General features: G+C 49.9%; 101 protein-coding genes and 6 pseudogenes. 54 read left to right on the forward strand and 53 right to left on the reverse strand.

Annotated elements, in window-relative coordinates; genetic code table 11:
- Nucleotides 1-125: 125 nt before the first annotated feature.
- The 4 genes and pseudogenes from OCV81_RS06530 (at nucleotide 126) to mobV (ending at nucleotide 3,913) form a co-directional block, all read left to right on the forward strand.
- Nucleotides 126-497 carry a hypothetical protein gene (locus OCV81_RS06530; protein ID WP_072546079.1) on the forward strand — a complete coding sequence of 124 codons (372 nt, stop codon included), beginning with the start codon at nucleotides 126-128 and terminating at the stop codon, nucleotides 495-497.
- Between the two features lie 271 nt (nucleotides 498-768).
- A complete protein-coding gene (locus OCV81_RS06535; protein WP_148329365.1) occupies nucleotides 769-1,962 on the forward strand; it encodes a primase-helicase family protein in 1,194 nt (397 codons plus the stop codon).
- Between the two features lie 12 nt (nucleotides 1,963-1,974).
- On the forward strand, nucleotides 1,975-2,382 hold the full coding sequence (locus OCV81_RS06540) for a hypothetical protein (RefSeq protein ID WP_239464711.1): 408 nt from the start codon (nucleotides 1,975-1,977) through the stop codon (nucleotides 2,380-2,382).
- A 160-nt stretch (nucleotides 2,383-2,542) separates the two neighbouring features.
- A pseudogene (gene mobV / locus OCV81_RS06545) lies at nucleotides 2,543-3,913 on the forward strand (MobV family relaxase).
- Between the two features lie 77 nt (nucleotides 3,914-3,990).
- Here the strand turns inward: mobV and OCV81_RS06550 are convergent.
- Nucleotides 3,991-4,554 (reverse strand): Crp/Fnr family transcriptional regulator, encoded by a 564-nt coding sequence (locus OCV81_RS06550; protein ID WP_021928157.1) that lies wholly within the window; start codon nucleotides 4,552-4,554, stop codon nucleotides 3,991-3,993.
- 157 nt (nucleotides 4,555-4,711) lie between these two features.
- Between OCV81_RS06550 and OCV81_RS06555 the strand changes: the two genes are divergently transcribed.
- The 6 genes from OCV81_RS06555 (at nucleotide 4,712) to OCV81_RS06580 (ending at nucleotide 11,726) form a co-directional block, all read left to right on the forward strand.
- Nucleotides 4,712-5,038: a DMT family transporter gene (locus tag OCV81_RS06555; RefSeq protein WP_021928755.1), complete on the forward strand. Its 327-nt coding sequence runs from the start codon at nucleotides 4,712-4,714 to the stop codon at nucleotides 5,036-5,038.
- A gap of 15 nt (nucleotides 5,039-5,053) precedes the next feature.
- On the forward strand, nucleotides 5,054-6,256 hold the full coding sequence (locus tag OCV81_RS06560) for an MFS transporter (RefSeq protein ID WP_104368351.1): 1,203 nt from the start codon (nucleotides 5,054-5,056) through the stop codon (nucleotides 6,254-6,256).
- A 342-nt stretch (nucleotides 6,257-6,598) separates the two neighbouring features.
- The gene (locus OCV81_RS06565) at nucleotides 6,599-7,906 is read left to right on the forward strand and encodes an McrB family protein (protein WP_262640223.1); all 1,308 of its coding nucleotides are present in this window, start codon (nucleotides 6,599-6,601) and stop codon (nucleotides 7,904-7,906) included.
- Complete coding sequence (locus OCV81_RS06570) at nucleotides 7,890-9,272, forward strand: McrC family protein (RefSeq protein ID WP_148329366.1); 1,383 nt, start codon at nucleotides 7,890-7,892, stop codon at nucleotides 9,270-9,272. The genes OCV81_RS06565 and OCV81_RS06570 overlap by 17 nt, the downstream gene beginning before the upstream one ends.
- A 10-nt stretch (nucleotides 9,273-9,282) precedes the next feature.
- A complete protein-coding gene (locus tag OCV81_RS06575) occupies nucleotides 9,283-10,902 on the forward strand; it encodes an RluA family pseudouridine synthase (protein WP_148329367.1) in 1,620 nt (539 codons plus the stop codon).
- 251 nt (nucleotides 10,903-11,153) lie between these two features.
- The gene (locus tag OCV81_RS06580; RefSeq protein WP_148329368.1) at nucleotides 11,154-11,726 is read left to right on the forward strand and encodes a hypothetical protein; all 573 of its coding nucleotides are present in this window, start codon (nucleotides 11,154-11,156) and stop codon (nucleotides 11,724-11,726) included.
- A 113-nt stretch (nucleotides 11,727-11,839) separates the two neighbouring features.
- On the opposite strand, the gene OCV81_RS06585 is transcribed toward OCV81_RS06580, so the two are convergent.
- The 9 genes from OCV81_RS06585 to rlmN all read right to left on the reverse strand — a co-directional run bounded on the left by OCV81_RS06585 (nucleotide 11,840) and on the right by rlmN (nucleotide 20,594).
- On the reverse strand, nucleotides 11,840-13,045 hold the full coding sequence (locus OCV81_RS06585; protein ID WP_148329369.1) for a sugar MFS transporter: 1,206 nt from the start codon (nucleotides 13,043-13,045) through the stop codon (nucleotides 11,840-11,842).
- A 13-nt stretch (nucleotides 13,046-13,058) separates the two neighbouring features.
- Entirely contained in the window at nucleotides 13,059-13,781 is a 723-nt protein-coding gene (locus OCV81_RS06590; protein ID WP_148329370.1) for an HAD family hydrolase, read from the reverse strand.
- Nucleotides 13,774-14,781: a lysylphosphatidylglycerol synthase transmembrane domain-containing protein gene (locus tag OCV81_RS06595; protein WP_148329371.1), complete on the reverse strand. Its 1,008-nt coding sequence runs from the start codon at nucleotides 14,779-14,781 to the stop codon at nucleotides 13,774-13,776. Before OCV81_RS06595 ends, OCV81_RS06590 begins: the two co-directional genes overlap by 8 nt.
- Nucleotides 14,781-15,728, reverse strand: coding sequence for a CDP-alcohol phosphatidyltransferase family protein (locus tag OCV81_RS06600; protein ID WP_022354382.1), 948 nt, complete (start codon nucleotides 15,726-15,728; stop codon nucleotides 14,781-14,783). Before OCV81_RS06600 ends, OCV81_RS06595 begins: the two co-directional genes overlap by 1 nt.
- Nucleotides 15,725-16,594, reverse strand: a complete 870-nt coding sequence (locus OCV81_RS06605) for an ATP-grasp domain-containing protein (protein ID WP_148329372.1) — start codon at nucleotides 16,592-16,594, stop codon at nucleotides 15,725-15,727. Before OCV81_RS06605 ends, OCV81_RS06600 begins: the two co-directional genes overlap by 4 nt.
- 64 nt (nucleotides 16,595-16,658) lie before the next feature.
- Nucleotides 16,659-17,366, reverse strand: coding sequence for a nucleotidyltransferase family protein (locus OCV81_RS06610; RefSeq protein ID WP_148329373.1), 708 nt, complete (start codon nucleotides 17,364-17,366; stop codon nucleotides 16,659-16,661).
- 1 nt (nucleotide 17,367) lies between these two features.
- The gene (gene pdxA, locus OCV81_RS06615) at nucleotides 17,368-18,462 is read right to left on the reverse strand and encodes a 4-hydroxythreonine-4-phosphate dehydrogenase PdxA (protein WP_148329374.1); all 1,095 of its coding nucleotides are present in this window, start codon (nucleotides 18,460-18,462) and stop codon (nucleotides 17,368-17,370) included.
- Between the two features lie 2 nt (nucleotides 18,463-18,464).
- Nucleotides 18,465-19,529 carry a DUF4837 family protein gene (locus OCV81_RS06620; protein WP_148329375.1) on the reverse strand — a complete coding sequence of 355 codons (1,065 nt, stop codon included), beginning with the start codon at nucleotides 19,527-19,529 and terminating at the stop codon, nucleotides 18,465-18,467.
- A gap of 12 nt (nucleotides 19,530-19,541) precedes the next feature.
- Nucleotides 19,542-20,594 carry a 23S rRNA (adenine(2503)-C(2))-methyltransferase RlmN gene (gene rlmN / locus OCV81_RS06625; protein ID WP_148329419.1) on the reverse strand — a complete coding sequence of 351 codons (1,053 nt, stop codon included), beginning with the start codon at nucleotides 20,592-20,594 and terminating at the stop codon, nucleotides 19,542-19,544.
- A gap of 407 nt (nucleotides 20,595-21,001) precedes the next feature.
- On the opposite strand from rlmN, the pseudogene OCV81_RS17825 reads away from it, so the two are divergent.
- From OCV81_RS17825 to OCV81_RS06640, 4 genes and pseudogenes are all read left to right on the forward strand, one after another.
- Nucleotides 21,002-21,742 (forward strand): annotated as a pseudogene (locus tag OCV81_RS17825) (glycosyltransferase family 2 protein); the annotation flags it as partial.
- A gap of 51 nt (nucleotides 21,743-21,793) precedes the next feature.
- Nucleotides 21,794-22,651, forward strand: a pseudogene (locus tag OCV81_RS17830) (DUF4922 domain-containing protein); the annotation flags it as partial.
- Nucleotides 22,652-23,124: 473 nt separating this feature from the next.
- Nucleotides 23,125-24,435, forward strand: a complete 1,311-nt coding sequence (locus OCV81_RS06635; protein ID WP_148329377.1) for a SpoIID/LytB domain-containing protein — start codon at nucleotides 23,125-23,127, stop codon at nucleotides 24,433-24,435.
- A 12-nt stretch (nucleotides 24,436-24,447) separates the two neighbouring features.
- A complete protein-coding gene (locus OCV81_RS06640) occupies nucleotides 24,448-25,716 on the forward strand; it encodes an MFS transporter (RefSeq protein ID WP_394802526.1) in 1,269 nt (422 codons plus the stop codon).
- Nucleotides 25,717-25,737: 21 nt separating this feature from the next.
- Here OCV81_RS06640 and OCV81_RS06645 read toward each other — a convergent pair whose 3' ends face one another.
- Genes OCV81_RS06645 through OCV81_RS06655 form a run of 3 tightly spaced genes read right to left on the reverse strand, consistent with a single transcriptional unit; the run spans nucleotide 25,738 to nucleotide 28,819 of the window.
- Nucleotides 25,738-26,634, reverse strand: a complete 897-nt coding sequence (locus tag OCV81_RS06645; RefSeq protein ID WP_148329379.1) for a LysR family transcriptional regulator — start codon at nucleotides 26,632-26,634, stop codon at nucleotides 25,738-25,740.
- Nucleotides 26,635-26,649: 15 nt separating this feature from the next.
- A complete protein-coding gene (locus tag OCV81_RS06650; RefSeq protein WP_148329380.1) occupies nucleotides 26,650-27,231 on the reverse strand; it encodes a DUF6621 family protein in 582 nt (193 codons plus the stop codon).
- 22 nt (nucleotides 27,232-27,253) lie between these two features.
- Entirely contained in the window at nucleotides 27,254-28,819 is a 1,566-nt protein-coding gene (locus OCV81_RS06655) for an ATP-binding protein (RefSeq protein ID WP_148329381.1), read from the reverse strand.
- Nucleotides 28,820-29,236: 417 nt separating this feature from the next.
- On the opposite strand from OCV81_RS06655, the gene clpB reads away from it, so the two are divergent.
- Nucleotides 29,237-31,825 carry an ATP-dependent chaperone ClpB gene (clpB, locus tag OCV81_RS06660; RefSeq protein ID WP_022353896.1) on the forward strand — a complete coding sequence of 863 codons (2,589 nt, stop codon included), beginning with the start codon at nucleotides 29,237-29,239 and terminating at the stop codon, nucleotides 31,823-31,825.
- A 127-nt stretch (nucleotides 31,826-31,952) separates the two neighbouring features.
- Here the strand turns inward: clpB and OCV81_RS06665 are convergent, their stop codons facing one another.
- The 4 genes from OCV81_RS06665 to tamL all read right to left on the reverse strand — a co-directional run bounded on the left by OCV81_RS06665 (nucleotide 31,953) and on the right by tamL (nucleotide 37,335).
- Nucleotides 31,953-32,870, reverse strand: coding sequence for a glycoside hydrolase family 25 protein (locus OCV81_RS06665; protein ID WP_148329382.1), 918 nt, complete (start codon nucleotides 32,868-32,870; stop codon nucleotides 31,953-31,955).
- A gap of 158 nt (nucleotides 32,871-33,028) precedes the next feature.
- Complete coding sequence (locus tag OCV81_RS06670) at nucleotides 33,029-34,672, reverse strand: diphosphate--fructose-6-phosphate 1-phosphotransferase (RefSeq protein WP_022353894.1); 1,644 nt, start codon at nucleotides 34,670-34,672, stop codon at nucleotides 33,029-33,031.
- 105 nt (nucleotides 34,673-34,777) lie between these two features.
- Entirely contained in the window at nucleotides 34,778-35,008 is a 231-nt protein-coding gene (locus tag OCV81_RS06675) for a DUF6965 family protein (RefSeq protein ID WP_022353893.1), read from the reverse strand.
- A 17-nt stretch (nucleotides 35,009-35,025) separates the two neighbouring features.
- Nucleotides 35,026-37,335 carry a translocation and assembly module lipoprotein TamL gene (gene tamL, locus OCV81_RS06680; protein ID WP_148329384.1) on the reverse strand — a complete coding sequence of 770 codons (2,310 nt, stop codon included), beginning with the start codon at nucleotides 37,333-37,335 and terminating at the stop codon, nucleotides 35,026-35,028.
- Between the two features lie 104 nt (nucleotides 37,336-37,439).
- Here tamL and OCV81_RS06685 point away from each other — a divergent pair, with 104 nt between their 5' ends.
- Nucleotides 37,440-38,198, forward strand: a complete 759-nt coding sequence (locus OCV81_RS06685) for a TrmH family RNA methyltransferase (RefSeq protein ID WP_148329385.1) — start codon at nucleotides 37,440-37,442, stop codon at nucleotides 38,196-38,198.
- Here OCV81_RS06685 and OCV81_RS06690 read toward each other — a convergent pair.
- From OCV81_RS06690 to udk, 11 genes are all read right to left on the reverse strand, one after another.
- Nucleotides 38,193-38,519, reverse strand: a complete 327-nt coding sequence (locus OCV81_RS06690; RefSeq protein ID WP_148329386.1) for a hypothetical protein — start codon at nucleotides 38,517-38,519, stop codon at nucleotides 38,193-38,195. The two genes, OCV81_RS06685 and OCV81_RS06690, sit on opposite strands and share 6 nt — an antisense overlap.
- A gap of 11 nt (nucleotides 38,520-38,530) precedes the next feature.
- On the reverse strand, nucleotides 38,531-39,403 hold the full coding sequence (locus OCV81_RS06695; protein ID WP_022353889.1) for a DUF4296 domain-containing protein: 873 nt from the start codon (nucleotides 39,401-39,403) through the stop codon (nucleotides 38,531-38,533).
- Nucleotides 39,400-40,056: a lipoprotein signal peptidase gene (locus OCV81_RS06700; RefSeq protein ID WP_022353888.1), complete on the reverse strand. Its 657-nt coding sequence runs from the start codon at nucleotides 40,054-40,056 to the stop codon at nucleotides 39,400-39,402. The genes OCV81_RS06695 and OCV81_RS06700 overlap by 4 nt, the downstream gene beginning before the upstream one ends.
- Nucleotides 40,057-40,176: 120 nt before the next feature.
- Entirely contained in the window at nucleotides 40,177-40,557 is a 381-nt protein-coding gene (locus OCV81_RS06705; protein WP_022353887.1) for a TraR/DksA family transcriptional regulator, read from the reverse strand.
- A 65-nt stretch (nucleotides 40,558-40,622) separates the two neighbouring features.
- On the reverse strand, nucleotides 40,623-44,111 hold the full coding sequence (ileS, locus tag OCV81_RS06710; RefSeq protein WP_148329387.1) for an isoleucine--tRNA ligase: 3,489 nt from the start codon (nucleotides 44,109-44,111) through the stop codon (nucleotides 40,623-40,625).
- 136 nt (nucleotides 44,112-44,247) lie between these two features.
- Complete coding sequence (locus OCV81_RS17835) at nucleotides 44,248-44,370, reverse strand: type I restriction enzyme endonuclease domain-containing protein (RefSeq protein WP_148329388.1); 123 nt, start codon at nucleotides 44,368-44,370, stop codon at nucleotides 44,248-44,250.
- On the reverse strand, nucleotides 44,367-45,200 hold the full coding sequence (locus OCV81_RS06715; RefSeq protein ID WP_148329389.1) for a hypothetical protein: 834 nt from the start codon (nucleotides 45,198-45,200) through the stop codon (nucleotides 44,367-44,369). The genes OCV81_RS17835 and OCV81_RS06715 overlap by 4 nt, the downstream gene beginning before the upstream one ends.
- Nucleotide 45,201: 1 nt before the next feature.
- Complete coding sequence (locus OCV81_RS06720; protein ID WP_148329390.1) at nucleotides 45,202-46,335, reverse strand: AAA family ATPase; 1,134 nt, start codon at nucleotides 46,333-46,335, stop codon at nucleotides 45,202-45,204.
- Complete coding sequence (locus tag OCV81_RS06725) at nucleotides 46,332-47,468, reverse strand: DUF262 domain-containing protein (protein WP_148329391.1); 1,137 nt, start codon at nucleotides 47,466-47,468, stop codon at nucleotides 46,332-46,334. Before OCV81_RS06725 ends, OCV81_RS06720 begins: the two co-directional genes overlap by 4 nt.
- Nucleotides 47,469-47,861: 393 nt before the next feature.
- Nucleotides 47,862-49,235, reverse strand: a complete 1,374-nt coding sequence (locus OCV81_RS06730) for an MltF family protein (RefSeq protein WP_148329392.1) — start codon at nucleotides 49,233-49,235, stop codon at nucleotides 47,862-47,864.
- Nucleotides 49,232-49,843, reverse strand: coding sequence for a uridine kinase (udk, locus tag OCV81_RS06735; RefSeq protein WP_148329393.1), 612 nt, complete (start codon nucleotides 49,841-49,843; stop codon nucleotides 49,232-49,234). The genes OCV81_RS06730 and udk overlap by 4 nt, the downstream gene beginning before the upstream one ends.
- Before the next feature lie 70 nt (nucleotides 49,844-49,913).
- Between udk and OCV81_RS06740 the strand changes: the two genes are divergently transcribed.
- The 6 genes from OCV81_RS06740 (at nucleotide 49,914) to hisB (ending at nucleotide 55,308) form a co-directional block, all read left to right on the forward strand.
- The gene (locus OCV81_RS06740; RefSeq protein ID WP_072542101.1) at nucleotides 49,914-50,213 is read left to right on the forward strand and encodes a Dabb family protein; all 300 of its coding nucleotides are present in this window, start codon (nucleotides 49,914-49,916) and stop codon (nucleotides 50,211-50,213) included.
- A 19-nt stretch (nucleotides 50,214-50,232) separates the two neighbouring features.
- On the forward strand, nucleotides 50,233-50,718 hold the full coding sequence (locus OCV81_RS06745; RefSeq protein WP_022353878.1) for a PaaI family thioesterase: 486 nt from the start codon (nucleotides 50,233-50,235) through the stop codon (nucleotides 50,716-50,718).
- 257 nt (nucleotides 50,719-50,975) lie between these two features.
- Nucleotides 50,976-51,827, forward strand: coding sequence for an ATP phosphoribosyltransferase (gene hisG / locus OCV81_RS06750; protein ID WP_148329394.1), 852 nt, complete (start codon nucleotides 50,976-50,978; stop codon nucleotides 51,825-51,827).
- 30 nt (nucleotides 51,828-51,857) lie between these two features.
- On the forward strand, nucleotides 51,858-53,141 hold the full coding sequence (gene hisD / locus OCV81_RS06755; protein ID WP_148329395.1) for a histidinol dehydrogenase: 1,284 nt from the start codon (nucleotides 51,858-51,860) through the stop codon (nucleotides 53,139-53,141).
- Nucleotides 53,138-54,187, forward strand: coding sequence for a histidinol-phosphate transaminase (gene hisC, locus OCV81_RS06760; RefSeq protein WP_148329396.1), 1,050 nt, complete (start codon nucleotides 53,138-53,140; stop codon nucleotides 54,185-54,187). The genes hisD and hisC overlap by 4 nt, the downstream gene beginning before the upstream one ends.
- On the forward strand, nucleotides 54,184-55,308 hold the full coding sequence (gene hisB / locus OCV81_RS06765; protein ID WP_148329397.1) for a bifunctional histidinol-phosphatase/imidazoleglycerol-phosphate dehydratase HisB: 1,125 nt from the start codon (nucleotides 54,184-54,186) through the stop codon (nucleotides 55,306-55,308). The genes hisC and hisB overlap by 4 nt, the downstream gene beginning before the upstream one ends.
- Before the next feature lie 79 nt (nucleotides 55,309-55,387).
- On the opposite strand, the gene OCV81_RS06770 is transcribed toward hisB, so the two are convergent.
- Together OCV81_RS06770 and nadC are read right to left on the reverse strand one after the other, a co-directional pair.
- Nucleotides 55,388-56,002: a DUF4923 family protein gene (locus OCV81_RS06770; RefSeq protein WP_148329398.1), complete on the reverse strand. Its 615-nt coding sequence runs from the start codon at nucleotides 56,000-56,002 to the stop codon at nucleotides 55,388-55,390.
- 64 nt (nucleotides 56,003-56,066) lie between these two features.
- The gene (nadC, locus tag OCV81_RS06775) at nucleotides 56,067-56,921 is read right to left on the reverse strand and encodes a carboxylating nicotinate-nucleotide diphosphorylase (protein ID WP_022353872.1); all 855 of its coding nucleotides are present in this window, start codon (nucleotides 56,919-56,921) and stop codon (nucleotides 56,067-56,069) included.
- A 95-nt stretch (nucleotides 56,922-57,016) separates the two neighbouring features.
- Between nadC and rlmH the strand changes: the two genes are divergently transcribed.
- Nucleotides 57,017-57,490, forward strand: a complete 474-nt coding sequence (gene rlmH, locus OCV81_RS06780; protein WP_022353871.1) for a 23S rRNA (pseudouridine(1915)-N(3))-methyltransferase RlmH — start codon at nucleotides 57,017-57,019, stop codon at nucleotides 57,488-57,490.
- A 5-nt stretch (nucleotides 57,491-57,495) separates the two neighbouring features.
- Here the strand turns inward: rlmH and OCV81_RS06785 are convergent, their stop codons facing one another.
- Nucleotides 57,496-58,383 carry a glucosaminidase domain-containing protein gene (locus OCV81_RS06785; protein ID WP_022353870.1) on the reverse strand — a complete coding sequence of 296 codons (888 nt, stop codon included), beginning with the start codon at nucleotides 58,381-58,383 and terminating at the stop codon, nucleotides 57,496-57,498.
- Nucleotides 58,384-58,936: 553 nt separating this feature from the next.
- Here OCV81_RS06785 and OCV81_RS06790 point away from each other — a divergent pair.
- From OCV81_RS06790 to OCV81_RS06865, 16 genes are all read left to right on the forward strand, one after another.
- Entirely contained in the window at nucleotides 58,937-59,767 is an 831-nt protein-coding gene (locus OCV81_RS06790) for a DUF4121 family protein (RefSeq protein ID WP_118686912.1), read from the forward strand.
- A gap of 12 nt (nucleotides 59,768-59,779) precedes the next feature.
- On the forward strand, nucleotides 59,780-60,721 hold the full coding sequence (locus tag OCV81_RS06795) for a hypothetical protein (protein WP_072544855.1): 942 nt from the start codon (nucleotides 59,780-59,782) through the stop codon (nucleotides 60,719-60,721).
- Nucleotides 60,722-60,801: 80 nt separating this feature from the next.
- Nucleotides 60,802-63,804 carry an N-6 DNA methylase gene (locus OCV81_RS06800; RefSeq protein ID WP_118686911.1) on the forward strand — a complete coding sequence of 1,001 codons (3,003 nt, stop codon included), beginning with the start codon at nucleotides 60,802-60,804 and terminating at the stop codon, nucleotides 63,802-63,804.
- 11 nt (nucleotides 63,805-63,815) lie between these two features.
- Nucleotides 63,816-64,025 carry a hypothetical protein gene (locus tag OCV81_RS06805; RefSeq protein ID WP_225226238.1) on the forward strand — a complete coding sequence of 70 codons (210 nt, stop codon included), beginning with the start codon at nucleotides 63,816-63,818 and terminating at the stop codon, nucleotides 64,023-64,025.
- Nucleotide 64,026: 1 nt separating this feature from the next.
- Nucleotides 64,027-64,518 (forward strand): hypothetical protein, encoded by a 492-nt coding sequence (locus tag OCV81_RS06810; RefSeq protein WP_055300431.1) that lies wholly within the window; start codon nucleotides 64,027-64,029, stop codon nucleotides 64,516-64,518.
- Nucleotides 64,519-64,530: 12 nt separating this feature from the next.
- Entirely contained in the window at nucleotides 64,531-64,845 is a 315-nt protein-coding gene (locus OCV81_RS06815; protein ID WP_005801751.1) for a hypothetical protein, read from the forward strand.
- A gap of 12 nt (nucleotides 64,846-64,857) precedes the next feature.
- Nucleotides 64,858-65,145, forward strand: a complete 288-nt coding sequence (locus OCV81_RS06820) for a hypothetical protein (protein ID WP_022460396.1) — start codon at nucleotides 64,858-64,860, stop codon at nucleotides 65,143-65,145.
- A gap of 84 nt (nucleotides 65,146-65,229) precedes the next feature.
- Nucleotides 65,230-66,162: a hypothetical protein gene (locus OCV81_RS06825; RefSeq protein ID WP_057254240.1), complete on the forward strand. Its 933-nt coding sequence runs from the start codon at nucleotides 65,230-65,232 to the stop codon at nucleotides 66,160-66,162.
- 31 nt (nucleotides 66,163-66,193) lie between these two features.
- Nucleotides 66,194-66,682: a DUF4313 domain-containing protein gene (locus tag OCV81_RS06830; RefSeq protein ID WP_025279125.1), complete on the forward strand. Its 489-nt coding sequence runs from the start codon at nucleotides 66,194-66,196 to the stop codon at nucleotides 66,680-66,682.
- 39 nt (nucleotides 66,683-66,721) lie between these two features.
- Nucleotides 66,722-67,303: a hypothetical protein gene (locus tag OCV81_RS06835; protein ID WP_120138022.1), complete on the forward strand. Its 582-nt coding sequence runs from the start codon at nucleotides 66,722-66,724 to the stop codon at nucleotides 67,301-67,303.
- A gap of 13 nt (nucleotides 67,304-67,316) precedes the next feature.
- Complete coding sequence (locus OCV81_RS06840) at nucleotides 67,317-67,547, forward strand: hypothetical protein (protein ID WP_118327893.1); 231 nt, start codon at nucleotides 67,317-67,319, stop codon at nucleotides 67,545-67,547.
- 10 nt (nucleotides 67,548-67,557) lie between these two features.
- Nucleotides 67,558-68,154: a hypothetical protein gene (locus tag OCV81_RS06845; protein WP_072545499.1), complete on the forward strand. Its 597-nt coding sequence runs from the start codon at nucleotides 67,558-67,560 to the stop codon at nucleotides 68,152-68,154.
- Nucleotides 68,155-68,165: 11 nt separating this feature from the next.
- Entirely contained in the window at nucleotides 68,166-68,375 is a 210-nt protein-coding gene (locus OCV81_RS06850; protein WP_118327894.1) for a hypothetical protein, read from the forward strand.
- Nucleotides 68,376-68,385: 10 nt separating this feature from the next.
- Nucleotides 68,386-69,405, forward strand: a complete 1,020-nt coding sequence (locus tag OCV81_RS06855) for an LPD29 domain-containing protein (protein ID WP_148329399.1) — start codon at nucleotides 68,386-68,388, stop codon at nucleotides 69,403-69,405.
- 10 nt (nucleotides 69,406-69,415) lie between these two features.
- On the forward strand, nucleotides 69,416-70,123 hold the full coding sequence (locus OCV81_RS06860) for a hypothetical protein (protein WP_192921148.1): 708 nt from the start codon (nucleotides 69,416-69,418) through the stop codon (nucleotides 70,121-70,123).
- A 4-nt stretch (nucleotides 70,124-70,127) separates the two neighbouring features.
- Complete coding sequence (locus tag OCV81_RS06865; protein ID WP_148329400.1) at nucleotides 70,128-70,841, forward strand: hypothetical protein; 714 nt, start codon at nucleotides 70,128-70,130, stop codon at nucleotides 70,839-70,841.
- Nucleotides 70,842-70,895: 54 nt separating this feature from the next.
- On the opposite strand, the gene OCV81_RS06870 is transcribed toward OCV81_RS06865, so the two are convergent.
- A complete protein-coding gene (locus tag OCV81_RS06870) occupies nucleotides 70,896-71,240 on the reverse strand; it encodes a hypothetical protein (protein ID WP_148329401.1) in 345 nt (114 codons plus the stop codon).
- 333 nt (nucleotides 71,241-71,573) lie between these two features.
- On the opposite strand from OCV81_RS06870, the gene OCV81_RS06875 reads away from it, so the two are divergent.
- The 3 genes from OCV81_RS06875 to OCV81_RS06885 all read left to right on the forward strand — a co-directional run bounded on the left by OCV81_RS06875 (nucleotide 71,574) and on the right by OCV81_RS06885 (nucleotide 74,014).
- Nucleotides 71,574-71,864, forward strand: a complete 291-nt coding sequence (locus OCV81_RS06875; protein WP_055300440.1) for a DUF4120 family protein — start codon at nucleotides 71,574-71,576, stop codon at nucleotides 71,862-71,864.
- Between the two features lie 45 nt (nucleotides 71,865-71,909).
- On the forward strand, nucleotides 71,910-72,833 hold the full coding sequence (locus tag OCV81_RS06880; RefSeq protein WP_148329402.1) for a DUF932 domain-containing protein: 924 nt from the start codon (nucleotides 71,910-71,912) through the stop codon (nucleotides 72,831-72,833).
- Nucleotides 72,834-72,949: 116 nt separating this feature from the next.
- Nucleotides 72,950-74,014, forward strand: a complete 1,065-nt coding sequence (locus tag OCV81_RS06885; RefSeq protein WP_087409470.1) for a DUF1848 domain-containing protein — start codon at nucleotides 72,950-72,952, stop codon at nucleotides 74,012-74,014.
- A gap of 57 nt (nucleotides 74,015-74,071) precedes the next feature.
- Here OCV81_RS06885 and OCV81_RS06890 read toward each other — a convergent pair whose 3' ends face one another.
- From OCV81_RS06890 to OCV81_RS06960, 15 genes are all read right to left on the reverse strand, one after another.
- The gene (locus OCV81_RS06890) at nucleotides 74,072-74,584 is read right to left on the reverse strand and encodes a glycoside hydrolase family protein (RefSeq protein WP_148329403.1); all 513 of its coding nucleotides are present in this window, start codon (nucleotides 74,582-74,584) and stop codon (nucleotides 74,072-74,074) included.
- 13 nt (nucleotides 74,585-74,597) lie between these two features.
- Nucleotides 74,598-75,101: a DUF3872 domain-containing protein gene (locus OCV81_RS06895; protein WP_032944587.1), complete on the reverse strand. Its 504-nt coding sequence runs from the start codon at nucleotides 75,099-75,101 to the stop codon at nucleotides 74,598-74,600.
- A gap of 33 nt (nucleotides 75,102-75,134) precedes the next feature.
- Nucleotides 75,135-76,013, reverse strand: a complete 879-nt coding sequence (locus tag OCV81_RS06900; RefSeq protein WP_148329404.1) for a toprim domain-containing protein — start codon at nucleotides 76,011-76,013, stop codon at nucleotides 75,135-75,137.
- Nucleotides 76,014-76,019: 6 nt separating this feature from the next.
- Nucleotides 76,020-76,592 (reverse strand): conjugal transfer protein TraO, encoded by a 573-nt coding sequence (locus tag OCV81_RS06905; protein ID WP_025279137.1) that lies wholly within the window; start codon nucleotides 76,590-76,592, stop codon nucleotides 76,020-76,022.
- Between the two features lie 2 nt (nucleotides 76,593-76,594).
- Nucleotides 76,595-77,566 (reverse strand): conjugative transposon protein TraN, encoded by a 972-nt coding sequence (gene traN / locus OCV81_RS06910; RefSeq protein WP_148329405.1) that lies wholly within the window; start codon nucleotides 77,564-77,566, stop codon nucleotides 76,595-76,597.
- Between the two features lie 20 nt (nucleotides 77,567-77,586).
- Nucleotides 77,587-78,879: a conjugative transposon protein TraM gene (traM, locus tag OCV81_RS06915; protein ID WP_148329406.1), complete on the reverse strand. Its 1,293-nt coding sequence runs from the start codon at nucleotides 78,877-78,879 to the stop codon at nucleotides 77,587-77,589.
- Between the two features lie 4 nt (nucleotides 78,880-78,883).
- Nucleotides 78,884-79,177: a TraL conjugative transposon family protein gene (locus tag OCV81_RS06920; protein ID WP_029426964.1), complete on the reverse strand. Its 294-nt coding sequence runs from the start codon at nucleotides 79,175-79,177 to the stop codon at nucleotides 78,884-78,886.
- Nucleotides 79,178-79,189: 12 nt separating this feature from the next.
- Nucleotides 79,190-79,813, reverse strand: coding sequence for a conjugative transposon protein TraK (gene traK, locus OCV81_RS06925; protein WP_029426967.1), 624 nt, complete (start codon nucleotides 79,811-79,813; stop codon nucleotides 79,190-79,192).
- Between the two features lie 20 nt (nucleotides 79,814-79,833).
- Nucleotides 79,834-80,838: a conjugative transposon protein TraJ gene (traJ, locus tag OCV81_RS06930; protein WP_032944415.1), complete on the reverse strand. Its 1,005-nt coding sequence runs from the start codon at nucleotides 80,836-80,838 to the stop codon at nucleotides 79,834-79,836.
- An 18-nt stretch (nucleotides 80,839-80,856) separates the two neighbouring features.
- Nucleotides 80,857-81,489, reverse strand: a complete 633-nt coding sequence (locus OCV81_RS06935) for a DUF4141 domain-containing protein (protein WP_055172651.1) — start codon at nucleotides 81,487-81,489, stop codon at nucleotides 80,857-80,859.
- Nucleotides 81,490-81,529: 40 nt separating this feature from the next.
- A complete protein-coding gene (locus OCV81_RS06940; protein ID WP_032944423.1) occupies nucleotides 81,530-82,144 on the reverse strand; it encodes a hypothetical protein in 615 nt (204 codons plus the stop codon).
- Between the two features lie 250 nt (nucleotides 82,145-82,394).
- The gene (locus OCV81_RS06945; protein ID WP_148329407.1) at nucleotides 82,395-84,218 is read right to left on the reverse strand and encodes a reverse transcriptase/maturase family protein; all 1,824 of its coding nucleotides are present in this window, start codon (nucleotides 84,216-84,218) and stop codon (nucleotides 82,395-82,397) included.
- Between the two features lie 568 nt (nucleotides 84,219-84,786).
- A complete protein-coding gene (locus OCV81_RS06950) occupies nucleotides 84,787-87,183 on the reverse strand; it encodes a TraG family conjugative transposon ATPase (RefSeq protein ID WP_148329408.1) in 2,397 nt (798 codons plus the stop codon).
- Complete coding sequence (locus tag OCV81_RS06955; RefSeq protein WP_072545503.1) at nucleotides 87,180-87,512, reverse strand: DUF4133 domain-containing protein; 333 nt, start codon at nucleotides 87,510-87,512, stop codon at nucleotides 87,180-87,182. The genes OCV81_RS06950 and OCV81_RS06955 overlap by 4 nt, the downstream gene beginning before the upstream one ends.
- A gap of 2 nt (nucleotides 87,513-87,514) precedes the next feature.
- Complete coding sequence (locus OCV81_RS06960) at nucleotides 87,515-87,811, reverse strand: DUF4134 domain-containing protein (RefSeq protein ID WP_148329409.1); 297 nt, start codon at nucleotides 87,809-87,811, stop codon at nucleotides 87,515-87,517.
- A gap of 365 nt (nucleotides 87,812-88,176) precedes the next feature.
- Between OCV81_RS06960 and OCV81_RS06965 the strand changes: the two genes are divergently transcribed.
- Together OCV81_RS06965 and OCV81_RS06970 are read left to right on the forward strand one after the other, a co-directional pair.
- Nucleotides 88,177-88,758 carry an SLOG family protein gene (locus tag OCV81_RS06965; protein ID WP_148329410.1) on the forward strand — a complete coding sequence of 194 codons (582 nt, stop codon included), beginning with the start codon at nucleotides 88,177-88,179 and terminating at the stop codon, nucleotides 88,756-88,758.
- A gap of 13 nt (nucleotides 88,759-88,771) precedes the next feature.
- The gene (locus OCV81_RS06970) at nucleotides 88,772-89,077 is read left to right on the forward strand and encodes a hypothetical protein (protein ID WP_072544865.1); all 306 of its coding nucleotides are present in this window, start codon (nucleotides 88,772-88,774) and stop codon (nucleotides 89,075-89,077) included.
- 163 nt (nucleotides 89,078-89,240) lie between these two features.
- Here the strand turns inward: OCV81_RS06970 and OCV81_RS06975 are convergent, their stop codons facing one another.
- From OCV81_RS06975 to OCV81_RS06990, 4 genes are read right to left on the reverse strand one after another with little or no spacing between them, the layout of a single operon-like run.
- Nucleotides 89,241-89,996 (reverse strand): DUF4122 family protein, encoded by a 756-nt coding sequence (locus OCV81_RS06975; protein WP_148329411.1) that lies wholly within the window; start codon nucleotides 89,994-89,996, stop codon nucleotides 89,241-89,243.
- Nucleotides 89,997-89,998: 2 nt separating this feature from the next.
- Nucleotides 89,999-90,454, reverse strand: coding sequence for a DUF3408 domain-containing protein (locus tag OCV81_RS06980; protein WP_148329412.1), 456 nt, complete (start codon nucleotides 90,452-90,454; stop codon nucleotides 89,999-90,001).
- Between the two features lie 2 nt (nucleotides 90,455-90,456).
- Entirely contained in the window at nucleotides 90,457-90,894 is a 438-nt protein-coding gene (locus OCV81_RS06985) for a DUF3408 domain-containing protein (protein WP_118686893.1), read from the reverse strand.
- The gene (locus OCV81_RS06990) at nucleotides 90,891-91,658 is read right to left on the reverse strand and encodes a ParA family protein (protein ID WP_072545507.1); all 768 of its coding nucleotides are present in this window, start codon (nucleotides 91,656-91,658) and stop codon (nucleotides 90,891-90,893) included. Before OCV81_RS06990 ends, OCV81_RS06985 begins: the two co-directional genes overlap by 4 nt.
- A 126-nt stretch (nucleotides 91,659-91,784) precedes the next feature.
- On the opposite strand from OCV81_RS06990, the gene OCV81_RS06995 reads away from it, so the two are divergent.
- The 8 genes and pseudogenes from OCV81_RS06995 to OCV81_RS07030 all read left to right on the forward strand — a co-directional run.
- Nucleotides 91,785-91,916, forward strand: a complete 132-nt coding sequence (locus OCV81_RS06995; protein ID WP_262640236.1) for a hypothetical protein — start codon at nucleotides 91,785-91,787, stop codon at nucleotides 91,914-91,916.
- Nucleotides 91,917-92,331: 415 nt separating this feature from the next.
- Nucleotides 92,332-92,802, forward strand: a complete 471-nt coding sequence (gene mobA / locus OCV81_RS07000; protein WP_017141823.1) for a conjugal transfer protein MobA — start codon at nucleotides 92,332-92,334, stop codon at nucleotides 92,800-92,802.
- Nucleotides 92,792-94,045, forward strand: coding sequence for a conjugal transfer protein MobB (gene mobB, locus OCV81_RS07005; protein WP_148329413.1), 1,254 nt, complete (start codon nucleotides 92,792-92,794; stop codon nucleotides 94,043-94,045). Before mobA ends, mobB begins: the two co-directional genes overlap by 11 nt.
- Before the next feature lie 34 nt (nucleotides 94,046-94,079).
- Nucleotides 94,080-96,113, forward strand: a complete 2,034-nt coding sequence (mobC, locus tag OCV81_RS07010; protein ID WP_148329414.1) for a conjugal transfer protein MobC — start codon at nucleotides 94,080-94,082, stop codon at nucleotides 96,111-96,113.
- 227 nt (nucleotides 96,114-96,340) lie between these two features.
- Complete coding sequence (locus OCV81_RS07015; RefSeq protein ID WP_005801804.1) at nucleotides 96,341-96,598, forward strand: hypothetical protein; 258 nt, start codon at nucleotides 96,341-96,343, stop codon at nucleotides 96,596-96,598.
- Between the two features lie 10 nt (nucleotides 96,599-96,608).
- A complete protein-coding gene (locus tag OCV81_RS07020) occupies nucleotides 96,609-96,860 on the forward strand; it encodes a DUF6926 domain-containing protein (RefSeq protein ID WP_148329415.1) in 252 nt (83 codons plus the stop codon).
- Nucleotides 96,861-96,872: 12 nt separating this feature from the next.
- Entirely contained in the window at nucleotides 96,873-97,370 is a 498-nt protein-coding gene (locus OCV81_RS07025; protein ID WP_118328070.1) for a hypothetical protein, read from the forward strand.
- Between the two features lie 12 nt (nucleotides 97,371-97,382).
- A pseudogene (locus OCV81_RS07030) lies at nucleotides 97,383-97,661 on the forward strand (DUF4120 family protein); the annotation flags it as partial.
- A gap of 88 nt (nucleotides 97,662-97,749) precedes the next feature.
- On the opposite strand, the pseudogene OCV81_RS07035 reads toward OCV81_RS07030, so the two are convergent.
- Both OCV81_RS07035 and OCV81_RS07040 read right to left on the reverse strand, forming a co-directional pair.
- Nucleotides 97,750-98,373 (reverse strand): annotated as a pseudogene (locus tag OCV81_RS07035) (IS66 family transposase); the annotation flags it as partial.
- A gap of 169 nt (nucleotides 98,374-98,542) precedes the next feature.
- A complete protein-coding gene (locus tag OCV81_RS07040; protein WP_148329416.1) occupies nucleotides 98,543-99,835 on the reverse strand; it encodes an IS1380-like element IS942 family transposase in 1,293 nt (430 codons plus the stop codon).
- Between the two features lie 158 nt (nucleotides 99,836-99,993).
- Here OCV81_RS07040 and mef(A) point away from each other — a divergent pair.
- Both mef(A) and OCV81_RS07050 read left to right on the forward strand, forming a co-directional pair.
- Nucleotides 99,994-101,260, forward strand: a pseudogene (gene mef(A) / locus OCV81_RS07045) (macrolide efflux MFS transporter Mef(A)).
- A 147-nt stretch (nucleotides 101,261-101,407) separates the two neighbouring features.
- Nucleotides 101,408-101,857: a radical SAM protein gene (locus tag OCV81_RS07050; RefSeq protein WP_148329417.1), complete on the forward strand. Its 450-nt coding sequence runs from the start codon at nucleotides 101,408-101,410 to the stop codon at nucleotides 101,855-101,857.
- The last annotated feature ends 92 nt before the right edge of the window (nucleotides 101,858-101,949 follow it).

Below are 101,949 nucleotides of genomic sequence, written 5' to 3' on the forward strand. Positions count from 1 at the left end.
CACCGTAAGGTGGCATGGCGCCGACAGCCGAGCCTACAGATAACCGTGGAGAAGCTGGATAACGACCTCACGATGCTGGGCGACAAGTTGAGCAAGTCATTCGGTAACATCAAGGTGGCAGGGATATGAAACGGGCAACAATCACGATGGACGGAAGCGGCAGGGTTGCCGTACCGTCCGATATAGCCAATGTGTGGATGAGCGAAATGGAGTTGGTAACGCTGTTTGATGTAATCGCCCCGACACTCCGTGCCGCTGTCCGAGCCGTGTATAGGAGCGGAGTGTTGCAATCTTGCGAAGTGGAAAGGCGCATCAGGCTGCCAAACGGTTATTATTTGGAAGTGTATGCGCTGCCAATGGTAATGGCACTGGCTTTCCGTATCAACACATCCAATGCCGCAAGAGTGCGTAATGTCTTGCTGGAAAGGCTGTGCTTGCGAAAAGACAGACAAATGCTTTGGCTTTCGTTAGGTAACAGCATATCGTGTAAGTGTTAGCGAGTGCGGTTGCGTGTCACTACGCCCATGCACTCACACAATCCAAGTCTGCCCGAAGAAGTACCATTTTCCGCTTCTTCGGGCTTTTTCTTTTCGCCTTTTGATGACTGATATTGTCCATCTTACTGCATTTTCTTATCCGTCGGTTTCTTTTGCGCCGTTCTGCATAGTTTTACATATCAAGGTTTTAGCCGTCCTGCCGTAGCTTTGCAACCATGTTTAATCCACCTGCCGACAAGGTGTCGGCGGCACTAAAACCTATATTTGAAACATGGAAAAGAAAGAAGAATTTATCCGTGTAGGCACCACGCTCTACAAGATTGTGAACCAGCCCCGCATTGACGGCGGCTATGTGAGGAGACGCATCGCATGGAACGCCGAGACCCTGCGACAGGACTACGGCAAGGACTACATGGCGGGCATCCCGAAGTATGACGGTTTCTGCACCGTACCCGACCATGTAGGCTACCAGCCCGTAGTCGGCAAGTTCCTCAACCTCTACGAGCCGATAAGCCATGTTCCCGTGCCGGGCGATTTCCCCTGCATTCGCTCGTTGGTGGAACACATCTTCGGCGAACAGTACGGGTTGGGCATGGACTACCTGCAACTGCTGTATCTGTATCCCGTTCAGAAGCTGCCCATCCTGTTGCTCGTGTCCGAAGAGAGGAATACGGGCAAAAGCACGTTCCTGAACTTCCTGAAAGCCGTATTCCAGAACAACGTGACGTTCAACACCAACGAGGACTTCCGCAGCCAGTTCAATTCCGACTGGGCGGGCAAGCTGCTCATCATGGTGGACGAGGTGCTGCTCAACCGCCGTGAGGACAGCGAACGGTTGAAGAACCTCAGCACCACACTATCCTACAAGGTGGAGGCTAAAGGCAAAGACCGTGACGAGATAGGCTTCTTCGCCAAGTTCGTGTTGTGCTCCAACAACGAGCATCTGCCCGTTATCATTGACGCAGGTGAAACACGCTATTGGGTGCGGAAGATTGTGCCGCTACGGAATGATGATACCGACTTCCTGCAAAAACTGAAAGCGGAGATACCCGCTTTTCTTCATTTCCTGCAACACCGGCAGCTATCCACCGAAAAAGAAAGCCGAATGTGGTTCAACCCGAAGCTGCTGGAGACGGAAGCCCTGCGGAAGATTATCCGAAGCAACCGCAACCGTTTGGAGATAGAAATGACGGAACTCCTGCTCGACATCATGGCAAGCGTGGGCGTCAGTTCTGTTTCTTTTTGCCTCAATGATATTATCCCGTTGCTCGTCTGCTCGCAAGTAAAGGTGGAGAAGTCGCAGGTTCGGAAAGTGGTGCAGGAATGCTGGAAGCTTACCCCTGCATCCAATTCGCTTTCCTACACCACCTACCAATACGACTACAACCGTGAATGCCGTTACTCGCCCGTCAGGAGGATTGGACGCTACTATCTGGTAAGCAAGGAACAGTTGGAAACACTCTGATATTTTGATGAAATGATGAAAGCATATATAAACATAAAGAATGACAGCGACTTACATTCTCATCAAACGCTCAACAAAAGGATTGGGCTGATGAAAAGAGAAAGGCAACACAACGCCGCTCATCGCTTTTCTTTTGGCGAGCGGTTTGATGAAACGCTGATGAAAGGTTATTGCATTAGCTGTCTGTATATTAGACTATCCAATCATCAAATCATCGGAATTTCAGCCCTTATCAAGTCCGCAGGGGAAACGGCAACACCATCCCTGTCTGTATGCTGTTGTGCCGACAGGCAATCATGCCGGCACAACGGCACAGAATATCATACAAGGCTGGCAAAAAGAAAAGGGCGACCAACATCCGCCGACATCATCGCCGACACCGCCGCAGGCTTTTGGGAACGAAAAGCCATAGCTCATTAGGGCGTTTTCTTCACTCACCGCTGACGCTAATGCTAAAAACACCCCAATGAGCCAACGGGGTTACACCCCTCTGGACACCCCCGTTTGCCCCGTGCGGCACGACCGCAGGCGGACGGATACCGACAAACAATTTGTAGAACCCAAAAAACAAGAAACAAACATGGGATACATAAGCATCCAAATCAACAAGGCGAAAGGGTCGGCTGACACGGGCGCATCCGACCACATAGAACGCAAAACAATGCCCAAGAACGCCGACCCCACACGCACCCATCTCAACCGTGAACTGGTGGAGTTCCCCGACGGTGTGGCAGACCGCACCGAAGCGATAAGCCACCGCATCCACACGGCAGGCATCAGACGAAAAATTACTCCCGACCAAGTACGGGCAATCCGCATCGTGCTTTCGGGTTCGCATGAAGATATGGTGAGAGTGCAGGACGAAGGCAGGCTGGGTGAATGGTGCGATGACAACCTGCAATGGCTGCACCGCACATTCGGCAGGGAGAACACCGTTTCGGCAGTGCTGCACATGGACGAACACACGCCGCACATCCATGCAACGGTCGTACTGATAGTGACGGGAGAGCGCAGGAAAGCCAAGAAGAAACAAGCGGACAGCAAACGCACCTACCGCAAGAAAGCCAACGCCGTGCGTTTGTGTGCCGATGACCTCCTGACCCGTGAAAGGCTTGTCGCTTACCACGACAGCTACGCCGCAGCGATGGCGAAGTACGGATTGCAGCGTGGCATACGAGGTTCGGAAGCACGGCACACAACCACCGCCCAATACTACCGTGACCTGAAACGGCAGACGGGAGAGCTTGAAGCCAACGTGCAGCAGTTGCAGACCGAACGCCAACAGGCAAAGCAGGAACTTGACTAAGTCAAAAAAGAAATCAAGTCGGAGAAGCTGGAAGCCGCCAAGACCGAGGCGAAAGCGGCACTCGTGGCAAAAGTAGGTTCTCTTTTGGGTAGCGGCAGACTGAAAGAGTTGGAAGCCGACAACCGAACCTTGCAAGGCGAGGTTGCCGCCCGTGACGAGAGTATCGAATTATTGCAAAAGCAGATGGAGCGGCAGCAGGAGGAACACAGCCGCCAATTGGTGGAACTGCAAGCCAAGTACCGCAGGGAAATGGCGGACAAGGAAGCGGCACACCAAGAGGAAGTGTCATTCCTAAAATCCATTATCCAAAAAGCCAAGAAATGGTTTCCGCAGTTTCAAGAGCTGGTGTATATGGAGAAGTTCTGCCTTAAAGTCGGCTTCAACGAAAGGCAGACTGCCACGCTCATCAGCGGCAAACCGCTGTTCTACGAGGGCGAGCTCTATTCGGAAGAGCACAGGCGGAAGTTCACGACCGAGGAAGCAGGCTTCCAAGTGGTAAAAGACCCGAAAGACAAGTCCAAGCTTGCACTTGCCATCAACGGGCAAGTGATTGGAGAGTGGTTCAAGGAGCAGTTTGGCAGGCTGTTCTCATCCGTTAAAAGGACGGTTGAACCGCTTAGGAGAGGCAAGGGCATGGGATTATAAACAATACCAACGGAAAAATAGCAAGTTTGTGTTTGGGGCAGACCAAAACCGCTTGCTATCCTCAGTTGGTTCAAACGTCATTTTATTTGTGCCCGAATCCTACTCAAACTTGCCTGTGTGATGCCTAAATAGGTGGCGATACTTCCTAACGGCAACCGCTGTAACAAATCAGGCTCTTTCTCCAACAACTCGTGATACCGTTCCGAGGCGACGGCTGACAACATGGAAATCAGCCGTTCCTCGGCAGCAAGCAGTTCCATTTCCGCATAACGCCGTCCCCAATTGGCTATGTGCAAATCCTTCAAGAATAACTCTTTCAGTTTTTTCCTTTCCAATACATATAAGACAGAATTTTCCATCAGCTCCATTGTTTCATACCCCGGTTCGTCATTCACATATCCTTTCATGGAAACAATAGTCGCCCCTTCCTTGCCGACCCAAAAGGTAATTTCTTTCCCCTCTACCGAAGTATAGGCGCGGACAATGCCTTTCTTGATGAAAAAGATGTCTTTTTCTATCTTGCCATATTCCAACACTTGGAATCCTTTTGGGTATGAGACTTCCGTCAGGCATTGCCGCAACTTGTCCAAAGACGCATCCGGCATGGCATATCTCTGGTTGATGATTTCCTTTATATCCATAAGTCATTTTGTTGTGGTACAAAATTATAAAATAGCGCACAGAAACAGCTGCTAACGGCTGTTTTTTTGTCAAATGCAAAATCCGTTTTTACCAAATGTAAAAAACGGTTAGAAATTACTTGCTTACTTTTGCACCCGAATTTAATAAATCATAGGTATGAATTGGATAATTTTATTTTTGGCAGGATTGTTTGAGGTAAGCCTTACATTCTGCTTGGGAAAAACGAGAGAGGCATCAGGTATTGGTTTTTATCTGTGGGGAAGCGGTTTCTTGGCTTCCACGGTATTGAGTATGGCATTACTTGCCAAAGCGGTTCAGACTTTGCCTTTGGGCACGGCATACGCCATTTGGACGGGTATCGGAGCGGTCGGCACGGTCTTGATTGGGATATTCGTTTTCAAAGAGCCGGCCACTCCCATACGGCTTTTCTTCCTGTTCACGCTCATTGCCTCCTTGATTGGATTGAAAGTTGTGTCATACTGAAAGGAGGAATAAATGATGAAATATGAATTGAGAGAAAACCACGGCATTCCGGCACCTCTGCTGGCTCTGATGGCAGTCGCTACCGGGCTTTCCGTTGCCAACTGCTACTACAACCAGCCTTTGTTGGGCAGCATGGCAAAGGATTTTGGGGTAAGCGACTTTTCTGCCAGCATGGTTGCGACATTGACCCAGATAGGTTATGTAGTCGGACTTGTGTTTGTCATTCCGCTTGGCGATTTGGTTTCACGAAAGCAGCTGATATTGACCAATTATATCATTTCATCGTGCGCATTGCTTGCCATAGCACTTGCCCCTAACATCTATTGGGTGTGGGGCGCATCCTTGCTTGCCGGAGCATCTTCGGTTATGCCGCAGTTCTTCATCCCGTTGGTGTCTTTCCATTCAGCACCAGCACACAAGGTACGCAACGTGGGGATTATACAGTCCTGTCTGCTCATAGGCATTCTTGGCTCACGGGTGTTAAGTGGTTTCCTGGCTGATATGTGGGGATGGCGTTCCGTCTATTTTGTGGCTTGTGTGTTTATGCTCGGATGCTTTCTTATGATTTACAAGATGCTTCCCGTTCTGCCTGCTCGTTCACGTGAAAATTATGCGGGTCTGATGAAATCCTTGTTGCGTCTGCTTGCCAAATACCCGTACTTGCGTATCGCTTCGTTGAGGGCGGCATTGGCTTATGGCTCGTTCTTTGCGTTGTGGAGTTGCCTTGCTTTCCGGATGAAGCAAGAGCCATTCTTTGCGGATGACGATATTATCGGGGCACTCGGTTTGTGCGGATTGGCAGGTGCGTCTACGGTTGTATTCATTAGCGGCTATATCCAGAAGTACGGCGTAAGGTTCTTCTCCATTGTCGGGGGATGTGTTATCTTGGCTGCATGGTTGTTGGCATTTTTGGGAAATGACAGCTACTTGTGGATGATAATCGCCATCCTTTTGATTGATGCAGGAATGCAATGCATCCATTTGTCAAATCAGACCAGCGTGGTCTCCCTTGACGCATCCGCCATCAACCGAGTCAATACCGTTTATATGACCATCTACTTTCTGGGCGGTTCTGCTGGTACGTTCGTTTCAGGTCTGTTTTGGCAACATTACGGATGGGCAGGCGTGGTAGGAGTAGGAGTTGCCTTTACCGTGGCTTCCTTGTTCGTTAATTGCTTCCAACCAAGACTGCATAAGGATGAATGCTCAATATTCTGACTAAAATAATTTTTGGAATGATCCTTTCAGTCTGAATATTTTTCATACCTTTGTACCGTAAGAGTTTCCCGAACAAGCAAAGCGATGCAGACCACGGCAATTAGAACGGTTACCAACTCATTACCCGAAAACGAGGTAATTCTTCTAACTCTCTTGATTTCAAAGAGGTATATTCCTTATACAGATTTACGGAAAATCTTTGAAATAACCTTGCAAAACGACAAATGAGATTAATAATAAGCGCTCATATCCAACAAACTATTACGGCTTTTTTCTAACTTTGTTTCCACTATTTTATGAATCATCATTACCCGCTATACTTTATCAAACAACTATGAAAATATGGAAGAGAAAAATCTAGACTACTATATCCAACTACTGGAAGCAAATAAAAATCTTATTCTGACAGGTGCACCCGGTACGGGGAAAACGTATTTGGCCAAAGCAATTGCGGACAAGATGGAAGCTGAATATGAATTTGTTCAATTCCATCCGTCGTATGACTACACAGACTTTGTGGAAGGTTTGCGCCCTACTCCTCCCGATAAAAATGGGAACATCGGGTTTGAAAGAAAGGATGGAGTATTCAAGGAGTTTTGCAAAAGAGCAATCGAAAAATGCAAAGGCTTATCCACTGAGTCCTCAATAAATATCTCAAAGAATTCCATTGATGAGAATGATAAGATTGAAAAAGCAATGAGTTGGCTTATGAAACAAAATGGAGCCACTCTCAAATCCATACGAAGTGAAACAAAATTCACGTTAGTGATTAATCAAAATAAAATATATCTAAGAATTCCCAAAGGTAATGAAAATTATGTAAACCCTAACGGTGTTATCAGATATCTAAAAACGGGGGAATATGACAAAGAACATCAAACATATGAACCTTCTGTCGGCTTTTTTATTAAGGAAAACTGTCCTTTATATACAAAGGACACATCTAACAATCACATTTTACATAAAGATATTCTACCTCCTAAAGAGAAACAGTTCGTATTAGAGAATCGTAAAGAAGAAAAAATTAAGCATTTTATCTTCATCATCGACGAAATCAACCGGGGTGAAATCTCCAAAATTTTCGGCGAACTGTTCTTCAGCATCGACCCGAGTTATCGCGGAGAAAAAGGATTAGTCAAGACCCAGTATCAGAATCTGATTACCGATGAATCCGACCCGTTCTACGAAGGCTTCTACGTTCCGGAAAATGTCTATATCATCGGAACCATGAACGACATCGACCGCAGTGTGGAGAGTATGGACTTCGCCATGCGCCGCCGTTTTGCCTGGGTGGAGATAAAAGCCAATGAGCATACAGGGATGCTGGACGAGGAACTGGCAGACATGAAAGAGGAAATCGTTCAGGTCATGACGCGCCTGAATGCCGCCATCTGGGATGAAGAGAACCACACGGGCATAGAAGGATTAAGCCCTGCCTATCACATTGAAGGTTCCTACTTCAGCAAACTGGCACTTTATCTGGACAACGAACGTACCCACAAGGAAGCAGCCTACAAGCACCTGTGGGAAAACCACCTGAAAGGTGTCCTGTTTGAATACCTGAGAGGAACAGCCAATGCCATGGAGAATCTGAAAATGCTGGAACAAGTGTATTATCAAAAAGAAGGAAAAAATGATATTGAAGGATAACTCGACCTATTCTTCCACATCGGAAAATCTTGAAGAGTTCCTGTCTCTACAAAATGTTGCCAACCGTACCCTGTCGGAACTTTCAGAGGAATGTGGAAACAACTTGCTAATCTACCCTTATTCTTTCGAGGAATGTGAGGATAAAATAGGCAACCAGCCTCTCATGTCCTTACAAGCCAACTGGAAAGGAAAGCAATGCACAAAAGTCCACTTAACGACAGGCAATCTGGTGGGATTTATAGGAGTCAACGGACATTCCGTTTCCATCCAGTCTCGTTTTGTCCAGCACACCGGCGAAGATTTTTTCCTGCATTACATGCTTCAAAAGGTGCTGTACCTCAACCTTTTCCGGATGCCACACGCAACGAACGACGAAGCCGTCTTCGACTTTCTGCTCTATCTGTTTCCCAAGTTTCTTAACGAGGCACTAGCACAAGGCGTCTACAAGGAATACCAACGGAATACGTACAATGACGCGAATGTGCGCGGCGTGATAGACATATCCCGACAAATAAAATACAACCTGCCGTTCAATGGCTGTATTGCTTATCGCACCCGGGAGTTCAGCCAGGACAACCAGGTGACTGAGCTGATACGTCACACCCTCGAATATATCTGTACCACCCGATTCGGGAAAGCATTATTGGAAAGCGACACCCAGACCCGAGACAATGTGAGCCAAATCAGGACTGCCACCCCGAACTATCATCGGCAAGACAGAGAAAACGTAATCAGACACAACTTGAAGATTGTCCCTCATCCTTACTTCACCCGTTATGCGCCTCTTCAAAAACTTTGTTTGCGGATACTGCGACACGAAAAAATCAAATACGGGCAACAAGAGAATACGATACACGGCATTTTGTTTGATGCGGCTTATTTGTGGGAGGAATACCTCACCACCATCCTCACAAAGCAAGGATTCACGCACCCCAACAATAAAAAAGGTACCGGACGCATCTACTTGGCCAAAGGGCACAAATTTCCCCGTTACCTGGATTTTTTCCGGGAATCCGACGGAACAATCGTGGATGCCAAATACAAAATGGCTACAGAGAAAAGGGAGGATGTACATCAACTCGTCACGTACATGTATCGGTTGAGAGGAAAACAGGGCATTTTGATTCATCCCACCTTTCAAACGCATGCTATCACGCGACATTCCTTGCGGGGATATGGAGAGGATGACAACGCGGAACTGGAAACCTATTTGTTCCACATTCCCCAACAGGCTGCCGACTATCCGGATTTTGTTTCAAAAATGGCGGTGTCGGAAGAATTACTTCGAAAGCATCTGCAAGGCAACAAAATTTTCATGGAAAACCATTTTCTTCGTACCTTTGCCTCCGCAATAAAAACGAACTGAATTTCTCACCATGATACATTCTTTCCACACCCCGACCGAAGGCATCGCCTTGCCGAAGGCTTTCACTTTTCCCTTCCACTACACCCCTCACCCGCTTACCCGACTGGCGGCGGAAGAGGTGCGCCAATACCTGCTCACGCGGGACGACTGGCAGGAAGAGCTCCGGCAGGGAAAGATGTTCGGGGTACTGGTCATCCGGGATACAGAAGGAAAGCTGGGCTACCTGGCTGCTTTCTCGGGCAACCTGGCCGGGAGCAACCACCACGCGTTTTTCGTGCCGCCGGTGTACGACCTCCTGCAACCCGACGGGTTCTTCCGCATCGAGGAGGCGGAGATTTCGGGCATCAACCACCGGATTGCGGCACTGGAAGCCAGCGAGGCTTACCGCTCGGCACAGGCGGCATGGAAGCAGGCGGAAGAAGAGGCGCAGGCCACACTTTCAAGTGAGAAGCAGAAACTGAAGGAGGAAAAAGCGCGTCGGGAACAACGGCGAAAGGAAGGGGTGTCTCCCGAAGAGATGGAAGCGATGTCGCGCGAGAGCCAGTTCCAGAAAGCGGAGTTCAAACGGCTGGAACGGCAGTTGAAAGAGAAGGTACAGGAGGCCGGAGAGGCTTTCCAGACCCTCGAACAGGAGATTCAGGCCTTGCGCCACGAACGGAAGACGCGCTCGGCGGCTCTCCAGTTGCGGCTGTTTTCCCAGTTCCGGATGCTCAACGCCCGGGGCGAGGTGAAAGATTTGTGCGAGATTTTCCAAAGTACCCCGCAGAAGACACCGCCTGCCGGAGCGGGGGAATGTGCTCTGCCCAAGCTGCTCCAGTATGCGTACCTGCATCATCTCCAGCCTCTGGCCATGGGCGAATTCTGGTGGGGCATGTCGCCCAAGGACGAGATACGCCGCGAGGGGCATTTCTATCCGTCGTGCAAGGGGAAGTGTGAACCGATTTTGAAACACATGCTCGTGGGACTGGAGGTCGAACCGAATCCGCTGGAGGAGGATGTGCACCGACAAACTGCATTGGAGATTCTCTACGAAGACGAGTGGCTGGTGGTGGTACACAAACCGGCGGGCATGCTTTCCGTGCCGGGCAAGAACGACCTCGATTCCATCCTCCAGCGGCTGCACAACCTCTACCCCAAGGCTACCGGACCACTCATCGTGCACCGGCTGGACATGGCGACGTCCGGACTGCTGCTGGCGGCCAAGACGAAGGAGGTGCACAAGGAGCTTCAGGCACTTTTCGAGACGCGCCTCATCCGCAAGCGATACACGGCCATCCTGGAAGGGGAACTGGAAACGGATGAGGGCATCATCGACCTGCCTATCTGTCCGAATCCGATGGACCGTCCGCGCCAGATGGTGAGCCGGGAGTACGGGAAACGGGCGGTGACGTCCTACCGGGTACTGGAGCGCAAGGATGGGAAGACAAAGGTGACGTTTTATCCGCATACGGGACGCACGCATCAGCTCCGGGTACATGCCGCGCATCCCGAGGGACTGAATCATCCGATTGTGGGCGACGACCTCTACGGCCAGCCGTCCGACCGTCTGTACCTGCACGCCGCCGCATTGGAGTTCGTGCATCCGGTCACAGGAGAAAAAATCCGCATTGCAAAAGAGGCTGATTTCTAAGCGTTTACAAACCGGCGGATTCTGAGGTAAAAAACGCCTAAACGTTTCAGACAAAACGCTTCGACGTTTTCATTGAAACGCTTCGACGTTTGAATCCAAACGCCTAAACGTTTTTCCGTACCCTGAAATTACACACTTTTCTTTTCAAATGTTAAAAAACAATTTTACCAATAAACCCTGAGGTTGTTCGGTTGTCTCAGAGTCGTAAGTGCACTAAATACAAAATGTTCAACTAAAAAAAAATGACAACAATGAAAACAACTCGTTTATTCTCTACTTTGATTCTCGCTGCATGCCTGGGATGTGGCAGCATGATGGCGCAAAACGCTCCACAGAAAACATGTCAGGCAAAGGCAGGAAAAGAAAACTGTGCTAAAATGACACCGGAACAGCGGATGGACATGCAGGCTACCCGCATGGGAAAACAACTGATGCTGGACGACAGCAAGCTGGCTCAGTTCACTACCCTCTACAAAGAGTATCTGACTGCACTGAAGAATTGCCGTCCGGCTCCGGAAGGTGAAAAGGTGAAACCCTGCGAACGTACCGACGCGCAGATTCAGCAGGAAATTGAAAAGGGCTTCGAAATGCGTCAGAAGGTGCTCGACACCCAGAAGAAGTATTACAATTCCTTCAAGAAAATCCTGAATGCCCGCCAGCTGGAGAAAGTGTTCCGCATGAACCGTCCGGGACAGATGCACAAACGCATGGGACAGAAGCCCTGCCCGATGATGCACGGAAAGATGGGTCAGCCGGGACAGATGCCGGCTCCGGGATGTCCGAACCAATGCCCGGCAGCTCCTCAGGCTCCTCAAGGTAAATAAATCCCAAATTCTATACTTATCATTGAATACGCCGAAGCGTGGAACTCAGGATATCGTGAGATACCCTTGAGTGCCACGCTTCTTTTATTTCGTACCATCCGAAGGGGACGGTCTCAGTTTTTCAGACGTACCATGTGGCGGGCATAACACCACACCACGACGTAACCGACAAAGGGTACCACAAAGGCCCAGTGCATGTCGGCATAGTCGCCTACCAGTCCCATGAGCACGGGACCTACGGCACCGCCCACCGGCGACATCATCAGGAAGGAAGAGGCGCGCTTCGTGTGGCTGCCCAGTCCTTTCAGGGAGAGGGCGAAGATGGTGGGGAACATAATGGCTTCGAAGGCATAACCGCAGAGCAGGGCCACGAACGACACGGAGCCCAGGTCGAGAATCACCAGCAGCGTGGTGACGACCGTTCCCGTAGCACACCAGAAGAGCATCTTCTCGGCCCGTACACGGCGCATGATCCAGCTTCCCACGAAACGTCCCACCATGAACAGTCCCAGTCCGCCGAACGACAGAATCAGGGAGGCATCGCGGGCGTTCATCCATCCCACCTCGGTCACGTAGTTGATGAAGAAGCTGTTGATGGAAATCTCGGCCACCTCGTAGGCAAACAGGGCTATCAGACCGAAGACAAACAACTTATGGGACCAGAGGCCGACGTGGTTTCCTTCGCTGTCCACTTCCTCCTCGTGGGGTATCTCGGGCAAACGCACCCGCATAAAAGCCAGGGCGGCCAACAGTACAATCACACCCATCACGGCGTACGGGAGGGCCACATTGCCGCTGGCCCCTTTGTCCTCGTCGGCAAACAGGAGGATTCCTGTCAGAATCGGGGCAAAGATGCATCCCAGTCCGTTGAACGACTGAGCAAAATTCAAGCGGCTGGCGGCGGTCTCCTTCGCTCCTAACTCAGTGACATACGGATTGGCGGCCGTTTCCAGGAAGGTCAGTCCGCATCCGATGACGAACAGGGAAAAGAGAAAGAAATTGAACGACATCCAGTGCTGCCCGGGAATGAACAGCAGGGAGCCGATGCCATACAGCAGCAGTCCCAGCACCACGCCCCGGCGGTATCCGTAACGGTTGATGAACAGTCCGGCGGGGATGGCCATGATGAAATAACCCATGTACATCGTGGCCTGAATCATGGCCGAGTGGGTACGGGTGATGGTGAGCAGTTCCTGAAAATGCTTGTTCAGCACATCCAGAATGGCATGGGCAAATCCCCACAGGAAAAAGAGTGAGGTAATCAGTACAAAGGGGAACAGGTATTGGCGTTCCACCAGGGCAACTCCGTGTTTCTTCATCTGCTACCCTCCTTTATACGTACGACAGCAATTCCGGCAAATCGGTAATGATGAGGTCCGGAAGGGTTTCGTCTATTTCTTCATTTCCCCAGCCTTCGCCTTTCAGCCAGGCTACCTTGCAGCCCACTTTCTTTGCGGGCACCATGTCCTTCGAGAAGGAATCGCCTACCACCAGCACATTCTCGGCGGGCAGGCCCATGGCTTCCACGCCCAGGCGGTAGATGGCCGGGTCGGGTTTGCGCACGCCCACCACCGACGACTCGATGATGTCGGAAAAGAAATCGAACAGGCCGAAGTCTTTCAGGATGGTCTGGATGTTTCCGTAGAAATTGGACACCAACACCAGCTTATAGCGTTCGGAAAGGGTCTTCACCACGGGACGGGTACGCTCCAGCACGTCCAGCACGTAGCGGTAGCAGCTGTCGGCCACCTTTTCGGCATAGCGCTCGCGGCTGGCGGTCGCTTCGTCCAGCTTGCCCTGCTCCACCAGGTATTTCACCTGAATGTCGGTCTTGATGCGCAGCACATCGTGGAAGTTATGTTCCGGCTTCACCAGCGGCACCCGGGCCAGCGTGCGCTCGCCATGTACGTACGCCTCACGGAAACTGGCTTTGTCTACCGGCACCTGAAATTCTTCATACTTGCTCCACAGCACTTCCGCCCAATGGCGGCTGTTCGTATCAATCGTACCTCCGTAATCAAAGATTACGCCTTTCACATCTGTCAGTTTATTCATCTTTTGTCTTATTTTGGGTTCCGTTGCCGACTTTCATCAGCAACACTCCGATTACAATCCAAATCAATTCGCGCACACGGGTAATCAGTCCGGTATAGATGCCGAACGCACTCGGAATGGCCAGTCCGCCCACGGCCAGCGCGAATCCTCCCTCACGGGCACCCAACTGCATGGGCGAGAAGAAGAACAGGTTGGCAAACAGGGAGGTGAAGGCCATAATCAGGATGCACGACAGGAAACTCACGTGGTCGGTCAGAATGTTCAGGATGAAGAACACCTCGGCACAGCCCACGATGCGGGCCATGAACTCCAGTCCCAGCGACACGTAGAACGTACTCTTCCGCTGCTTGTGGAGTTCGGCAATCTGTGCGTCTACCTTCTCCAGCGATTCTTTTTTCTCCTCCAGAAAACGGTGGGCCCAGCGCTTCACGTAGGGCACATGGCCCAACAGCTTGAACGTGCGCACGGCCATTCCGTTGCGGTAGCCTTTCATGAAGAAATAGATGGCCAGCAGGCAGAAGAAGGCCACCACCGCCAGCACGATGCCCATTCCCCAGTTCATCGGCTCAAAAATGAGATACAGCACCACGCCCGACAGCCAGAAGCAGAAATGGGAGAAGATGTGCATCATCGCGTAGAGGATGACCGACGAAGTGGCCTTGCTGGCGCCCACGTAAGGGGTCAGCTCCATGATGCGGTAGGGCTCCCCGCCCATCAGTCCCACGGGAGTGGCATAGTTCAGGGCAAAGCCGGAAACGGTCAGCTTGTACACTTTCCAGAAAGGCACCTTGGCATGCTTCCCGTCGCGGATGATGACATACCACGACCAGGTGTTCAGGTAGTAGATGAACACCCACAGCAGGATGACGGCCGGAAACCAGATACCGGCTTTCCGCAGGTTCTGCCAGAGTTCCTGGTAGTCCATGTCGAACGTGCAGAGCATGACCACGATGGCAAAGATGCCGAAGAACCAGAATATGTTGCGAAATTTCTCTTTCATTAGTTAGCGTATTTATGGTAAAGGAATGCGCACAAGGCTTCGTGACGGTGACGCATGTACACGAACAAGGAAGTCATCACCACAATCTCGAAGATAAAATACAACCAGGGCTCTCCAATCAGCAGACTGATGTAGAGGGCTATCGCACGGGTGTTGAACGTCAGGATGTTGGTGTACTTCATCAGCGGAAGGCTCAGGGCACGGAACTCGTCACGCAGCGACTGAGGAATATTGTCGCCATAACGCTCCTGCACAAAGGCATAGAAACGCTGGAAATTCGGGGTCATCTGTTCCTGCTTGCGGGTATAGTTGCCGTAAAAATACAGGAAAGCTTTCCACCAGAAGTTGCCTTTCCAGGGCAGACTGTGGAAAATCTCACGCTGCTGCTTGAAGTTGTCCAGCTCACTGCCGGCCTTTCCCTTCAGGAAAAACAGGTGGATGTTGCGGTAATAATCGGCCAGCGTACATTGCTTGCTGTGGCACACCGTACCGGAGAACAAGGCAATCAGCCAGATATAAATGCTCCAGGTCTGTCCGGAAGCCTCTCCGATATGGAAAGGAAGCGGCTGGTTCATCAGGCGCAGGCAGATGGCCGCATAAATCGTGATAAACCAAAGGTCGCCGGCAAATCCGTCGAGCATACGTCCCCAGCGGGTTTTCTTGCCGGTCATACGCGCCAGCTGTCCGTCGCAACTGTCATAATGGTTGGCCCACATCAGCAGAAAAATACCAATCAGCGTATGGGTCATGTCGGGATAATAGAACATTACCCCTGCCGCCACCCCGAGGATGATGGACAGGATGGTCACCACATTGGGATGGACGCCGAAACGCTGGAAAAACAAGGCCCACACATAACCGATGGGGCGATTGAAATGGATGTCCAGAAACTCTTCTGTATCCATGGACTTGAAAGAAGCCTCTACTCCTTTTTTCTCCGTACTCATTCTTTTTCTAATTTGTGCATGATGCGGTTATAAATACATTTGGCTATTTCCGGTCCGGCTTCCACGCGGCAGCGGGCAAAGCTGGGCCAGTCGTTGAAATCGATGATACGGATTTCGCCCGTGGACGACACCACGCAGTCGCCTCCGTAAATAGGAACGTTCAGCACCTCGGCCGCCTTGTTGGCGTAGGCCTGCAGCTGCTTCACGTCGAAGGGGAATCCACGGGTCTCGCCATTGATGGCTTCCAGTCCGAACTTGCTGTGCGATTGTTCCGTGGGATAGAAACTGTAGAAGAAATCGGTTCCCTGCACCCCGTAGAACTTCACCAAATCACCTACCAGGTGCTCGTTGACCACGGCTACCGGGATGTTCCGTTTCCGGAAATCGGCCATCACCACTTCCGCCTCTTCCCGGCACTCCACATACACCACGTCTTCTTTCACCATGGCATGCGAATTACCCCGCTTGATCCAGCAAGGGAAAATGGAAGGGGTAAACTTCCCGTCGGTGGGAATAATGAAACTCTTCGGATGGGCTACCCCGTTTGCCATCAGCAGTTCCGTCATCTGCTGACGGACACAATTATCGATGCCGTACGCTGAATTCACCACCAGCGCTCCCCCGGCTTCCAGTTCTTTCAAGCGTTCAATAGTGGCTCTGTCGCGCGCCATGTCAAAGATAAACGCTGCCTCTATCTTTTGGGCCACAAACTCCTTTTCCGGATACACAGTGACCTCACACCCCATTTTCTCCAATGCTTCTGCCGCCAACCGGAGGATGGCTGCGTCATTGTCTACGTGATTCGGGGAATACTCATTACCGCGGCTCACACCGACTACCCGAATCTTCTCTCCTCTCTTATACATTCTATTATTATTCTAGATTTTACGCAAAAAATCAGGTTTTATTCTTTTATTTCGTTTGGTATATTTAATCTTGTCCGTTCAAAAAAGCCTCTGCTTTCACGATGTCGTCCGCATGGTCCACATCCAGAATCTTTGAAAAAGGATAAGCCTTGAGCTGCAAACCGTCGGCCACCAGCTGACGCTGGAAGTTGCGCATGCGCGACATGCCCTGCGCCATGCATTTCTCCAACGTCACAATTGATTGGGGTGACAAGCAATAAATTCCGCCGGAAATGTAGCGTGTGTCGGGTTGCAGGCTGTCATAGAACCCGGTGATACGATTTGACGCATCCGTCCCGATGTACAAAGGTTTCTCGTCGTCGATATAATCCGTCACGGCCATCATGCCGTCGCCATCGTAAGCCTTAAAGGCCTCAATGAAACGGGCAAACTCTTCTTCCCGGAAAATGGTGTCGACAGTGGTCAGACAGAAACGGTCGTCTTTCAAATAACGGCTCAACTCATAAAAACTGTGCATGGAGCTGGGGGTCGTTTTAACCACTACCCGCAAAGGTACTTCGGAGTTTTTTTCCAGTTCACGCAAATGCGCTTTCGTCAATGGCACCTCGTTGTTGATGATGACAACCACTTCTTCCGCCCCGTTCTGTGCGAAGATATGTATCAGGCGGTCAATCATGGCCACTCCGTTCAGTTGCACCAAAGGCTTGGGCAACTGAACTCCTTCTTGTGACAACCGGGACCCCTCCCCGGCTGATATGATTGCAAACTTCATGTTATTCTTCTTCTATGCTATCTAATTTCAGTTTATCGCTATCGTCACGTTTTTCATAATACTGCTTGCGCAACGGGCGTGCGCTGATTTCCTTTTCCCATGCACGGTTGCGGAACACGTCCATGGCCACATACACGGCCTGACGGAACGAATCTTCCGAAGCCACGCCTTTTCCGGCAATGTCGTAGGCCGTGCCGTGAGCCGGCGAGGTGCGTACGATAGGCAGTCCGGCGGTGAAGTTCACACCCTCGTCCATGGCCAGTGCCTTGAACGGAGCCAGTCCCTGGTCGTGATACATGGCCAGGATACCGTCGAAGTGGGTATAGTTACCGGAACCCATGAAACCGTCGGCCGGATAAGGTCCGAAGCACTGCACGCCCTTGGCAATCATTTCCTTCATGGCCGGAATGATAATCTCCTCTTCTTCCGTCCCCAGCAGGCCGTGGTCGCCGGCATGCGGATTCAAGGAAAATACGGCGATACGCGGGTTGTCGATACCGAAATCCTTCTTCAGCGACTGGTGGAAGATTTCCATCTTTTCCATAATCAGTTCCTTGGTCAGCATGCCGGGGATGTCGCGCACCGGCACATGTCCCGTGACCAACGCCACGCGGAAGTCACCTTTCAGCAGAATCATGAGAGCCTTCTGTCCGTCGCCCACCCGTTCCTCGATGTATTCCGTGTGTCCGGGAAAATGGAACGTATCCGACTGGATGGTATGCTTGTTGATGGGAGCCGTGACCAGCACATCGAACAAACCGGCCCGATAATCGGCCAGTGCTTTTTCCAGCGCCGTCAGTGCCGCCTTTCCCGCTTCGGGAGTCGGTTTGGAAAGTTCCACCTTCAGTTCTTCCTCAATGCAGTTCACCACATTCACCCTTCCGTCCTGCGCATCTTCTGCCGTATTCACGATACTGAAGTTGGTCGGTATCTCCATGGCCTTGCGATGATAAGCCGCCACCTTAGGCGAACCATAGATGACCGGTGTACACAGTTCCAGCATGGTCGGGTCGGAGAAGGTTTTCAAGATCACTTCATAACCTACTCCATTTATATCTCCGTGAGTGATTCCCACTCTAATTTTACGATTTTCCATATTTATTGCTTATTCTGTTCAGCTTCTTTTTTCACTTGCTCTTCCGAAATGGTATTGTCTACCGGAATTTCCGACACTTCTTTTTCCGACGGAAGCTGCAAGGTGTAAAGCGCCGCATTCAACTTACGAATCTGGTCGCGTTTCAGCTTGCCCGGGTTATAGACAAATCCTTCCACCACGATGACGCGGGCATGCTCACGGTCTACCCGTACATGTGATACAAACGGGCCTCCCATGGCATCATTCTTCATGTCCCACAAGCCGCGGGCTTCAAACGCATAATCTCCTTTCACGGCAATGTTGCGGGTAGTAAGGAAGATGGAGTCGGATGTTTCCATGTACATGCCTTCCCGTTCACCCGGCAGGTTGACCTTCATCACCGAGTCGCGCTTGTGGATAAAATATTCCTTGGTAAAAGTATCCTTATCGCGGAACGGATAGGAATACATCACAAAGTTCAGGTCGTTCAGGTTGCTGGAAGCCCAAAGAAAATCTTTTCCTACCTTATACGACTCCAGTTCCACCGGCATCCAGATGTCACAGTCAAACAGGCTCTTCACCTTCGTAGAAATCAGTTCGCTGTGCTTCTTTTCCAGCAATTTAATCTGACGGTTCATCTCGGCACGGGTGAAGAAATCGATAATCACCTGTCCGTTCTTCGACACATAATCGGCAAACTCCTGCTGGTTGGGTGCCTGGATGGTCATAATCATCTGCGGAGAAGAATAGGCATCACGGGTATATTTGAACTTGGGCTGGGTATAGATGTCCTGAATGTCCACGATAATAATGTTACGGAACAGACGGATCGACCGGTTGAACGCATCCGGTCGCACACGCGAAATACGGAACGAACGTTCCGGCTGCGGCAATCCCGGTACATCGGTGTCCAACACATGGAAAAGGGCACTGTCCGGACTCATCCAACATTTGTCGTCGGCCACTACCATCACTTCGTAGGGGCGTCCGCTGGACCCCGGAGTGATGATGCTCTTTCCGCTGTTACGGCAGGAAGAGAATGACAGCACTGCCAAGGCTATCCCAAGATAAAATGTTACTCGTTTCATAATATTCTGGTATTAAATGGTTTCACTTTCTTTTTCTTTCTTCTCGGCCTGTTGCTGGGCGGTGGAAAGCATGCCGCAAGCGGCAAAAATATCTTCTCCGCGGGAGGCACGGATGGTGGCAAACAAGCCATGCTGAGTCAGATAATCACGGAAGGCAATCATCGACTCCATATCGGCCCCTTCCAAATCCACATTCGGGATGGCATGGAAACGAATCAGGTTCATCCGGCAATCCAGTCCCCGCAACAGCTTGACCAGTTCCTTGGCGTAAATCAAGCTGTCGTTCACGCCCTTGAACACGATGTATTCAAAAGACAGGCGGCGTTGCTTGCTGAAATCATATTTGCGGAGGATGTCCACGATTTCCGTGATGGAGAACGCCTTCTCGGCCGGCATCAGTTCCCGGCGCTGAGCGGGAAACGGCGAATGCAGGCTGATGGCCAGGTGGCAGTCGCTCTCTTCCAGGAAGCGCTCCAACCCTTTCCGCAGACCTACGGACGACACCGTGATACGCTTCGGGCTCCATTTGTAGCCATAATCGGCCGTCAGGATTTCCAAGGCACGCAACACTTCATCGAGGTTGTCGAACGGCTCTCCCATTCCCATGAACACCACATTGGTCAGGGTGTCCCGCTCGGGCACTGAATAAATCTGGTTCAGAATCTGGGCAGCCGTCAGGCTGGTGGTGTACCCTTGCTTTCCGGTCATACAGAACTTACAGTTCATCTTGCATCCCACTTGCGAAGACACGCAGAGCGTGGCCCGGTCTTCGTCGGGAATATATACGGATTCGATGTAATCACCTTCGGGCGTGCAAAACAAGTACTTCACTGTTCCGTCTACCGAACGCATCGCATGCACCGGTGCACTGGCCCCCACTTCGTAGTTCTCCATCAACCGCTCCCGGTTCTTCAATGAAAGGTTGGTCATCTCTTCAATCGAACCCACCTTCTTGTCGTACAACCACGAAGCAATCTGTCCGGCCGTAAACTTGGGCATCCCCAAATCCTGCACAATCGCTTTCAATTCGCTCAGTGTTTTCCCCAATAAAGGAGTTTTTGTCATCATAATTCTCTTATATTCTACACATTTAGCGTACAAAGTTAGGGAAAAAATAAGATATATTCCCTATCTTTGTCCGTATAAATGTATTAAATATGAATAATCTAGTGACTTGTTTCCTTCCTTACGAAGGTGATAACCAACAGAATAAGACCATCGAGGGACTGAGCGCCAGTTCCCGGACAGACCAGATATTCCTACTAACCGACCACCCGGAAAACGCAGGTGCCCCTACCGGCAAATGCCGCATCCTCCCGTTTTTCTCTTTCCAGCAGACCGACGGCATCCGACAGATGCTCGCTCTGACGCATACGCCCTACCTGCTCATCTACACCAAGACGCAGGCGCTGGACATGGGATACATGGCGCTGGAACGCATGTGCGACTACCTGGGTGCCCCGGAGACCGGCATGGTCTATGCCGACCACTACCAGGTGGCCGACGGGGTGCGACAGCCTCATCCGGTCATCGACTACCAGCCGGGAAGCGTGCGCGATGATTTCGACTTCGGCTCGGTGCTGCTTTTCAAGACGGCGGCCTTGCAGGAAGCCTTTGAATGTATCACCCACCAGCCGGAATACCGCTACTCGGCCCTCTATGCCGTGCGACTGGCCCTCTCCCAACAGCACGAACTGACTCATATCCGCGAGTATCTTTATACCGAAATTGAAGAAGACACCCGCAAGTCGGGCGAGAAGCAGTTCGACTACGTGGACCCGCGCAACCGGAGTGTACAACTGGAACGGGAAACGGCCTTTACCTATTATTTAAAGCATATCGGGGCTTTCCTGCCTCCGGTACAACGGGACATCGACCTTACGGAAGGAGAATTTGCCTACGAGGCGTCGGTCATCATCCCCGTACGCAACCGCATCCGCACCATTGCCGATGCCATTGATTCCGTCTTGACCCAAGAGACCGATTTTCCTTTCAACGTGATTGTCATCGACAACCATTCGACCGACGGCACCACGGAGTGCATCGACCGCTATGCCGGCAACGAGAAGGTAATCCACCTCATTCCGGAACGGGACGACCTGGGTATCGGCGGATGCTGGAACCTGGGCGTACATCATCCGCTCTGCGGACGCTTTGCCGTGCAACTGGACAGTGACGATTTGTACAGCAGTCCGTCTACCCTCCAGACGATTGTCGACAAATTCCGTCGGGAACGCTGCGCCATGGTCATCGGTTCGTACCGCATGACCAATTTCCAGCTGGAGACTTTGCCGCCGGGCGTCATCGACCACAAGGAATGGACCGACACCAACGGTCATAACAATGCCCTCCGCATCAACGGACTGGGCGCACCCCGCGCTTTCTTCACCCCGCTGCTACGGAAGATACGTGTGCCGAACACCAGCTACGGCGAAGACTATGCCCTGGGACTGGCCTTCTCCCGCGAATACCGCATCAGCCGTATCTATGATGTGCTTTATCTGTGCCGCCGCTGGGAAGGCAACTCCGACGCGGCCTTGAGCATCGAAAAACAGAATCAGAACAACAGCTATAAGGACAGCCTGCGTACGCTAGAAATACGCAAACGGCAAGCCATGCTCCGCCGTCCGCTTTCCTGGGAAGAAGCCTCTCCGGAGATTTCGGCAGAGGCCTTCATCCACCACCAGCTGGACACCTGGCCGCTGGCTCGCAAGAACCATGAGGCCTTGGCCGACGTGCAAACCCGCACGCTTCCGCTGGACGGCAACCCCATCACCGTGCAGTTCAACCCGGCCCGTGCCGTTTCCACCTGTGCCAAAGTGGACAAGGCTTCCATTGCGGCCCGCCCCTGTTTCCTCTGCCTGAGCCACAAGCCGGAAGAGCAACAGAGTCTCCGCATCCTGCTGGACGAAGCTTTCAGTCTGCGGCTGAACCCCTATCCTATCCTGCCGGGACACCTCACGATTTCCACGGAACGGCATCAGTGGCAGACTTTGGCCGACAAGACCGCCCGCCGGTTGCCTGAGCGGCTGGTCGACTGGCTGGAAAAACATTTTGCCGAGGGCTACACCGTATTCTATAACGGAGCCAAATGCGGCGCCTCCGCTCCCGACCATTTCCATTTCCAGGCCGTACGTCAGAAAGATGTGCCCCTCATCCAGCAATGGGACAAACTGATGGACACCGCCGTAGAAAAAGGTTTCGAGCCGCTCGCCGACGGGAAATCCTGCATTGCCTACGACATTGAAGGATACATCTGTCCACTGCGTGCCTTCATTACCCAGGGAGGAATGGGTACCGGCATCCGGCTGATTGACAGCTACCTGCGCAGCCTGCCCTTGCCCGAAGGAGAGATGGAGCCCCGCTACAACCTGTTTGCCTGGAACGACCCCCGCTACGGGTTTGTCACGGTCTACATTCCGCGTACCGTCCACCGTCCGCAATGCTACACCGCCGAAGGGGATGCCCAACTGCTCGTCAGTCCCGGTGCCCTCGACATGGCCGGCATCCTCGTAACGGCCCGCGAAGAAGATTTCCAAAAACTGAATGCCGACATCCTACGACAAATCTATCACGAAGTAACACATTAAGCATCATGAAAGAACCCGAAATAAACGTGGGCATCGTCAATGCCCTTGAAATACATTTCACCCTCAATGCCAAGTTCCTGGCCAAAGGAGAAACCGTCTCCGGCAAGCAGCATGTATCCTTCGACGAAGGAGGCATCTTCTGGAACGGCAACGTGTACCGCGAACTGACTTTTACCCCACTGGAAGACGACGCTTCCTTCTCGCTCGAAGACGTGACCATCGGCATCAACTTCCATTGGGAGCGACAGGAGACACAGACCTTCCTGGGCACCCTGCGACTGGTAGTAGACGAGGGAAAAATTACGGCCATCAACCAACTTCCAGCCGAAGACTACCTAACCAGCGTCATTTCGTCGGAGATGAGTGCCACCTCTTCCCTGGAGTTCCTGAAAGCCCATGCCGTGATTTCTCGGAGCTGGCTGCTGGCCCAGATTGAGAAGCGGAAAGCCCTCAGCAAACAAGACGGAGGTTTCTTCCCCTTCTTCAAGACCGATACGGAATATATCCGCTGGTACGACCGCGAAGACCATACCATCTTCGATGTCTGCGCCGACGACCATTGTCAGCGCTACCAAGGCATCACCCGCGCATCGAACCAGAGCGTGGTGGAAGCGGTCAAGGAAACCCGCGGACAGGTGCTCATGTACAAGCACGCCATCTGCGACGCCCGTTTCTCCAAGTGCTGCGGCGGGGTGACCGAAGAGTTCAACTACTGCTGGGAGGACAAGAAATATCCCTACCTCAGTGCCGTGCGCGACCTGGACACCGAATCCCCGCTGCCCGACCTGACAAAGGAGGAGGAAGCCGAACGCTGGATTCGCCAACGACCAGAATCGTTCTGCCACACCACCGACCCGAAAATTCTCTCCCAGATTCTCAACCACTACGACCAGGAGACACAGGATTTCTACCGCTGGAAGGTGATGTATACGCAGGAGGAACTGGCCGGACTGATTGCCACCCACACTAAAAGTGACTACGGCGAGATTCTCGACCTCATTCCCGTGGAACGTGGAAAGTCGGGCCGCATCAGCCGCCTGAAGATTGTAGGTACTTTGAAGACGATGATTATCGGAAAGGAACTGGAGATACGACGGACCCTCTCACCCACCCACCTGTTCAGCTCGGCCTTCGTGGTCGACAAGGGACCGGAAGTGAACGGCGTACCGGAATGGTTCGAACTGACCGGCGCCGGATGGGGACACGGCGTGGGACTCTGCCAGATTGGCGCCGCCGTGATGGGCGAAAAAGGCTATGCCTACGACCAGATTCTGCTGCACTACTACCAGGGAGCTGAAATCCGCAAGTTATACTAAATCCTGACGGCCATGCACACACGTTCTCCTTGGTATTGGGTGCCTTCGCTCTACTTTGCCGAAGGCCTTCCCTACGTAGCGGTCATGATTCTCTCGCTGGTGATGTACAAGCGGATGGGCATCTCGAACACGGAGGTAGCCCTCTACACCAGCTGGCTGAACCTGCCCTGGGTCATCAAGCCCCTGTGGAGCCCGTTTGTCGACCTGCTCCGCACCAAACGGTGGTGGATTGTCGTCACCCAGCTGCTGCTGGGAGCAGGACTGGCCGGCATTGCCTTCACCATCCCTACAAGTCATTTCTTCCAGACCACCCTGGCCGTGTTCTGGCTGGTGGCCTTCAGCTCCGCCACCCACGACATCGCCGCCGACGGGTTCTATATGCTGGGACTTACGCCGCACCAGCAAGCCTTCTTCGTGGGCATCCGCAGCACCTTCTACCGCTTTGCTACCATTGCCGGACAAGGGCTGCTCATCATGCTGGCCGGACGGCTGGAAGAAGTGACCGGCCGCACTTCCTACGCCTGGAGCATCACCTTCTTCACGCTGGCAGGTTGTCTGCTGGCCTTGTGGCTCTACCATTCTTTCGTCTTGCCACGGCCCGACCAGGACCGTCCTTCGGCCACGCACCCGAAAAGTGCCAAAGGTATCCTGACCGACTTCCTGCTCACCTTCCGCTCCTTCTTCCAGAAAGAACAGGCCCTCACCGCCATCCTGTTCATGCTGCTCTACCGCCTGCCGGAAGCCCAGCTGGCCAAGATGGGCATCCCGTTCCTGCTCGACCCCGTGGAACAAGGAGGTCTCGGCATGACTACCGCCCAAATCGGATTTGCACAAGGCACGCTCGGCATCGTCGGACTGACCCTGGGAGGCATCTTGGGAGGTATCGCTGTGGCACGCCACGGACTCCGTCGCTGGCTCTGGCCCATGGTGTGGGCCATCTCCCTGCCCGACCTGGTCTATGTGTACCTGAGCTACTCCCAGCCCGACAGCCTCGTTCTCATCAACAGCTGCATCTTCGTGGAACAGTTCGGTTACGGATTTGGCTTCACGGCCTATATGCTCTACCTGATTTATTTTGCCAACGGCACGCACAAGACCTCGCACTATGCCATCTGCACGGCCTTCATGGCCTTGGGCATGATGCTGCCAGGCATGATTGCCGGATGGATGCAGGAAACCCTGGGCTACCAGCTGTTCTTCATCTGGATTATGGTCTGCACCCTGGCCACCTTCGGTGTGACCGCTTTGCTGAAAATTGATCCTGAATTTGGGAAAAAATAAAAGAAGCGCCCCGTCCGGTCTTTATTTTCCCGCGAGGAAATGCCGGACAAAGCGCATGAAATGCAATACGGTATCGGCCTCCTGTCCCTGGGCCGATACAAAACAAAAATGCCGCTTGAACTGCAAGCCTTCAATGTCAATCACCTGAAAGTCGCCTTCCTTCAGTTCCCGCCCCAAGGCGCAAACCGACACAATGCCCATGCAATCGCTGCACCGCAGGAACGACTTGATGCCTTCCGTGCTGCCCAGGTGCATCCGCACGTTCAATGACGAAAGCTTCAACCCCTGCTCGGCCAACACCATTTCGATGGCATCCAGCGTGCCCGAGCCCCGCTCACGGAGCACCAGCGGCACGCGGGTAAACTCGTCCAATGTCAATTCCTCCTTTTCGGCCCAGCGTCCGCGTGGACACACCACCGGCACCAGCTCGTCGCACAAGAAAGGTTCATAGCGCAGGTTGGGCAAGCGGAACACACCTTCCACCATCCCCACGTCGATGGTATGCTCCTGTAACGCCTTCTCCACATTGCGCGAGTTGGTATCCATGAGCGACACACTCATCTGGGGATAACGTTCCGTATAAGCAGCCAATACAGGTGGAAGTACATATTGCGAGATGGTCGTACTCGCTCCCAGTCGCAGTTCCCCCGCATATTCGTTGTTCAGCTGGTGCATGTCGTACTCCAGCTTGCGGTAATCGGCCAGGATGCGTTCGCAATGCTCCATGAGCAGCTTCCCCGCCTCCGTGAGCGAGATGGAATTCCCCTTACGGTCGAACAGGCGCACCCCGTAGAGACTTTCCAGCTCGCGCACATGCTTGGTCACGGCCGGCTGACTCACGAACAATTCCTGCGAAGCCTTGGTAAAGCTGAGGTTGCGGGCCACACTGTAGAATGCTTTCAAACGGAAATCAGACATAGGCTACTCCACGGATTAAAGTTCCTCTGCCCGGATGCCCAGCGACTGAAGCACGGCAAACCCGAGCATCTCAAAACGGTAACTGCACTCGTGTACCGGAGGGTTCATGCCGAACACCGTCACACTCTCCTTGTCTTTCATTTTCTCTGCCAGTTCTGCTACAACTGAACCGTATTCTCCCTCATCGGGCACCAGCATCACCCGGCGCACGTCTTTCGACTCCGTGAGCAACTGCAACGATTCACCGAACAAGTCTTCCCGCCGGGCCATTCCCGAAGTCTGGAACGCATACAGGGAAAACTCGCCCAACCGGCTTTGGAAAGCCATGCCGTGAATCTCCTTTTCCAGGTCGGAAGGCGCACAGAAACGCATCCGGCCATGTGCCGCATCGTACACAAAAATCACCTGTATCTCGTGCTGCCCCGGTTCCAGGCCGGCATCTAGCGCCAGACATTCCAGCAGCACTGCCAAGTCGGCTTTAGGCAGTTCCCGGCCCACCAAGGGCGCAAAATGAGCCGCCATGTCCCCGCCCACGCGGTCCAAGAAGGCAGCATCTATCAAAATCACATCAGAAGCAAAGGGTATTTTCTTTTCCATAAATTAGTTAATGTGTTTCCGTTTATAGTTGTTTCCAGTCGCCAATGGTACCCGTTTCGGAAGAGAACACGGCCCCTATCCTGTACAGCTTGCGGCTGTCCGACTCATACTCGCGGGCATAGCCTTTTTCCTCTATCTGGCGCAAGGCCTCATCGGCCGTCCCGTCCAGCTTGAACTCGAAGATATAGACATACTGCGGCGTCTCCACCACACAATCCACGCGGCCCTGACTCTGCACCTTCTCCGTGTAGACCGTATAGACGCTTATCAACCGCATAATCAGGTAGAACGTATAATGGAAATAACGCTCCCGTTCCCGTTCGTTCTCCTTGCGGCGCATCGTATAAGGAATACTTGCCAGGAAAGAAGTCAGCCCCGTACGGAAATTGTCCAATTCCCCTTTCCGCAGAAATATGGTCGCCTCCCGCACCCAAGGATAAATCTTATCCCCGTTATCGAAGTATTTGGAAGCCACCATCGACAGAAAACCTTCCTTCACCTCCTTGTTGGGATAATCCAACAGGAACAAGTCAAAATCCCGGTCAAAGTTCTTGATGGTGAGATATCCGCTCTGGTAAATCATCGGAAGCGGCTGTTCCACGTCTGCCTTGTAGTCGATAAACTCCTTCGGCGCATAATAACGGCCCGTAATTTCGTCCATGTTTTCATTCGTGTGCGAAAGCAGGCGAATCAGGTAAGTAGGCGTCCCACTCTTGAACCAGTAGTCGGAAATACGCTGGGTAGAAAAGGCATTCAACAAACTGAACGGATTATAAATATCGGTCATCCGGTCACTGAAATGATAGCCATCATACTGGGCCTTCAGTCGGTTACGCATTTCCTCATACGTACATCCGTACACCTGTGCCATGCGCTCCATTGGCTCCCGGAAAGTATTCTCCAGTTCCTCCTGAGTGATACCGCAAAGCGTCTCATACTTGCCGTGCATGCTGATGTCGAAAGGCTGGTTGAAACCGCTGAACACGCTCACTTGGGAGAATTTTGTCACGCCCGTCAAGAACACGAACTGAAGATGCTCATCGGCCCCCTTGAACACCGAATAAAACGCTTTCAGGATGTTGCGGTGCTCTTCCTCCAGATTCTTATCCACATCCAATACGTCCAATATCGGCTTGTCATATTCATCCACCAGCACTACCGCACGACGCCCCGTTTGTTCGTGGGCCGCACGGAGCACCTTGATAAACCGTCCTCCCACATCCAGCCTGTCACTTTCAGAGGGCAGTCCGTAGCAAGCCTCCCATTCGGATACATAACTATCCAAGCGTTCTTCCAGCACTCCCTTCTGCATGAAGTTGGAACCATTGAAATCCAAATGAAATACCGGATACACCTTCCAGTCCTTTTCCAAACTGTCAATCTTCAAGCCCTTGAACAGTTCCTTCCGCCCAAAAAAATAGTTCTTCAGCGTGGAAACCAGCAGGCTCTTTCCGAAACGCCGCGGACGGCTCAGAAAGTAGATTTTTCCCTCATTAGCGAGAGAGTAAATCAAATCTGTCTTATCTACGTACACATAACCATCTTCAATCAGCTGGTCAAAACTCTGTATTCCGATTGGGTATTTCATAAATGCACAATTAATATTGAATCACAGGAAGCGACAAGTACTTATTATTCAATTCAAGCCTTTAGACAAAGGTACGAAAAATATCCGAGAGCCCGCACTTTTCTCCCGTTATTTCAATGATACCAATTTCGTCCCCCCATCGGCCCATCCGGGACCACAGCACAATCCACTCGTTCACAAAACCTTACGCCTCAGTCCAAACGCAAGTGCGTTTTTCCGACTGACAAAAAGCGGGTCGTAACTGACAGATTTTCAGTATAAAAGCCACACAAAATGACAATTCGTCAGGCTTTTCCAACAAATGGCTTCTGGCAAAGAGTTTGCATAAAAGTAAGCGTCAGTGCGCCGCCTGTCACAAGGCGGGAGGCTCCCGACAAAGAAAAAGAAAAACAACAAGAACGAGAAAGGAGACCATTTATGAACTTTAACAACTTTACAATCAAATCGCAAGAGGCAGTGCAGGAGGCGGTGAATCTGGTACAGAACCGTGGACAGCAGGCCATCGAGCCGGAACATTTGATGGCAGGATTGCTGAAGGTGGGCGAAAATGTAACCAACTTCATTTTCCAGAAACTCGGCATAAACGGCCAGCAGATAGAAACCGTACTCGACCGGCAGATTGCTTCCTTGCCGAAGGTATCGGGAGGAGAACCCTACCTGAGCCGTGACGCCAACGAAGTGTTGCAGAAAGCCGTGGAGGTATCCAAGGAACTGGGTGACGAATATGTATCACTCGAAGCCATACTGCTGGCACTGCTGAACGTGAAGAGCACGGTATCTACCATGCTGAAGGATGCAGGGCTGACCGACAAGGAACTGCGAGCTGCCATCCAGGAATTGCGTCAGGGACAGAATGTGACCTCGCAATCTAGTGAAGATACGTATCAATCACTGAATAAATATGCCATTAACCTGATAGAAGCTGCACGAAGCGGAAAGCTCGACCCGGTCATCGGCCGTGACGAGGAAATCCGACGGGTGTTGCAGATTCTGAGCCGGCGTACGAAGAACAACCCGATTCTGATTGGTGAACCGGGTACCGGTAAGACGGCCATCGTAGAGGGACTGGCACAGCGAATCCTTCGGGGCGATGTGCCGGAGAACCTGAAGAACAAACAGCTGTTCTCACTGGATATGGGTGCGCTGGTAGCAGGTGCCAAATACAAAGGTGAATTTGAGGAACGTCTGAAATCGGTCATCAACGAGGTGAAGAAGTCTGACGGAAACATCATCCTCTTCATCGATGAAATCCACACCTTGGTGGGTGCCGGAAAAGGCGAAGGTGCCATGGATGCGGCCAACATCCTGAAACCGGCCTTGGCCCGTGGGGAACTGCGGAGCATCGGTGCCACTACCCTCGACGAATACCAGAAGTATTTCGAAAAGGATAAGGCGTTGGAACGTCGTTTCCAGACCGTCATGGTAGACGAACCGGATACGGCCAGCTCTATCTCCATCTTGCGTGGACTGAAGGAGCGTTACGAAAACCACCATCAGGTGCGTATCAAGGATGAGGCCATCATCGCGGCCGTGGAACTAAGCAGCCGGTACATCACCGACCGTTTCTTGCCGGATAAGGCCATCGACCTGATGGATGAGGCAGCCGCCAAGCTGCGTATGGAACGTGACTCTCTGCCGGAAGAACTGGATGAGATTGAACGCCGATTGAAACAGCTCGAAATTGAACGCGAGGCCATCAAGCGGGAAAAGGACGAGGCAAAACTGGCTCAGTTGAACAAGGAGATTGCGGAATTGAAGGAACAGGAGACTTCTTACAAAGCCAAATGGCAGAGTGAGAAGGAGCTGGTGAACAAGATTCAGCAGAACAAGAAGGAAATCGAACAACTCAAGTTCGAAGCTGATAAGGCAGAACGTGAAGGCGACTACGGAAAGGTGGCCGAAATCCGTTACGGAAAGCTGCAGGCACTGGAGAACGAAATCAAGTCCATCCAGGAAGACCTGAAGAAGAAACAGGGCGACAACGCCTTGATCAAGGAAGAGGTAACGGCTGAAGACATCGCCGACGTGGTATCCCGCTGGACGGGCATACCGGTAAGCCGTATGTTGCAGAGCGAGCGTGAAAAGCTGCTCCACCTGGAAGACGAACTGCACAAGCGGGTCATCGGACAGGATGAAGCCATCCAGGCTGTGGCCGATGCTGTACGTCGTAGCCGTGCCGGACTGCAAGACCCGAGACGTCCGATTGGTTCGTTCATCTTCTTGGGTACGACCGGTGTCGGTAAGACCGAACTGGCCAAGGCTTTGGCAGAATACCTGTTCAACGATGAATCGCTGATGACGCGTATCGATATGAGTGAGTATCAGGAAAAGCATACCGTGTCACGTTTGATCGGTGCGCCTCCGGGATACGTAGGTTACGATGAAGGAGGTCAATTGACCGAGGCCGTACGTCGGAAACCGTATTCAGTGGTCTTGTTCGATGAAATCGAAAAGGCGCATCCGGATGTGTTCAACATCTTGTTGCAGGTACTGGACGACGGACGTCTGACCGACAACAAGGGACGTACGGTGAACTTCAAGAACACCATCATCATCATGACTTCCAACTTGGGCAGCTCGTACATCCAGAGTCAGTTCGAGAAGATCAATGACCAGAACCACGACCAGGTGGTAGACGAGACCAAGAAAGAGGTGATGAACATGCTGAAGAAGACCATCCGTCCGGAGTTCCTGAACCGTATCGATGAAATCATCATGTTCCAGCCGCTGAACAAGCCGCAAATCGAACAGATTGTCCGTTTGCAAATCAAAGGCATCCAGAAGATGCTGGAGGACAACGGTGTAACCTTGCAGATGAGCGACGAAGCCATCGACTTCTTGGCTACTGCCGGCTACGATCCGGAATTCGGTGCACGTCCGGTTAAACGTGCCATCCAGCGCTACTTGCTGAACGATTTGTCAAAGAAACTTCTGTCACAGGAAGTGAACCGCGAGAAACCGATTATCGTAGAGCGCGAGGGTGATGGATTGAAGTTCCGTAACTAAGTCTACGGGATTTTTCCCTTATCTTCTATTATATAAAATGAACCCTCCACAGGAAGTCCTGAAAAGGATACCTGCGGAGGTTTTTTTGTTTGTATTTCTCTTGTTGTCACGGAAGGTATTCCGGAACTCAGGGAATCGTCATGCGTTTCAGTTCGTCGAGCGTACCGTTGAACACGTTCAAATCCACTTCTTCCCGGATGCCCGGCAAGCGGCCCACGTCGGTATGCTGCCAGAAGCGCCACTGTCCTTTGTATTCCACCGAATCAGCGTAGTAATGGGCAATCCAATAAGGATAGGAGTTGAAAACAGAGTCGTTCAAGTAGCGGGTCTTGAACTTGTAGGATGTATAGAGAATCGGTTTCACCCGATAATAATGTTCGATTTTATCCAGCCAGATTTTCAAGTCGTGGCGGAGTTTCTTTTCGTTCTCCCCCCTCACCTCGATGTCAAGTACCGGAGGCAGGTCGCCCGATTCCAGTTTCACCGAACGGATAAAGAAATCGGCTTGGCGGGAAGCATCTGTCTTGGGATTGTAGAAATGATAGGCACCGCGGATGAACCCATGCTTGCGGGCCTCGTCAAAGTTATGAATGAATGCCGTATCACTGAAGTCCCCTCCCTCGGAGGCTTTCATAAATACAAAGCGTACAGGAAATGGAGATGTCTGCGTTTTCTGCAACTCACCCCAGTCTATGTTTCCCTGGTGGTGCGACACGTCGAAACCATGCACCTCAAAGCCGTATGGCAAACATACCCCATAAGCTTTCATCCCGTAGCAAGGTTTCCAGCGGTAAGCATAAGGACGGATAAAGAAATAATAAAAACAGATGACAAAACAAGCCCCTACTCCTCCCAGCAAGAGATAATAGCACCAGGAAGGCATTTGCCATTGGCGGATTTTTTTCTTTCCCTTGGGAGTTTTTCTTCCCGACGGCTTTCCGGAAGCAGTTTTTCGTCTGCCCGTTGTCTGCCTTACCGCAGGACGCTTGCGGGAAGCTTTATTCTCGGATTCGTTCACCGCAAGGATGGGTGATTTTTTTGCCATTATCAAGGTGTTTTTTTAGAAAATTCAACAGATGTACCGGAACCCGGTAGAGGTTAATTCAACAAATAGCGAAGAATCCGGCCCTCTCAACGGTCGGCCCGATTCTTCGCTAAGTCTATTCACCTGAAAGTCTCCCCCTCGGGAGAATCAGGAATCAATTATTTTGCCTGTTCGTACTGCAAAGTCTTCGTCGGCTGGTCGCAAACTTCAGACGGACCGAAGTACTGAATCGGACCCGGATATACATAATCTGTTTCCTTAGCCCAAGTGTCACGCATAGCAGCGAAAGCCTTGAACGGAGCACCATCCAGTTTCACCAGTGCTTTCTGGATAACCGGTTTCATTTCACCGTGACGGCGTTCCATGTTCATCATCATAGTGATAGGCACACCACCTGCAATCCATTCAGCAGCCGGAGCAGTGGTATTGCGTACAGAAGACATGTAACCTGTCTTACCGTTGGCAATCAACATAGATGCAGTGTAGCCCAAAGAGTAGCAGTAGTCAGCATCGAAGTTAGACGGAGCAGCGCAACGTCCTTCGTAACCGAAGAAGTGGTGCTGAGCAGCGAACTTACCTACGAACTTGCCTTCTTCCTTCCACTGAGCCAGCTTAGTTCCTACCATTTCAGACAACAGCTTTTCAGTTTCAATCAAAGAAACCTGTACGTTTCCGTGCGGGTCACGGTCGAGTGACAACTGACGAGCTACGCCTTCCGGCAGAGAAGCATAGATAGCTGCATTTTCAGGAGACAGCTTGCTGATGATATAATCGCGCTGTTTAGAACGCTTGATGCTGTTGAATTCTTCGCCGTTGGCAGCCAGGAAGTCGTTCAATTCAGCAATCAGACGCTTCATAGCCGGGATGAATTCGATCAGACCTTCCGGAATCAATACCGTACCGAAGTTGTTGCCGGCAGCAGCACGGTCAGCAACTACCTGTGCGATGTAAGTCACGATGTCGTCCAAAGACATGTTCTTGGCTTCTACCTCTTCAGAGATGATACAGATGTTCGGCTGAGTCTGCAAAGCACATTCCAGTGCGATGTGAGAAGCAGAACGTCCCATCAATTTGATGAAGTGCCAGTATTTACGAGCTGAGTTACAGTCGCGTTCGATGTTACCGATTACTTCAGAGTAAGTCTTGCAGGCAGTATCGAAACCGAATGAAGTTTCAATCATTTCGTTCTTCAAGTCACCGTCGATAGTCTTCGGGCAACCGATTACCTGAATGCCGTAGTTCTTGGCAGCATAATATTCAGCCAATACACAAGCGTTTGTATTTGAGTCGTCACCACCGATGATTACCAGTGCCTTGATACCCAGTTCCTTCAGGATTTCGTATCCTTTTTCAAACTGGTCTTCTTTTTCCAGTTTTGTACGTCCTGAACCGATGATATCGAAACCACCTGTGTTACGGTATTCGTCGATGATATCGGCTGTCAGTTCCATATATTTGTGGTCTACCAAACCGCCAGGACCCAGGATGAAACCATACAGTTTGTTGGCCGGGTTCAGTTTCTTGATACCGTCGAACAAACCTGAGATAACGTTGTGACCACCAGGAGCCTGTCCACCAGACAAGATTACGCCGACGTTCATCGGAGCAAATTCCTTCGCTTCACCTTCCACGAACTGAATCAACGGCATGCCGTAAGTGTTCGGGAACAATTTCTTGATTTCTTCCTGATCGGCTACAGACTGAGTCGGTTCGCCTTCCTTAGCTACTACTGCACCCTTCAATGCTTTCGGCAGTTTCGGCTGGTAAGCAGCTCTTGCAATTTGTAATGCACTTTTTGTCATAATTGTTATATTTATAAAGGTGTATTGAAATAATCTTTTTCGTTGCTGTGCAAATTTCGTATTTTTTTCGCAAATATGAAAGAAAGCCGGCAATTTTAGCCTCACCTAACCTCTTTTCTCTTCCAGATAAGTCTTGATGCGTTCCAGCAACGTCAGACATCCTTGCAGCTTCGGATTCTCATAACACACATAGGCCTGCATGAACAGACGGGCCACGGTTTCTTTCACGTCAGGGATGTACACAGCCTTGTCCAGCTGCATTTCTGCGGGAAGTTCAACCTGGTCGAACCAGGCCTTCAACTGGTTTACTTCTTCAAGTGTATAGACATTCTTCATATTGTGATACATTTTTATTAAAAGGGATAACCTACAGCAAAATGAAACGCAAAGTCGCGTTTGAAATCAGGAGAGATAATGGGATAACGGTCGCGGCCGGTATACATGGGATTGATGGCCTTCATACCACCGTCGAAACGAATAATCAGGAAGTCCAGGTCGAAACGGAGTCCCAACCCGTAGGCCACCGCCAACTGCTTGTAGAAACGGTTGAACTTGAACAAGCCCTCAGGCTGAAGTTCCCGGTTGCGGATAGACCACACGTTACCTGCATCAATGAAAGCTGCTCCGTTCAGTTTCCAGAACAAATGAGTCCGATATTCCACATTCAGGTCGAGTTTGATATCTCCCGTATGGTTCACGTAATCCAGGCTGTTGCCGTCGCCCCGGTATCCACCCGGCCCCAGCGAACGGACGCTCCATCCACGCACGCTGTTGGCTCCTCCGGAGAAATAAAGTTTCTCAAACGGCAAGCTCTTTGAGTTTCCGTAGGGTACGGCTACTCCCAGTCCCACATGAAAAACCAGCGCATTGCGATCGTCAATCATAAAGTTCTTGGCAAAATCAAAATCCGCTTTCACATACTGTGCGAAGTCAATGTTGGCCATCTGATAAGCCTCTCCATTCTTCGGACGTCCGTTAATGGCCTTCGAAAATAAATAAAGCAAGTTGCCCGATTCCTCAATGTTGAAACGGATAGAATAGGAATTGCGCTGGGAAGTTTTCAGGCTGGCAGCCCCCGAACTGTTATAAGTATAGGTATATCCCATACGCACAATAAACAAGTCTTCGTAGCTGTAGCGAAGCAAAGGATTTTTCTCGTCCATCAAATCCAAGTACTGGCGGAAAGTTTCCGAACGGTAAGGCATGTAGATGTAGTTCAGGTCGAGTACATCGACACGATGAGTGGCACGGTGCTTGCTCCATCGGTAGCTCCACCCTGCCGAAGCTACGGTGCGCTCAAACTCCGGACGTATTTGCCAGTTATATTTCATGGTCACTTCGGAAGTGGCCCGGCTTCTCCGTCGAAAATCTGCCGACAGGAATGGGAACATGAACTCAGGGAAGTTCAGGCTGGTTTCCACTCCATATTCCATGTAATTGCTGTTGGCATATCCCTCCAGTCCCGTCACGGCCTCATAAGCCCCACGGAGCTTGATGGTAAAAGTTTCGGAACCTTTGAATAAATTACGATGAGTATACGCCACAGAAGCCGCAGCTCCCAGGTCGCCGGCCGAATTGGTTCCTTCTATTTCGAAAGAAAGCGATTTGTTCTTGTTGCGTGTCAGCATGACGTATGCATCCAGGTAAGCCGAATCAGCCTTCAACTCCTCCTGGAAACGAATATTCGAATACTTCAGGATATTCAGACGTCCCAAGGCAGAATACGTGTTCTGCACATCACGTACCCGATACAGTCGTCCTTTTTTCAGGTAATTGTAATCGCTGATTACCTGTGGACGGAGGAACATTTTGTCGACAAAATAGAAATTCACACCTCCCGCCTGAAGAGAATCGAGCCCTCTCAGGGCATCGGCAGACAAATCGGCGAAATCCGCATCAAACACGAAATCCACATTCCGGATGTAATATTGCCGGTGTGGCGACGGAGCATCCTCCTTCTTGCGGCGATAAGGGTGCAACTGCATAATGAGGTCTACCTTCCTCGTATTCAGCATGGTATCGGCCTGAAAAGTAATGAAATCTTTATTGAAACGATAATACCCACGGTTTTGCAGATATTGGGTGATGCGGTCACGTTCCTGATCCAGCATATTGATGTCAAACCGCACCCCGACCTTCAAGAAAGAACGGGCAGAATCGGTCATCAGGTAATCATGTATCTGGTAATCGGCAATATCGTAAGCTATATGGGATATCAGATAAGGCTCTCCCGAATGAATCTGATAATAAACCTTGATTTTCTTTCCCTTTATCTGGCTCGACATGCTCACCTGCCCGCTCATGTATCCCATGTTGCGTACAGCCTGCTCAATCTGCACCCGTGTTTCTTCTGCCAGTACCGGGTCGTAGATGCGGGGAGCATCCCCAATCCGGTAAAGGAAACGGTTCATCCACTTGGTCGAGTCTTTTCCGGCTGCCCCGTAAATATACATGGGAAGCTTTACCAGACTGAACCACTTGGCATTGGGTGTCTGGCGCAAATAAGCACTCATTTGGGAAGACTTGATCTCCTTGTTGTCCGACTCTACCTTCACATTGTCCAGAAGATAATGCCCCTCAGGAATGAATTTACTGACCGAACATCCGTTCAGGAAAAGCAGCAAACACAATAAACCGACATAGTAACAGGGGGATATCTTCATACAAGTAACGAGGTATATACAAATTTACATGCAAAGATAGGCAATAATTAAAAATATCTTCTTAGCTTTGTTCTTAAAATATAATTAAAAATCTGCGCCCTACTATGCTGAGCAAAAACAGAATCAAATACATCCGGTCACTGGAAATGAAAAAATACCGGAAAGCCGAAAAAGCATTTCTGGCCGAAGGCAACAAACTGGTACACGACCTGCTGGGACATTTTTCCTGCAAACTGCTGGTAGCTACTACCTCCTGGCTGGAAGCGAACCCTCGCCTGATAGCCCAGGAGACGATTGAGGTCTCTCCTGAAGAGCTAAGTCGCGCCAGTCTGCTGAAAACACCGCAGGAAGTGCTGGCCGTATTTGAAATTCCGTCGTACACCCGCGATGATACCTTGCCGGCCCGCTCACTCTGTCTGGCACTCGACGACGTACAGGACCCGGGCAACCTGGGTACCATCATCCGCATCGCCGACTGGTTCGGCATTACACACATCTTCTGTTCCCAAGGCACAGTCGACGCCTTCAACCCGAAAACCGTACAGGCAACCATGGGAGCACTGGCGCGGGTGAAACTGCACTATTGCGACCTGAAAGAATTTATCCGCACGCAAGCGGCCCGGCACGTTCCCGTATTCGGTACCTTCCTCGACGGAGGAAACATCTATTCACAAGAGCTGTCAGACCACGGAGTGATTGTCATGGGAAACGAAGGGAACGGAGTAAGCCAGGAAGTAGAAGCCCTCGTATCCCACAAGCTGCTTATCCCCAACTATCCGCAAGGACAGGAAACCAGCGAATCGCTGAACGTGGCCGTAGCTACAGCCATTGTCTGTGCCGAATTCCGCCGCCGCATGTCATAGGCTGACCAACCGGCTTCCGGCGGTAAATGCCATCGACAGCACATCGAACGCAACAACCTGAAAGGCCTTGAGAGGCTCACCGGCTTCCACCCCCTCAGATATACGAGAGCAAAAAGCCTGAAAGGACTCTCCTGTCCGGATTTCAGGCTGTGACGGAGCAAGAATCACCAAGCCTCCCAGCCAGACGGTGTGCCGCATTTCCGCCTCCAGCGGCTCTACCGACACACAGCATCCACTTCCTTCGTCTACCCCGATGCGCTGCATGCGAAACAAACGGTTCTGTCCCGCATGCCAAAGGAAATGAGAAGCATAATATTTCATTTTCTCCACAATTAACGTCTCATGATTCTCGCGCGCTGAATGCGTGGCAAGGAGTCCCTTCGAAGAGAGTCTCTATGCAAAGAATCCACGGGAACCACGACTGAATCAAGCACATTCACCGCGGGTGTCTCGTACATCCGGTAACGCATCAGCTGAATGCCGCTGAGCAAGACAGAACTCTTTTCCGCTCCGGAATAATACATAAAGCCGCTCACGTTCTTGAAATTGAAAGCCGAATCCGGACGAAGGAACAGACGTTGCATGCCTGAACCACTCACCACACGAGTAATTCCCTGCACACTGTCATTGTCAAACGTCACATTCAATCCCATCACGACTTTCCCACGCATTTTTCCTGCAGGCATAAACGAAAGATGTGCCTCCAAAACCAGGTTATCCTTCGGATGGAAGGAAGTATCGGCTTTCAAATCAAATACGGCCTTGTTGGTCAACGGTGCAGAAGTCAGCCAGTAAATGGTACGGTCCTGCCACAAATCCACTGTATCTCCCGACAGCGACACCGACATTTCCCCGCTATGACGGGCTACCTGCTTCTTCAAACGGTCTGACGTATCGTTCATCCGCTTCTGCAAGTTCTGGTAAATGTTCGACATCTCGTCGCTGTGGCGCGAGTACCACGCCATCGAAGAATCAAATTCCGCCTCCGTGACGTGGTGTTTCTTGAACACATAGGCAAGGTAGGCCTCCTTCTTATAGTTTTCAGAATACGGCAAATCGGCACTCAGCGTCGTGGCCAGGTGATAATCATAAAGTAGATTCTCCATGGCCTGAGGCTGAATAATCTCCTTAGGCACTTTCTTGCCGCATCCGAACAGGCCGCACAGCATCATGGCCGAAATCCCTATAACCGCTATCCGTTTCATTTCTTGGCTTCTTTGGAAGTAGTGGACTCTGTACGGGCACCCGTATTCAGGTAGCGCGAATAAAAAATGAGCAATGCAATGATGCCGCAGCTGATGGCCGCATCGGCAAAATTGAATATCGGACTGAAGAAGATAAAATGGTCACCTCCCACAAAAGGCATCCAGTCGGGCCAGTAGGTGTCGATAATCGGGAAATAGAACATGTCCACCACCTTTCCGTGCAGCCAGCTGGAATAGCCTTCACCCAGCGGCACCCACGAAGCAATCTGCGAATGTGTGCTCTCACTGAAAATCTCGCCATAGAACACACAGTCGATGATGTTGCCCACCGCTCCGGCCAGAATCAGGGAAAGACACACCAGGTAACCGTTCTTCACTTTGTCCGTGGTCCGTTTCACCAGCTTGGTAATGTACACCGTAATCAACACGGCCGCCACAATGCGGAACAGCGTCAGAAACAGTTTGGCGAAAATCTCAAGCCCGAAAGCCATACCGTTGTTTTCGGTGAAATAAATATAAAACCAGTCGGTCACATGAATGTTCTCATGCAGAAACATGTTTGTCTTTACCGAAATCTTGATAAGCTGGTCAATAATCAGCACCCCTGCCACCACAAGAGCGGCCAGACGACCCTGAGTGAGAAATTTCTTCATCTTCTTTAAATTACAAATCAATTCAAAAAAATTGAGAACTGAAAATTGAAAACAGGCCACTCTGAAAAGCAGTGTTTTTCAACCTTCAATTCCCAACTTCGAGTTAAAAACTAATGTTCGTTACTTCTTTCCATGCTGCTTGGCTTCAATGCTCAATGTGGCATGAGGAACCGCACGAAGACGCTCAGCGGGAATCAACTTTCCTGTTTCACGACAGATTCCGTAGGTTTTGTTTTCAATACGTACCAGTGCCGCACGCAGGTTTTGAATGAACTTCAGCTGACGAGCTGCCAGACGAGTGGTTTCTTCCTTCGACAATGTGTTGGCTCCTTCTTCCAAGACCTTGTATGTAGGAGATGTATCGTCTGTATCGTTCCCATCCGTGTTCATTATACTACTTTTCAGTTTCTCATAGTCGCGTTCCGCGAGCTGAAGTTTTTCCATGATAATGGCGCGGAATTCTTCAAGTTCAGCGTCAGAATACCTCGTTTTTTCAGCCATAGTGCTTAAAGTTTTAAGTTAATAATAGTATCCACCCGGCACAGAACCGGGTGGATGAGTTCATATTACAATTTCGTTACATTTACATACAACGAAAAGTCATCAAAACTAATTTCCGTGCCGTTTTCCACCTCATCGGCCAGAACCAATGAGTTAGCCAGCACTTGGTTGCAAATATAAGTATTATATTCATTTATCGCGTCATCGGTATTCGGATTTTTTGACAGCACGATGGCAATCTTGTCGGTAATCTCGAAACCGCTGCTCTTACGGATGTTCTGAATACGGTTCACCAGTTCACGGGCGATACCTTCACGCTTCAGTTCGTCGGTCACGGTCACTTCCAGCGCTACGGTCAGTTTGCCTTCATTGGCTACCAGCCAGCCCGGGATGTCCTCGCTGAAGATTTCCACATCCGATGCTTCCACTACGGCCTCCCCGCCTTCCAGCTGGAAGGTGTAGCTTCCGTTCTTCTCCAGTTCGGCGATGGCTTCCTGCGACATGCCTGCCACGGCAGCAGCTACGGCCTTCATCTGTTTTCCGAATTTCGGGCCCAGCTTCTTGAAGTCGCATTTCACTTTCTTCACCAGCACACCTGCCCCACCGTCCACGAACTTGATTTCCTTCACGTTCACCTCGTTCATGATCAGGTCTTTCACTGCCTCGATATGCTGTTTCTGTGCTTCGTCTACCACCGGAATCATGATACACTGCAGCGGCTGACGCACCTTGATGTTCACCTTACGGCGCAAAGCCAGTACCATAGAAGTAACATCCTGTGCCATCTGCATACGGGCTTCCAGTTCCGCATTGATCAGGCTTTCGTCGGCTACCGGGAACTTGGCAAGGTGTACAGAAACCACCTGGTCGCGTCCGGTCACGCCAATCAAGTCCATATACAGACGGTCGGCATAGAACGGAGCAATCGGTGCCATCAGTTTGGCTACGGTCTCCAAGCAAGTGTAGAGTGTCTGATAAGCAGACAGCTTATCGGTCGACATGGCACTGCCCCAGAAACGTTTACGGTTCAGACGCACGTACCAGTTACTCAAGTTATCGTTTACAAAGTCGGTAATCAGACGTCCGGCCTTGGTCGGTTCGTAATCCGTAAAGCAAGCATCCACGTTCTTGATCAGCGTGTTCAGCAACGACAGAATCCAGCGGTCGATTTCCGGACGTTCGTTCATCGGCACGTCCTTCTCCGCGTAGGTAAAGCCATCCACGTTGGCATACAAGGCAAAGAATGAATACGTGTTGTACAAGGTACCGAAGAACTTGCGGCGTACTTCGTCCACTCCTTCCGTATCAAACTTCAGATTGTCCCACGGAGAAGAGTTCGTAATCATGTACCAGCGCAACGGGTCGGAACCGAACTTCTCGATGGCACCGAACGGGTCGACGGCATTGCCCAGACGCTTCGACATCTTGTTGCCGTTCTTGTCGAGCACCAGACCATTGGAGATGACGTTCTTGTAAGCCACACTGTCGAACACCATCGTAGCGATGGCATGCAGCGTGAAGAACCATCCACGTGTCTGGTCTACCCCTTCCGCAATGAAGTCAGCCGGATAGTAGCTGCGAGAGTCTATCAGTTCCTTGTTTTCAAACGGATAGTGCAACTGTGCATACGGCATGGAACCTGAATCGAACCATACGTCAATCAAATCCGACTCACGCTTCATCGGCTTGCCCGAAGCAGATACCAGGATGATGTCGTCTACATACGGACGGTGCAAGTCAATCTTGTCGTAGTTCTCCTTATTATATACGCCCGGCTGGAATCCCAGTTTCTTGTACGGATTTTCCGTCATGAAACCGGCAGCCACCGATTTTTCAATTTCGTTATACAGTTCTTCTACTGAACCGATGCAGATTTCCTCGCCTTCCTCGCTTCTCCAGATAGGCAGCGGTGTACCCCAGTAGCGCGAACGGCTCAAGTTCCAGTCGTTCAGGTTTTCCAACCATTTTCCGAAACGGCCTGAACCCGTAGATTCCGGTTTCCAGTTGATGGTCTTGTTCAGTTCCATCATACGTTCCTTGCAAGCCGTAGAACGGATGAACCAGCTGTCCAGCGGATAATACAACACCGGTTTGTCGGTACGCCAGCAGTGCGGATAGTTGTGCACATGCTTTTCGGTCTTGAACGCCAGTCCCTGCTGTTTCAGCATCATGCAGATATACACGTCGAGTGATTCGGCTGCCTGAGCAGCTTTCTCGTCGTATTTGCCGTCGACGGTAAACTGCGGGTCGTATGCGTTCTTCACCCAGCGGCCTTGGTATTCCTTGTATTTCTCTACATCCACACATTCCTTCACGAACGCCTCATCCAGTTCCTCCATCAGATAGAACTTACCGGTCAGGTCGACCATCGGACGAGTTTCACCCTTTTTGTTGATCATGAACAAAGAAGGGATGCCCGCCGCACGTGCCACGTTGGCATCGTCGGCACCGAATGTCGGCGCGATGTGTACGATACCCGTACCGTCTTCCGTAGTCACATAGTCACCCGGAATCACGCGGAACGCTTTGTCGGCAGCCTCTTTCCATGTACCGTCTTCGGCAGCTTCCACCGGTTTCACCCACGGGATAAGCTGTTCGTATTCCATACCCACGAGGTCGGTACCCTTGTACTCACCAACCACCTTGAACGGAACCAGTTTGTCGCCCGGCTTGTAGTCTTCCAGTGCCAAACCTTCCGCCTTCTTGTTGAAGTGCGCATACAGCAACGGTTTGGCCAGTACCACCGTCATTTTCTCGCCATTGTATGAATTGTATGTCTGTACGGCCACGTAGTCAATCTTCGGGCCCACGCAGAGAGCCGTATTTGAAGGCAAAGTCCACGGAGTAGTCGTCCATGCGATGAAGTACGGTGTACCCCACTCCGCCATTTCCGGTTTCGGGTTCTTCATCTTGAACTGAGCCACCACGGTCAGGTCTTTCACGTCGCGGTAGCATCCCGGCTGGTTCAGCTCGTGCGAGCTCAATCCCGTACCAGCAGCCGGAGAATACGGCTGGATGGTGTAACCCTTGTAGAGCAAGCCTTTCTTGTAAAGCTGTTGCAACAGCCACCACAAGGTTTCAATGTAGCGGTTGTCGTAAGTGATGTACGGGTTGTCCAGGTCTACCCAGTAACCCATCTTATGTGTAAGGTCGGTCCATTCTTTCGTGAACTTCATGACATCCGTGCGGCAGTGCTTGTTGTAGTCTGCCACCGAAATCGTTTTACCGATATCCTCCTTGGTGATGCCCAGTGCCTTTTCCACTCCCAGTTCCACCGGCAGTCCGTGTGTGTCCCATCCGGCTTTACGCTTTACCTGGAAGCCCTTCATGGTCTTGAAACGGCAGAATGTATCCTTAATCGTACGCGCCATTACGTGGTGAATGCCCGGCATACCGTTGGCTGAAGGGGGACCTTCGTAAAACACGAAAGAAGGACATCCCTCACGTTCCGTCATACTTTTGGAAAACACATCGTTCTCATCCCATGTTTTCAGCACCTCCTTGTTGATTTCCGACAAGTTGAGCTGCGAATATTCAGTAAACTTCTTACTCATAATTATTATGTGATTTTTTATCTATTATCTAGTTTATCAGGAAGAACCCTCCCAAATTTAGGCTGCAAATTTATAAGAAAAAAAAGTTATATAAAAGAAATCGGCAGAAAAACGATGAAGGGACTGACGAAGAGAACTACTTTCTCTTCGCCAACTCGGAGGATATCATTTCGGCTTGCTTGATAACCGTCTCTGTAGCGAGCATTTGCATATCCGGCAGATAACCATAACGGCGTAACAGGCGTTTGAAAATCATCATATCAGTTTATTAAGCATCAATTTAATATCTTCCGGCACTCTTTTTTCATCCATCGCATCCAAATGAAATCCATGATACGTGTTCTCACTTTCACACTTGAACTCAATATACTGATTATGTACCTGATCGAAAAAGTAAAGCACTCTCAAATCTGCTCCAATAGCTTTCAGAAGCATATTCTCCGCTTCTTCTCTACTACACATCAATATAGACACTTTCTCACCTTTATTGGCCGGATGTGCCCCTTTCCCGTTCTCTCCATGCTTTGGATTCAGATTGAATATCCGTTGGGGCTTACGGTTGGTTTCATACCATTTTAAAACAGATTTAAAGTCAGCTTTCCTGACCTCCAGTTCCCAATCTGCCTGATTACGCTTTACCTGAATTACTTTAACGGCATCCGAAAAAGCATCCTGATTTACCAAAAGAAATACACTTCCATCTGTAGCCACCGCCTTCCGCTCTGCCATTTCGCACAATGTATCATCCTTTATTGGCAAGCCATGACACATATAGCTTTCCGTATCCTTCTGTACTTTCTGCATCCGCCAGTTCTCTCCCCATCGGCTCATCACCATACGCATACGGGTCTTGATACTGGGATAGCACTCTTCTATCGTCTCTACAGGATACAGGAATGACGATACATTGTCCGCATCATAGTAGCCTTCGTAGTTTTCGTTTGCTATAAACCTACATATTTCGTTTATGTTTTCTATCACCTTCAAGATTTCATTTTCAGTCATGACACCTTTGGTCCTAATATACTCCGGTTGTCCTTCCACTTCCTCATATCTCGGCAGCAATAAAAATAACTCGCTATGCTCCATATCAAAATCCGGTTAACGTTTGCAGGTCAATATCTATCTGGTCAAAGAATCCCTTTGGAGGACGGATAATACGCCCAGTCTCCGAAATCTGCAACCGGTGCGACAAAGCCGTATGTCCGTGTTCTTCTCGCTCAAAATAGTATATGGAAAGCCTATCTGGAGTAATCCACTTCTTGTTTACAGCTACCAGACTGCCGTTTATGATGTGGTCGCTATGTGATTCTATGATGATTTGCACGCCGTGAGCCACTGCTTTCGATATCAATTCCATCAACACGGCCTGTCCTTTGGGATGCAAGTGTGCCTCCGGGTTCTCAATCAGTATAATGGCATCCTTATCCGCACTTAACACGGCTATCAATATGGGTAATACATACGTAATTCCAAACCCCGTGTTCAGGGCTGTAATATCCTCCGTAATGGTATTCCCCTCACGATTGAATTTATATTTCAATTTGAAATCTTCTCCAGCCGGCTCAATATTAATCTTGATATTGGGTGAAACCAGACGCAACCAACGTTCCACTTGCACAGCAAGCCGATAATCGGGCGTAATATCTTCTTTGTCTATGATAGCCAGTTCTTCTATGGGAATATTGAGGTTCTTATACTGCTCCAGAAAATGCACTGCATATTCGCACTGCCCCATGCTTTTGGATATCTGTTTCTTGGTTACCACCAAAGAAGTATCACGGTTATAACTCTTTTGAGGTCCGAACCGGAAAGCACTCAGGTATTGGAATTTCTCATTGAACAATGAATATTTTGACAATACGGCTTTTGAAGTTTCATTATCCTCTGCTCCAGGCAACATCGTGTCCATGATGTTGTCGGGATACTCAAACGAAAAATTCAAATCAGCTTGCTCCGCAAATTTCATGTCAATATTTAAGGTATGTTCTCTTGAAGCCTGACAAGCCAGTTCTCCCGATATCCCGGCATCGCACAAATCGCCTTTCAGATTCAAACCAGCATCCAAGTCGTTCATCATAAAAGACTGACGCAACAGAATCAACGACTGTATAACTGTTGACTTTCCCATGCCATTCATTCCTGTAAGGATTGTCAGTCCGTTCAAATCCAGATCCGTATGGTCATGAAGCTTTAAATTATTTATGCTCAAATGGGTTATCATAAGCTTATTATTTCTTTTATCAGTGATTTCACCATCGTAAACCGTTGTTCCACATTGTATTTCTGTCCTGTACCGGTCGATATAGAGAAATTGAATTTTTCATCATTAAATAAACGAATCATTCCGGCCTTGAAGTCTTCTGCATTTTTCAACAGCAAATGCTGTTCTTCGTCGCTCAACCAAGCGATATTTACACTCAGCGTATCATATACCGACTTGGATATAGGCTTTCTTTTGTCGGTAATCTTATATCGCTTACGGAATGTATCTTTTTTGAATATCTCATAACAGCACTCCATCGCCTTGTCAAAAGAGACCCGTATGTCATTTCTTTGTGCAGGAGTCATTTTATTTAATTCTCCCATCTTATCATTCAGAAACATATCCAAGTCGCCCATGTAATCCTGATAACCGATAAAGAACGCCACAAACCGGTTGACAAAATCCCGATCTTGCATCCGCTTGCTTTTCACGGAATAATTGGTAGCCTTTTTAAAAGACTCCATATTGGCCAGCTCCTTTATAAATATTGCCGCAGGTCCCTGATTCAAAGCGTGACGCATTTCCTGGGGAGTTAAAGGTTCTCCCGCGGTATTCACACGTTGGAATATTATGTATTTCACATCCAACGGAGTACCTTTACGCAAGGTGTTCATGGTGATTTTGAGCGATTTGATGCGCTTCACTTCAGGCCGTGCCAGTTGTGAAAAAGTCAAGCCTTCAAAATTTTTCAAGAACTGTAGTCCCTCCAGTTTCAAAGGTTCATCTTCCTTCAAAACAAAATCCCTTATCGCACAGATTCGTTGTAACCCGTCTATAATGGAAAGTTTTTGACTTACAGGGTCTTCACTAAAATAGAATGAGGGCAAAGGAAGTCCCAGCAGAATTGACTCTATCAGCCTGCTCTTTTTCACGTTATCCCATACGTCAGCCGCACGCTGAAAATCAGGCTGCAAATCTATCTCATCGTTTTCCAGTTGTTCTATCAGCGAGCCTAAATTCACAGTCGATATATCCACATCAATCTCATTGGGATTAAAAGGTTTGGTTATCACTTCCATTGACTTCCCTCCGTTAAGATCTTCTTCTTCTACTCCCAGTTCATTTTGTATTTTAAGGTCTTCCATACTCATAAGAAACTCATTCTATTTTAGCCAAATTCTTCAATCTCAGTTTACTCAACCGTCCCTGTTCCTTCAACTGTGTTTCAAACTCTAGCCACAAAGGCCATTAATCCGAATTATATACAAAGATATGGATTTAATCACATCAAGGGAAATAATAAATTAACTTTTTACGATTGTCACAAAAAGCCAACTTCCGCTTTTCCCAAACCTCCCGCCGAAGATACCCCATCCTCAAAGAATTTTCTACGTTTTCCGGCAGAGAAACATACGGTTTTCACGCGGAAAACATACGGCTCCGCCACGGGAAACGTACGGTTCCGGGAAGGGAAACATAAAAAAGTGCCTGAAGTTTCCGTAAAAACCTCCAGGCACTTTCCGAACAAGTTCCTTACTTGTCTTCTATTTCTTGATTTTCCGTTTGTAAAGCTCCGCCCGCGCCAGAATCTCCCGCACGAACTCATACGTATCGCTGCCGCGGAGATAGCCGTTCTTGCAGACGGGGTCCTGATAATATTCCTTGTTGCTCTTGAGCAGCATGTAATGGGCCACGTGGTGCTCCCACAGGTAACGGTTGCGGCCGTATTTCTCGGCCAGGGCCATGGCATCGGTCACATGGCCTATCCCGCAGTTGTAGGCGGCCAGGATGAACTTCGCCTGCTCTTCCTTGTCGGTTACCTTACTGAACGTGCGCTGCATGTTGGCGATGTATTTCACGGCGGCCTTGATGCTCTCTTCCGGGTCCTGCTCCTTGCCAGGCGGTACTCCCATCAAACGGGAGGTAGCAGGCATGAGCTGCATCAGTCCCTTGGCTCCGGCCCACGACACCACGTTTGGATTGAAGTTCGATTCCGTATAGGCCAGGGAGGCCAGCAGACGCCAGTCCCACCCGATTTCCTTGGCATAGCGGCGGAACAGTGCATCGTAGTGGGAAATCTTGCCGTCTTTCACGGAAAGAATGGACCCGTGCGACGGACGCTTGGCCAGTTCGAAATAACGGCGGGCACTGGCCCGGAACTCCGGTGAATTGATGTTCTCCCGGTGCCACTTGTCGGCTGCGGCGGCCAGCTGGGGCGAGGTCTTACGCACAGCCCACGATGAACGCTGGTCGAAGCTGATAGCCAGCTTGATGTCCAGCACCGGATAATAGGTTCGGTTGATTTTGGCGATTTCGTCGGTGGCCACCGTATAGTCGATACGGCCCTCCGCCACCCACGTAATCAGGTCTTCCGACGAAACACTGTCGGAGGAGACCTCACAGATGTCGATGCCGCCTCCCAGCTCCCGGTTCAGGTTCTCCAGCCGGGTACGGTATTTTCCGGAGTTGACATAGACCTTCTTCCCCACCAGCTCCGTCACGTCTTTCAGGGCTTCCTTTCCGCGCCGCTGCACGATGACCTGGCGAGTGATGTCTTCCTCCCCGCAATAAATCAGACTGTCTTTCAGGGCGTTGGTCATGATGAGGTTATAGGCCACCAGGTCGCCTGCCCCACTGAGCAGACTGTCCACCAGCCCTTCTTCGTCTTTCACCACCTTTACCTTCAGGGTCAGGCCGAGCGACTTGGCAAACTGCTGGGCCAGTTCGTACTGGAATCCCATGGGTTCGCCGCGGTAGTTGAAGTACGACACGGAACTGTTGACCGTGAGCACCACCAGTTCTTTCTTCTCCAGTATCTGCGGCAAGTCGACCGCCACCTCCTCCGTCTTCTTTTCCGGCTGACAGGAAAAGAGCAGCAGCGCCATCGCCCCTACCAGACATCCGATCCAGGTTTTCATCGGTCGACGATTTTTTCGATGTACATTTTCAGAATCTCAATGGCTTTTTCATTGTGTCCTCCCTGCGGGACAATCAGGTCGGCAATCCGCTTGGCCGGCTCGATGAACTCCAGGTGCATGGGTTTCAGCACCCGCACGTAACGGTCCATCACGGCCTCCGCCGTACGTCCGCGTTCAATCACATCCCGCTGGATGACACGTATCAGACGTTCGTCGGGGTCGGCATCCACAAAGATGCGCAGGTCCATCTGCTTGCAGAGACGACGGTCGCTCAGGGCCAGAATCCCTTCGATGATGACCACCTTGCGCGGCTCTACATGAATGGTCTCCTTCTGGCGGGTACAGGTCAGGTAGGAATACACGGGCTGTTCGATGGCCTCGCCCCGGCGCAGCATCTCCACGTGCTTCGAAAGCAAATCCCAGTCGAAGGCAGAAGGATGGTCGAAGTTGATGTTCTGCCGTTCTTCCACGGGCACATGGCTGCTGTCCTTGTAATATGAGTCGAGCGGAAGCACTGCCACTTCGTTTTCCGGCAGACTTTCTACAATCCGTCGCACCACAGTTGTTTTCCCGGAGCCTGTTCCTCCTGCAATTCCAATGATAATCATAACTTGTTTCAATAATTAATTTCTATATTTGCAATACACAAAAATACGAAAATCATAAAAACAAACAAACATGGTCAAACACATTGTTCTATTCAAACTGAAAGAAAGTCTTTCTGCGGCTGAAAAAGCCGACATCATGCACCGTTTCAAGGCGGCTATCGAGGCCCTTCCGGCCACCATTCCTTTTATCCGCGACATCCATGTGGGACTGAACGAGAACCCGGCAGAGACATGGGACATCTGCCTGGACAGCAGTTTCGACACCCTCGACGACGTAAAAGCCTATTCCATCCATCCGGCCCACGTGGCTGCGGCGGGTATCCTGAAAGAGGCCAAGGAAAATCGGGCCTGCGTGGACTATACCCTCTAACCTTCCAACCTCGACGCACATGGAAAAGATTATCAATCCCTGGAAAGGAATAGAAGGCTATTACTGTTTCGGATGTGCTCCCCACAACGAGGACGGACTGAAAATGGAGTTTTACGAGGACGGAGAAGAGATTGTGTGCCTGTGGAAACCGGAGGCCCGCTTCCAAGGCTGGGTGAACACCCTGCACGGGGGCATACAGGCCACGATGCTCGACGAAATCTGTGCCTGGGTCATCGCCCGCAAGATGCAGACTTCGGGGGTGACTTCCCGCATGGAAACGCACTACCTGAAGCCGGTGCATACCACCGACTCGCATCTCACGCTCCGAGCGCGGCTGAAAGAAGTGAAACGGCACTTCGCATTCATCGAAGCGGGCATCTTCGACGAGCACGACCAGCTCTGCACCAAGGCCGTATGCACCTATTACCTCTTCTCGAAGGAAAAAGCGGAAAAGGAAATGTGCTTCAAGGGCTGCTATACGGAAAAAGAGGTGGAGAATTTATAAAACTGACAGCAAAACTGACTTTTTCCTGATAAATATTTGCTTTTTCAAATCTTATCTTATAATTTTGTCGCAACAAAAGAAAGAAAATATGATTTTAAATACTGTACATCATCGCCATCATCATTTCCTAACGGTTCACACGGTAGGCTGAGAAGGCGTGTAGTTACAGAAAAGAGATAAGATAACAAAAAAGGCTTGCCGTTAGGAATCATCCCGGTAAGCCTTTTTTTATTTGGACACTTTAACCGAAAAACAACATGTTAAGAATTGCCGTACAATCCAAAGGGCGTTTGTTTGAAGACACAATGGCCCTGTTCACAGAAGCCGACATCAAGCTGTCTACTTCCAAACGTACCTTGCTGACACAATCTACCAACTTCCCCGTGGAGGTGCTCTTCCTGCGCGACGACGACATTCCGCAGTGTGTGGCCAACGGCGTGGCCGACCTGGGCATCGTGGGGGAAAACGAGTTCGTGGAACGTGCCGAAGAAGCTGAAATCGTTCACCGACTGGGATTCAGCAAATGCCGTCTCTCGCTGGCCATCCATAAGGAGAGCGAATACGACGGGCTGCAGTGGTTCAACCACAAGAAGATTGCCACTTCCTACCCGCACATTCTGAAGAACTTCCTGAACGAGCAGCAGATTGAGGCGGATATCCATGTCATCACGGGCTCGGTGGAGATATCTCCGGCCATCGGACTGGCGGATGCCATCTTCGATATCGTCAGCTCGGGCTCTACCCTCATCAGCAACAACCTGAAAGAGGTGGAAGTGGTGATGAAGAGTGAGGCTTTGCTCATCGGCAACAAGAACCTGTCGGCAGAAAAGAAGGAAATCCTTCAGGAGCTGTTGTTCCGCATCGATGCCGTGAAGACAGCCGAAGACAAGAAATACGTGCTGATGAACGTGCCTACCGACAAGGTGAAGGACATCGTGGAGGTACTGCCGGGCATCAAGAGTCCCACTATCATGCCGCTGGCCACGGAAGGATGGAGCAGCATCCACACCGTCATCGACCAGAAACGTTTCTGGGAAATCATCGGCAAGCTGAAGGCCATCGGGGCACAGGGTATCCTGGTACTCCCCATCGAGAAAATGATACTTTAACCGTTGAATCATTTCACACCAAATGCTACTATGAACATCATTACTTATCCTGAGAAAAGTACATGGGCCGACTTGCTAAAACGGCCTACTCTCCAGACGGAATCGCTGCGGGAGACGGTACTCGAAATATTGAACCGCATCAAGTTTGAAGGCGACAAGGCCGTGCGGGAGTATGAAGAGAAATTCGACAAGGTGCGGCTGGATTCCCTGCAGGTGAGCGAGGCGGAAATCACCGAAGCGGAAAAGAAGGTCAGCATCGAACTGAAGGCGGCCATCACACTGGCCTACAAGAACATCCACACCTTCCACGCGGCACAGGTGTTCCAAGGGAAGAAGATTACCACCCTGCCGGGCGTCACTTGCTGGCAGAAGGCGGTGCCCATCGAAAAGGTGGGACTGTACATTCCCGGCGGAACGGCTCCTCTCTTCTCGACAGTGCTGATGCTGGCTACTCCGGCACAGATTGCGGGCTGCAAGGAAATCATTCTCTGTACCCCGCCCGACAAGGCAGGAAAGATTCATCCGGCCATCCTGTATGCGGCCAAACTGGCAGGCATCAACCGTATCTTCAAGGCGGGGGGCGTACAGGCTATCGGGGCCATGGCCTATGGCACGGAGAGCATCCCGAAAGTATATAAGATATTTGGTCCGGGCAACCAGTATGTCACGGCGGCCAAGCAGCAGGTTTCCCTGCGCGACGTGGCCATCGACATGCCGGCAGGTCCGTCGGAAGTAGCGGTACTGGCCGACGAAACCGCCAACCCGGTCTTCGTGGCAGCCGACCTGCTTTCCCAGGCGGAACACGGCGTAGACAGTCAGGCCCTCCTGATTACTACAAGCGAAACCTTGCTGAAAGCGACCATGCAGGAGGTGGAGCGCCAGTTGGACGTGCTGCCGCGCAAGGAAATCGCCAGCCGCTCCCTGGCGGCCAGCAAACTGATTCTGGTGAAGGACATGGACGAGGCGGTGGCCATGGTCAACGAGTATGCGCCGGAACACCTGATTATCGAAACCAAGGACTACCTGGAAGTCAGCGAACGGATTGTCAATGCGGGCTCGGTATTCCTGGGATATTATTCGCCGGAAAGTGCGGGCGACTATGCTTCGGGCACCAACCACACGCTGCCGACCAACGGCTATGCCAAAGCGTACAGCGGAGTGAGTCTGGACAGCTTCATCCGCAAAATCACGTTCCAGGAAATCACGCCCGAAGGCATCGCCATGATTGGCCCGGCCATTGAGGTGATGGCGGCCAACGAGCAGCTGGACGGCCACAAAAATGCAATCTCCGTACGTTTAAAGAAAGAATCATGAAACCATTGAAAGAACTTACGCGGCCGAACATCTGGGCCTTGAAGCCTTATTCTTCGGCACGCGACGAATATAGCGGGAAAGAGGCATCGGTGTTTCTGGATGCCAACGAGAATCCTTACAACACGCCCAACAACCGGTACCCGGACCCGCTGCAACGGGAATTGAAAGGGCTGATCGGGCGTATCAAGAAGGTATCGCCCGAGCATATCTTCCTGGGCAACGGCAGCGATGAAGCCATCGACCTTCCTTTCCGGGCGTTCTGCCGTCCGGGCATCGACAACGTGGTGGCCATCGAGCCGACCTACGGCATGTATCAGGTCTGTGCCGATGTCAACGACGTGGAGTACCGCAAGGTGCAGCTCGACGCGAATTTCCAGTTCAAGGCTGCCGACCTGCTGGCGGCTGCCAACGAGCACACCAAACTGATTTTCCTCTGCTCGCCCAACAACCCGACGGGCAACAACCTGTGCCGGGAAGAGATTCTGACCCTGCTCCGGCAGTTCGAAGGACTGGTCATCGTGGACGAGGCGTATGCGGATTTCTCCGACCAGCCGTCGTTCCTGTCACAGCTCGACGAGTTCCCGAACCTGATTATCCTGCAGACCTTCTCGAAGGCCTGGGGCTGTGCGGCCATCCGTCTGGGCATGGCGTTCGCTTCCAAGGAAATCATCGACCTGCTGAACAAAATCAAATATCCTTACAATGTGAACCGGCTGACACAGCAGGAAGCCATCCGGATGACTGAAAAGCACTATCAGGTGCAGCAATGGGTAGGTTCGTTGCTGAAAGAACGTACGCGGCTGATGACCGAATTTAAGAAACTGCCGTGCTGCGAGCACATCTACCCCACCGACGCGAATTTCTTCCTCACCCGGGTGAGCAACGCCAAGAAAATCTACGACTACCTGGTAGACAGAGGCATCATCGTCCGCAACCGGAGCAACGTGGCCTTGTGCCACAACTGCCTGCGCATCACCATCGGTACGCATCCGGAGAACGATGCGCTGCTGGAGGCCCTGAAAAACTACAAGGAGGAGGAAGCATGAAAAAGAAAGTCTTGTTCATCGACCGCGACGGAACCCTCGTCATCGAACCGCCCGTAGATTATCAGTTGGATGCCTTCGAGAAACTGGAGTTTTATCCCAAGGTGTTCCGCAACCTGTATTTCATCCGGCAGAAGCTGGATTTTGAGCTGGTCATGGTGACCAATCAGGACGGACTGGGCACGCCTTCTTTCCCGGAAGAGACTTTCTGGCCCGTACACAACCTGATGCTCCAGTCGTTCAAGAACGAGGGCATCGAGTTCGACAATATTCTGATTGACCGAAGTTTCCCGGAAGACAATGCGCCTACCCGCAAGCCCCGCACGGGCATGCTGACGGCTTACCTGCACAATCCGGACTATGACCTGCCGGGCAGTTTTGTCATCGGCGACCGGGCGACGGATGTGCAACTGGCACAGAACCTGGGCTGCAAGGCTATCCTGCTGCAACCGGATAAAAGTATACTGGCCGGCAGCGGACTGGAGGATACCTGCGTGCTGGCCACTACCGACTGGGACCGCGTGGCGGAGTTCCTTTTTGCTGGCGAACGGACGGCGGAAGTGTGCCGGAAGACCAAGGAAACCGACATCCGCATCCGCCTCAACCTGGACGGCAACGGCACCTGCCACATTGACACGGGACTGGGGTTCTTCGACCACATGCTGGAGCAGATTGGCAAGCATGGCGGCATCGACCTCGACATCCACGTGGACGGTGACTTGCACGTAGACGAGCACCACACCATCGAAGACACGGCCATCGCCCTGGGAGAATGTTTGTATCAGGCCCTCGGAAGCAAGCGGGGCATCGAACGCTACGGCTACTGCCTGCCCATGGACGACTGTCTGTGCATGGTGGCACTCGACTTCGGCGGACGCCCCTGGCTGGTGTGGGACGCCACCTTCACCCGCGAAAAAATCGGCGACATGCCCACCGAGATGTTCCTCCATTTCTTCAAGTCGCTGAGCGACTCGGCCCGCATGAACCTCCACATCAAGGCAGAAGGCACCAACGAACACCACAAGATTGAGGGGATTTTCAAGGCCCTTGCCCGCAGCATCAAGATGGCTGTGCGGCGCGACATCCATCATTTTGAGATTCCCTCCAGCAAGGGATGCATCTGAAAACAAAAAAAGAAGCATGGATTCCGAGAGAAATTCTCTCCGTATCCATGCTTCTTTCTTATAATTTACGAAACAAGCGTTACTGTTTCTTCAGCTCCACTCCCAATTGCAGTCCGTCATACTGGTTCAGCAACGAGGTAGCTGTACTGACAGCTGCATTCGACGACTTGCTTGCCACTGCACCGGTAATGGTCTGCGCCAGCGACATCAGCTTGTCGGCCTTGAAGAGCAAACTCATCGTATTGCCCGTCAGTCCTTTGGATACCGTGGCGTTCACCTTCAGTCCCAGACGCGTTTTCATTGTCAACTGCTTGGTATCGGCATTGTAGCTGTAAGTTCCGCTTACTGTCTTTCCACCTATCACGGAAGTATAGGTACTGTCTTCATTGAAAGTATAAGTTGCTCCTTCCTTGAAACCCAGTTTTTCCAATACGCCGCTCATCTTTTCTTCCACTTTCTTGGCAGCCACTTCCCCTCCGGCCTTGGCCAGCAGGTTGTCGCTTTCAAACTTGCAGTCGGGTCCGGAATAAGCCCAGGTTCCGGTCAACGAACTACTTTCACCCGTGACCTTATTGGTTACTGCACTTACCACCCCTGAAAGAATCGACTTCAAGTCTTGTGCCATTCCATTGGCTGTTCCGGCAAAACACAATGCCAGCACCAGCACGCTTCTCCATAAAACACTTTTTTTCATCACTCTTCTCTATTTTAGTTGATTGTTAGTTTTCACAAGCGGCAAGCTTCCTCTTCTGTCCGTCTCAACAAGCCTTGAAGCTCATGTCGAGACCTTTCACAGAATGAGTCAGTGCACCTACAGAAATGTAGTCCACTCCGCATTCCGCATAGTCGCGCAGCGTGTCAAACGTGATGCCACCGGAAGATTCCAGTTCCACACGTCCGCCCACCATTTCCACGGCCTTGCGGGTATTCTCCGGTGTGAAATTGTCGAGCATGATACGGTCTACTCCACCCAGGTCGAGCACCTGCTGCAGCTCGTCGAAGTTACGTACCTCGATTTCAATCTTCAGGTCCTTGCCTTTTTCCTTGCAGTATTCCTTGGCCCGCGTGATGGCCTTGTCGATGCCTCCGGCGAAATCCACATGGTTGTCTTTCAGCAGAATCATGTCGAACAGACCGATACGATGGTTCACACCTCCACCGATTTTCACCGCCATCTTCTCCAGGATACGCATGCCCGGAGTCGTCTTACGCGTATCGAGTACACGGGTCTTTGTCCCCTTCAGGCGTTCCACATACTTGTGCGTCATGGTCGCGATACCGCTCATGCGCTGCATGATGTTCAGCATCAGGCGTTCGGTCTGCAGCAAAGACTGCACCTTGCCTTCCACCACCATCGGCACATCTCCCGGTTTCACGTGCGTACCATCCTGCATGAATACGGTTACCTTCATGTCGGGGTCGAAACGATGGAACACTTCCTTGGCCACTTCAATGCCGGCCAGGATTCCTTCTTCCTTAATCAGCAGTTTCGACTTTCCCATGGCATCCGCCGGGATACACGACAATGTAGTATGGTCCCCGTCGCCTATATCCTCTGCAAAAGAGAGGTCAATCAGACGGTCAATCAAATCCTTTACAATTTTTTCGTCCATTTTGTTCAAAATATTAAGTGATATTTCTGGAAGCAAAGGTAATTATTATTCATATCTTTGCAAAGACAACCCGTTTTAATCAAAGTAAAAAAGATATGAAATTTACCCTACTTGTGGTCGGCCGGACGGTCGAAAAGCATTATATCACAGCCATCAACGACTACGTGGAACGTACCAAGCACTACATCTCGTTCGACATGGAAGTGATTCCCGAACTCAAGAACACCAAGAGCCTCAGCATGGACCAGCAGAAAGAAAAAGAAGGCGAAGCCATCCTGAAAGCCCTTCAGCCGGGCGATGTGGTGGTACTCCTCGACGAGCACGGAAAAGAATTCCGCTCCATCGAGTTTGCCAACTGGATAGAGCGGAAAATGCATACGGTGAACAAGCGGCTGGTGTTTATCATCGGCGGGCCCTACGGATTCTCCCCTGCGGTCTATCAGGCTGCCCAGGAAAAGATTTCCCTTTCCAAAATGACGTTTTCACACCAAATGATACGACTGATTTTCGTGGAACAGCTTTACCGGGCCATGACCATTCTGAACAACGGCCCTTACCACCACGAATAAGCCGGTTAGCGCAACCGCAGAATGTCGCCCACCTTCGGAGCCGGTGAGTCCGGTTCCATCTTATTCAATTTATACAAATTTTTCAAACGTATACCGAATTTCTGCGAAATGGAGTACATGGAATCGCCCTGACGTACCACGTAAACGATGTATTCCTTCGTAGCCCGACGGCGTTTCTTCTCCAGGTATACCACTTCACCTCCCGCAAAAATATAGTCTTTCGGGAGCTCGTTGTAAGTGCGGAGTTTCTTCTTGCTGATGCCCAGTTCATCCGAGAGCGACTTGAACGTATCCCCCCGACGGGCAATGACGTAGACCATGTCGTTGGCCAGATATGGCTGGTGCGGGTTAGGAAACTCCTCCACCCATTTCAATCCTTTTTTACTGTCGTAACGGTCCAGATCGTACAGTTCGATGATGTTGATCAGCCGGTCGGCATAGCGCGGATCGGTGGCATAACCGGCTTTTTTCAAACCACGGGCCCATCCTTTATAGTCTGTAATCTTCAAACGGAAAAGCGAAGAATAGCGTGCCCCGGTCCGCAAGAACTTAGAATGGTCGCGGTAAGAATCCTTGGCATGGCGGTAAGCCCGGAAACACTCGTTCGGCGCATCGTCGTCGGCACGCACCGTCCGCCCGTCCCAGCTCCGTCCGCACTTGATACCAAAATGATTGTTCGACTTGCGGGCCAGTTCGCTCCGCCCGGCACCCGACTCCAGCAATCCTTGAGCCAGCGTGATACTGGCCGGAATGTGATACCGCTTCATCTCCTCCACCGCAGTCTTCCGATACTGCCGGATGTAATCCTCATACGCTTTGTTCCGCCGCTGGGCCCCCAAAGAAAGCACCATCCCCGCCAGACAGAACACGAAAATATATCTTAATGATTTCATGCAAATCCTCTTTTCAGTTTTCGCACAAAGATAAGCGATTCAGCAGAGAAGCTTACCGGCAAATGCTTAAAAATACAGAAAAGCAGAGAGAAAAGCGATTTTTTCGCTATATTTGTTGTAATCAGGCAGGTTTTATTTGACTATCAACAGATTGGATAAAACTCGCACGAGAACGGGCAATGGATAAGAAAAAGCCGGACTGTTCCGAACCGCCATATTTCTCATGCTTTCAAATAACTCTTTATCTCACCTGCAAAGATAACATTTCTTTCTGAAAAGGCCATATAAACGGCTGCAATCTTACGGAATAAAAACATATCGGGAAAAACAAGCATACCGTAGCCGAGTCCCCATAACCACAGGCAAAGGTAATTCGTGTTCTTCCCGTACAAGCAAGGCCAAGCCCTTCGGGTTCGTGGAAAAAATCATCCTCGCCCCGGAGGGCTTGCGGTATTTTTTCCCGAAGCCTTGCATGTACGGAACACGACCTTTTTAAGCCTGTAGTTATGGGAACTCCGGCCCCAGAAGCCGGACTAACAAAAAATCAAATGTTATGTTACAGGCAACAAAGAACAAGTACACGGTGGAAACACTCAAACCACTGAACATTCTGTACGATCATGAACACCGGCTGACACAGCAGGACGTGGATATGGCCAACGGTTATGTGGAACTGATAGAAAGGACACGCTCTGAAAAGATTCCACAGGTCGGTGACAGACTCATCTATGTGGACAGATACGGGAAATATTACGGCAACGCCCTCATCGAGAAACGCAAAAATACGGACGGACTGATTTCCATCTGTGAAATCCCCTATATCCCTTTCATATGGGAAGAGTATGACGGTATCGGTTTAAGTGTCAGCGGAGGATCCTTCCACCATATTGACCCCCTCCAGTTGAAGTTCGTCAGATGGACGGAAGGGATATTCCAAGACTGGGGCAACTGCGGTGCGTGCGCCAACGGTGCCGTCGCATTCACGGCAAAAGTGCCGTTATGGTCCTATTCCGAACCTGACCCTCTCTACGGCGATTTCACCACTGAGACATGGAGACAGTATTATCTGACAAAAAACACGGGTCCGGACGCACGTAACCTGTACCAAGGCTTCGACAAGGCTTTCAGGACCGAAGAGGACTTCCTACAGTTCCTGAAGGACTATGAAGGGACCGTGTTCAAGGGCAACCAGGAAAACCATATCGTTCTCTGGTGTTTCCGTCATGAGAACCGGTTCCTGCCGCAGCACGAGTGGGACAAAATAGATGTCCAGGCCGTGGAACGGCGTCTCAACTTTTATCCCGAACAGGTCAAGCTGGTCAAGGACATGGACAGCCACATCACCTACTGTTACCGTATCAAACCCGAAATTGACAATCTCTAAAACAATACAGTTATGCAGACAACAGCAACAAGAACAGCAGGCAGCCACACTGACCTGCTCACAGGTATCCTGAACGTGCAAGTAAGGAACGAGGACAAGATTACAGAACAGGACAGGCAGTATTGCCAGCTCCAGCAGGACCAGCTCTACAAGACGCTTGACCGTATCGACCGTTGGTATGCCATCTTCAAGGAAGAAGCGGAACGGTACCGGGAAATCAAGAGCTTCAAGTATGAGGATAACGGTAAGGTCTCCATACGGAATTTCTATTTCAACAACAGCGGGGAGGATGACTATACCCACAACGAATTCAAACCGTTTGACCTCATCAACGAGCTTGCGGACAACAACTGCAATGCCAACGCGAATTTCGCGAATCGCATCATTTCCTATTTCAACAGGACCTACAATGTAGACGTACCCATTCCTGTAATCGACGAGAAGGCCATGCGCATGGGATTCCGTCCGGTCTACCAGACTTACGTGGACATGGTCATTGAACACCTCGGCGGAAAAAGTTTCCGTGAGACCGCAGAGGAAGAACTGCTGGCCCGTTTCCTGAAAACGGTACAGCCTTCCCGCTGGAGCAAGGTGAAGCCCGAACTGAAAAAGGACAAGATAACTTTCCCTGACATCGTGTCCTGGGACAGCATCCATCTGGAATACCACCGGGAATATGAGTTCTCGTATGACTGCGGAAGGAAAGTGGACATTTTCTGCGAAGGTATCGCATACGGGGCAGATGACGTGATAAACGGTTCAAGCGGTATGGTCATCGGCCTTGACAGACGCGATGTGGATATAACCGAATGGTACAACCTCACCCTGAGCAACGCAGAACAGATCAAGTTCTACAAGAACGGACGCATCGACGTACGCTTCAAGGACAGCCAGGCCGCAGAGAACTGCTACAGAAGGCTGCGGCTGGATGAAATCACACTCAGAGAAGAGTGATTCATGAAATACTTATTCAGACACCCCGTAAGACATCCTTGCGGGGTGTCTTCGTTTCCAACCATTAAAAAAGAAAAGACATGTATGCCATCATACCCCAACAGATTCCCCAGGACAGGCGTGCCGAGATCAACGAGAAAATCCTTTTCGCCATAGACTCCGGCAAGGACCTCGTTCCGAAGGAAAGCATCTACAACTGCTACACGGGAATCGGAGGACTGCACAACCTCAGGCAGTCGGATTTCACCAGCTACCATGAATACGCCGAGGCCAAGAAGGAATTCGAGATGGGACAGTTCTTCACCCCGCACGACATATGCCGGAGCATGGTGGAGACCCTTTCTCCGACATCGGCGGAAATGGTACTTGACATGTGCTGCGGCATGGGCAACTTCTTCAACCATCTGCCCAACCTGCACAATGCCTACGGATTCGACATTGACGGCAAGGCGGTGGCCGTTGCCAGATACCTCTACCCGGAAGCTCATATCGAGAAATGCGACATACAGCTGTACAATCCCGAACAGCGTTTCGACATCATTGTCGGAAATCCGCCCTTCAACCTGAAATTTGATTACAGGCTGTCGCAGGAATTCTACATGGACAAGGCCTATGACGTGCTCAACCCTGCCGGAATCCTGATGGTCATCGTCCCTCTCTCCTTCATGCAGAACGAGTTCTGGGAAAAGACACGCGTGGCGAAAATCAACTCGAATTTCTCCTTCATCGGCCAGACCAGGCTGGAACATTCAGCCTTCTCTACGGTGGGCGTGCAGAATTTCGCAACAAAAATCATGGTATTCCTCCGCCGTTCCCTCCATATTGAAATGCAGCCCTACAACGCGGAAGAGTTTGTCAGCATGGATGAGCTGAAGAAACGCATAGCCGAAGTGCGGAAAATGAAACACCGGCTGCGCCTCCAGCTGATGCGGGAGTGCAACCATATAGACAAAGAAGAGCTGGAACAGTTCGAGTACAGGCTCGCCAAATACATGTACGAGCTGAAAGCCCATGCCGTGCTGAACAGGCATGTCGAAAAGGCGGAGGCGCTGGTGTCCAAATTCCGCAACCAGAAACCGCCGGAAAATGCCACCCGGGAACAGATAAAGGAATGGGAACGCAAGAAGCTGACCACCGGCAAGGTTCTCGGCATCATCCGCAGGTACATCACCTCGCAGAACGTGGTGCCGCGCAAGGAAGTGGCATTGGTGAAGACATCCTACGGCTTCAAGCTGAAGCAATATGCCCCGCGTCTGCTTGACAAGGTCACGCACAAGGCCGCAGGCATCAACGACCTCATACTCGGAAGGGCCGAACTCCCGATGCCGGAAAACGTCACAGAAAAGAACATGCGGCAGATCCGTGCCGCCAGTAAACTGATACGGCGCAAACAGAGGCAATACGAGACCCAGAATCTCCAGTTTGCGGAAATGCGGGAAGATGCCGGCCTGAAGGAATACCTGGACCGCACCACATTCATCAACAAGGACGGTGAAGTCTGCGAATTCACGGACTTGCAGAAACACGACCTGAACCTCGTGTTGCAGAAACGCTACGCCCTGCTGAACTGGCAGCAGGGTTCAGGCAAGACCGCCGCCGTCTATCACAGGGCGAAATACCTGCTCAAGTTCAGAAAGGCAAAGAACGTCATCATACTTGCCCCGGCCATCGCCACCAACATGACCTGGATACCGTTCCTTACCATAAACAAGGAACGCTTCCGTACAATACAGACCGCCGGCGACCTCAACAACATACCGGAAGGGACATTCCTTGTCGTCTCCACCTCCATGCTCCGGAAACTGAAAAGAGGACTGATGCGTTTCGTGAAACGCACTTCCGGCAAGCTGTGCCTTGTCTTCGACGAGTCGGACGAAATCACCAATCCCACATCGCAGCGTACAAGAAACATCCTGTGCATATTCAGGAGGCTCAGGTACAAGATCCTCGACACGGGAACAACCACCCGCAACAACATCGCGGAACTGTACAGCCAGTTCGAACTACTCTACAACAACTCCGTAAATATGATATGCTGGAGCCCGCAGGTCTACCACGAAAACAGGGACCACGAGATAGAGGAAGAGAACAACCCGGATTACGGAACACCGTTCCCCGCCTTCAGGGGGCATGTCCTTTTCCGTGCCTGCCACTGTCCGGGGAAAGCCACTGTATTCGGCATCGAGAAACAGAACCAGGACGTGTACAACAAGGACGAACTCTCCGAACTTATCGGCAAAACGGTCATCACCCGTAAATTCAGGGACTTCGCAGGAGAGAAATACCGGATACGGACACATACCGTCCGTCCCTCGGAAGGAGAACACGAGGTATACCGTGTCATCATCGAGGAATTCTGCCGCATCTGTGAGCTGTACTACAACAGCACGGGAGACACGAAAAAGGATGCAGGACTGAGACTCATGAGGCAGATCAAGCTGCTTATCAAAGCCTGTTCGGTACCTCACCTGATAGAGGGATACTACGGTGACAGTTATCCTTCCAAGACCCGCTATATTGAAAGGCTCATAAGGACAATACCGGGTAAGGTTGCCATCGGATGTACCACATTGGCGGCCTTCGACCTCTACGAGAGCTATATCCGGGAACATTTTCCCGACAGACCTGTATTTGTGGTCAAGGGAGATGTAGCCTTCAAGAAACGGCAGAGCATCGTGACCGAATTCGACTCCACCATCAACGGCATCCTGATATGCACACAGCAGAGCCTGAGCAGCTCCGTGAACATACCTACCTGCAACGACGTGATACTGGAATCCCTGCAGTGGAACATCCCCCGTATGGAACAGTTCTACTTCCGTTTCATCCGTCTCGATTCCAAAGAAATGAAGGATGTCCACTACGTCACCTACGAAGATTCGGTCGAACAGAACCTGATGGCACTGGTACTGACCAAGGAGCGTCTGAACGAATTCATCAAGACCGGTGAGGTCAAAGAACAGTCAGAAATCTTCGAGGAGTTCGACATCACAATGTCTGTCATCGACAGCCTGCTCATCCGCACGCAGGACAGTGAAGGCAAAATACACATCAGCTGGGGAAGCCAGCGCATAACAGAATAAATATGAACCGTATGAAGAAGACCGGGAGTTCCATTCCCACCGACAAAGGTAAGCCGCGTCCCCATCGGCTGAGCAAGGTCAGGCCGCAGGCGGTTTTCAGGAAAATCATCCTCGCGGAGCTGCGGTATTTTCCCGAAAAACCCTGCACAGCCGGGACACGGCACCTTGTCGAGGTCGGTGGAATGGAATCCCCGGCATCCACATACATAAAAGACAAGTAATATGGATCTGAACAATGCAGAGATTGCCGTGACCACACAGCATCTCATTGACATAAAGGATTACAGGGACTACTGGCTGCACCTGTCCGACTACAGCGACATGGGCGAGTTCCTGAGTGCCTGTTCCGACCTGTTTCCCGGGGAAAAGGAACCGGAATACCGGTATCCGAAATGGGAAAACATTCCGGACACACTGATCAGCCGTGAATGGCTCTGTCCCAACTTCTTCGAGATCAGGGATGCCCTTGAAAGGCTCGAAGAGGAAGAAACGGAGTTTTTCATAAGCTGGAGCAGAAGTTACGGATATGACATCACCACGGATGACCCGCACATGATGGTATCACACTACCATGACCTGTACGGGGATACCGTCACGGAAACGGAAGAAGACGCGGACACGGGAGAAGATGCCCTGATATACACGGGCGTATCAAGCTACTACTGCGACATGCTTCCATTCCGTTACGAAATATTTGATGACAATTATGACTAAAAGACAAAAGATATGGAAATCAACTTCAAAGGACCTGTAATGCCTATCGACCCATACTCGCAGCTGGCATTCGTGGAAATACTGAACATACTACTGACGGCGGGACACATCGTGGATGTGAACCGCTTCCTCATAAGCAGGAATGTCAATCCGCAGTTCGGCTCACTGTCAGGCTATTTCAGATGGTCGTTCGCCGGAGACCATTTTACCCTCTGGCAACGCACGGACTACAATTCAACGCTATGTTTTAACCACAGGATACTCGATCTGCCTTTCGGTGTCCTGGCAGCAAAAGACAGCGGGAAAGACAAGGAAACGGCAAACTGAAAATGAAACGATATGGAAACTACGATAAAAATACCCAACCGGGAAATCGCGCTCGCGGCATTTGACAGGCTCCGCCGGGAAAAAAGGAAGGATGCCGCACTGAGGCTGGCCGGGTGTATGCTCAGAGGGACATACATATCCCTCGGCATCGGTGATACCGACTGGGAAATAGACACCGCACTGCACAAATGCGGCGGTGAGCCTAAAACCGGATACGGTCATATGGCACATTTCCACTTCGACGGCGAGACGGAAATGGAAACAGAGAAATATGAAAGGCTCAAGGAAGAGTACGAATGACAAGGGAGCGGCCGAAAGGTCGCTCTTCTCATTTATAAACGACATGTACGGGAAACAGAATCCTGCCGTACACAGGTAACAGAAATGGAAGAACAGGAAAGACTGACAATGGAACTCGTGAAATCGCTCATGGACAAGTCCTACACGCTGGTATGGGTGGACTACAACGACAATCTCGACAACTGCCGTGACACCATCCAGAAGTGTCTGGAAGAAAGGAGCTGTGAAAGTCTGTGGGAGAAAGTGGACGAATGGTACGGTGACGCCGAATGGGAAGCTGTCCGTGAAATCGTCTCAAAGCTGAAGGATGAATGTATCCGTTTCCATGATTTCGGGGAAGAGGAAGTGGACAAGTTCTTTCAAGAACACGAAGACGAAATCAGGGAAGAAATCTATGACAGAAACGACTCTGACACGCTGAAAGAACTTCTCAAAAACACGGATGACATCCCCGTGCGTGTCGAGATGCTGTCAAACTACGACTGCATCAATTCCAACTGGCTGGAATCGCAGGAAGGATACCGGTACAAGGAATCCTATTTCGGGGATATGATAGACGCGCTGAACCTCAATCCAGCCAAAGTGAAGAAAATGCTGGTGGAGAAAGGCTACACGGTATATGGCCGGTTCCCCGACAAAAAATACAGGGACGGCAAGGAACAGGTATCCTATGAACAGTTCTACCATGAACTTATCAACTCCTGCTGCGGTGCCAACCTGCTGACCTATATCGGCAAGGTAAGCCTGCAGGAACTTTATGATGCCGGATTCTCGCTTGGGGAAGTCATTATTCCCAAAGGCAACTGCTGCGGCATCTTCAGCTCCATGTACGGCGGTGGAAGCCTCCTGGAAATGGAACTCCTGAAAGATGTCAGACTGAAACTGGAAGTCAGGGACTATCACGGATTCCGCTTCCGTCTTGACAGCGAGAACTCAAAATATGAATGCTCCATCAAGCATGTGTACGGGGTATGCGATTCCTTCTTCGGAGAAAAGATAGGTCTTGTCGCTTCATAAATCAAGTATGGTCAATTAAAGATATCAAATCATGGAAAAGAAATATGCAATCATCCTATTCAAGGGAAAAGAATACCTGTGCGGACACGAAGACGGCTGCCATTACGATGTGTCCTGCCCGGTGAGGACATTCACTGAAGGAGAAGACGACTTCAAAATTCAGGAATCCGGGAAAAACCGGTCTGAAAGGACATTCCGGTACCATGGAAAGGAATTCAGGCTTGTCACCGGCTTCTACCCGAACGGATGGCCGGTTCTGAGTCTGGAATCACCGGACAACGGGGAACTATACACGGTACTTACCGTCAATCTGGAAGACTCTCCGGCATTCGGGATTCCCGACCAGGCATTCATTGACATAAACAACAATCCGGAAGCGATGGAATTCCTCATAAGGAACAGCCTTGCCGAAGATACGGGATACAGACGCAAAAGCGGATGGGTAGAATACCCGATGGCCAAACTGAACCTGGCTGAACTGTACCGGTTGTCACCGGAATCGTTCGAGAACCAAGAATAAGAATCAACAATAGAAATCATTAACCAAATCATAGGAATTATGGCAAAGTACGATGTAAGAGTAAGGTACACCTTCGAGGGTACCTACAAGGTCGTGGCGGAAGACCGCGACGAGGCGGAAAGAATTGTAACGGAAGACTGCGGTCTGGTATTGGGCGGAAACATCCACACTACCCGCGATGATGACGAGGTGACAGACTGGAGATTCGGCTCTCACCCCGACATGCAGATCCTTTCTTTCAGGGAACGGGTTGACAAAGGCAAGGTCAGATACACGTCCATGTGTTTCAACGACAGGATTGAAGAACTGCGTAAGGACATAATCGGAGCCATCAGGGAGCTGCTTGATACGCACGGACTGAAAGAAATCTCATTCTGTGACAGCAATGACGATCCGGTATGGGTCATCTGGTTCGGGAAAAACGGCGATCCATATGAATGCCGGGTAACGAAGCTTAAAGTTACGGAGGATAGTATGACAGTAATCGCATTGGAGAAGGAAAGCGGGGACGAAGTGGCCTGCTACACTCCCTACGACCTTGGAGCCAGCAACATTGATTGGCTTAATCAAATGTACGAAGCAGTAAGGCTTCAACTTGAAAATACAAAAGGAAACTCTTGAAACGAAAGACAATATGGCAACAAAAATCAATATGGACAGATACGTCTGGGAAGGATGGACTGTCGGAGCGTTCATCAGGGAATTGGCCCCGCAGGTGGAAATGATCATGAGCGGGCAAAGCTGGAGGGAACCTTTCAGGAACAAACAGGAACTGGCGGACTGGTGCAGGGACAACCAGCCCTATTACAAGAAAAGGATCCCTGAAGTGAACAGCTATTTCGCAAGGATGTATAACATTAAATAAAAACAACATTATGAAATATCAAGCGGAAAATGCAGTCTCCAGCTTCTTCTACTATATGTGGAATGCCTGGTGCGAGGAAGAGTGCAGGACAGTATTCAAGGAAATGCACCCACACTTTTGGGAAAAATGGTCTCTGATGACGGACAAGGGAATATTCGGAGCCGCTGAACGGTTCTATGCGGAACTGACGGACCGTTACAGGGAAAAGCTGGTGGAACGGGCCGTCAGCCTGTATGACGGCAAAGCCAGACGCAAACACCCGGACGATTCCGAAATCAAGGTGTGCAATGATTGCGGTTCAACGGAGATTGAAATCCAGGCATGGGTGGATGTAAACACGAATGAATACCACAGTGACGTGGACGATGACATCTGGTGTTCCCGGTGTGAGGATAATGTGGAGACCTGCTCCAAACAATCCTTTCTGGAAAAGATGCAGGAATGGTGGAAATCCAACAGCACCGATAACCTTGAATACCTGACCGGATTCAAGACATCCGATTTCCCTTCAGCCAATTCCGGACAGACATTCGCCGAGGCCGCCGACGAATGGTGGAACGGCAAAAACTATGACGAGAAGAGGAACATATACCTGACAAACAATTAAAGACAACGGCTATGGCACGGAACATCATTGACCTGATCTGCAACTCATGCAGTTGCGGCAAGGAAGAGGCACAGGAATACCTGGACGACGAGATAAGAAACCTGCAGGAACTTCAGGAAGACAACGACCTGAGATGCGAAGACTTCGAAATCGCGTGCAGCAACCTCGGACTCGACCAGGACTGGCAGATATATTTCATCAACCGTCTTGCGGGACTTTAATATCTACACTATGACTTATTTTCAGAACATACACTCACTGGCGGAGCTGAAAAAAGAATACCGCCGTCTGGCAATGCTTCACCACCCGGACAAGGGTGGTGACACTGCCCTCATGCAGCAGGTGAATACCGAATTCGGAAAGCTGTTCGAGGTCTGGAAAGACAAGCCTTGCGTTTCCACAACCCCGACAGGCTACGAACACGACTTTCAGGATGCCACCGCAAAGGAATACACCGAATACGTATACAATGAATACCGCTGGAAAGGGCGCAACTACAACGGGCAGTCCGCGCCGGAAATCACGGAACTGGTCAGGGCATGGCTCAAGGAGACCTATCCGAGATACACCTTCTCGGTCCGCAGGGACGGATACAACTCAATCCTTATCCGGCTGATGAAAGCGGACTTCGAGGCTTTCACCAGAGAATCCGGCAAGGTACAGGGAGACATCAACCACTACAACATCCAGGCATCGGACAGTCTGACCGACCGGGCCAAGGACGTGATGACAAACGTCAGGGATTTTGTGATGTCATACAATTTCGATGAAAGCGACCCCATGACCGACTATTTCCACACCAACTTCTATCTCACGCTCGGAATCGGCAGCTACAGACAGCCGTACCGGATGGAACTGCCGAAGATTACGGGAAAAGACACTCCTGAAGTGTTCAGGTATCCCGAAGGACCTGCACACAAGGCTGTGCGCCAGGCACTGGGCAAGGCCCGGTTCGGCTTCATCGAGAGTCGGAGACATATCGGGGAAATGATACTCGGAGAGGACTTTTACGGCTCACAGGGCGAACATTATTTCTGGCCCAAGGAATATTCGAGTGCGAAGACGGCACAGAAACGCATCGGGAAACTGGAGGCAGCCGGAATGCGCTGCGAACTGACAGGCTGCAACGGCGGATACATACGCCTGCTCGGATATACCCCGGAAACGGAAAGCAATCTGGAACGGGAAAGGCAGGAATATGCCACTGCATACCGCACATGGCAATCAAGGCGGAATTTTAAAACAACTTAAATCAAAATTTATGGATACGGAAAATTTGAACAAATGGTGGTACTCGTTGCCGGAAGAAATCAGAAAAAAACTATATGTACAGGAAGGTACCGATGTATGGAATGACCTTGACATGTCGGCACGGGTTGCCATGTTCCGGTATTGCCGGATGAAAATATTCGGGATAGGGAAAAACGGGGATATGGAACGGTCGCTGCTTATCGAAACGGTATGCGGACTGGCGGATATCGCCCTTGTAAAAGAGAACGGTCTTCCACTTGAGGACATGTGCGATGACGAGGGCGAATTCCTTGAAGAATATCAGGATCAGTTCAACACGGTTTATGACCGTTATGAGGCGGTGCTGGCAAACATGGACTGGACAAACTGTTGTACCGACATGGAAATATCCGTCCGGGAAATAATTGAGCAGCTGGAAAAAACAGGCTACAGCCGGGTGGACATTGATACGGACAGTAGAGCCGCAAAGACTTTCTACACCTACCGTGGCGGGGTTCATATCAACGGTACGGAAAATCTGTCATTCCATATCGTACCGCCACAGGACAGCTTCGGACTGGGACGGTTTGCAATATGCGCTACCCGGAACGGGGAAAGCTCACAGCTGGGGACAGACCATGCCCCGTTCTTTTTCCGGCGGCTGCTTGCCTTTCTCAAAGGTGAGAGAAAAGAGAATGAGATAATAGATGAAATTTGTAACGACAGAAAAACTGAATAGAAATATGAAAACAAAAGTATTGAAATACAAGTTTGATGGCAACACCATCGTTGCCCCATACATGGAACTTGAGCCGTATGCGGAGAATGTATTCATCTCGCTGGCAAGAAAAAACGAATACGGAAACGAAAGTGAAGACAGTTTCCATGTAATCTGCAAGATAGGTGATGTCCATTTTTCCTGCGGACAGTATTCACGCAGAATCCTTGACAAGGAGGGGCACCGGGAAGAAGCGGCGACCTATTGCAAGAACTGGATTGAAAACACCCTGAAGGATGCGGAGGATGGAAAAATCATCCCCCTCTTGTCTGTCCATGTATTCAATGCACTCGGTCTTGACTCCACTCCTTTGATACAGGCCCGTGAGGAATATGCAAAAAAGCAGGAAGAAAAGCGGCTGGAACGGAAAAGAAAAGAAGAACTGGAAAGAAAGGAGAAAGAAACCCGATGGCAACAGTTGCTTGACGAGAACAAGCGGAAATTCCTGGACGGTGAGAAAATAACGGCAGAAATGTTTCTTGAAATTACCGGAAGGGACGGCTTTGACATCCATATCAGAACCAAAGGGACATTCAACAGGCATGTGACAGCAATCGACAGGAACGGAACCGTCAGTTTCCGAAAATACAAAGGCCGCCGTACTCCCGACTTTACCGGGTGCCATAAGGTTGTGGCAGACTATCTTGCATTTCTTGCCGGAAATGAAATCAGAAAATAAGATCCAAAGCGGTAACAGCTCTCCTATGCAACTGTTACCGCTATTATCTGAATTTTACAGCTTTCTGTTCAGTACCATCGCCAAGGGATATATAAACTGGTTATAAACCTTGAGCTTCTTCAGATCCAGCACATACCCTGCATAGGGGTTGGTACAATCCGAATAGAAAAACACGTCGGTAAAACCCGCATGTTCCTTTATGATTTCCCCTTCCAAGGGAATCTCATCCACATCAAAATCCTCCAAAGGCAATTCCTCCAAGCGGGCATGTTCCTTATTGCCCAACACATTGAGGTTACGGTTGAACAGCACGTATCCTCCTTTACGGTAATCCACACGCATACCATACGGACGCTCCACAAGGAAAGCATCCGCAGCTTTCTTTATATAATCTTCCATGATTTTCAAATTAGGATTTGCAAAAGTACACCATTCCTCCGGCAATGACGAACAAATCAGAGAGAATATCACCATAACATGTACGGAAAACTACAGCATATACCCCTTGTATATTTTATTTCCCTCCCTGCAAAGGTAGTCCCGTGTCCAATGTACCCGGACAAGGTCAGGCCCCTGCGGGGTTGGCTGAAAGAAAATCATCCTCGCCGATGGCTGCGGTATTTTCTTTCGCCAAACCTTGCGGGTACGGCCACGGGACAGTCAGGCAGGCGAGAAATAAAAAATACCGGCTCCCGGAGCCGGACGTGTTTAACAGATAAAATACAATGAGTCATGAAAATCCTAAATGAAGAACATTTCCAGAATGTAAAACGCTATGCCGAATCCATCGGTGACACCTCACTCCAGAACTGTCTGGACCGACTGAAGAGCTGGGAAGACAATCCCGATCATCCAAGCGAGATTTCGCTCTACTATGACCATGCTCCTTATTCGTTCGGTTTCACACAACGCTATCCCGACGGAAGCATCGGCATTGTAGGCGGGCTGCTCTATCACGGCATACCGGACCGCTCTTTCGCCGTAACGCTGCAACCGTTCCACGGATGGCAGATACATACCTGAAAAATGACAGACAATCATAGTATTAACTTTATAAAATTCAAGATTATGGAAGCATTGGCAGTATTGGAAAAGCAACAGCAGTTTGATTTTCAGAACAACGGAATCGAAGTAATGAACCTTGAAACTCTCCAGCGTACCTACAAGGAGAATGATATCTATGGCAAGCCTGTCCAGGGCATCTATCACTATCAGGTCCTGCAACGTATGATGGACATTTGCGAGAAGTATAATCTCGATTACGAGGTGGAGGAAATCTTCGCCGCCCAGAACAGGAACAAGACACAGCCGGGGGTGAGCATTCTCCCGCAAGTGGAACAGACACATGGTGAAAAGGCAGTGGAAGCGCACATCCTCCGACGCATCTTCGCGACCATCCGGATCAAAGACTGGGAAACGGACGAGCTGACGACTACGCTGGTCGTCGCCTACCATCAGGACGGCATACAAGCGGCCATAGGCCCGTGCGTGAAGATATGCCATAACCAGTGTATCCTATCACCGGAAAGGAGCATCTGCAACTATGGAAAAAACAAGGTGACAACGGAAGGGGTATTCGAAACGGTGGACGGTTGGCTGGCAAACTTCGAGGTGAACATGAACGAGGACATTGCAAGGATTCAGCGGCTGAAACGCAGAATCGTCTCCCCGGAGGAAGTGTATATGTATATCGGGCTGCTGACAGCGTTGCGTGTCTCCCACGACAGTTCGGACAGGAATCTGTCATCCTCGGTTGAAACCTACCCGCTGAACCAGAGCCAGATTTCCATCTTCACGGAAGAGGTGCTGAAACTGGTCCGCGAAAAGGGACAAATCACCGCCTGGGATTTGTATAACGTAGCGACTGAAATATATAAGCCGGGCAGAACGGATTTCCCGGCACTGATTCCGCAGAACGGAGCAATGGCGGAACTCCTACTTTCCCGTCTGCCCTCAGAGGTGGAAATACAGGATGCCGTTCTGGTAGGCTGAACAGCTACAGAATGAAATATTCATATTATTTTTGCATAGAAACAAACCAATGACATATCAACAACCCGGACAGGCGTTCATAACCGACGCTGTCTTTACTATATAATCTTAACAATATGACTTGGAAAAAAGCAAATATCATCATAGACGGCCGAAAGATGGAAATCCCGGCCCCCGACATCATATCGGCAAGCCGCAGCACGGACATCCCGGCATTCTATGCGGACTGGTTCTTCCATCGGCTCGAAACCGGCTATTCCGTGTGGAACAACCCGTTCAACGGAAAAAAGAGCTATATCTCTTACCAGAATACAAGATTCATAGTGTTCTGGTCGAAAAATCCCAAACCTCTTCTTCCTTATCTGCCGATCCTGAAAGAAAGAGGTATCGGTTGCTATATCCAGTTCACTTTGAATGATTATGAGGAAGACGGACTGGAAACCGGTGTCCCTCCGCTGACAGAACGTATTGAAACATTCAGGACTCTTTCCGATATATTGGGCAAAGAAGCCGTAATATGGCGGTTCGATCCGCTGATACTCACAGACAACATATCCGTGGATACTCTGATTGAAAAGATCGAACGTGTAGGAACGGAGATACACAATTGTACGGAAAAGCTGGTTTTCAGTTTTGCAGACATAGACTCGTACAGAAAGGTCAAGGCCAACATGACAGACAGCGGAATCCCATATCATGAGTGGAATAAAGAAAAAATGGAGGAGCTTGCCGGAAAACTGACGGTACTGAACCGTAACAGAGGATGGAATCTGGAGCTGGCTACCTGCGGCGAAAATCTGGATCTTGGCAAATACAGGATATCCCGTAACCGCTGCATCGACGGTGACCTTATAGCACGTCTGGCATGGAAAGACAAGGAGCTGATGTCCGCATTGGGCGTCATCATACAGGAAATGCCGTCTCCAGCCTTTTTCGACATGAATGACCTTCCTTACGGTGCCGTGATTCTCCCTGGCAACAAATACTTCGTCAGCAATCACAAAAAGGATCCGGGACAACGCACCTCATGCGGATGTATGGCAGCCAAGGATATCGGGGAATACAATACCTGCCCCCATCTCTGCGAATACTGCTATGCAAATTCAAGTAAAAAATCGGCAATCATGAACTGGGAAATGCACCGGCAGAACCCTATGGCGGAAACGATAACCGGAAAGTAAAACAAAAGACGAGGAAGAAACTGACAGTCAAAAGACTGAAAGATTCTTCCTCATTTTTTATTCCTCAAAAAGCAGCATGTATTCCACCTTCCTTCTCCGTTCAATGCTCGGCACTACCTTGCCTTTGTAACACCGGAAAGAAACATACTCCTTATAGATATTCCGGTCTCCTGCCTCCAGTTTCTTCAACAATTTACTTTTGGGCATCTTGCCGTAACCTTTCAGACGGTATGCCCCGACATTATAGCTCAAAACAGCGGCAATCAGCGAATCACGTCCCAGGTAACTGAACATACGGCACAGCTTGCGTAAATCCGCTCTCAGGATTGAATCCCCCTGTTCTTTTGTAATGTCATTGGTCAGCCTTTCCCCGGGAAGGACCTTATGCCCGTACCCGACATAAGGCCAGTGTCTTTTTTCTCCATGCCAGCCCTCATAGCGCTTGATACACTCTACGGCAAGGCTGAACCTGTCCTGTTTCTCCTTTACCGGATTCTCCGCCCGCAACGGTATGCTCCCGAAGCAGGCTATGGCGAAAAACGCCGCAAACAATTTTGCTCTTATTCCCATAGGCAGGTCAGGTTCATTGTGATACGATAACGACAGGTAATTCCTTGCCGCCGGAAGTAACCACGGTATCCTCGTCCTCCGTCTCATTGTTGAAATCGAAGGTCAGCTGGAAAAGCTGTGCCGGCTCGCTGTTGTCCTCAAAATAGATGTCAATGCTCTGCTGGTCCTCACACTCTGAGGTGTAATAAAGGCGGAACACCTCCCTGTCCAGAGGATAACGGTCGTTGGGCAGCAGCACCATCCCGTCGTCCATGCGCAGCTTGCCTTTGCCGTCCGGCTGGAAATAACGGATGGTATATCGGGCATCAGAGAACCGTCCTTCCCGTTTCAGTTCACAGCGGATTTCCACGGTTTCACCCTTCACAATACGTGTGGGAACCGGCATCGTCTCCACCGTAAAGGGATAGGACTGCTGCACGTCAAGGTCATCGCTGCACGAGGTCAGTATACCGAAGGTCAGGCCCATCAGGGCGCATACAAGGGCATACAGCCCTTTTCTGTTCATATTAGGTTTCATATTCATTTCTTGTTTTAACGGTTTATAAAAAAATTACTGTTCAGGCGGAAAATTGCTTTCCAGGTATTCGTTCAGGTCCTTGCATCCGGCATACAGGTCGGAACAGTCGTCAATCCTGTCACCGTAGCGTTTCCGGAGGACGGCCAGCGTCCTTCTTCCGGCATCGTCATTGTCCAGGTAGCACCGGATCTTCCCGTAATTGTCCAGATAAGGAAACGAGCGTTCAAGCATGGCCACCGAATTGAGGACCAGATAATCCTCACCGCGGCTGATGCCGAGTACCTTCCATGAAAGAAAGTCGATGAAGCCCTCAAACAGGTTGCAGGTAAGCGAGCCATTGCGGATAACCGAAATATCCTTGGGCGGCAGACACCATTTCATGAATCTGGTCCGAAGCTCATAGCCTCCGCCCATATTCCTGAAACCGACGGCGAAATACCGCTTGCCGTACAGACGGAACCGTACTTCCTCGCACTCCGCACGGGCGATTTCGGCGGGAATGCCGCGTCCCTTCAGATAGCCGAGCAGGACATTACAGTGCAAGGGACCGCAAACCACCTCCTCAAAGCGGGAAGGCTCCTTGCGCCTTTCTGTCCTGACACTTTCCTTTTCTCTTTTCTGTCCGGCATATTCAGGTATTGTGCCTCCATAAACTCCGGCGATGAACCTCGCCTGTGCCATGAAGCCGTCACTTCCTGAAAGTTCCCCCGCAAGGGTGAAGATGTCGCCTCCATGCCCGGTACCGAAGTCATGCCATACACCCTTACGGGTATTCACATGGAACGAAGGTGCCCTTTCCTCACGGCACGGGGAGAGATACCAGCATTCGTCGCCATGCCTTCTTACGGGCTCATGTCCCAGACGGGACAGGAATTCCTCAATGGGAATGCCTCTTATCATCTCTATATCCATAGGCGTCTAATTGATGATGAAACGGACTCCAAGCCCGAACTGTGTCGTGAACTTTCCCAGAGAACTGCCCCATAGCACTCGTTCGCGCACATGGGCAAGCAGCACGATACGGTCCGTCACATAGCTTTCCAGCTCCAGCGTCAGGGCTCCGCCATAGACGAAGGCATCCCGGTGGGAAAGCATGGAACCGTCATACAGAACCTTTTCTCCCCAGTTCAATGTCTCATATCCCACCAGGGCGGAACCGCCAACAGAAAGGAAGAATATCTTCGCCGGGTCGGACAGGAACTTTAGGTAATAGCCGCCCTCGGCAGTAAACTGGGCCCGTGGGACGGAAGTCCCGCGATAACCGTAGTTCTTCAGCAGGTATTCCACACCAGCCACCCAATGGTTGGCCCTTTTCGTATATCCCGAAACGGCAAAACCCGTGTACCAGTCAACCGGTGATTTCAGGTTTCCGGCAAAGCCTCCCCTGAGTTCCACGCCCTTCATTCCGGGAAGGTAACGCTGGGCGTATGCCTGCCCCGATGACAGGGCAAGCGATACGCATACGGCAAAAAGGAACAGATACTTCTTCATGGTCATTTCACTTTAAGTTCATTGATCACCCTCGCTCTCACGATGTCCTCACTCTCCACGGTGAAGGTCTGGTGACGGCCTCCGCTCTTCTCGTGCATCTCCACCACCAGCATCTTGTCGGCGGGAATGGTGAACTTGTCAAAGACAAAGACGGTACGCTCATCCTTCTTTCCGGCGACAGCCGTGGCATAGTTGTAGGCACGCAGTGGAAATATCACCTGCTCCTGGATAGCCGTGCGCTTGAGTACCTTCTTGTCCACAATCTTGAACGTCACGAAATCCACCTCATAAGGCACGTTCGACGTGTTCTTCACCTGGGTGTGGAAATAGAGCAGCCCGTTGTGGGTATAGAGTCCGCGCAGCAGGTACTGGATGCCGAACGCCTTGCTTCCGATATGCTTGATGTGGCGTCTGTTATCCTTGTGGATGGCCTTGGAAATAAGGTGTACCAGCTTGGGCGACTCGCTGCCGAGTTCCTTCAGGTAGATGTCAAGGGCATTGTTCGGGCGGTTCACCTCGCTGCCATCATTAATAAAATCGGCCATCTCGATGTTGAGCAGCAGAGGCTCGTCGGCATACTTCACATTGAAGGTGTAGAAACTTCCGCTTTCGGTAATCACCGACATGTTGGTCTCCTCACGGAAATTCTTTCTGGTAGCCTTTACCCTGATTACATTCTCTGAACCGTCCGCCTTGCCCGCAATCAGATTCGGAGAACCGAGATCCACGTAGCGGACAGCCGAGGGAAAGATGATATGGGTCGTCTTGTCATACGTCACTTCCAGACCGTAAGGCGGAATCATCCGGTCAAAGGTGAGCTTTCTGGACAGCCCGAGATAGAGGTCGCCGTCCTCCTGCTGCGGATAGATATCCGCCTTCAGGGTCAAATCATTTACGGCCGTGGTATCAGCCGACTGTGCATGTGCACTTGCAACGCCGCCTGCGAGGGCAAGCATCAAAAGAATCTTTTTCATGTCTTTACTGTTTTAATGGGTTATTGATTGTTGTTCTGATAAAGCATCAGTCCGTAGCCTGATTTGAGGTGTACCTTCTCCTCGCGCATCTTTTTGGAGATGTACTGCGACACGCCCTGTATGGCCCCTCGTCCAAGCTCGGAGAGAAGCTGGTCACCTGCCGACTGGTTGGTGATGGAGATGGTCGTGCCGAGATTCTGTCCCATGTTGGCGGCCACTTCCCGTACCGCATTAGCTTCCGTCGAACCGGGAATGAATATCCCGTCCTGTCCGTCACTGTCCAGCACGGTCAGTTCCACGGGAATGACATTGCCGTCATATTCGACCTGCAGGATTTCAATGCCAAGCCGCTCGCCCTGGATACGTCCCTCACCGGTCAGCAGGGTATTGCGGGGAAGCACGTATCTTCCCACACGCATGGCCTCCAGCAGCCTGAGACGCACGCTTTGTCCGCTGATGACGGTCTGGTCGCCATGCACGCAGGCCCGTATGGTATTCCTCGCCATCTGTGTCCCGGCACTGCCCACAGCCGTATGGAAGCCGATATCAGCACCGGAAAGCAGTCTCGCGAACTGTACCGAATCGGTAAGAGGCTGAGGAAGGGACGACACGACCGGAGAGGACACCAGCCCGACGGGAACGGCTTTCGCCTTCCTCTCCCTTGAGGGACTTTCCGTCTCCTGACTGTCCGCTGTTCCCGTGCTGCCGCCCGAAGGCATATATTTGGCGGCAAGTTCATAGGACTTCTCCAGCAGAGCCACCTGTTCCTCGTAGCTCGGTCCGGCCGTCTGCGCTGCGGCAGCCTGTCTGAGCTGTTCCACCTCTGCTTTCAGGGCTTCCTTTTCCGGATCTTCCTCAGGACTCTCGTAAAAACTGCCGAGAGTGGCGTTGATGTCGTTGTAAGCCGAGGCTGAAGAGGCGAAGGCTCCCGTCCTGCCGTTTCCTCCTGAATGGTACGCACGGCTTTCATTTTCACTTGCAATGTCCTGCGCCGGTTCTGTTTCCGGGACATTATCCTGTCTGTGTCCATCGGTCAGGGCGGAGAAGTCGGCCAGCGTACGCTTCTTCTCCTCCTGCCGGCGAATCATGTCTGCCTGCTCATAGGCAGCCATCTTGTCCGCCTCTATACCCGTACCTTTCGGATCGGGAAGTTCGGCATTGAAGCCCGTCTTCCTTTCCGCCTCCTGCCTGTCTTTTTCGGACGGGGCGAAAATTAACCACATGCACCCGAGGAACAGCAGGAACATGCCTGTGAAAACCAGATATTTCCTGATTTTCTGCTTCTGTTTCAATTTTTCTGCATCTGTACTCATAATCTTACTTGTTGAACTGGTTAAAAAACTCTTCCATCTCACGGACTTTCATATCGGAGAGGGTATCCGCAGGCACAAAGTCGGGAACCTCAAGCGGGGTTATCCTGATGATGTCCTGCCGGGCATCCTCCCGTCCGATGTCATAAATCGCACGGAAAATCATGTAGAAATTCACCAGCGCGAAAAGGGAAACCATCACGATGACGGCGATTGCCCTCTGACGGGGTGTGAGTCTGTCACAAAGGCCGCGCAGCCTGCCCCCGATACATTCCTTGAACTTTACATACATTTTTCTCATACATACATTGTTTTATCTGTCATACATTCTGATATCCCTGTTCTCCAGTACATGGAACCCTTCCAGGATGAACCCGTGCGGATTGTTGTCACTGCGGGTGGAATTCCGCAACCTGCCATGCGTGACAAGGCTGCGTTCCGTCACGCTCTTCTCACGGATGATGAAAAGGCGTGCGTATGTCATGACATCATACGGATAGGTGTTGAAGTCGCATTTCACGCTGTCTATCTCGATACGCTGGCTGACATTGCCCGAAATTATTCTATTGTAATAACCCTGTTCGGCCAGATCCCCGTAATGGGAATAGGCGGAACGGTCACTCAGGAACATGGCACGCTGCACGTTCCCCTCGATGGCACTCTTGTCAGGGGCCAGCGTGAAGAACAGCTCATGGAAACGTCTGACATGTTCCCTTGCCTCCACGGGACGGTTCTGCTCCAGGTCCTGCGAGAGGGCGAGCATGAGCGACTTTCCCTCATCCAGCACATAGATCTTCTGGCGCTGGGCTTCGGCAAAACTGTATGCCTTCCACACGGAATAGCCCACAAGCAGGGTGCAGACACCCAGATAGACTATTCCGAACAGGCGCAGATGCCGGAAGCTGGTCTCGATATTTTTCAATGATTTGAATTCCATTCTTATTCGTTTTATGATTGTTACTTGATTAGTCTTCCGGCCACATTTCCTACAGTAGCACCTGCGGCACCGCCCACAATGGAGCCTGTCTTGGAAGCAGCCTGATTCACGTTCTTGCCGTAATTTCCTGCTCCTCCACCGGCCTGCACGATCCAGTTGGCCACGGTCGGAATCGTGAAATACCCGATGATGCCGATAATCAGGAACGTGATGTACACGGCATTGGAACTGTCCGGAATGAAGTTGGGGTCGGACAGCTGCTCGATGTCCCTCTGAAGCATCAGGGTCTGTATGCGTGCCAGCACGCTGCTGAAAAGATCGGAGACGGGCAGCCACAGATAGATGCTGATATAGCGGACAAACCATTGGCTCAACGAAGCCTGGAATCCGTCCCAGCACGAAATGGCAAAGGAAATCGGTCCGAGAATGGAAAGGACAATCAGGAAGAATGTCCTTAGCGTGTCCACTACAAGCGCGGCCGCATTGAACATCAGTTCCAGCAGCTCACGGAAAAAATTCTGCACGGACTTCTTCATGTTGTACATGGCACGGTCCACATACATACCGCAAGCCTCGATAGCGTCCAGAGCTCCCAGTTCATCCAGTTTGTTGTCAAAAGCCTCCTTGTCCACCAGGTAGGCCGTCTCGGGATTCCTCCGCATCGCCTCAATCTCCAGCTTGTCCTTCTGCTGCCGATACTCATTCATGTCAAAGGTCTGCGTCTCCAGAATCCTGTGCGTTCCGGTCACGACGGGTGACAAAATGCTGTTGAGCGTACCCAGCACGATGGTCGGAAAAAACATGATGCAGATACCCAGAGCAAACGGACGCAGCAAAGGGAACACGTCAATAGGTTCGGCCCTGGCCAGTGACTGCCAGACACGGTACGCCACATAAAAGAGGGCTCCCAATCCGGCAAGGCCCTTGGCCACGCCGGTCATCTGCGAACAGAGCGGCATCATGTCCGTGTACAGACTTTGCAGGATCTGGTGCAGATTGTCAAAATTCACAGCCAACAATACCATAAGCAATCCTCCTTGAAATTACCAGTAGCGTTCGTTGGGTGAACCGTACAGAGCCATCACACGGTCGAGATCATTCTGTTTCTTGGCACGCAGGTACGACACGCCGATGTTCTTGTTGGTATAGTACTGCACCAGACTGCGGTATTGCAGCATGTCGGTATAACAGCGGTCGATGATGTCCATACGTTCCTTGTCGTTCATCGAAAGGCCGTTCTCGTTGACCACCGTCTTCAGGTCCGTCAGCAGATTGGCACTCTCCTCCAGCAGCTTCGTGTAGCCGAGGGCGATAGCACTCAGTTCCTCAGGGGTGAAATAAGGGTCACTGAGCATACGCTCATAACTGGTCACATAGATTTCCGTGATGTCGCCGACCATCAGGATGGTCTGCTGCACCTTGCGGGCATCGCGTACCAGATTCTTCACTTTCCTAAGGCCGTCATAATACTCCTTGCCCTGCTTGTAAATCTTGACCGTCTCCTGAAAATTGTTGAGCATGTTGCCAGCCGTCGAGGACGTGTGGACGATATTCTTGGCGGCATTGATGATGCCCTGGGCAAGATTCCCGGGATCGGTCACTACCCATTGGGCGTGTGCCCTGCCTGCCGAAAGGAGGCAGATACAGCATAAGGCTGTCAGAATTCTTTTCTTCATGTCGTTAATCTTTAATGGTTGATAAATCTTTTCCGTTAGTTCAGAGTCCCATCTTGCGGCCTTTCGGCTTAGGACGGACGGTGATGTGCGGTTTCCTCCGCAGTGTTGTTTCCGAGGAGACCGTGCGGGCAGGCCTGATATTCCTGAAGAACTCGTCCGCATAAGGACGTCTGCCGGTCATCCTGACAAATCGGGCATCCAGTTCCCGGTAAGCCTTCTCCGCCTGTTTCCGTATCACATCCTCCGGACTGCTCCTGTCAATGCCGTATTTCACGAGAAAATCCGGGCGGATATGTATCGGGTCATGTACGGAACCCGGCGAGGCGGCAATACTGCCCAGCCTCTCCAGTTCCCCGTTCAGCTTGTCAAGGTATTCAGCCGGAGGACGGGGACATACACTTTCAAAAATCTTCTCCACCGCGTGTGTCAGTCTTGCATCCACCTCCAGAATGTCGGGTACTTCCCCCGTCTGCCTCTTCCGCAGGTATTCGTCAGGAGCCATCCCTTCAAGCTGATGGAACAGACGGTAATCCTCCGTGAGCCCGTAATAGTCCTGTATGGAAAGAGGAATATTCCAGCCCTGCATCAGGGACCAGTAGAGAGATGACACGACCTCACGGCGTTTGCTTTCATTAGATTCCAGATCGCTATACATAAATTCAGAAGTTTAATGGGTTGATAAATGATTTCACTTTTTCCTCTTGCTCTCGGCCAGCTGCTTGATTGCCAGCTCGATATTGCCACCCAGCTTCCGGGTAAGCCGCATTACTTCAAGCTTTTCCGTCTCCTCGGTCGTGTAGGTGTAGGCTAAGCACCCAGCGCCTTGTCATATTTCTATGGTAGGTTTCCGAGTACTCGCCTCCGAACCGGACTTACAAGTCTCCCTGTATCCGGCTCTCCACTAATTAATTCAGTCTGATTCTTCGGTCGGGGTCTATTTTTGCATGACATTTTGAGCAGACAGCCAAAGTTTTTCGTCTTCGAGCTATCATTTTCTTTTCCCAGTCGGATTTACCTTTCAGGTCTTTAAGTTTGCGAACGTGATGCATTTCGAGTTTATCGGTAGCACCGCATAATTCGCAGACTTGGAGTTTCAGCCTTTCCATAAGGCTATTACGTCCACCTGTTATGGAAACTGTCCGTGGAATAGTGTCACAGTAAATATTCCCTGCAACCTTTTTGCGTTTGAAACCATCATGATAAAATGATTGGTAAAGTGTCTTACCCTTGCTATTTTCATATGCCACTTGGAAAACCTTGTTCTTTTTATATTTCAGAAGTATTTTCTTTACAGATGATTTGTATTTGTTCGCAAATACCTTATACATGCTGTATGACATAATGTGATAGAAAGAATTGATGACATAGCTATTATTGGCTATTGAGTAGTAATTATAGAACCCTCGGATTTCGGCATTGAACTGACTGACTATTTCCAAGTCATCCAAGTTCAGCATGTACGTTCTGACGATAGATTTCCAAACCTCTTTGCCATTGACAACCGCTATTCTTGCGACCTTGTAATCAAAGAGTTTCTTCCGCATCGTTTCAAAATTCAGGTACAAGACAGGCTTGTGTCCGAATGCCCTAACCGTTCTTCCGAACTTATCCTTACGTAAATCGTTACACCTGCGTATAAATACGTCATATCCGAGAAATTTCGCTGGTTTCTGCGCATTGGTTATCAGTGTCTTTTCATCTGAAAGTTCCAGTTTAAGAGCTTCATTAAGATAATTCTTAATATCCTCTTTTACTGTTTTGCAGTCTTCAAGACTACCGGTAATTCCAATCAGAAAATCATCTGCGTATCTCACGTATTTTAACCGTTTGATGCTGCTGTCCATTTCATTACGTGCCGGATAGTTGTTCCGTTCTTCTCGTAGCCGCTTAATTTCAGCGGTCATCTGTTCCTTTACCTTTGCATTTTTCTCATTCTTCAGTTTCTTTGCCAGTCGGTATCTCCGCTGTTCGTAGAGCTTGTATCGAGCGTCGCCTTTTCTCGTTACTCCTTTATTGAACTGATTGGTGTATTCCTTAATGTACTTGTCGAACTTGTCAAGGTAGATATTAGCCAGTATTGGGCTGATAATCCCGCCTTGCGGAGTTCCACTGTACGTTCTATGAAATACCCAGTCTTCCACATATCCGGCATTCAGGAACTTTCGGATAAGCCGCAAAAATCTTTCGTCAGCGATACGTTCCCGAAGAATATTAATCAATACGTCATGATTGATATTGTCGAAGAATCCTTTAATATCGCCTTCAATAAACCATTTCACGGCAGTGAATGTCTTTTGTATATCTATAAGAGCAGTATGACAACTTCGTTTGGGACGAAACCCATGCGAAGTATGTTCAAAACTACCTTCATAGATTGCTTCAAGTATCATTCTAACTACTTCCTGTACCAGCTTATCATCAAAAGAAGGTATGCCAAGCGGACGTTTTTTCCCGTTTTTCTTAGGTATGTACGTCCTTTTGGACGGATTAGGCTGATAAGTCTCATTTTTGAGACTATCAATCAATTGTTCAACTCGGTCAATGCTCATTCCGTCAATGGTTTCACCATCGGCTCCTGCCGTCATGTTGCCTGTCTTACTATAAATATTCTGATAGGCTACATAAAACATTTCCTCGTTAAACAGCACTCTATACAGCCGCTCAAACTTATAGTTCAAGTTACCGCTGTGTTTACTCAGACTGTTCAACACATTTTTTGGATTTCTCATGTCTCTCACATCTTCCTTTAAATTGTTAAACTTAATTAGCTGCTTCCCTTCGCCATGTACAGGGCGTTACCCTGCTCAGACTACTATGGAAGCTCCGTTGCCATGCCGGATATTCAGGAGCAGACCCCATAGCCGTACAACTGGCTTTCCGGTTTAGGCAATCCCCGTTTAGAAATTTGACGACTATTTGGCTTGACAGATTGTCGGATACGACTTTCGTCCTTTACTACTTATGGTAGTTGCCTTGCGGTAAGTTTATGCTACTCCTGCTACAAATCATCAGTGTAGTACCGCAACATGACGGTATAATTCCGAAGAATTATTCAACTGTCTTCCGTCATTGCCCAAGGATACGACTGCTCGGACTATCGTTCAACCAATACAGGCTTTATCCTCATATCTGTCATTTTAACTTGCCATTCGGTCGCAGCCTGACAGTTGGCTGACTTATGGCTTTACCAACGTGCTGTGTTCCCTTATGGGGTTTCCCCCTCCGGTAAGCGGTTGTTAATAGGCATTTTAAACACTTGCCCAGTCGCTTGCCAAAGCGACATTCGTCAAATTCCCTTTACGGGCGCACGCAGTACTCTTCCGGCGAGACCTCGGTGGCATAGACCGCCGACTGTGTTCCGCCGAGACCTATCCACACTTCCTTGTACTTGCGGGACGGGCTGTTGGCCATGTTGATGGAGAGAATCTGAGCACGTTCCTTGTCGGTCAGGCCCAGCAGGGACTGGATTTCATCGAACTTGTTGACATACTTCCTCTGGTCCAACAAAATCTTGCAGTCGCTGTTGTTGATGATGGTTCCCTTGACGATGGGTGACGAAATGATGTCTTCCACCTCCTGGGTAACGACAACAGCCTCTCCGAAAAACTTTCGGACGGTCTTGAAAAGGTAGCGGATATAGTTGCTCATATTGGCGGATGCCAATGCCTTCCAACATTCCTCAATAAGTATCATCTTTCGGATACCTTTCAACTTTCGCATCTTGTTGATGAAAGTTTCCATGATGATGATGGTGACAATCGGAAGCAGCACCTTGTTGTCACGAATATTGTCCAGCTCGAAGACAATGAAGCGTTTGCCAAGCAAATCAAGCTGTCTGTCGGAATTCAACAGGAAGTCATACTCGCCACCCTTGTAATAAGGTTCCAGCACATTCAGGAACCCCCACACGTCAAAATCCTTCTCCCGTGTACGCTTGGTCTTCAGGATTTCCTGATACTCGTCGCGGATGAACTCATAGAAGGTGTTGAAGGACGGAACCACGGTACTGTCCGTGCGTATCTTCTCCAGAAAGAGATTGACCGCGTTGGAGAGTGCCACCTCCTCGGCACGTGTCGGCGGCTCGTCGTCACGTTTCCACAGGGTAAGGATAAGCGTCTTGATGGACTCCTTTTTTTCGATATCAAAAGTACCGTCCTCCACGTAGAAAGGATTGAAGGCTATCGGATCGCTCTCCTCATAGGTGAAATAGATGCCGTCCTCGCCATGCGTTCGGGCATGGATAAGGCTGCACAGTCCCTGATAGGAATTTCCCGTGTCCACCAGCAGCACATGCGCTCCCTGTTCGTAATACTGGCGCACCATGTGGTTGGTGAAAAATGACTTTCCGCTGCCCGAAGGTCCGAGGATGAACTTGTTGCGGTTGGTAATCGTACCGTTCTTCATCGGCAGGTCGGAAATGTCCAGATGGACAGGCTTTCCGGTCAGACGGTCCACCATGCGGATGCCGAACGGCGAGAGCGAATCCTTGTAGGACGTTTCCCCGATGAACAGACACAGGGCCTGCTCGATGAAGGTGTAGAAGCTTTCCTCAGACGGAAAATCACCGGCATTGCCGGGAATGGCCGCCCAAAAAAGTGTCGGCACATCAACCGTGTTATGGCGGGGCTTGGCCTCCATCAGGGCAATCTGGCTGCCCACATCATTCTTGATACGCTTCAGCTTCTCCCGGTCGTCGCTCCATGCAAAGACATTGCAGTGCGCACGGATGGAAGTGAGTCCCTTGCTGTGCGCCTCGTTCAGGTACTCCTCAATCCATTCACGGTTGATCTGGTTGGAACGGCTGTAACGGGACAGCGAGTGCATGTTGCGGGCGGTCTGCTCGAATTTCCTCAGGTTCTCCGCCGAATCGTCTATGAAGAGATACTGGTTCACGATATGGTTGCACGTGAGCAGTATCCCTATCGGTGCGGCAAAGGACAGGCGGCAGTCACTGCGGTCCGTGGACAGCCGTTCATAACGGCTGTCCGTACCCACGGATGACGGCAAATCCTCAGTTTCAGAAAGGGTATGCAGACAGAGCACATTGTCACCGACCTTCATTTCCCCGGCTCCGAGAGTGATGTCCTGCAGGCTGGTCGTATCTTCCTGCGAAAGCGAAAAATACTTTTCGATAATGCCCGCGGAGGTTTCCGTACCGGTAATCTCTTCGTCCGTCAGCCTGACCATGCGGAGCAGACCGCTGTCGTTCACGATACGCTCGAACTGCCCACAGCATTCCAGGAAGCGTGCAACGGTATCCTTGTCCTGCATCTCCTTGGGGATGATAAACCCGCGCGTGAGGGCATTGAAACTGCTTGTCGTGCGGCTGTGTTCCTTCGTGGTCTTAGTCAGGAACAGATAGCAGGTATGGTTCAGGTACGGCCGTTCGTTGAAATGCCTTTCAAAGCTTCGGCTGAGGAAACTCAGGTCATCCCGGCAGATGTCAGGTCTGTAACTCTCCTCGATGAAGATATCCTGCTTGTGGACAATGCTGTAGTTCGGTAGAACCCGGACAGCCTTCGCCCATGTGGAATGGAGGGCCTCGTACTCGGCGCGAGTCAGCGTGAACACTTCCGGCAGCTCCAACCTGTAGGCCACGGTAATGTCGGCATCCTTGCTGATGATGCACCCGTGCTCGACGGCCATCAGCGGAAACCGGCTTTCCAGTGTGGCGGCTTTCATTACATTTCTCATACATTACGTTTTTTCGGGGTTGGACAAATCAACCGGAGGAAACCCTTCCGGTTGATGATGTAGCGGGGATGGCGGCGCAGCGCCTGCAATTTCATCAGTCCCCATTCACCGTATTTCGCGTTCAGGCGGAAAGTCACCCAGACAAGCACCGAAGCGCAGATGACACCGAAGCCGATACATACCCACTGGTCGATGCCTGCCATGTACATGATGACAAACAGGACGAACAGGGCGAGCAGTCCGCCGGCGAAGATGAACAGGTACTGGCTTTTCAGCCCCTTGAACTCAGGGCTGCGGCCGATTCCCTTGTTGATAGGATACTCCGCCATAATCAGAGGAAGAATGAGCGTAAGATGGTGGCGGCCACGATTAAAAAGATGCAGGCGCCGAACCAGCTGGCTGCCGTCTTGGAGGTGTCGGGATCTCCCGAGGAAAACTTGGAATAGACCTTCACGCCTCCGATAAGGCCGACCACGGCTCCGATGGCATAAATCAGTTTGGTTCCCGGATCGAAATAGGAAGTGACCATGTTGGTGGCTTCAGTGATACCGCTGATACCGTTACCCTGGGCGAAAGCCCCTGTCGTTGCAAGCAGCGCCATGGCTGCAAAAAAGAATCTTTTTTTCATGTGTCGAAACTTTTATTTGGTGAGACAAAAAATGATTTCGACCACGAATATATAATGCTTAACTCATTGATTTACAACATTGACGATGCGTGACATCGGGTGTCATTACGTTACATCGGCAGGGGAATTCCGACGACGAAAAACAATGGAAAAATGGCCTTTGATTCTTCCGGCAAAGGTAGCCCGTGCCTTTACGGAATCTGCAAGGCAGGCCGTTCCGGTTGTCCTGGAGAAAATCATCCTCGCTGCGCTTGCGGTATTTTCTCCCGACAAGCCTTGCAGTATCCAGGCACGGGACAGAAAAGCCTGCAAGAAATCAAACTCCGGCATATACCGGAAACATGTAGAACAAAAAACAGAACATCATGAAACAGGAAGAAAAAAAGGTAGCGGCATTCACGGGACACCGGAAGCAAAGACTGATGCAGGAAAACAAGGACTACCGGAACCTCAGCGGACAAATCAGGGGAAAGGTCATAACTATGATAAAAAACCTCTATGAAGAAGGTTTCAGAGAATTTTATTCGGGCATGGCAGAAGGGTTCGACATGATAGCGGCTGAAGCTGTCCTGCAACTGAAAGAACAATATGAGGATATGACACTGGCGGCTGCTATCCCTTTCAGAGCCCAAGCCGAATGGTTTGACCCGCAAGACCAGCTGCTTTACAGGGAACTGCTTAAGAAGGCTGACCGGGTAGTGATGCTTTCAGAAAAATATTACAGGGGATGTTACCTGCGCCGTGACACCTATATGGTCAGCAGGGCTTCAATGGTAATAGCATATTGGGACAACGTGTGCAACGGAGGTACATACCATACCGTGAAAAAGGCCGTGGAAACTGGACGGGAAGTCATCAATCTGTTTACTGGAGAAGTGATAACGGACATAACTGCATTGCAAAACAATCATGAACCAAATAAACCGAATATAAAATGGACAGATTAAAAAATAGAAACTTATGAAATCAAAGGAACAGATTACAATCCCTGACCATACAGGGAAAAGAGAAACACGATTACTCGCTTTTGTATGGAACTGCGGTTTTTTCAGCAGAGACGTTTCTGATGAGAAAATCATTGAGATGTGGAGGAAATCCCCCGCCAGAAGTCTGGATGATCCTGAAGACGAGACATTCTACGATGTGGAATGTCTGACACCCGATGAACTGGCTGGACGAATCAATGACGAGTCTTTCGCGCATACGGAGGATTACGTACGTTTCATCAATGTCAGTCCCGACCTTTTGTACCCGGATAGGAAATAGGATATCCACCGTCTCATATCGCATACCCCCACTTCCCCCTAAATATTAAAAAGGGAAAGCAGGGGTATGAAACTAAAGTTATCCTGTATGTATCACTCTTTCAGATTTAACCAGAATCTCCTTCATCTGACCGTTTCAGGATGGCCACGTTTGAACTTCCTGATCACGCATACTTGTCTATATCGAAAGGCTCTTCTTCCTTACTGTCTTTTCTTCCTGATACACCCTTCCGGTTTCCCAGATACTTGTCAAGCAAACCGTTCACCTTCTCCAGATTGCTCAGCTTGTCGGTCAGGAAAGCCAGTATCTCCGTTTCACTCAGTTTGTAATGGATGGTTCTTGCGGCACGCAGGGCTTTCTGTTCGTCAACAATCCCGGATGTAAGTACCTCCGCCACGTTGTTTATTTCCTCGATTGTCAATGCTGTGTTGAAATCCGGGTCGGGTTCGGCATCTACGGGAGCCATCAGCTCCTCACGTTCTTCTTCAGTCAGTCCTTTATTTCCCAGCTCCACATCATCAGAACCGATATCCTTGTCTTCCTCCAATGGAATTTTCTCCATCGGCTCGGAACGGGTTGGAGTCATCCTTGAAACTTTCGGGTCTTCCAGATAGATGACCTTTGTCTTGCCTATCACATCATCGTCATCCGAAGAAGAGGACGGAACAGCCGTTTCGGTTTTTCCTTTGGACTTATCCGTTTCCGGCTTTCTGCGCCTTGCCTTTCTGCGGGCACGACGCTCCGCCTCTTTCTTGCGTTGTCTGCGGTATCTCCACACTCTGACACGGGCAATCCGCATCAGCCTTAAAATGAGGTCCCATATTCCGTACATACGTCTGTGGAAAATGAATGTCCACAAATGGCACAATATATAGACAGCACATACTGCCTTTACGGTAAAATAAACTATCGCAGTCATAATTATAAAGGTTTGGTGATACATTCCGTGTACAGCTTTGACATCTCATGCTCGTATTTCTTCAAATGTTCATCTATAATCCTGTTTACAAAACCGGAAATGGGCATCTCAGGAGCGGTAACTGCCAGAAAACGCTTGATGTAGGCATAACTCTCCCGGTTGATATATACTTGTATCCGGTTGCCTACAGGATAACTTACCAAATAGGAGGATTTATAAGAACCGGTTTCCGAAGATTTGAAAGCGGATGTGTTTTCCAGTACCTCAAATGTTATTTCGGAAGTATCATCATCCCCATTGTCATGTCTTGTGATGTCTGCCGTTTCTACAGAAACGTCGCGGACATCCTTTCCGTTTTTCCTGCCCTTGAACAGCCTACGGAAAATAAACAATGACAATCTGTAAACAGTGTAAATGCAGCAACAGGCAACAATGGCCTGAAAAATAATCTGTGTCATAATCAAAATGGTTTTAATGGTTTATAATACTCTTTGTTATACAATTCGTTGATTTCGTCCCAGTGTTTCTGTAGATGGTCCACAAGGATATTGCTGATAAAGCCGGATATGCTCATCTCCGGAGCGATGACAGGCAGTACCCGTTTGATGCACTCGGCCACTTCACGGTTGATATACACATGGGAACGGTTTGACGCGGGTATATTGACCAGAAACCTTTCCCGGTATCCGAAGGATTCATCCTTTTTCCTTTTGGGCTTCTCCACGGAGGGCTTTTCCGCTGGAGTATCTGCCGGTACGGTTGCGGCGGGGCTTTTCGCTTCCTGATGTTCCACGGACTTTTCTTTCGGGGCGGGGCTGTCCTTGCCGAAAACAGGTATGTCACCGACAATGATTTCCTTCAGGACATCTTCGTCCACCTCAACGATTTTCTTTTTCATGACTGTCCAAGTTTAAGTTTGACCATAAGCTCTTCCGCAAGTTCCACCAGACCGCTGCCTTCCAGTTGTCTGGCTGGAGGCGGCAGCAGCGTGCAACGGAAAAAGGCACGCTTGGCATGGGTTATCTCCTTTTCATAACGGCACAGGTCAGGAAGCGTGCTGTCAAGGACTGTCAGATGCAGCTCTCTCATGACCTCCGAATATGACCTGAGAATCTCCACATTGGTACGTTTTTTCAACTTGTTCCAGAAAAAGAAGATGTCCTTGAGTAACGGAGTATTTTCCATCTTCTTGATATGGTCAAGTACAGTCGTGGCAAAGGACAGTGTACTCTGCATCACAATCAGGTCCGGAACGGTGGGAGTAAGCACGTAATCCATATTGACAATCGTACGGAATACCCCGGTGGACTCGACCGTTCCGGGAAGATCCACGAAAATAAGGTCGTAATCCCCGCTTGCCGCAATCGCATCAGCCGCCTCCCTTGCCTTTTCAGCGGTGGAGCCTACAATGGGATAGGCCTTTTTCTGCACTTGGTTCCACTGCTGTTTGATCAGTTGCCGGTAATAGGCACTGTTGGAAACAGCCTTTTTGTCACGCTCCCTCATACGTACGAGACTGTGTTGGGGAGAGTCACAGTCAACGATAGCCACGTTCAGTCCCTTCTCGAAATGGAAGTAACTGGCAAGCACTACGGACAGGGCCGATTTCCCGACCCCTCCTTTCTGGTTGCTAATCGCAACGAACAAAGTTTCTTTACTCATAAGTCTTTCTTTTTAATTGTTATTGAATAAATACCGGTGTCATCCACTAATCCGTGAATCCGCAGACGTTTCTTTCCAACCATCCAAATCCGCATCCATTAACGGTATCATCCAGTGTCATAACCTTTGATGCTACTGTTACCGCATCTTTCCGACATCGCTTCCATCCGCGGTCTGTCTGTTGGTCATGACAATCCGTCAACGGTCCCGTCCGATATTGCTTCCATCATCCCAACCGTTACCGGAATCATCGGATAATATGACCATTATTCCGCTATCAGAAGGCCGGTTGCAACCGTCCGCACTGCAAATAAAAAAGGATTTTCCCGAATAATCGCCATCATCCGGAGACGGTGACGACCCTTGTCATCGTATGACATCTTGTTACATATAACATACTGTTTTATAGGTAGATATACCGCCGTAACTTTGCCACCGACAACGGAATGGATGCCGGATGGAGTTATCCCGAAGCCGAAGAATGAGGCTGAAGGTCAAAATTCAATTTGACTTCAGGCAAATTCATGTTCAAGCGAACATAGCAAGTTGTGTTTTGGGCAGCCCGAAATGATTCGGGCATCCCAAAACAAACTTGCCACTCGCCTGAAGGCTCGGGAGGGATTTCCTCCAAAGTCGGAAATCCATGACGTAAAATCAGAAACAGAAAATCTCAATGCGTATGGAAGAAAACAGTAAAAGAAGAACAAGAAGAAGCACGGGCAGAAAACCGAAGACCGACCCGGCAGTATTCCGCTACGGTATCAAACTGACTTCGGAAGAGAACGGAAATTTCGAGCTGCTGTTTGAAAAATCCGGGATGAAACAACGGGCAAGATTCATCAAGGCGATGATTTTCGGACGTGAAATGAAGGTCGTCAGAATCGACAAGGCTGCGATGGACTACTATATCAGACTTACAAATTTCTATCACCAGTTCCAGGCCATTGGCAACAACTACAACCAGACTGTTAAGGCAGTCAAGTCCAATTTCGGCGAGAAACGGGCGTTCGCCCTGCTCCGCAATCTGGAAAAGGCCACCATCGACCTGGTGGTGCTGAGCAAGCGGATCATCATGCTTACCCGGGAGTTCGAGGAGGAATACCTTATAAAAAGAAAGAAGGAGGAACAGCAGAATGGTGGCTAAGATCAACAGGGGTGTATCACTCTACGGGGCGGTCATCTACAACCAGCGTAAAGTGGATGAGGCAACCGCCCGTATCATCGCGGGCAACCGCATGATTACCGACCTCACCGGAAATCCCCACAATGTCATGCAGCAGACGCTATGGGCTTTCGAGAGCTACCTCGCCGCCAACAGGAACACGGAGAAGCCGGTGCTGCATATCTCCCTGAACCCATCGGCGGACGACCGCCTCACGGACGGGCAGTTCGCGGAACTGGCACGCGAGTACATGCGGAAAATGGGCTACAGCGACCAGCCCTACATCGTCTATCTGCACGAGGACATCGGCCGCAGGCATGTCCATATTGTCTCCACCTGCGTGAAGGAGAACGGCGAGAAAATCAGTGACGCATACGAATGGAATCGTTCGATGAAAGCCTGCCGGGAACTGGAAAACAGATTCGGACTCAAGCCTGTGGCTGACAAGCGGAACGAACTGCTGGAACCGTATCTCAAGAAGGCGGACTACCGGGACGGGGACGTGAAACGTCAGGTCGGCAATATCCTCAAAAGTGTGTTCACCGCCTACCGCTTCCAGACATTCGGGGAGTTCAGTGCCATGCTCTCATGCTTCAACATCGAGGCCAAACAGGTTCGGGGAGAATTTGAAGGCTCACCCTACAACGGTATCGTATATACCCTGACGGACGATGCGGGCGGGCCGGTATGCACGCCCATCAAGTCTTCGCTCATCGGCAAGCGCTTCGGCTACGAAGGGATAGAAAAAAGGATTGCCGTCAATGTCCGAGATTTCAGAAACCGGAAGTGGCAGCCGAAAATCCATGATGCCGTCACGCTGGCCAGGCACGGCTGCCGAGGAAACCGGGAAGATTTCATCCGGCTGCTCGGGGAAAAGGGCATTGACGTGGTGTTCAGGGAAAACGAGGAAGGCCGTATCTACGGCGTGACCTTCATAGACCACAGAAACCGTGAGGTATATAACGGTTCCCGTCTGGGCAAGGAGTTTTCCGCCAACGCCTTCGAACAGCTTTTTAACAGGCCGCAGGAATTTCCGGAGCCGGAATCCACCGGACAATATACCTCCACACGGGAGAGCCTTTCCGACAACATGGAAAGCGCCATCGAGCAGGCTTTCGGAATATTCAGTCCCGACATCAACGGGCCGGACCCACAGGAGGAGGCACTCGCCCGCAGACTACAACGCAAGAAAAAGAAGAAACGCCGTTCACGCGGCATATCCTGATTGTCAATTACCAACCATCAAAATTTTTACAGTTATGCAACAAGAAGATGATTTGAGAGGACTGGCCAAGGTCATGGAGTTCATGCGTGCCATTTCCATCGTGTTTATTGTAATCCATGTCTACTGGTTCTGCTACAGCGCATTCGTGGGCATGGGTATCAACATCGGAGTCGTGGACAGGATTCTGCTGAACTTCCAGAGGACGGCAGGACTGTTCAGCAACCTGCTTGTGACGAAAGTGTTCGCCTTCATATTCCTGGGACTTTCGTGTCTGGGTACGAAAGGTGTCAAGAACCAGAAGATGACGTGGCGGAAAATATACGCCGCCTTCCTCGGCGGCATCGTCCTATTCTTCATGAACTGGTGGATGCTTGACCTGCCGTTCAATACGACAGTGAACGCTACCGTATATACGCTGACGCTCACCATAGGCTACATTCTCCTGCTCATGTCGGGAATATGGATCAGCCGTATGCTGAAACACAACCTCATGGAAGACGTGTTCAACACCGCCAACGAAAGTTTCATGCAGGAAACAAGGCTTATGGAAAACGAGTATTCCGTCAACCTGCCCACGAAATTTGTCTATCAGGGCAAGGAATGGGACGGCTGGATCAATATCGTAAACCCGTTCCGAGCCTCTATCGTACTGGGAACACCGGGCTCCGGAAAGAGCTATGCCGTGGTGAACAACTACATCAAACAGCAAATCGAGAAATCCTTTGCCATGTATATCTATGACTACAAGTTTCCGGACCTCTCGGAGATAGCCTACAACCATCTGCTCAAGCACAGACAACATTACAAGGTCAAGCCGGAATTCTACGTCATCAATTTCGACGACCCTAGACGCAGCCACCGCTGCAATCCCATCAATCCAAGATTCATGGCGGACATATCGGATGCCTATGAGTCAGCTTACACGATAATGCTCAATTTGAACAAGACCTGGATACAGAAACAGGGTGATTTTTTCGTGGAGTCACCGATTATCCTGCTTGCCGCAATCATCTGGTATTTGCGGATTTACAAGGACGGAAAGTATTGCACGTTCCCTCATGCGATCGAATTTCTTAACAAGCCGTATGCCGATATCTTCACGATTCTTACCTCTTATCCGTCCCTCGAAAACTATCTTTCCCCCTTTATGGACGCATGGCAAGGTGGAGCTCAAGACCAGCTCCAGGGCCAGATAGCAAGTGCGAAAATCCCTCTTTCGCGAATGATCTCGCCACAGCTTTACTGGGTGATGACGGGAGACGATTTCACGCTGGATTTGAACAATCCCGAACACCCCAAAATCCTCTGCGTGGGCAATAATCCGGACAGGCAGAATATCTATTCGGCGGCTCTCGGCCTGTACAATTCGCGCATCGTCAAATTGGTGAACAAGAAAGGACAACTGAAAAGTTCCATCATCATCGACGAGCTTCCGACCATCTATTTCCGTGGTATCGACAACCTGATTGCGACCGCCCGAAGCAACAAGGTGGCCGTCTGTCTCGGCTTCCAGGACTTCTCGCAGCTTGCACGTGACTACGGCGACAAGGAGGCGAAGGTTATCCAGAACACGGTGGGCAATATCTTCAGCGGACAGGTGGTCGGAGAAACGGCAAAATCATTGTCGGAACGGTTCGGCAAGATTCTCCAGCAGCGGCAGTCCATATCCATCAACCGTCAGGACACTTCGACTTCCATCAACACGCAGCTTGATTCCCTGATACCCGCTTCCAAGATAGCCAATCTTTCGCAGGGTACATTCGTTGGCAGCGTGGCAGACAATTTCGGGGAAGAGATAGAGCAGAAGATTTTCCATGCCCGCATCATCGTGGACAGCGCGAAAGTGTCGGAAGAGATGAAAGCCTACAAGAAAATTCCTGTCATCAACGAGTTCAGGGACGCAGACGGAAACGACATCATGCAGCAACAGATTGACCGCAACTACTCGCAGATAAAGGCGGACGTGTTGCAGATAATAGAGGATGAGATAACACGCATAAAAAATGATCCGGAACTGAGACACCTCATCCCGCAGCAGGAGGAAGAAGAGAACAATGACGGAGAATAAAGGAAAAAGGAGACCGCTGTTTTATTTCCGCCTGCAAAGGTCGTCCCGTGCCCGCTGGATTGTGCAAGGCCGGGCCCCTCCGTGGTTTGCTGAAAAAATCATCCTCGCCGGGGGCTCCGGTATTTTTTCGCAAAGCCTTGCGCAATCCGGCACGGGACAGAAAGGCAGGCAAGAAATAAAATACCGGCTTGACAAGCCGCAGATGTCTAACTCAAAAAATGAAAAATATGAGCAGAAGCAACTTCACCCCGATGGAAAGATTCCATGAGATTCTAAACGGACACGGACTACAGGCCATGAACATAGGTACAAACCATATCCGTATCTTCAGGGACGGACGGAAAATGTTCGACTACTATCCGTTGAGGATGAAACTCTTCGACTACCACAACTGGTACCAGCTTACCTATCCATCCTTCGGCAATGGCGACGGAAAATGGGAACAGGAACTTCAGGAGATAATCGGCAGACTTTCCGCCGCATAAACGGTATGCTATGGCAGCGCACATGAAACAGACGGAATGGGACAACATTCCCGAATGGGCCATATATGCCCTGGAATACGGAACGGAAGAGGACGGCAGCCTGAACGAAGAGGAACGGGCTATGATTGATAAGTTTGTCGGCACACATTTCCCGAAAGGATACACGATGAGCGTGGACTGGGACGCCTGCAACGAGTTTGACCGCTATCCCGCATTTGGAGAGCCTTGCAAGACCTGCAAGGTTCTTTTTGTTTCACCATAAATACACAGAAAAATGAAAAGAATGACACTGAGCGAATATCTCGCTGTTCCCGAAAATTACCGGGGAGTATGGACTACCGAACGGTGGGACATTCCCGATTGGGAAAACTTGAGAAAAAGCCACATGGGAAAACGTACCCTGATGGTATATGACAGAGGCACGTGCCTGCTTGTCGAGGGGCTGAGTCTTGAAATCGTGGATGACAGTTCCTGGAAGAAGCCGGAGGAAATCAAGAAGGAAATCCGTGAAAAATATCAGGAGTACCGTAATGAAAAGGAACATGAACCGCATTTCCTCGAATGCGTCATACGCTGGAACGATACCTTGGAGACACTGGAAACAAGAATAGCCCTGGACATGGATTCCGATACGGAAATGGATGATGAAATCTTCTTCTACTGCGATACTCTGGACAGCCTGCTGTCGCTGGCTGACAAAAGCGGGGAAGATTTTGTCATAGCCGGATGTTTCGGATTCGGTGAATATGAAGAACTGTTACAGACAACATAAAAATGAATGAATATGATAATCAAATGTCAGGAACACTATAACAAGGTGGTGGAATACGCAAAAAGTATCGGAGACAATACCTTACAACAATGCATCGAACGATTGCAACAGTGGGAAAAGAACTCGAACGGGAAATATGAAATTGAACTCTACCGGGACTTCGCACCCCATTCGTTCGGATTCGCCGAAAGAACTCCCGACGGACGGACTGGAGTCGTCGGAGGGGTACTCTATCATGGCAGACCGGACGAATCATACGCCGTGATGCTCAATCCGTTCCATGGATGGAGCAGTAAGCATTCTATTTTCCGCTACGACAATTTTATCGGCTGTTTTTCAGCCGATAAAATAAAAATGTCCGCAAGAAAATATTTTTGTTTTAACATTCCGATTTATAAAAACATGGCAGAAGAGCCTTCTTGTCGCAGTCCTTACCATGAAGAATACATTCAAACAAGTGTTTCAGGTAATCCTGAGGATCTATATCGTTCAACTTACAGCTTTCTATCAGAGAGAAGATGAATGCCGAGTTTTCTGCGGCTGCCTCACTTCCTATATTCATGCAGTTCTTAAGTAGCAGCTTTACAGGTTTCATTCTTTGCTCACAGAGGTTGTTCGAGATTTCCGCAGAACCGTCCTTTAGTATATTTCTCAGGGATTTCCACTGGTTTAACGTATAGTTTACTGCCTTTCTCATCAGTTCGTTAGCCATAATCTTCGCATCCTGCATCATCATGACCACCTTATGATGGATACGTTCAAGAATAGGTCCTGTAAGTTTAAGTCTTTTTCCCTTTATCTGCTCACCGCTGAGTTTCATTGTGCGGAACAGGTCTTCATTCCTGAATAAATCACCGATAGAATCTATTATGTCCATCGCCGTCCTGTCTGATGGCAAAGCATCAACCCACAACCTCCTGCAGTGCGTCCAGCATCCTATATGAAGCACCTTTGAGCCTTCTCCGTCATACATTCTGTAAACCGTATATCCGTCTGTAGATATACCTCAAATCCGCAACCTATAGGGTTTAGTGGGATTTTGCTTGCAAAGCGACAAAATTCATTTTATTGTACATATTTCTTGCACAACAGAAATGTCGCAGACACAAAATCCCCTTACCCCATAAAGCGACTTGAGGTAATACGCTGGTTTAACCAGAAAAGCATGGTCTTTAACCAAAGTCTGTCTTGAACAGGTTGGCATAAGCATTGTTGTCTGAGTAAATATTCAATACATGCCTACGTGATGTCTTAATCCATTTCGCAGGAACAGAGATGAACTTGAAAACAAAGGTCTTGATTCTGCTGGTGGCACGCAATCCAAATTCATGGGTTTTCAATCTCTGCATAATAGCTTTGTAGAAGTTTCTGATGAGAGCTGTCATAAGCAGGAATACAGTATTCTGTGCCATGAACGATTTTGGCAATCGATTCCAGCCAAAGCCATTGTTCATGTCATCGAAGATGCGTTCCTTGCCACCACGAAGATTGTAGAATTCCACGATGTCTCTTGCACTCGACTTGTAATCGTTAGTCAGTATACATCTGTAGGTATATTCGCCTTCCCAAATGTCAAGGTCTCCATCTATTCGCCTTTGTCTCTGTATGACAAGACGATACGGTTTTCCTTTCCATTTCTCAACAAGGATGGAATTCAGCTCAAATTCAATACCGTTGATTTCAACAGTTTTCCATCCAGTCAAGGCAAACATGGAATCGTAGAAGGAAGAGCATCTGTTGGCACGAATATAAAAATGCCTGCAATGAGCCTCTACCATATCTACGATTTCCTCCGAGCATGAGCCGCAATCCATGCGGGCACGGGATATATATACTTCTGATGCCTCCAGTCGCTTGAAGATTCTTTCCAAAGTCTCTCTTTGGTTGAAGCGCACGTTTGTGTTGCCGTCTCTATTTTCAATACCGACAATCATGTCGTTAATGACTGCCACACCTGGACTATAGCCCAGGAACTTCTTGTAGGTTGGTTTTGCATCATGCTTCTCTGTTTCAATGAACTGATGGTCAAAGTCAAAATCATACTCTTGACCGGATTTCAATTGACCAGTAGCAAGCAGGGCTTTGATCAATAAGCAGTTCATCTTGTCTGCAGTATTGAAATCATAGGAGTTGCCAGAAGCAGATTTATAGGTGATGTTCTTACAAGTCAGTTCTTCGATAGCACGCAATATGGTGTCTGCGCTGCAAGTGCGAAGAGTTGGATGAAGAGACAAATGTTTCATCAAGTGAGTTGTAACATCCTCAATACATGAGCCGCCACAAAGATATACGCACATCAGAGAGCGTAGAATTTCGCTATATTGATAACCAAACATAGTGCATCTCAATCCCAAGGTGGAATCTATGGTTTGAGCTAAAAGAGCATCAAATTGCTCCATAATAGAAAAAATTCCTCCAAAAGGAGTGAGTTTCTCAGATTTTATTTGTATTTTGCCATGCCATATTAGAGTTTTGCTTGTCTTCTTTTCGCAACACTAAGGTAAGTGAAAATTCTGACATGGCAAAATCCTGGGCAACTTTTTGTTGCTCAGGAACTTATAAATAATGTTAAACTATAGTGTTGCGGAATTAAGGATAAATAAGAATTTAGGAGATAATATAAATGGAAAAATACAACAATTGGAAACTTAAGTTTTATACAATATGGGCAGGGCAGGCAGTATCATTAATCACTAGTGCCATCCTGCAAATGGCGATTATTTTTTACCTTACAGAAAAAACAGGATCTGCGATGGTCTTGTCTATGGCTTCACTTGTAGGTTTTTTACCCTATGCGGTCTTTGGACCAGCCATTGGTGTATTAGTGGATCGTCATGATAGGAAGAAGATAATGATTGGTGCTGATTTAATTATCGCAGCAGCTGGGGCAGTGCTTGCTATTGTTGCATTGTATATGGAGCTACCTATCTGGATGGTTATGGTAGTATTGTTTATCCGTAGCATTGGAACGGCTTTTCACACCCCGGCTCTCAATGCGGTTACGCCACTTTTAGTACCAGAAGAACAGCTTACGAAATGTGCAGGCTATAGTCAGTCTTTGCAGTCTATAAGCTATATTGTTAGTCCGGCGGTTGCAGCATTGTTATATTCTGTTTGGGAATTAAATGCTATTATTGCCATCGATGTATTGGGGTGCTATGATTGCGTCTATTACGGTAGCAATTGTACGTATTCCTAAGCTATGCGATCAAGTGCAAAGCTTGAAACCAAATTTCATAAGAGAAATGAAAGAAGGAATGGCTGTACTACGGCAAAATAAAGGATTATTTGCTTTATTACTCGTTGGAACATTATATATGTTTGTTTATATGCCCATAAATGCATTATATCCTTTAATCACTATGGAATATTATAATGGTACACCGATGCATATTTCTATTACGGAGATTGCTTATGCCTCTGGTATGTTGATAGGGGGTCTATTATTAGGGTTATTTGGGAATTACCAAAAGCGAATCTTATTAATAACGGCATCCATTTTTATGATGGGGATAAGCTTAACCATTTCAGGATTACTTCCCCAAAGTGGATTTTTCATATTTGTAGTCTGCTGTGCAATAATGGGGCTTTCGGTTCCGTTTTACAGCGGTGTGCAAACAGCTCTTTTTCAGGAGAAAATTAAGCCTGAATATTTAGGACGTGTATTTTCTTTAACTGGAAGTATCATGTCTCTTGCTATGCCAATTGGGTTAATTCTTTCTGGATTCTTTGCTGATAGAATCGGTGTAAATCATTGGTTTTTACTATCAGGTATTTTAATTATTTGCATTGCAATAGTTTGCCCAATGATAACTGAGATTAGAAAATTAGATGCAAAACAAAATAAAGGAGTGTGTTCGTATGATATATCTGACAAATATTTTACATAAAAATTCGATACATATATTTTTAGAGTATTTTTAGTATTTTAAGTAAAATAGATATGTAGATTATTGATTTTTTGTTTTAGAAATGTTATTATAATAATGGTAGTTTATCGTATTTTGTAATTATATTTCTCGAAAGGTATTGATGATATGAAAAATAAAAACACAATAATTATCACTGAAGAAATGATAAATTCGGACCCATACGGTTATACATATAAAGAAATTTGTGATTGCGTTGGAGAAAAAAAAGCTCGATCGCTTATGCATGCCCTTTATAAGGAAAAGCCCCAAAAGAAATATCAAACAATGAGCATTAATGATATTTATAATGGCGGTGACACAAGAAAATACTCTTTCAAATTAAAGGATGGTTACTGCGTTGAAACTGTTTGCATAAAGAGAAAAACAGGTGTAACTGTATGTGTTAGTACAATGGTAGGATGTCCTGTCGGTTGTATTTTTTGTGCATCTGGAAGTAATGGATTTATAAGAAATTTAACTCCTTCCGAAATTGTGCAACAAGTAACATTACTGAAGGAAAAAGTCAACAGAATTGTATATATGGGAATGGGTGAACCATTTTTTAATTATCCTTAATTCCGCAACACTATTACAAATATAACTTTTTAAGTACCTGAGCAACAAAAAGTTGCTCAGGATTTTGCCATGTCAGATTTTTCACCTATCTT

This window comes from Phocaeicola fibrisolvens, from assembly GCF_025567125.1.
In the GTDB taxonomy this organism is placed as follows: domain Bacteria; phylum Bacteroidota; class Bacteroidia; order Bacteroidales; family Bacteroidaceae; genus Phocaeicola; species Phocaeicola fibrisolvens.

Coding starts and splice junctions, on each gene's coding strand:
- OCV81_RS06600 (WP_022354382.1), bottom strand. CDS start 15,728: ATGAGTACGGAGAAAAAAGGAGTAGAGGCTTCTTTCAAGTCCATGGAT.
- OCV81_RS06800 (WP_118686911.1), top strand. CDS start 60,802: ATGTATGCCATCATACCCCAACAGATTCCCCAGGACAGGCGTGCCGAG.
- OCV81_RS06720 (WP_148329390.1), bottom strand. CDS start 46,335: ATGATAACCCATTTGAGCATAAATAATTTAAAGCTTCATGACCATACG.
- OCV81_RS06700 (WP_022353888.1), bottom strand. CDS start 40,056: ATGAAGAAATTTCTCACTCAGGGTCGTCTGGCCGCTCTTGTGGTGGCA.
- OCV81_RS06565 (WP_262640223.1), top strand. CDS start 6,599: ATGGAAGAGAAAAATCTAGACTACTATATCCAACTACTGGAAGCAAAT.
- OCV81_RS06530 (WP_072546079.1), top strand. CDS start 126: ATGAAACGGGCAACAATCACGATGGACGGAAGCGGCAGGGTTGCCGTA.
- nadC (WP_022353872.1), bottom strand. CDS start 56,921: ATGGACGAAAAAATTGTAAAGGATTTGATTGACCGTCTGATTGACCTC.
- OCV81_RS06570 (WP_148329366.1), top strand. CDS start 7,890: ATGATATTGAAGGATAACTCGACCTATTCTTCCACATCGGAAAATCTT.
- OCV81_RS06955 (WP_072545503.1), bottom strand. CDS start 87,512: ATGGCGGAGTATCCTATCAACAAGGGAATCGGCCGCAGCCCTGAGTTC.
- OCV81_RS06965 (WP_148329410.1), top strand. CDS start 88,177: ATGAAACAGGAAGAAAAAAAGGTAGCGGCATTCACGGGACACCGGAAG.
- OCV81_RS06695 (WP_022353889.1), bottom strand. CDS start 39,403: ATGAAACGGATAGCGGTTATAGGGATTTCGGCCATGATGCTGTGCGGC.
- OCV81_RS06875 (WP_055300440.1), top strand. CDS start 71,574: ATGAAAATCCTAAATGAAGAACATTTCCAGAATGTAAAACGCTATGCC.
- OCV81_RS06945 (WP_148329407.1), bottom strand. CDS start 84,218: ATGAGAAATCCAAAAAATGTGTTGAACAGTCTGAGTAAACACAGCGGT.
- OCV81_RS06835 (WP_120138022.1), top strand. CDS start 66,722: ATGGCAAAGTACGATGTAAGAGTAAGGTACACCTTCGAGGGTACCTAC.
- OCV81_RS06620 (WP_148329375.1), bottom strand. CDS start 19,529: ATGAAACGAGTAACATTTTATCTTGGGATAGCCTTGGCAGTGCTGTCA.
- OCV81_RS06665 (WP_148329382.1), bottom strand. CDS start 32,870: ATGGCAAAAAAATCACCCATCCTTGCGGTGAACGAATCCGAGAATAAA.
- OCV81_RS06540 (WP_239464711.1), top strand. CDS start 1,975: ATGATGAAAGCATATATAAACATAAAGAATGACAGCGACTTACATTCT.
- OCV81_RS06645 (WP_148329379.1), bottom strand. CDS start 26,634: ATGTCTGATTTCCGTTTGAAAGCATTCTACAGTGTGGCCCGCAACCTC.
- OCV81_RS06820 (WP_022460396.1), top strand. CDS start 64,858: ATGGAAACTACGATAAAAATACCCAACCGGGAAATCGCGCTCGCGGCA.
- hisD (WP_148329395.1), top strand. CDS start 51,858: ATGAACATCATTACTTATCCTGAGAAAAGTACATGGGCCGACTTGCTA.
- ileS (WP_148329387.1), bottom strand. CDS start 44,111: ATGAGTAAGAAGTTTACTGAATATTCGCAGCTCAACTTGTCGGAAATC.
- OCV81_RS06815 (WP_005801751.1), top strand. CDS start 64,531: ATGGAAATCAACTTCAAAGGACCTGTAATGCCTATCGACCCATACTCG.
- OCV81_RS06725 (WP_148329391.1), bottom strand. CDS start 47,468: ATGAGTATGGAAGACCTTAAAATACAAAATGAACTGGGAGTAGAAGAA.
- traJ (WP_032944415.1), bottom strand. CDS start 80,838: ATGGTATTGTTGGCTGTGAATTTTGACAATCTGCACCAGATCCTGCAA.
- OCV81_RS06950 (WP_148329408.1), bottom strand. CDS start 87,183: ATGAGAAATGTAATGAAAGCCGCCACACTGGAAAGCCGGTTTCCGCTG.
- OCV81_RS06845 (WP_072545499.1), top strand. CDS start 67,558: ATGAAATATCAAGCGGAAAATGCAGTCTCCAGCTTCTTCTACTATATG.
- OCV81_RS06880 (WP_148329402.1), top strand. CDS start 71,910: ATGGAAGCATTGGCAGTATTGGAAAAGCAACAGCAGTTTGATTTTCAG.
- OCV81_RS06605 (WP_148329372.1), bottom strand. CDS start 16,594: ATGTATAAGAGAGGAGAGAAGATTCGGGTAGTCGGTGTGAGCCGCGGT.
- OCV81_RS06885 (WP_087409470.1), top strand. CDS start 72,950: ATGACTTGGAAAAAAGCAAATATCATCATAGACGGCCGAAAGATGGAA.
- OCV81_RS06940 (WP_032944423.1), bottom strand. CDS start 82,144: ATGTATAGCGATCTGGAATCTAATGAAAGCAAACGCCGTGAGGTCGTG.
- OCV81_RS06650 (WP_148329380.1), bottom strand. CDS start 27,231: ATGGAAAAGAAAATACCCTTTGCTTCTGATGTGATTTTGATAGATGCT.
- OCV81_RS06655 (WP_148329381.1), bottom strand. CDS start 28,819: ATGAAATACCCAATCGGAATACAGAGTTTTGACCAGCTGATTGAAGAT.
- OCV81_RS06745 (WP_022353878.1), top strand. CDS start 50,233: ATGGAAAAGATTATCAATCCCTGGAAAGGAATAGAAGGCTATTACTGT.
- rlmH (WP_022353871.1), top strand. CDS start 57,017: ATGAAATTTACCCTACTTGTGGTCGGCCGGACGGTCGAAAAGCATTAT.
- OCV81_RS06715 (WP_148329389.1), bottom strand. CDS start 45,200: ATGGAGCATAGCGAGTTATTTTTATTGCTGCCGAGATATGAGGAAGTG.
- OCV81_RS07015 (WP_005801804.1), top strand. CDS start 96,341: ATGAGCAGAAGCAACTTCACCCCGATGGAAAGATTCCATGAGATTCTA.
- OCV81_RS06585 (WP_148329369.1), bottom strand. CDS start 13,045: ATGAAGAAACACGGAGTTGCCCTGGTGGAACGCCAATACCTGTTCCCC.
- OCV81_RS17835 (WP_148329388.1), bottom strand. CDS start 44,370: ATGATGATTTTCAAACGCCTGTTACGCCGTTATGGTTATCTGCCGGAT.
- OCV81_RS06920 (WP_029426964.1), bottom strand. CDS start 79,177: ATGAGAAAAATGTATGTAAAGTTCAAGGAATGTATCGGGGGCAGGCTG.
- traM (WP_148329406.1), bottom strand. CDS start 78,879: ATGAGTACAGATGCAGAAAAATTGAAACAGAAGCAGAAAATCAGGAAA.
- OCV81_RS06960 (WP_148329409.1), bottom strand. CDS start 87,811: ATGAAAAAAAGATTCTTTTTTGCAGCCATGGCGCTGCTTGCAACGACA.
- OCV81_RS06810 (WP_055300431.1), top strand. CDS start 64,027: ATGGATCTGAACAATGCAGAGATTGCCGTGACCACACAGCATCTCATT.
- hisG (WP_148329394.1), top strand. CDS start 50,976: ATGTTAAGAATTGCCGTACAATCCAAAGGGCGTTTGTTTGAAGACACA.
- OCV81_RS06830 (WP_025279125.1), top strand. CDS start 66,194: ATGGAAAAGAAATATGCAATCATCCTATTCAAGGGAAAAGAATACCTG.
- OCV81_RS06975 (WP_148329411.1), bottom strand. CDS start 89,996: ATGACTGCGATAGTTTATTTTACCGTAAAGGCAGTATGTGCTGTCTAT.
- OCV81_RS06675 (WP_022353893.1), bottom strand. CDS start 35,008: ATGAAGAATGTCTATACACTTGAAGAAGTAAACCAGTTGAAGGCCTGG.
- OCV81_RS06870 (WP_148329401.1), bottom strand. CDS start 71,240: ATGGAAGATTATATAAAGAAAGCTGCGGATGCTTTCCTTGTGGAGCGT.
- OCV81_RS06970 (WP_072544865.1), top strand. CDS start 88,772: ATGAAATCAAAGGAACAGATTACAATCCCTGACCATACAGGGAAAAGA.
- OCV81_RS06895 (WP_032944587.1), bottom strand. CDS start 75,101: ATGAAACCTAATATGAACAGAAAAGGGCTGTATGCCCTTGTATGCGCC.
- OCV81_RS06685 (WP_148329385.1), top strand. CDS start 37,440: ATGCTGAGCAAAAACAGAATCAAATACATCCGGTCACTGGAAATGAAA.
- OCV81_RS06980 (WP_148329412.1), bottom strand. CDS start 90,454: ATGACACAGATTATTTTTCAGGCCATTGTTGCCTGTTGCTGCATTTAC.
- OCV81_RS06575 (WP_148329367.1), top strand. CDS start 9,283: ATGATACATTCTTTCCACACCCCGACCGAAGGCATCGCCTTGCCGAAG.
- OCV81_RS06550 (WP_021928157.1), bottom strand. CDS start 4,554: ATGGATATAAAGGAAATCATCAACCAGAGATATGCCATGCCGGATGCG.
- udk (WP_148329393.1), bottom strand. CDS start 49,843: ATGATTATCATTGGAATTGCAGGAGGAACAGGCTCCGGGAAAACAACT.
- tamL (WP_148329384.1), bottom strand. CDS start 37,335: ATGAAGATATCCCCCTGTTACTATGTCGGTTTATTGTGTTTGCTGCTT.
- OCV81_RS07050 (WP_148329417.1), top strand. CDS start 101,408: ATGAAAAATAAAAACACAATAATTATCACTGAAGAAATGATAAATTCG.
- OCV81_RS06785 (WP_022353870.1), bottom strand. CDS start 58,383: ATGAAATCATTAAGATATATTTTCGTGTTCTGTCTGGCGGGGATGGTG.
- OCV81_RS06840 (WP_118327893.1), top strand. CDS start 67,317: ATGGCAACAAAAATCAATATGGACAGATACGTCTGGGAAGGATGGACT.
- OCV81_RS06705 (WP_022353887.1), bottom strand. CDS start 40,557: ATGGCTGAAAAAACGAGGTATTCTGACGCTGAACTTGAAGAATTCCGC.
- OCV81_RS06890 (WP_148329403.1), bottom strand. CDS start 74,584: ATGGGAATAAGAGCAAAATTGTTTGCGGCGTTTTTCGCCATAGCCTGC.
- OCV81_RS07020 (WP_148329415.1), top strand. CDS start 96,609: ATGGCAGCGCACATGAAACAGACGGAATGGGACAACATTCCCGAATGG.
- OCV81_RS06670 (WP_022353894.1), bottom strand. CDS start 34,672: ATGACAAAAAGTGCATTACAAATTGCAAGAGCTGCTTACCAGCCGAAA.
- OCV81_RS06580 (WP_148329368.1), top strand. CDS start 11,154: ATGAAAACAACTCGTTTATTCTCTACTTTGATTCTCGCTGCATGCCTG.
- OCV81_RS06590 (WP_148329370.1), bottom strand. CDS start 13,781: ATGAATAAACTGACAGATGTGAAAGGCGTAATCTTTGATTACGGAGGT.
- OCV81_RS06610 (WP_148329373.1), bottom strand. CDS start 17,366: ATGAAGTTTGCAATCATATCAGCCGGGGAGGGGTCCCGGTTGTCACAA.
- OCV81_RS06740 (WP_072542101.1), top strand. CDS start 49,914: ATGGTCAAACACATTGTTCTATTCAAACTGAAAGAAAGTCTTTCTGCG.
- OCV81_RS06690 (WP_148329386.1), bottom strand. CDS start 38,519: ATGAAATATTATGCTTCTCATTTCCTTTGGCATGCGGGACAGAACCGT.
- OCV81_RS06640 (WP_394802526.1), top strand. CDS start 24,448: ATGCACACACGTTCTCCTTGGTATTGGGTGCCTTCGCTCTACTTTGCC.
- OCV81_RS06865 (WP_148329400.1), top strand. CDS start 70,128: ATGAAAACAAAAGTATTGAAATACAAGTTTGATGGCAACACCATCGTT.
- OCV81_RS06990 (WP_072545507.1), bottom strand. CDS start 91,658: ATGAGTAAAGAAACTTTGTTCGTTGCGATTAGCAACCAGAAAGGAGGG.
- mobB (WP_148329413.1), top strand. CDS start 92,792: ATGGTGGCTAAGATCAACAGGGGTGTATCACTCTACGGGGCGGTCATC.
- OCV81_RS06900 (WP_148329404.1), bottom strand. CDS start 76,013: ATGGATATAGAGATGATAAGAGGCATTCCCATTGAGGAATTCCTGTCC.
- hisB (WP_148329397.1), top strand. CDS start 54,184: ATGAAAAAGAAAGTCTTGTTCATCGACCGCGACGGAACCCTCGTCATC.
- OCV81_RS06795 (WP_072544855.1), top strand. CDS start 59,780: ATGCAGACAACAGCAACAAGAACAGCAGGCAGCCACACTGACCTGCTC.
- OCV81_RS06905 (WP_025279137.1), bottom strand. CDS start 76,592: ATGAAGAAGTATCTGTTCCTTTTTGCCGTATGCGTATCGCTTGCCCTG.
- traK (WP_029426967.1), bottom strand. CDS start 79,813: ATGGAATTCAAATCATTGAAAAATATCGAGACCAGCTTCCGGCATCTG.
- pdxA (WP_148329374.1), bottom strand. CDS start 18,462: ATGGAAAATCGTAAAATTAGAGTGGGAATCACTCACGGAGATATAAAT.
- OCV81_RS06595 (WP_148329371.1), bottom strand. CDS start 14,781: ATGAAAGAGAAATTTCGCAACATATTCTGGTTCTTCGGCATCTTTGCC.
- rlmN (WP_148329419.1), bottom strand. CDS start 20,594: ATGACAAAAACTCCTTTATTGGGGAAAACACTGAGCGAATTGAAAGCG.
- OCV81_RS06850 (WP_118327894.1), top strand. CDS start 68,166: ATGGCACGGAACATCATTGACCTGATCTGCAACTCATGCAGTTGCGGC.
- OCV81_RS06770 (WP_148329398.1), bottom strand. CDS start 56,002: ATGAAAAAAAGTGTTTTATGGAGAAGCGTGCTGGTGCTGGCATTGTGT.
- OCV81_RS06860 (WP_192921148.1), top strand. CDS start 69,416: ATGGATACGGAAAATTTGAACAAATGGTGGTACTCGTTGCCGGAAGAA.
- OCV81_RS07025 (WP_118328070.1), top strand. CDS start 96,873: ATGAAAAGAATGACACTGAGCGAATATCTCGCTGTTCCCGAAAATTAC.
- OCV81_RS06535 (WP_148329365.1), top strand. CDS start 769: ATGGAAAAGAAAGAAGAATTTATCCGTGTAGGCACCACGCTCTACAAG.
- OCV81_RS06730 (WP_148329392.1), bottom strand. CDS start 49,235: ATGAAAACCTGGATCGGATGTCTGGTAGGGGCGATGGCGCTGCTGCTC.
- OCV81_RS06635 (WP_148329377.1), top strand. CDS start 23,125: ATGAAAGAACCCGAAATAAACGTGGGCATCGTCAATGCCCTTGAAATA.
- clpB (WP_022353896.1), top strand. CDS start 29,237: ATGAACTTTAACAACTTTACAATCAAATCGCAAGAGGCAGTGCAGGAG.
- traN (WP_148329405.1), bottom strand. CDS start 77,566: ATGAAAAAGATTCTTTTGATGCTTGCCCTCGCAGGCGGCGTTGCAAGT.
- OCV81_RS06985 (WP_118686893.1), bottom strand. CDS start 90,894: ATGAAAAAGAAAATCGTTGAGGTGGACGAAGATGTCCTGAAGGAAATC.
- OCV81_RS06935 (WP_055172651.1), bottom strand. CDS start 81,489: ATGAAGAAAAGAATTCTGACAGCCTTATGCTGTATCTGCCTCCTTTCG.
- OCV81_RS06825 (WP_057254240.1), top strand. CDS start 65,230: ATGGAAGAACAGGAAAGACTGACAATGGAACTCGTGAAATCGCTCATG.
- OCV81_RS06790 (WP_118686912.1), top strand. CDS start 58,937: ATGTTACAGGCAACAAAGAACAAGTACACGGTGGAAACACTCAAACCA.
- OCV81_RS06560 (WP_104368351.1), top strand. CDS start 5,054: ATGAAATATGAATTGAGAGAAAACCACGGCATTCCGGCACCTCTGCTG.
- OCV81_RS06855 (WP_148329399.1), top strand. CDS start 68,386: ATGACTTATTTTCAGAACATACACTCACTGGCGGAGCTGAAAAAAGAA.
- mobA (WP_017141823.1), top strand. CDS start 92,332: ATGCGTATGGAAGAAAACAGTAAAAGAAGAACAAGAAGAAGCACGGGC.
- hisC (WP_148329396.1), top strand. CDS start 53,138: ATGAAACCATTGAAAGAACTTACGCGGCCGAACATCTGGGCCTTGAAG.
- OCV81_RS06805 (WP_225226238.1), top strand. CDS start 63,816: ATGAAGAAGACCGGGAGTTCCATTCCCACCGACAAAGGTAAGCCGCGT.
- mobC (WP_148329414.1), top strand. CDS start 94,080: ATGCAACAAGAAGATGATTTGAGAGGACTGGCCAAGGTCATGGAGTTC.
- OCV81_RS06555 (WP_021928755.1), top strand. CDS start 4,712: ATGAATTGGATAATTTTATTTTTGGCAGGATTGTTTGAGGTAAGCCTT.